Below are 113,572 nucleotides of genomic sequence, written 5' to 3'. Positions count from 1 at the left end.
GCTGGCCGTCGGTCGAGTACGAGGGGCTGCGTCGCCCGGTCGCACGGGCGTACGGGGTCTGATCCGCGGATGCTGGGCCGAATCGCACGTGCGGCCTCGTCGGCGGCACGGATGGCTGGCCGATTCCCGCCTGGCTGACGGTTGGGGCTCCATGCGGCAGTCATCCGCGGATCGACCAGTCATCTGGGTATGCCGCCAAGGGGCCTGCGGACCCCTCAGCCGCCGGTCGAGCGCCGCACGATCAGCTCGGGCGGGAACACGGTCTGCCGGGGGATGCTCTCGGGGTCGGCAGCCTCTTCGAGCACGATGCGCAGGGCGGTGCGTCCGATCATGCGGCTGGGCTGACGGATCGATGACAGCGGCACGGCGGCGGCCGCCGCGAACGGATTGTCGTCGAAGCCGATCAGCGCGATCTCGTCGGGCACGAGCACGCGTCCGCCGGAGACCAGGGATTGCAGGAGTCCCAGGGCCAGCAGATCGTTGGCGGCGAAGAGGGCATCCGGCCACTCGCGGCGAGGTCGGGTGAGCAGTCGTGCCCCTGCGGCGACGCCCTCCTCGACGGTCATCGCCGAGGTCGGTACGACTTCGAGCTCGACGTGCACCGCCGCGTTCTCGGCCGCGGCGCGGGCTCCGGCGAGGCGGTCGGTGACCTGACGCATGTCGAAGGGGCCGCCGACGAAGGCGATGCGCCGACGCCCGCCCTCGATCAGGTGCTCGACCGCCAGCCTGCCTCCGGCGACGCTGTCGACCGAGACCGACGAGAACCCGCTGTCGGCGCTGAACCGGTCGACCAGGACCGTCGCGATACCGCTCGCGCGGAACTTGCGCAGCTGCGTCATGACATCGCCGTACGGGGCGATGAGCAGACCTCGCACCTGCTGCTCGCGGAACAGGTCGAGGTAGACCTTCTCGCGGGACGGGTCGTCGTCGGTGTTGCCGTAGAGGATCGCGATGCCGTGGCTCGATGCCTCGTCCTCCGCGCCGCGCACGACGTCGTTGTAGAACGGGTTCTGTCCGTCGAGCACCACGAATCCGACGGTCGTACTCACCCCTGCGCGCAGTTTGCGCGCCGCGTCGTTGCGCACGTAGCCGAGCTCTTCGATCGCCTGGGTGACCCGTTCGACCGAGTCGCTGGAGACCTCGTCCGGACGGTTCAGGACATTCGAGACCGTGCCGACGGAGACGCCCGCACGGACGGCGACATCGCGGATGCTGACGGGCATTCGGCTGTCCTCTCGTCGTCGGGCGGATCACGCTTCGGCATCAGGGGTTGACCTGGGACCGGCATCACATACACTAGCCTGAAACGAGCTTGAATCGATTCAGGTAAAGTTCATTCCGATCATCATCCCCCTCAACGGAGAGGAAAGCCAGTGGTAGACGCAGCCTCCGCCCGCAGCGCTCCCCCCACCGCTCTCGAGCTTCATCGGGTCGTCAAGTCCTTCGGACCCGTCGTCGCCCTCCGCTCGGGCAGCCTCACACTCCGCTCGGGGTCGATCCACGCCCTCATCGGCGAGAACGGCGCAGGCAAGTCGACGCTCGTCAAGATCATGGCGGGTCTGTACCGCCGCGACTCGGGCGACTTCCGCCTGCACGGCGAAGACGTCGACTTCACCAGCACCGCCCAGTCGAAGGCCGCCGGCATCGCGGTCATCTACCAGGAGCCCACGCTGTTCCCCGACCTCTCGGTCACCGAGAACATCTTCATGGGCCGCCAGCCCACGGGCTTCCTCGGACGCATCGACCGCAAGGCCATGCGCACCGAGGTCGACCAGATCTTCCGCCGCCTCGGTGTCGCGCTCGACCCGGACCGCATCACCGAGGGTCTGTCGATCGCCGACCAGCAGATCATCGAGATCGCCAAGGCGATCTCGCTCGACGCCAGCGTCCTGATCATGGACGAGCCGACGGCGGCGCTCAGCGGTGTCGAGGTCGATCGCCTGTTCACGGTCGCCCGGAGCCTGCGCGACGAGGGCAGGGCGATCCTGTTCATCTCGCACCGCTTCGACGAGGTGTTCGATCTGTGCGACACCGTCACGGTCATGCGCGACGGCGCCTACATCGACACCACGTCGATCGCCGAGACGACGGTCGACGACCTCGTCCGCCAGATGGTGGGCCGCGACGTCACCGAGCTCTTCCCCAAGCAGGAGGCCGCGCTCGGCGAACCGCTGCTCGAAGTGGAAGGGCTAACCAGTCCCGGAGTGTTCCACGACATCTCCTTCACGGTGCGCGCGGGAGAGATCGTCGCGCTCGCCGGACTCGTCGGGGCCGGGCGCTCCGAGGTCGCCCGCGCCGTCTTCGGCGTCGACCCGTACGGCCAGGGAGAGGTGCGGATGCTCGGCGCAGCCGTCGCGCGCCGCAACCCCACCGCCGCGATGCGCAGCGGACTGGCTCTCGTTCCGGAGGACCGCCGCAAGCAGGGGCTCGTCATCGACGCCAGCGTCGGCGGCAACATCACGCTGGCGATCCGTCGTCGTCTGTCGAAGTGGGGCCTGATCACGAGCGGCATCGAGAACCGCGCGGCCCGCGAATGGGCGTCTCGCCTCGAGGTGAAGACCCACGCGCTCGACACCGTCTCATCCACTCTGTCCGGTGGAAACCAGCAGAAGGTCGTCCTCGCGAAGTGGCTCGCCACCGACCCGCGCATCCTGATCATCGACGAGCCGACCCGCGGCATCGACGTCGGCACGAAGTCCGAGGTGCACCGCCTTCTCTCGCAGCTCGCGGGAGAGGGCATGGGGATCCTGATGATCTCGTCGGAGCTCCCCGAGGTCCTCGGCATGGCCGACCGCGTGCTCGTGATGCGCGAAGGCCGCATCACCGCCGAGATCTCCCGAGACGACGCCACCAGCGAGAACGTCATGTTCGCCGCCACTCACTCATCGGAGCAGCACTCATGAGCCTCACCACAGCCCCCGCGGCCGCCGCTCCGGCGATCGCGAAGAAGCCGGGCGGCATCGGTCGCGCGCGCGAGTTCGGCATCCTCGCCGCCCTCGTGCTCGTCGTGATCGCCGCCACCGTGAAGAACCCGGCCTTCCTGTTCAGCGCCGACGGCTGGCGCGACCTGCTGCTGACCCCCTCGATCCTCATGCTCGTGGCGGTCGGCCAGGCGATCGTGATCATCACGCGCAACGTCGACCTCTCGGTGGGGTCGGTGATGGGACTGACGGCGTATCTGACCGGGCGGTTGTTCGTCGACGTCCCCGGCATCCCGATCGTCGTCGTCGTGATCGCGGCCGTGCTGCTCGGCGCCTTCCTCGGCCTCGTGAACGGCGCGCTGGTCGCGTTCGCGAAGGTTCCGGCGATGGTGATCACGCTCGGCACGCTGTATGCCTACCGCGGCATCAACGTGCTGTGGACGGGCAGCGACCGCATCAACGCCTCCGACATGCCCAAGGACTTCCTGGGGCTCGGCACGCAGCAGATCCTGTTCATCCCCGTGCTGTCGATCATCGCGGTCATCGTCCTCGCCTTGGCCGCCTGGTACCTGCGAAACACCCGCGGCGGCCGCGAGTACTACGCGATCGGATCCGACCCCTCGGCCGCCGAGCTCTACGGACTCAAGGTCACCCGCCGCGTGCTGTCGGCGTTCATCCTCTCGGGTGCGCTCGCCGGCCTCGCCGGTGTGTTCTACGCCGCGCGGTACGGATCGATCAGCTCGCAGGCCGGCTCCGGATGGGAGCTGGATGCGGTCGGCGCGGCCGTCATCGGCGGCATCGCGATCACCGGCGGCGTCGGCACGGTCTGGGGAGCGGCCATCGGCGCGATGCTCCTGATGACCATCAACCGCGCACTGCCGATCCTCGGCATCCCGGACTTCTGGCAGCGCGCCGTGGTCGGCGTGCTCATCATCGGGGCCATCGTGCTCGACCGCGTGCTCGCGGTGCGGCAGAGACGCCAGCTCATCGAGGCAAGGGACGAATCATGACAACGACGACGACCACCTCGTCCACCCGCGTCATCCGCGACTACGACCGCCCGCTCTGGCGGCGCGTGCTCGTCAACCGCGAGTTCGCGATCATCGCCCTGCTGGTGCTGGTGACGATCGTCGCCGCAGTGTCGATCCGGGGCTTCGCTCAGCCGATCACGGCCAACTACCTGCTGCTCGACGTCGCGCCGATTCTGCTCATCGCCCTGCCGATGACGCTCGTCATGATCACCGGTGAGATCGACCTGTCGGTCGGCTCGATGGTCGGTCTCGCGAGCGTCGTCACGGGTGTGCTCACCGAGTCCGGTGCGCCGTTCGAGGTCGCGGCCCTCGCGGCTCTCCTCGTCGGTGTGGTCGGCGGGGCGTTCAACGGGTTCCTCGTCACGATCGTCGGTCTGCCGTCGCTCGCCGTGACGATCGGCACGCTCGCGCTCTTCCGCGGTCTCGCGGTCGGACTGCTCGGCACCACGGCCGTCACCGACTTCCCCGAGACCTGGACGGCGCTCGCGAAGGCGAAGATCGCCGGCACGACGATCCCGTACATCGTGATCCCGTTCCTGATCCTGCTCGTTCTGTTCGTCGTGCTGCTGCACTTCACGCCGTTCGGGCGTGGGGTGTTCGCGATCGGACTCTCGAAGGACGCCGCACGCTTCTCGGGAGTCAACGTCGAGCGCACGAAGTTCATCCTGTTCGTGCTCTCGGGTGTGGTCGCGGCTTTCGCCGGCATCTTCTACACGCTGCGGTTCGGGAGCGCCCGAGGCGACAACGCCACCGGGCTCGAGCTGCAGGTGATCGCGGCCGTCGTGCTCGGCGGGGTCTCCGTCTTCGGCGGACGAGGGCACCTGCACGGCGTCGTCGCCGCAGTGCTCCTGATCGGGGTCCTGGGCAGCAGCCTGCGCCTCGCCGGCGTCACCTCCGACGTCATCAACATCATCACCGGCGGTCTGCTGATCTTCTCGGTCGTCGCAGCCAGCGTCCTCGCCTGGGCGCAGCGCGTCCGTGCGAAGGCCGGTCCGCCGCTCCGCGTCGCAGCCTCTCCCGCACCATGAGGCAGCCTCTCATCGCCGGCATCCGCCTGCGGTGATCATCACGAAAGGAAAGAACAATGACGTTTGCACGTAAGAAGATCGCTGCGTTCGCGGCGGTCGCCGTGGCCGCAGCGCTCGTGCTGACCGGCTGCGCCGACACCAGCGGCGGCTCCGGAGGCTCCGGTTCGGAGGGCGACGGCGGATCCGACAACTTCGCGATCACGTTCCTGCCGAAGAACCTCGGCAACCCGTACTTCGACACCTCGAGCGAGGGCGGCAAGAAGGCCGTCGACGAGTTCGGCGGCACGTTCGCCGAGGTCGGTCCGGCTGAGGCCACCCCCGACGCGCAGGTCAGCTACATCAACACCGCGACGCAGCAGGCCGTCGGCGCGCTGGTCGTCTCGGCCAACGACCCGAAGGCGATCTGCGACGCGCTGAACGAGGCGCGCGAAGCCGGCGTCAAGGTCGTCACCTTCGACTCCGACACGAACCCCGAGTGCCGCGACCTGTTCATCAACCAGGCCGACTCCGAGGGCATCGCCAAGGTACAGGTCGACCTGATCGCCGACCAGATCGGTGGCGCGGGTGAGGTCGCGATCCTGTCGGCATCCGCCAACGCGACCAACCAGAACGCCTGGATCGACCTGATGAAGAAGTACGTCGCCAGCGAGTACCCCGACATCACGATCGTCGAGACCGTCTACGGCGACGACGACGACCAGACGTCGTTCGACAAGACCGCAGCCCTGCTGCAGAGCCACCCGAACCTGAAGGGCATCATCTCGCCCACCACGGTCGGCATCGCCGCTGCGGCACGCTACGTGTCGACCTCGGACTACAAGGGCAAGGTCGCGATCACGGGTCTCGGTACGCCGAACCAGATGCGCGAGTACGTCGAGGACGGCACCGTCACCGCGTTCGCGCTGTGGAACCCGGCCGACCTCGGCTACCTGGCGGCGTTCGCTGCCAAGGCCCTGATCGCGGGAGACATCACCGGTGAAGAGGGCGACACCTTCGACGCCGGAGACCTGGGCGAGTACACCGTCGGCGCCGACGGCGTCGTCCTGCTCGGCGACCCGTTCGAGTTCAACGCGGACAACATCGGCGACTTCGACTTCTGAGTCACCTCGTGAGGGGCGTCGGGCTTCGGCCCGGCGCCCCTTTCGTGTGTCCGCTCGTGCTGCGGTTCTCAGTCCTGTCACAAACGGCTGCCGAAAGCACGGATGGATGCCGAGAAAGGGTGTTCTCGGCATCCATCCGTGATCCGGGCAGCCACCTGTGCACAATGGCGTCAGTCACCCGAGAGGCGTGAGCGGCTCAGCGTGGGTCGAAGCGCTCCGGCTCATGGGTCGCCGCGACGAGCGCGCGCAGCTCTTCGAGCGTCGAGGGCGTGGCGCCGAGGGCACGCGCCTGCACGAGCACGTTGCCGAGGGCCGTCGCTTCGACCGGGCCAGCGAGCACCGGAAGGCCGGCGCGATCGGCCGTCGCCTGGCACAGCAGGCGGTTCAGCGAACCGCCACCGACCAGATGGATGCTGTCGAGCTCGCGCCCCGACAGATCGGATGCCGTCTGCACGGCGTCGGCGAAGGCCGTGGCGATCGACTCGACGATCGACCGGGCGAACGCCGGCCGCGTCGACGGAGCATCCGCCCCGAGGAGCGCCGCGATGCGCGCGGGCATGTCTCCCGGTGCGCTGAGCGAGGAGTCGTTCGCGTCGAACAGCGGCACGTCGGCGTCGACAGCCGACGCCGCGGCGAGCAGCTCGGGCAGATCGATCGACGAGCCGTCCTCCGCCTCCCACGCGCGCACGGTCTCGCTCAGCAGCCAGAGCCCCGTCACGTTGTGCAGGAAGCGGTAGCGGCCGTCGACTCCCAGCTCGTGCGTGAAGTTCGCCTCGCGTGCGGCCTCCGTCAGCACCGGTTCGGTCAGCTCGACACCGACCAGGCCCCAGGTGCCGCACGAGATGTACGCGGAGTGCGCGGTCGACAGGGGAGCGGCGACGACGGCGGATGCCGTGTCGTGCGAGCCGACCGCGATCACGGGCAGGTCCTTGCCGATGCGTTCAGCCAGGTCGGCGCGGAGCATGCCGATCGTCTCGCCCGGGTCGACGAGCGGTGGCAGGATCCCCGACGGGATGCCGAGGCGATCTGCCAGGTCGGTGTCCCACTCGCCGGACTCGACGCCGAGCAGACCCGTGGTCGACGCGTTCGTGCGTTCGGCCACAGCCGTTCCGGTGAGCAGGAACGCGATGAGGTCGGGGATCAGCAGGGCGGTGTCGGCGTCGGAGAGACGGGTGTCGACACGGTACTGGTACAGCGTGTTGAACGGCAGGAACTGCAGTCCGTTGCGCTGGTACAGCTCGGCGAACGGAGCGATCGCGTGCACCTCGTCGACGCCGCGCACGGTGCGGTCGTCGCGATAGTGGAACGGCTCGGCGAGAAGCGCGCCGTCTTTCAGCAGGCCGTAGTCGACGGCCCAGGAATCGATGCCGATGCTCTCGATTCCCGGCTCGCGGCGCACGGCCTCGGCGAGGCCTCCGACGACGTGCTCGTAGAGAGCGCCGAAGTCCCAGTGCAGGCCGTCCTCGCGCTCGACGGGCCCGTTGGGGAACCGCGAGACGAGTTCGAGGTCGAGCCGGCCGTCGCCGATCCGCCCGATCATGACGCGACCGCTGGTCGCCCCGAGGTCGACGGCGGCGACGGACCGGACCGTCATCGCAGGAACGCCGCGGCGACGCCGGAGTCGACCGGGATGTGCAGACCGGTGGTGCGGCTGAGTTCGGGACCGGTGAGCACGTACACGGCATCCGCCACGTTCTCGGGAACGACCTCGCGCTTGAGGATCGTGCGGTTCGCGTAGAACTGGCCGAGGTCCTCTTCGGCGACGCCGTAGGTCGCGGCGCGGTTCGCACCCCAGCCCGAGGCGAAGATGCCCGAGCCGCGCACGACGCCGTCGGGATTGATGCCGTTGACGCGGATGCCGAACTCGCCGAGCTCGACGGCCAGCAGCCGCACCTGGTGCGCCTGATCGGCCTTCGTCGCCGAGTAGGCGATGTTGTTCGGGCCGGCGAAGACCGAGTTCTTCGACGAGATGTAGATGATGTCGCCGCCGAGCTTCTGGTCGATCAGCACGCGTGCCGCGGCCTTCGACACGAGGAACGAGCCCTTGGCCATGACGTCGTGCTGCAGGTCCCAGTCCTTCTCGGTGGTCTCGAGCAGCGGCTTCGACAGCGACAGCCCGGCGTTGTTGACGACGAGGTCGACGCCACCGAAGGCGAGCACGGCGTCGCTCAGCGCGGCCTGGATCGCATCCGCGTCGGCGACGTTCGCCGCGACGCCGATCGCGACGTCGGTGTTTCCGAGCTCGGCTGCCGCGGCCTGGGCCTTCTCGAGGTCGAGGTCGGCGATGACGACGCAGGCGCCCTCGGCCGCGAGGCGGGTGGCGATCGCCTTGCCGATGCCGCTGGCAGCACCAGTAACGAAGGCGATGCGACCCTGGTGTGACTTCGGCTTCGGCATCCGCTGCAGCTTCGCCTCTTCCAGCGCCCAGTATTCGATGTCGAACTTCTCGGCGTCGGAGATGGGGGAGTAGGTCGACAGCGCCTCGGCGCCGCGCATCACGTTGATCGCGTTGACGTAGAACTCTCCGGCGACTCGGGCGGTCTGCTTGTTCGCGCCGTACGAGAACATGCCGATGCCGGGCACCAGCACGATGAGAGGGTCGGCGCCGCGGATCGCGGGAGACTCGCTCGTCGCGTGCGCGTCGTAGTAGGCCTGGTAGTCGGCGCGGTACTCGGTGTGCAGCTCGTGCAGGCGGGCGATCTGCTCGTCGGCGGACGCCGTGACCGGAAGGTCGAGGATCAGCGGCTTGACCTTCGTGCGCAGGAAGTGGTCGGGGCAGCTGGTGCCGAGGGCTGCGAGCTCGGGGGCACGGTCAGAGGCGAGGAAGTTGAGCACGACGTCGGAGTCGGTGAAGTGGCCGACCATCGGCTTGTCGGTCGATGCGATGCCGCGGATGGTGCCGGCGAGGGCGGCGGCGCGCTCGCGACGCTCGGCCTCGGGGAGGGCCTCGAAGCCGGCTCGGACGCCGCCGAACGGGTCGGCCTTGCCGTTGGACTCGATGTAGGCGGCTGCGGTGTCGATGATCCACAGCGAGTTGGCCTCGGCCTCCTCCGACGTGTCGCCCCACGCGGTGATGCCGTGGCCGCCGAGGATCGTGCCGATCGCCTGCGGGTTCTTCGCCTTGATCGCGGCGATGTCGAGTCCGAGCTGGAAGCCGGGACGACGCCACGGCACCCAGACGACCTTGTCGCCGAAGATCTTCGTGGTCAGCGCCTCGCCGTCGGCGGCGGTCGCGATCGCGATGCCGGAGTCGGGGTGCAGGTGGTCGACGTGTGCGGCATCGACGAGGCCGTGCATCGCGGTGTCGATCGACGGGGCGGCCCCGCCCTTGCCGTGTAGGCAGTAGTCGAACGCGGCGACCATCTCGTCTTCGCGCTCGAGGCCGGGGTAGACGTCGACGAGCGCGCGCATGCGGTCGAGGCGCAGCACCGCGAGCCCCTGCTCCTTCAAGGTGCCCAGGTCGCCACCGGATCCCTTCACCCACATCAGCTCGACCGGCTGACCCGTGACCGGGTCGGTCTCGGTGCCCTTCGCCGACGTGTTGCCTCCGGCGTAGTTGGTGTTCTTGGGGTCGGCGCCCAGGCGGTTCGACCGCTCGATGAGGGCGGCGGCGGTGGGGTTGGTCATGGCTGTTCCTTGTTCTCGGGAGAAGTGGCGAGGATGCGGGCGGCGAAGCGGTCGATCGATGCTGTCGCCCCCGCGTGTTCCGGTCGGTTGAGGTGGCCGTGGCGGGTGCCGGGCTCGGTCGAGATGTCGACGTCGACACCGGCGGCTGTCAGCGAGGCGCCGAAGGCCTCACCCGAGACGCGCAGCTCGTCGACCTCGTCGTTGATCATGATCGTGGCGGGGAAGCGTGAGAGATCCTCGACCGATGCGGTGCCGGGCACCGCGTAGACGTCGGCGTCGTCGACAGAGCCGCCGAGGTAGTTCTCGTACATGACCCGAACGGGGTCTGGGCCGAACGTGTCGGCCTCCGGATCCGCGTCGAGCGCCGCGCGCAGCGCAGCATCCGGCGTTCCCTGCACAGCGTGCAGCGTCGGATACGCGAGCACCGCGAGAGCGGGGACGGGTCCGGAACCGTGGCTGAGGCGGAGTGCCGCACCGGTCGCGAGGTTGCCGCCCGCGCTCGCTCCGCCGATCGACCACGGACCGTCCGCGAGATCGGAGTCGACGGCCCAGCGGAAGGCGGCCTCGACTTCGTCGGAGGCGACGGGGTAGTGCACGCCGTCGCGATCGGGGGCTCCGGCTGCCTCAGCCCAGGCGCGGGGGAACGGCGCGAGGGAATAGTCCACCGACACCACCACGATGCCGCGGTCCGCGAAGCTCCGTGCGGCCCAGTCGGCCTCGGGCATCTCGATCTCGCCGGCGGCAAACCCGCCGCCGTGCACCCAGACGAGTCCAGGACCCGCGGGGTTCTCCGGCGTGTACACGCGCACGCGCAGCGGGCCGTGCGGTCCGTCGAGCACCTGGTCGCTCACAGCATCCGTCCTTCTGTCGGTGGGGCGTCNCCGCATCCCGACGGGTCTCGGTGTCGGAGCGTGGGTCAGGCGCCCCAGCCGGCCTGCACGCCGCCGACGCGCTCGGCGGCGATCTTCTGCTGATAGCCCGACTCGGCGTAGGCCGCCATCGGGTCGGCGGCCAGGCCGCGCGACTCGCGCCACTCGGCGAGGGCGGGGCGCACGTCGGTGTAGAACGCGTCCATGAAGACGGCGTTCGCAGCCAGCACGTCGCCGGACTTCTGCGCCGCGGCCAGGGCGTCGCGATCGACGATCAGCGCGCGGGCCGTCATCTCCTGCACGTTCAGCACCGAACGGATCTGGCCGGGGATCTTGTCTTCGACGTTGTGGCACTGATCGAGCATGAACGCCACGTCGGGGTTGTTGAGACCGCCGCCACGGACGACCTCGAACAGGATGCGGAACAGCTGGAACGGGTCGGCTGCGCCGACGATGAGGTCGTCATCGGCGTAGAAGCGCGAGTTGAAGTCGAACGAGCCGAGCTTGCCGAGGCGCAGCAGCTGCATGACGATGAACTCGATGTTGGTGCCGGGGGCGTGGTGGCCGGTGTCGAGGCACACCATCGCCTTGTCGCCGAGCGACGAGACCTGGGCGTACGACGTGCCCCAGTCGGGAACATCGGTGTGGTAGAACGCCGGCTCGAAGAACTTGTACTCCAGCACGAGGCGCTGGTCGTCGCCGAGGCGTGCGTAGATCTGCTGCAGCGACTCCTGCAGGCGGTCCTGGCGGCCGCGCAGGTCGGCCTGACCGGGGTAGTTCGAGCCCTCGGCGAGCCAGATCTTCAGGTCGCGGCTGCCCGTGGCATCCATCACGTCGATGCAGGCGAGGTGGTGGTCGATCGCCTTCTGGCGGATCGCCGCGTCCTCGTGCGTCAGGGCGCCGAACTTGTAGTCGTCGTCCTGGAACGTGTTGGAGTTGACGGTGCCCAGGCTCACTCCGAGGTCTTCGGCATGCTTGCGCAGATCCGAGAACGAGTCGACGAGGTCCCACGGGATGTGCAGCGCGACCGAGGGAGCGAGCGCGGTGTAGGTGTTGACCTGCGCGGCATCCGCGATCTTCTCCCACGGGTCGCGCGGGGTGCCCGGCGTGCCGAACACCTTGAAGCGGGTGCCGGAGTTGCCGAACGCCCAGCTGGGGAGCTCGATGCCCTGCTGCTCGAGAGCTGCGAGGTTGTCGGACGAGAGGATGCTCATGAGGCGCTGCCTTCGGTGTCGTTGCGGTTGTCTGTGTCGGATGCGGAGGATTCGCCGGCGTCGGCGAGCTGGTCTTCGAGGTGGAACACCTCGGTGAGTGCGGTGGCCGCCTGGTCGGGGCGACCATCGAGATCGACGAAGAAGCGGCCCATCTCGGCCTCCCACCGCGCGGCGACGGCGGAGGCGGCGAGGTAGGCCTGCGCCGCGGCATCGTCATCGGTCTCGTAGTAGCCGACGAGCGTGCCGCCCTCGGCGAGGAACAGCGAGTAGTTGCGGCGGCCGGCGGCCGCGATCTCGGCCAGCATCTCGGGCCACACGGGCGAGTGACGGGCGAGGTATTCGTCGAGCAGTTCAGGACGCACCTGCAACTGGAACGCGACGCGGGTCATGATCGTTCTCTCTTCATCGAGTAGGTTTTGAATCGTTTCATTCAATGTGTCAACACTAGACAGCGGCGATCGCCTCTGTCAAGTGAACGCCGGCGACTACAACGCCGCGACGATCGCGTTGTCGAGCTCGTCGGCGTCGACACCGGGGCGGACGGCGGCGTTGGTGAGCAGCACCCAGGCCACGCCGGCGCCGGGGTGAACCCAGAACTCGGTGCCGGCCCAGCCGCCGTGGCCGAAGGTGTCGCGGTCGACGAGCCCGGGGGCGCGGGAGCGCAGGTTGAACGTGAAGCCCCAGTCCTGACCGCGCTCGTCGGGGTACGGGTCGAGGCGGGGGATGTCGCCCGTGAGTGGGCGCCGCATCATGGCGAGACCGGCCGGAGAGAGGATGCCGTCGCGGCCGCCCTGGTCGATGCGCAGCAGCTCGGTGCCGAGGTGCAGCAGGTCCTCGGCTCTGCCGAGCAGGCCCGCACCCGGGGCGCGCGTCGCGTGGAACCGGTCGAGGTCGAGGCCTCCCGACGCGGCATCCGGCACTCCGACCGACTCCGCGGTGTCGAGGGTCAGGCCGATCGCGCCGATCTGCGCGGCCCACTCGAGAGTGCCGTCATCCCAGGTCGTGTCCGTCGCATGCTCGATCAGTGCCGCGATGCCCTCGAAGGCGAGTGTCGAATAGCGCGACGCGGTTCCCGCCGCGAAGTCCCGCCCGCGGGTGAGCAGTTCGTGGCGCAGCGGCAGCGCCGTGTCGAGTGCCGGCTCGGAGATCCCCGACGTGTGCGAGGCGAGATGCCACAGGCGCACGATGTCATCGCGAGACGATCCGAAGTCGGGGAGCGCGTCGGTCAACGGGGTGTTCGGTGTGAGCCGGCCGCGCTCGATCGCCCTCGCTGCGGTGATGCCCGTGAGGACCTTCGTGATCGAGAACAGGGGGTAGACGGCATCCGTGGCGGCGCCGAAGCCGTCGAGGCCGACGATGCCGTCGGCCGTCGCGATGCCGACGACGGCGGTGGGCAGCCTCTCCGCGTGCACGTGGCGGCGGGCCCAGTCGAACGCGGCATCGAAGGTCATGAGTGTGCTCCCGGCCGGATCAGGTCGTCGCGCTTCCCTGGCGACGATGGTGACTCTACGATAGGACCATGACACAGAAAGCGCTTTCCCATCCGGCCGCGCTCATCGACGGTCAGCACCCGACCCGTTCTGTGTTGCGTCTCGTCGCGCGCCGCCCCTGGCGCCTCACGTTCGCGATCACCGCGTTCGCGGTGAAGGAGATCCCGCTGTGGTTCCTGCCGGTGATCACCGCCGCGATCATCGACGTCGTGGCGAGCAAGGGCGAGGTCGCCGAGGTGCTCTGGTGGTTCGCGCTCGCCGCGGTCCTCCTGCTCCAGAACTATCCGAACCACATCATCTACACGCGCAACTTCATGACGGTGGTGCGCGACCTCGGCGCCGATCTGCGCAACGCCCTCACCGCCCGCCTGCAGAGCCTGTCGATCGGCTATCACACGCGCATGAGCTCGTCGATCGTGCAGACCAAGGTGGTGCGTGACGTCGAGAACGTCGAGCTGATGCTGCAGCAGGTCACGCACCCGCTGCTCTCGTCGACCATGGTCATGCTCGGGGCGCTCGCCATGACGGCGGTCACGGTGCCGCAGTTCCTGCCCGTCTACGCCCTCGCGGTGCCCATCGCCATCGGCATCCGCTACGGCATGCGCAACCGCTCGAAGCGTCGCAACGAGGTCTTCCGCCGAGAGATCGAGACGCTGTCGGCCCGCGTCGGCGAGATGGCCTCGCTGATCCCGGTCACCCGAGCCCATGGCCTCGAGGAGACGGCGATCACCCGGGTCGCGGGCGGCGCCGACGGCGTGCGTCGCGCGGGACTCGACCTCGATCTTCTGAACGGACGCGTCGCGTCGATCTCGTGGGTCGCGATGCAGCTGCTCGGCGTCGCGTGCCTCATGCTCGCCGCGGTGTGTGCGCTCACGGGTTTCCTGCCCATCACGCCCGGTGAGGTCGTGATGCTCTCGAGCTATTTCACGCTGCTGACCGGCGGACTCACGCAGCTGCTCATGCTCATCCCCGTCGGTGCCCGCGGTCTCGAGTCCGTCCGTTCGATCGCCGAGGTGCTGCAGGAGCCCGACGTCGAGCAGAACTCCGGCAAGCGCACGGTCGCGGCCGTCGCCGGCGAGATCGTGCTCGAGTCGGCGACCCATCGATACGCGGATGCCGAGGAGGATGCCCTGTTCGAGATCGACCTGCGCATCGCGCCGGGGGAGACGGTCGCCTTCGTCGGCTCGTCGGGGTCGGGCAAGTCGACGCTCCTCAACCTCGTGCTCGGCTTCGTCCGACCGACGAGCGGCCGGATCATGCTCGACAGGCAGGACATGCAGGAGCTCGACCTCCGGACGGTGCGTCGATCCATCTCGGTCGTCCCTCAGGAATCGGTGCTGTTCGAGGGGTCGGTCTTCGAGAACATCGCCTACGGCCTGCCCGACGTCACTCCGGATCGGGTCGAGCAGGCGCTGCGGGATGCCAACGCGTGGGAGTTCGTCAGCGAGCAGCCTCACGGGTGGGACACGGTCGTCGGCGAGCGAGGGGCACGGCTCTCGGGTGGGCAGCGTCAGCGACTGGCGATCGCCCGCGCACTGGTGCGAGACCCCAGGATCCTGCTGCTCGACGAAGCGACGAGCGCCCTCGACCCCGAGTCCGAGGGGCTCGTGAAGGAGGCTCTCGAACGGCTCATGCGCGGCCGCACGACCCTGGTCGTCGCCCACCGCCTGTCGACGATCCGCCAGGCCGACCGCATCATCGTCCTCGAACACGGACGCATCGTCGAGCAGGGCTCGCACGATCAGCTGCTCGCCGCCGACGGGCGCTACGCTCGGCTGCACCTGGTGCAGAACGGCCTGAGATGACACCGACTCACCGTCCTGAGGAGGACCGATGACTTCCGACAAGACCCTTCGCGCTGCCCTGGTGGGCACGGGAGCCGTGGCCAATTCGCACGCCCGCGCCGTCGCCGCGTATCCACGAGCCGAGCTCGTCGCCGTGGCCGACCTCAGTCTCGAGAAGGCCCAGGAGTTCGCCGGCCGATACGACATCGCCGCGGCCTACGGCGATCTCGAGGAGATGCTCGCCGCCGAGCACCCCGACGTGGTCCTCATCTGCACGCCTCCCGCGCCGCACCGGGCGCAGTCGCTGGCCGCCTTCGCCGCCGGAGCCCACGTGATCGTCGAGAAGCCGCCGGCACCCTCCCTCGATGAACTCGATGAGATGCGCACGGGAGCCGTGGCCTCGGGCAGGCAGCTCGCCGTCGTGTTCCAGCAGCGCACAGGCACGGCTGCCGCACACGTCCGGGGGCTGCTGCAGAGCGGCGCGCTCGGTCGTCCGCTCGTCGCGGTCTGCCAGACGCTGTGGTTCCGTGGCGCCGGCTACTTCGCCGTCCCGTGGCGGGGCAAGTGGGAGACCGAGGGGGGCGGCACGACGCTCGGCCACGGCATCCATCAGATCGACCTGCTCGCGCATCTGCTGGGCGACTGGTCGTCGGTGCAGGGCCGGCTCTGGCGGCTCGACCGCGAGACCGAGACCGAGGACGTCTCGACCGCCACGATCGTGTTCGAGCAGGGCGTGGTCGCTCAGGTCATCACGAGCGCGGTGTCGCCCCGAGAGACGAGCTCGATCCGCATCGACACGCAGAAGGCCACGATCACCGTCGACCATGTGTACGGACACGGGCATGAGAACTGGCGGATCACCCCGGCCCCGGGGTTCGAGGCGGAGGCCGAGGGGTGGACGTTCCCGGATGCCGAGGAGCGCAGCGACCACGAACCGCTGCTGCGCGACGTGTTCGACGCTCTGCTCGACGGAGGGCCCCTGCCGTCGACCGCGGATGCTCCCTCCCGATCGCTCGAGATCGTGGCGGGGATCTACGCGTCGGCCGCAGCGGACGGCGCGGTGATCACGCCCGAGCTGTTGGCCGCTCACCCGACGCATCGTGCCGGTTTCGCAAGCCCTGTGACCGACCTGCGCCGATGATCGAGCTCTACCGCGACCCCGTCTACGACGGCGCCACGGATCCGCGTGTCGTGATCGACTCGGGCGGCCTCTGGTGGATGTTCTACACACAGCGACGAGCGAGCCTCGAGGACGCGGGCCCCGGTGTCTCGTGGATCCATGGCAGCAGGATCGGTGTCGCCACCTCGGCCGACGGCGTGGAGTGGACGTACGACGGGACTCTCGAGCCCGCCGCATCCGGCCTCGTCCTGGAGACCGGGCCGCCGCCGGAGGACGTCGACCGCACGCACTGGGCGCCCGAGGTCGTCTGGGACGGCGAGCAGTGGCGGATGTACCTGACCGAGATCGACGGCATCCCCGACCGGTGGCCAGGATTCGTGCGCGAGATCGTCGAGTACGTCTCGGACGACCTTCGCCACTGGAGCCGTCGCGGCGCGCTGGCGCTGAGCAGCGACCGCGTGATCGATGCGGCCGTCGCCCGTACGCCTGACGGGCTCTGGCGGCTCTGGTACAAGGACGAGGCGGCGGACTCGGTCACGATGGTCGCGTCATCCGCCGACCTCGGTGAGTGGACTCTCGATGGCGTCGCGATCGGCGGACGCCCGCACGAGGGCCCGACCGTGTTCGAGCTCGGTGGGTTCTGGTGGATGATCGTCGACGAGTGGCGCGGCATGGGCGTGTATCGCTCGGATGATGGCATCGGCTGGGTGCGTCAGGGCGGAGAGGATGCTGTCATCCTCGCCGACCTCCCCGGCGGAGGGCACGGCAACCACGGCGCTCATGTGCGCGACGGTGATGAGCTGTGGTTCTACTTCTTCGGCACCGCCCATGACGCTGCCGTGCACGCGCCGACAGGGGAGCAGCGGCGCGCGGCGGTATATCGGTTGGGTCTCGAGGTCGAGGCGACGAACCTGGTCGTGAAAGACTGGAAACCCCGACGGTAATCGATGTAATCCGGTCTCGGATTTTGCCGGTTGCGAAACGTTTCAATCTGGATTAGCGTGCAGGTAAGCGTTTTCCCCGCACTTCGGAGATCGCATCCCGCACCACATGGACACAGGCGTTCCGCGGCACTGCCGAACGAGGACGTTCACCAGAGAGGACAACGATGTTCAGCAAGAAGCGTCTGGCGGCCGCAGCGGCCGTCGCCACCAGCGCAGCGCTGGTGCTCGCCGGCTGCGCCGGCGGAACCCCCGAGGCTGGGGCCACCTACGACCCGGATGAGAAGGTCACGCTCGACCTCGCGTTCTGGGGCAACGACGTCCGCGCCGACCTGTACAACAAGGCGATCGAGGCGTTCAACGAGGAGTACCCGAACATCACGGTCAACGCGACCTTCCTCGGGTTCCCGGAGTTCTGGGAGAAGCGCCAGACCGAGGCCGCCGGTGGCGGACTCCCCGACGTGATGCAGTTCGACTACTCGTACCTGCGTCAGTACTCCGAGAACGGCCTGCTGCTCGACCTCGAGCCCTACCTCGGATCCGTCATCGAAACCGACCCGCTGCCCGAGAAGATCCTCGGCATCGGCGTCGTCGACGACACGACCTACGGCATCGCGACCTCCACCAACGCGTGGGGCATGTTCACGAACCCGGCGCTCCTCGAGACCGCGGGCGTCGAGGAGTTCGCCGGCGGCGACTGGGAAGACTACGACGAGTGGATCGGCGAGGTCACCGACGCCGGCGGCGGCGCGTTCTGGGGCGGGTCGGACTGGACCGGTCGCATCCAGAACTTCGAGATCCAGCTGCGCAGCGAGGGCAAGAACCTGTTCGACGAGGACGGCACCCCCGGCTTCGACGAAGACCGTCTGAAGGAGTTCTGGGAGTCCGGCGACGACATCCGCGACGGTGCTGTGGTTCCGCAGCAGACGGTCGAGGAGCTCAACCCGCTCAGTGCCTTCGATGCGGCGAAGAACGCCAGCGAGCTGACGTGGGACAACTTCGGTGCCGGCTACCTCGCCAACCTCGGCGAGAGCTACACCGAGCTCGGCCTCGTGGCTCCTCCCGTCACCAAGGACGGCGCGAAGGACCTCTACCTGAAGCCGTCGATGCTCCACACGATCTCGGCCAAGACCAAGCACCCGGAGGCGGCGGCGACGCTCGTCAACTTCCTGGTCAACTCGCCCGAGTCCGGTGAGATCTTCGGCACGAACCGCGGTCTCCCGGCATCCGAGACCGCTCTCGAGGCGGCCGATCTCGACCCGATGAGCCAGCTCGTCAAGGACTACGAGGAGTCCATCGCCGACCGTCTCGGCGACGCCCCGCCCGTGCCGATCGTCGGCTACGGCACCCTCGAGGAGAAGTTCCGCGTGCTGGGCACCGAGCTGAACTTCGGCACGACGACGGTCGACGAGGCCGTGGAGCAGTTCTTCTCCGAGATGGACGTCGTCCTCAACCAGTGATTCCGTCGGTGGGCCGGGCNCCGCACCCCACCCACTTCGGAAGGAGCTGTCATGAGCACGACGGCGACCAGGACGATCGTCACGGGCAAGAAGTCCGGGCGAGGGCGGGCGCTGCGCAGCGGCCGCCGCCCCGAGAACGAACCCGCACGGCCCGGTCAGCGTGCGCGTCTGCGTCGCGAGACCGCGACCGGCTATGCGTTCCTCACCCCATGGCTGATCGGCTTCTTCGGGCTGACCGGCGTGCCGATGGTGTACTCCCTCTACCTGTCCTTCACGAAGTACAACATCTTCCAGCCGCCCAAGTGGATCGGCCTGGACAACTACATCCGTCTCTTCACGAGCGACCCGAACTTCATCCAGTCGGCGCAGATCACCCTGGTCTACGTGTTCATCGGCACCCCGATCACCCTCGCCGCGGCGCTCGCGGTCGCGATGCTCCTGAACTACCGCGACAAGGGTGCGGGCTTCTTCCGCTCGGCGTTCTACGCCCCGTCGCTCATCGGCGGTTCGGTCTCGGTCGCGATCGTGTGGCGAGCGATGTTCTCCTCCGACGGCCCGGTCGACAGCGGCCTGCAGATCTTCGGCGTCGACCTCGGAGGGTGGATCGGAAACCCGAGCCTCGTGCTCCCGATGATGATCCTCCTCGCGGTGTGGCAGTTCGGCGCCACGATGGTGATCTTCCTCGCCGGTCTCAAGCAGATCCCCAAGGAGCTGTACGAGGCGGCCGAGATGGACGGCGCGAACGCCTACCGCCGGTTCCGCGCGGTGACCATCCCCATGCTCTCGCCGGTGATGTTCTTCAACCTGCTGCTCGGTCTGATCGGCGCCTTCCAGGTGTTCGCCTCGGCGTACATCATCTCGAACGGCACCGGTGGCCCCGCCGGCATGACGAACTTCATCACCGTGTACCTGTACAAGCGCGGATTCTCCGACGGACAGATGGGCTACGCCGCGGCGATCGCCTGGGTACTGCTGGTCGTCGTCGCGATCATCGCCTTCATCCTCTTCCGCACCCAGAGGTCGTGGGTGCACTACTCGGGAGACGACAAATGAGCATCACCACCCCCACCACCGAGGCTGTCGTCACTGCATCCGCCTCCGCGCCTCGGCGCAGGATCAAGCGCAAGACCTGGCAGACCGTCATCTGGTTCATCGGCCTGATCGTGCTCACCGCTGTGGTCCTGTACCCGTTGCTGTGGCTGTTCCTGTCGACGTTCAAGCCGAACTCCGAGTTCGGTCAGAACCCGGGCCTGTTCCCGCAGGCGCCGACCGTCGAGAACTACGGCAAGGTCATGGAGGGCATCGCCGGAGTGCCGATGTGGCGCTTCTTCCTGAACTCGCTGATCCTCGCGGTCTCCGCGGTCGTCGGCACGGTGCTCTCGTCGGCGCTCGCGGCGTACGCGTTCGCCCGCGTGCAGTTCAAGGGTCTGGGTGTGCTGTTCGCGGCGATGATCGGCACGCTGCTGCTGCCGTTCCACGTCGTGATCATCCCGCAGTACATCATCTTCAATCAGCTCGGGTGGGTCGACACGTTCATCCCGCTGATCCTGCCGAAGTTCCTCGCCACCGAGGCGTTCTTCGTCTTCCTGCTCGTGCAGTTCATCCGTCAGATGCCGCGCGACATGGATGAGGCGGCACGCATCGACGGTGCGGGGCACCTGCGGATCTTCTGGTCGATCATCCTGCCGCTCATCAAGCCGGCGCTGATCACCTGCGCGATCTTCTCGTTCATCTGGGCGTGGAACGACTTCCTCGGACCCCTCCTCTACCTGACGAGCCCCGAGAACTACCCGCTGCCCATCGCGCTGCGTCTCTACAACGACCAGACCTCGTCGTCCGACTACGGCGCGACGGTCACGGCCTCGTTCGTCGCGCTGCTGCCGGTGCTGCTGTTCTTCGTGGTCTTCCAGCGCTTCCTCGTCGACGGCGTCGCCACGCAGGGACTGAAGGGTTAGCCATGTCGGTGATCAGCGCAGACCGTCGGGCCCATCGGGCGGCGAAGCGTGAGGCGCGCTCCGGCGCCGGCCCCACGGTCGCCGGTGTCGAACCGGGGGTCAACCCCGGGGCGACGGCGAAGTTCGGTCTGTTCGGCGAGGTGCTCACGGTCGGGCTGCTCATGACGATCATCGCCCTGGGCGTCGTCACCCTGCCGATCGCGCTGGCCGCCGGCATCCGGCATCTGCGGCGGTTCGTCGCGGCCGAGGACTCGCGCACCGCGCTGTTCTGGGAGGACGTGCGCGCCGGCATCCTGCCGTCGCTCGCCGTCGGTGTGCCGGCTGCGCTGATCGCGACGGTTCTCACGATCGACGTCGTGCTCGCGGGGTCGGGTGCGCTGCCCGGTGGTGAGGCCATCGCGGTCGTCGGCTGGGCGGGGCTGCTCGCTCTCGCCGTCGCCGTGCTGCTCGCCGCAGGTGCGTGGTCGCCGACGCTCGGATGGAAGGACGCCGTGCGTGCGGTGCCCGGAGCCACCAGGGCGGATGCCGCCGGCGCCGCGTACATCGCGGCCGCCGCGGTCTTCACCGGAGTCGTGACCTGGGCGCTCGCGCCCCTGTTCATCGCCGGGATCGGCTGCGCGGCGCTCGCCGTGGTCGCCGTGCCCGCGCGTCGCAGGCGTGGAGAGAACCGCGCGGGATGAGAAGGTAGTCGTTGGCGCACGCGCGGACGGACGGAGGCACGCCATGGCGGTAGGGGTGAAGGACGTCGCGGCTGCGGCCGGCGTCTCGGTCGGCACCGTCTCGAACGTGCTCAACCAGCCTGAGCGCGTCTCGGCCAGGACGGTCGAGCGCGTGCAGCGGGTCATCCAGGAGCTCGGCTTCGTGCGCAACGATGCGGCCAGGCAGCTGCGAGCAGGCCGCAGCCGCAGCATCGGACTCGTCGTGCCCGACATCGGAAACCCGTTCTTCGCCGAGGTGGTGCGCGGAGCGGAAGACAGGGCGGCGGATGCCGGCATGACCGTGCTGCTCGGCAACAGCGACGAGCGGGATGAGCGCCAGCTGGCGCACCTCGAGCTTTTCCAGGAGCAGCGGGTGAACGGCGTGCTGCTGACGCCCGCCTCCGACGACCTCTCGGCCGTGCACCGCTTCGCCGCGGGTGGCATGCCGGTGATCCTCGTCGACCGCGAGGTGGAGGAGGGGCTTCTTCCGTCGGTGTCCGTCGACGACGTCGAGGGCGGTCGCCTGGCAGCTGAGCACCTGCTCGCATCCGGGCGGCGCAGGCTCGCGTTCGTGGGAGGGCCGCAGTCGGTGCATCAGGTCGCGGATCGTCTTCGCGGCGTGCAGGCGGCGGTCGCCGACCACTCCGATGCGACGCTCGAGATCTTCGAGCAGTCCGCGCTCACCGTGCTGCAGGGAAGGGCCGCGGGCGAGGCCATCGCGGCACGGCCCGCTGACGCCCGACCGGACGCCGTCTTCGCCGCGAACGACCTCCTGGCCGTCGGTCTGCTGCAGGCCTTCAGCTTCGGATCCGCGATCCGCGTGCCCGACGACATCGCCATGGTCGGCTATGACGACATCGATTTCGCCTCGGCGACCGTCGTGCCGTTGAGCTCGGTGCGGCAGCCGGCGCGGCTGCTCGGCTGGACCGGGGTGGATCTGCTGCTCAAGGAGCTCGACGGCGTCGAACACGATCGTCGTGTGCGATTCCAGCCCGAGCTCGTCGTGCGGGAGTCCAGCGCCGGCGGAGCCTGAGGTCGGATTCGTGACTGCCGGTTCACGATTCGTTCCAGCCACGGGAACCCGTTATGCTTGCAAGGTGCATCCGCTCTTCGCGGGTCGGATGCCTGGAGACGTCGCATAGTCCGGCCGAGTGCACCACCCTGCTAAGGTGGAGTCCCCGCAAGGGGACCAGGGGTTCAAATCCCCTCGTCTCCGCAGTATGAATCCCTGCTCCGGCAGGGATTTTCTGCGTTCAGGAGGTGATCCGGGTCTCCTGCGCGGCGAGGGCATCCGCAAGGTACGACGCCGTCGTGCTGTCGCTCGCCGAGGCGACGGCGCGAGGAGTTCCCTCGGCCACGACAGCGCCGCCGAGATCTCCCGCTCCGGGCCCCACGTCGATCACCCAGTCGGCCTGCGCGACGACGCGCATGTCGTGCTCGACCATCACGACCGTGTTGCCGGCATCGACCAGATGCTGAAGATGCACGAGCAGCCGATCGGTGTCGGACGGATGCAGTCCCGAGGTGGGCTCGTCGAGCAGGTAGAGGGTGTCTCCGTGCTGCGCGCGTCGGAGCTCGGACGCCAGCTTCACGCGCTGCGCTTCGCCGCCCGAGAGCTCCGTGGCCGACTGGCCCAGCGGCAGGTACCCGAGTCCCACGTCGAGCAGGGCGTCGAGGTGTCGCGCGACGTCGGCGTCGTCGTCGAACAGGACACGCGCGTCGTTCACGCTCAGAGCGAGGACCTCGGCGATCGTGTGCCCGTGGAGTTCGATCTCGAGGGTCTCCGGGTTGTAGCGCGTACCTCCGCACGTGCTGCAGGGGGCATGGACCGTGGGGAGGAAGAGCAGCTCCACCTCGACCGTGCCCTCGCCCTTGCAGGTGGGGCATCGTCCGCTCGGGAGGTTGAACGAGAACCGGCTCGCGGCGTAGCGCCGCCGGCGCGCCTCCGGAGTCGCGGCGAACAGAGCCCGCACGCGGTCGAAGAGCCCCGTGTACGTCGCCACGTTCGATCGTGACGTGCGACCGATCGGCTTCTGACTGACCTGCACGACGCGACGCACCCGGCCGGCGGGGCCGGAGGCACGTCCCGTGGTCTCGCTCATCTGCGAGGTGAACAGTGGGTCCGCCGTCGCGCTCTGCTCGCTTTCTGACGCGTCGGCGGACGCGCTGTCCACCTCGCTGGACAGGCTCTGCAGCAGGTCGGGAAGGGCCTGGGTGACGAGAGACGACTTGCCCGAGCCCGAGACGCCGGTGACGGCGGTGAGGCAGCCGAGGGGGATCGACACCGACACGCTGCGGAGGTTGTTGCGCGAGACATCGGTGAGTACGAGCTCGCCGTCCGGCTCGCGAGGGGCAGGCCTCGGTGCCGTCGGCTGTTCGGTGCGCGGATCGTCGGCGAACAGGTACCGCCGTGTCTGGGAGCGCTCGGCCTCTTGGAGCCCGTCGATCGGCCCGGAATAGACGATCTCGCCCCCGGTCGCTCCCGCACCGGGGCCGATGTCGACGATCCAGTCCGCGTGCCGGATCACGTCGAGGGAGTGCTCGACGAAGAAGACCGTGTTGCCCGAGTCTCTGAGCGAGCGGAGGATGCGCACGAGCGCTTCGCCGTCGGCGGGATGCAGCCCGGCAGACGGCTCGTCGAGCACGAACATGACCCCGAACAGCTGCGAGAGCACCTGGGTCGCGAGGCGCATCCGCTGCAGTTCGCCTGAGGAAAGCGTGGGCGTCGAACGATCGAGCGAGAGGTAGCCGAGACCGAGCTCGACGATGGGCGAGACCCGATCGCGCAGCTCGTCGACCAGCCGGTGCGCCGCGAGTCGCTTCTCGGGTGCGAGCGCCTCGCCAGCAGACCCGCCGGCACTCGACTCGTCGCCGGACGGCTCGAGTGCCGTCTCGAGCAGAGCCGCGAGGTCGGCGAGCGGCAGCCCGGCCATCTCTGTGATGTCGAGACCCGCGAATGTCACGGCGAGAGCCTCGGGCTTGAGTCGTCGGCCGTCGCACATCGGACACCGGACGCTGACCATGAAGCTCGCCGCCTTCTCGCGCATCTTCGCGCTCTTCGAGTGGGCGAAGGTGTTGAGCACGTACCGTTTCACGCCCACGAACGTGCTCATGTATGACGGCTCGATCCCGGCCGCGACGGCCTTGCGCACCTGCGCCGGACCGCGGTCGGTGAATACCGGAACCTGAGGGGATTCCTCGGTGTACAGCACCCACTGCCGCTGTTCCTCCGGCAGATCGCGCCAGGGGATGTCGATGTCGTACCCGAGAGAGATCAGGCTGTCGATGAGCTGTTTGCCGTGCCACGCCCTCGGCCAGGCGTCGAGAGCACGGTCGCGGATCGTCAGCGACTCGTCGGGGACCATGAGGTGCAGAGGCACGTCGTAGACCTGCCCGATCCCGTGGCACCGAGGGCACGCGCCCTGGACGGTGTTCGCCGAGAAGTCCTCGGCGAACAGCGGTTCCGCTCCGGGCGGGTACGTCCCGACGCGCGAGAACAGCATGCGCACGACGTTGCCGATCGACGTGGCGCTGCCGACGGTCGACCGCGCACTGCCGGCGGTGCGCTGCTGGGGCAGGGCGACGGCCGGGGGCAGCCCCGCGATGGCATCGACGTCGGGGATGTCGACCTGGCTCATCAGGCGCCTCGCATAGGGCGCGACCGACTCGAAGTATCGACGCTGGGCCTCGGCGTACAGGGTGCCGAACGCGAGGGAGCTCTTGCCCGAGCCCGAGACGCCCGTGAACGCGACGAGGGCGTCGCGGGGAATCCCGACGCTCACGTCGCGAAGATTGTGCACACGTGCTCCGGTCACGACGATGGCGTTCGATGTGCCCGAGAGCTTCGACGGTGGGGTCCCGCCCATCATGGACCTCTTCTCGTTTCCCGCGGACCGCGGGGTGGATGCGACGATCGCCGACACTGCGCCACGCTACCCCGCACGTCGGACTTCGTCGGAGTCCTTGACAGCGGGCTGTCCGACCCGACGATCTCAGCCCGGCGCCGTGACGATCGCAGATCGCGGCGCGTGGCCGTCTGCGTTGTGGCAAGCGTTATCCTGAAGCCCTTCCCCCGTCTCGCACTTAGGAGCATCCTCCATGCCCATCGCCGCTGATGACCCCCGACTGACGCAGGCCTACGACGCCGCATCCACCCGCTACACCGACGTGCCGTTCCAACGTGCCGGGGCGAGCGGCGTACAGCTGCCCAAGGTCTCGCTGGGGCTGTGGCAGAACTTCGGTCGTGATCGCACGTTCGACACCCAGCGCGAGATCGTGCTGCATGCTTTCGACCGCGGCGTCGTGCACATCGACCTCGCCAACAATTACGGCCCGCCCTACGGTTCGGCCGAGTCGACGTTCGGAGCGGTGCTCGACAGCGGCCTGGCGCGCTACCGCGACGAGCTGTTCGTGGCGACCAAGGCCGGATACGACATGTGGCCGGGGCCGTTCGGTGACGGCGGATCCCGCAAGTACCTCACGCGCTCGCTCGAGCAGAGCCTCACGCGAATGAACACCGACTACGTCGACGTGTTCTACTCGCACCGCCCCGACCCCGAGACGCCTCTCGAAGAGACGGTCACGGCACTCGCCGACATCGTGCGCAGCGGCAAGGCGCTGTACGTGGGCATCTCGAACTACCCGGCCGAGCTCGCCCGTCGCGCATACGAGCTTCTCGCCGAGCAGGGAGTGAAGCTGCTGCTGCACCAGCCCCGTTACTCGCTGTTCGACCGCACGCCCGAGGCCGAGCTGTTCCCGACGCTGCGTGAGCTGCAGGTCGGCAGCGCGGTGTTCTCGCCGCTCGCTCAGGGCCTCCTCACGGCGAAGTACATCGACGGCGACGTGCCCGCCGACTCGCGCGCGGCCAACAGCCACTTCCTCGACGGATCGGCGCTCACCGACAGCTACCTCGAGCGCATCCGCGGTATCGACCGCGTCGCGAAGGAGGCGGGCCTCTCGATCCCGCAGCTCGCCGTCGCATGGGTGCTGCGCGACCCGGTGGTGACGACCGCGATCATCGGCGCATCGCGCACCGGTCAGATCGATGACGCCGTCGCCGCGAGCCAGGTCGTGCTCTCGGTCGACGTCATCTCCGCCCTCGAGGAGTTCGCGGCCACGCCCGGCGCGACCGTCGTCTGATCGGCATCCGCGCGTCGGATGCCGCGGCGAGTNGCAGGACTTTTCTGCGGGCTTCGCGTAATGAATCGGGGCGTTGCCGCGTCTGGTTATCGGGGCACCTGACATCAGGGAGCACCCGGAACCGACCTGGGGAGTACCGATGACAGTCGCAGACGCCGAGTTACGTGCGCGCCAGTGGATTCACCGCAGCCCGCTTCCGCTGCCCGAGCTGGCTTTCCACCACATCCTCGCGGCGATCCTCCGAGGCGAGTACTCGCCGGGCGACAGGCTCAACACGGCGCGCTTCGCCGAGGAGCTTCACATGTCGCTGAACCCGATCCGCGAAGCGATCATCCGGCTTCGCGACATCGGACTGGTGGAGGTCACTCCCGCCCGCTACACGAAGGTCGCGGACTTCACCGCGGACGAGTCGCGCGCGGCCATCGGTTACGCGGGCGTGCTGGCCGGCACGGCGCTGAAGGCGATCCTGCCGACGATCTCATCAGAAGGGCTGTCGGATCTCGTGGCCTGTGCCGAGGAGATCGGCGAGGCTGACGGGGTCGATGGCCGCAACGCCGCGGTGATCGCTTTTCTCACCGCCGTGGCCGACCTCATGGAGCATCCGCGGCGGGCCATCCACCTCGTCGAAACGACGATCCTGGCTCAGTGCGCGCTGCAGTTCGGCGAGGTCGCAGGCCGAGACGAGTCGACGCCGGCGCCGTTCCGCGCGGCCGAAGCCGTCGGGCACGCGCTGCGCGCAGCGGATCCGGACCTCACCGAGGCGGCCGTTCGCACGCTCTTCGAGCATCTCGCGGAGTCCTCGGCTGCTGTCTCGAGATCAGCTCCGTCCCGTCTTCGGGATGTGGAGCCCGCCGCCTGACGCCTCGATAGAGTCGCATGCATGACTGCGACGAAGGTGTTGTTCATCGGTGGGACCGGAATCATCTCCTCGGCGGCGAGTGCGCTCGCCGCATCTCGGGGGATGGAGGTCACGCTGTTGAATCGAGGGCAGTCGCGCCGTGAGCCCGCCCCGGGCGTCGAGGTGCTGACGGCGGATGTGTCGGATGCCGCGGCGGTCGACGCTGCTCTCGCCGGTCGTGAGTTCGATGTGGTCGCCGACATGATCGCCTTCACCCCCGAGCAGGTGCAGCGCGACATCGACCGGTTCGAGGGACGCACGGGTCAGTACGTCTTCATCAGCTCGGCATCCGCGTATCAGAAGCCGGTCGCGCGCCTGCCGATCACCGAGTCCACGCCGCTGCGCAACCCGCACTGGCAGTACTCGCGCGACAAGATCGCCTGCGAAGACCTGCTCTCCGCCGCGTATCGTGAGCGCGGGTTCCCGGTCACGGTGCTGCGTCCTTCGCACACATACGACAGGTGGACGATCCCGGCCTTCGGCGGGTGGACGGCGATCGACCGCATCCGCCGCGGTGAGGAGATCATCGTGCACGGCGACGGCACCTCGCTGTGGACGCTCACGCATTCGAGCGACTTCGCGGTGGGCTTCGCCGGACTCCTCGGCAACCCCCTGGCCTACGGCGACAGCTTCCAGATCACCAGCGACTTCGTCTACACCTGGAACGAGATCTACTCGATCCTCGGTCGAGCGGCGGGCGCCGAGCCGAGGATCCGATACGCGACGAGCGCGGCGATCGAGGCTGCCGCGCCCGAGCGCGCCGGTCAGCTCACCGGCGACATGGCACACTCGGTCATCTTCGACAACACGAAGATCCGTCGAGTCGTGCCCGACTTCAACCCGGTCGTCCCCCTGCACACCGCGGCGCGAGAGATCATCGACTGGCACGATGCGCACCCCGAGCTGCAGCGCGTCGACCCCGCCGTGAACGCGCTGTTCGACCGCCTGCTCGCCTGACGGCGCTGCTCAGGCGGCGGACATCACCGCGAGCACGTTGCCCGCAGGGTCGGTGAACCACGCGATGTCGGGCCCTCGATCCGGCGCGCCGCGGAGGATCCCCTTCTCGTCGGTGGCGAACTCCGAGTCGTCGTAGATCTTCGTCACGACGCCGCGTCCGTTGAGCTCGTCGACGGCTGCGTCGATGTCGTCGACGGGGAAGTTCAGGATCGTGAAGCTCGCCGGGGTGTGGTTCGGCTTGGCGTAGACGAGGATCGATCCGCCGTCGGGCAGATGGATGTCGAGGAAGCCCATGGCATTGGTCGTGACGTCGAACCCGAGGGTGTCGCCGTAGAAGGAGCGGGCCGCGTCGATGTCGTCGACGCTGAATCCGCTGAACGCGTGCGTGGTCTGAAAGGCGGTCATGCGTTCAGCATGCGCCGCTCGTCGCGCGGTGTCCAGACCCTACGGGTGCACCTGATTGACGAGGTCGTCTCCGGCGGCGAGCCGGATGACGTTCTGGTCGACCAGCTGTGCGGCGTCGACGGGGCGGTTGCCGGCGATGTGCGGCGTGATCAGCAGGTTCGGCGCATCCCACAGCGGATCGGATGCCGGAAGCGGCTCGGACTTGGCGACGTCGATCGCGGCCGCCCGCAGTCGCCCCGAGCCCAGTGCGTCGATCAGCGCGCCCTCGTCGACCGTCGCACCTCGGCCGACGTTCACGAACGCAGCGCCGGGCTTGAGCGCGCCGAAGACCTCCGCATCGAACAGGTCGGTGGTCTCGGCCGTCGCGGGGAGGATCGACACGAGCACATCGGTCTCCGCGAGGATCGCCGTCGCGTCGGCATCCGCGTGCACCGGGTAGCCCGAGCGGGTTCCCGCCGTGCGGGCGATGCCCTGGACATCGGCGCCCAGGGCCGTGAGGAACGGCGCGAGCGTCGAGGCGATCGAGCCGAAGCCCCAGATCGTCACCCGGGCGCCGGCGAGCGTGTATGAACGCTGAGTGTCGGGCGCGCTCTGTGCGTCGTTGACCTCGTCGTCCCAGCGGTGGTCGCGCTGCGCGTCGTGCAGACGGTCGAGACGCCGCACCGTGCTGAGGATCAGCGCCAGCGCGTGCTCCGCGACCGGTCCGTCGTGCAGCGAGCGACCCGAGCAGATCCGCACCTCGTCACCGAACCCGGCGTTCAGAACCGCATCGGCACCCGAGGCGAGCGCCTGCACGAGCCTGAGCTTCGGCAGCGCGCGGGCAGCCTCCTGCAGCCAGGCCGACGAGTTGTGCCAGACGACCAGCACCTCAGCGTCGCGGTGCTCGGCGGGGATCTCGGCATCGATGTCGTAGACGACGGTCTCGACGTCGGCGCTCACCGGCAGGTCGATGGTGTTCGGGATCAGGATCTTCATGGGGACTCCGCTTTCACATTGGAGGTTGAGGGGATTCGGTCGACTCACGCCACACGATCGTGAGCAGGCCGTCGGGTTTCTGTGGTGGCTCGCTGCCCCGCACGGCGGCGATGAGCCGCTGCATCGAGTACGCACCGAGGCGTTCGCGGTCCTGCACGACGCTCGTGAGCGACGGAACGAGGAACGCGCTCTGGTGGTGGTCGTCCCACCCTGTCACGGCGACCTCCTGCGGGAGCCTCCACCCGCGGCGCGTGGCGGCTCGGATGGCGCCCGTGGCGATGACATCGTTCGCGGCGATCACGGCGAGCGGGGGCGTGTCGTCGGGCAGCGCGTCGATGGCATCCTCTCCGGCCTTCCCGCTCCAGTCGCCGTCGGTCACGCCGAGGGACTCGAGTCCGAGTCGATCGATCGTCGCGAGGTAGGCGTCTCTGCGGGCTCGCGCCGAGGGGAAGTCCTCAGCGCCGGCGAGGTGGAGGAAGCGCCGGTGACCCTGGGCGGCGAGTCGCTCGATCATCTCGGCGATCGGACGGGAGTCGGTGAACTCGCCTGTCATGTGCATGGCGTCGTCGAACTCGCCCACCGAGAGCACGATCGGCCCGCCGCCCGTCGTGTCGGTGAAAGGCAGTGGGGTGAACCCGAGTACGCCCTCGTACTGCCCCGAGTCGACGACCTCGCCCAGGCGCTCGACGCGTTCTGCCGCGTCGTCGGGCAGGCTCACCACCTCGACGACGTACCCCTCGTCGCGGGCAGCGGCGATCGCGCCCGACAGCAGAGTGAGCGGATTCATCGTCGTGATGGGCACGACGACCGCCAGGCGACCGGTGCGCTGCGTGCGCATCGATCGTGCGGCGAGGTTGGGCCGGTAGTTGAGCTCGGATGCCGCGCGCAGGACTCTCTCACGCGTCGCCTCCGAGATCCCGGCGCGGCCGGTGAAGACGAACGACACGGTGGACTGCGAGACCCCGGCGAGATGGGCGACGTCATGGCTCGTCGGGCGCTTCTCCATGGCATCCATCCTCTCGGGGGTTGACGTGACCGGTGTCTCCCTCGATAGTATCTACTACGTCTTAGTAATACGTAGTAACACCTCATCGAGGAGGCAGTGGATGCTCAGGGTCGGAATCATCGGCACCGGCGGGATCGCCGATGCCCACATCAACGGATACCTCGCGTTCCCGGGTGACTGCGAGATCGTCGCGCTCGCCGACGTGATCGCCGGCAAGGCGGCGCAGAAGGCTGAGACCTTCGAGCTCGCAGCCGCGGCATTCGATGACCCGCTCGCCATGATCGCGTCGGGTCTGGTCGACCTCGTGAGCATCGCGACCCCGCCCTCGACGCACGCGGCCCTCGCGATCGCCGCCCTCGACGCGGGCATCGACGTGCTGGTCGAGAAGCCCATGGCCCCGTCGCTCGAAGAGTGCGACGCAATGCTCGCGGCGCAGGAGCGCTCGGGCAGAGTGCTGTCGGTCGTCGCGCAGAACCGCTTCCGCGACGACCTCGCAACCCTCAAGGACGTCGTCGACTCGGGGCTGCTCGGATCGATCTCGCACGTCCGCGTCGACTCGGCGTGGTGGAGGGGGCTGCCCTACTACGACCTGTGGTGGCGCGGCACGTGGGAGAAGGAGGGCGGTGGTTGCACTCTCAACCACGCCATCCACCACATCGACCTGCTGCTGTGGCTGCTCGGCAGTCCCACCGAGATCACCGCGATGCTGGCCAACGCGCAGCACGACAACGCCGAGGTCGAAGACCTCTCGGTCGCTGTGTTCCGCTACGACCGGGGCCTCGCGCAGCTGACCAGCTCGGTCGTGCACCACGGACAGGAGCAGGCGATCGTGATCCAGGGCGCGAATGCTCAGGTCTCGCAGCCGTTCTCGGTCGTCGCGGAGCGCGCTCGCGCCGACGGCTTTCCGGAGCAGGGTGGCGATCCTGAGGTGGTGGCGCGCATCGACACGCTGGTCGCCGCGCGCACGCCTCTCGCTCATCTCGGGCACGAGGGCCAGATCGGCGACCTGCTCGGCGCGATCCGCGACGGCAGGCCACCGATCGCCGGAGGCCAGGACGGGCGAAACGCGGTCGAGGTGGTCACTGCCATCTACAAAGCGGGTTTCGAGAGGCAGTTCGTCTCCCTCCCGATCGCGGCGTCCGACCCGTACTACCGGGCCGGCCAGCTCGTGGCGAACGCGCCGCACTTCTTCGAGAAGAAGGCCTCACTGACCGAGGCGGCATCGTGACCGCGTCCTCGTTCCCCGGCGGCACCTCGCTGTCTCATCTCGACGTCTACACGGATGCCGCACCCGACGGCATCTGCGGAGGCAGCCCCCACATGCACCTCGTCTCGACCGAGGCGTACGTGGTGATCTCGGGGGAGGGTGCGCTGCAGACCATCGATGGTGACGGCTTCCGAGAGACGCCGTTGTCGGCGGGAGCGGTCGTCTGGTTCACCCCCGGCACCGTCCACCGTGCGGTGAACCGGGGTGACCTGCGGGTCGTGGTGCTGATGAGCAACGCCGGGCTGCCCGAGGCGGGTGATGCCGTGATGACCTTCCCCGCAGAGATCGTGGCCGACCCGGATGCCTATGCGGCAGCGGCGTCGCTCGGAGCCGAAGACGGGCGCGCCGAGCGAGCATCCGCACGCCGCGATCTCGCCGTGACCGGATTCGAGACTCTGCGTGATGCGGTTGTCGCCGGCGATCGCGCCGCACTCGACGCCTTCCGCGCGGCGGCCGGTGCACTCGTGCGTGATCGTGCCGAAGCCTGGGGCGACCTCGTGCGAGAGCGTCCGCTCGCCCAGGCCGAGCAGTCGCTCGCGCTCGCCGAAGCGGTGGCATCCGGTTCGGTGACGCACCTCGCCGACGCCCGGGTCCACCAGGCCCTACCCTCGGTGGGGGAGCGCGGATTCGGCATGTGCGGACGCCTGCGAACCTATGACGTGACCGACGAGGAGACTGACCGATGACCCGCACCTACACCTTCGATCCGCTGCCCGAACCGGTCGTCGGCCCCGGCGAGTTCGTCTTCGCAGCCGTGGGGCTGGCGCACGGACACATCCACGGGATGGTCGAGCAGCTCATCGACGCCGGCGCGACCCTCTCGCTCGTCTTCGACGACGATCCCGCGAAGGTCGCGGACTTCGTCGCACGGTTCCCGCAGGCCCGCCCGGCCGCGAGCGAGCAGGAGGTGCTCGACGACCCCGAGGTGCAGCTCGTCGCGAGTGCATCGATCGCGAATCAGCGAGCGCCGCTCGGGGTGCGCGTTCTCGATGCGGGCAAGGATTTCTTCGCCGACAAGCCCGCGATCACGACGACCGACGACCTCACGGCTGCTCGTGACGCCGTCGAGCGCACCGGCCGTAAATTCGCCGTGTACTACGGCGAGCGCGTGCACTCCGAGGCGGCGATCCTCGCAGGACAGCTGATCGAGCAGGGGGCGATCGGCACCGTCCTGCAGGTCGCCTCTTTCGGGCCGCACCGCATCGGCACCGGGCGCCCCGACTGGTTCTACGACCCCGAGCAGTACGGCGGCATCATCTGCGACATCGGCAGCCACAACTTCGAGCAGATGCTCTACTACACGGGCGCGACCGACGGAGAGATCGTCAGCTCGACGGTCGCCAACTACGCGCATCCCGAGACCCCTGGGCTGCAGGACTTCGGAGATGCGCACGTCGTGCTCGACAACGGCACCACCGGATACGTGCGCGTGGACTGGTTCACCCCGGCGGGGCTCGACGTGTTCGGCGACGGGCGCACCGTGCTTCTCGGCACCGACGGCTACATCGAGCTGCGCAAGTACGTCGACATCACGACCGACACCGGGGGAGGGCAGGTGCTGCTCGTCAATCAGGACGGTCAGTTCCGGTTCGATGCCACCGGTCAGACGGGGTATCCCTTCTTCGGGCAGCTGATCCGAGACTGCCTCGATCGCACCGAGAACGCGATGACCCAGGCGCACGCCTTCACGGCGGCGGAGCTCAGCATCGTCGCGCAGCGCGATGCGCGGGTGCTCGCCGGCTGACGGCATCCGCCTTCACCTGCTCGGGAGGAGAGCGCAGTTCTCCTCCCGAACGGGCGAGCGGCGCGCGAGGAGCCGGTCAGCCGACGAGCTGGGTCGCCTGACGCGCGGCGCCGAGGGCCACGTACTCGCCGGGCTCCGGCACTTCGACCGTGAGACCGAGGATCTCCGGTGCGATCCGACGTACGGCTTCCGATTGCGCGCCGCCGCCGATCAGCAGGGCGCGCTCGAGCGGGATGCCGAGGTCGCGGAGCGCGTCGAGTCCGGCGCCGAGGCCCCGCAGCATCCCCTCGACGGCGGCGCGGGCGAGGTTCTCCCTGGTCGTCGACGCGAGTGTCATGCCCGTGAGGGATGCCGTGGCATCCGGCAGATTGGGCGTGCGCTCGCCCTCGAAGTAGGGGAGCAGCGTCAGTCCGTCAGCACCGGGAGTCGCCCGCAGCGCGAGAGCGCTGAACTCATCGTGCGTGACGCCGAGCAGCGCCGCAGTGACGTCGACCACTCGAGCCGCGTTGAGCGTCGCGACCAGAGGGAGGAAGTTCCCGGAGGCGTCGGCGAAGCCGGCCACGGTTCCGCTCGGGTCTGCGATCGCCGTCGTGCTGACGGCGCACACGGTTCCCGATGTGCCGATCGACACGACGACGTCGCCCGGCACGGCTCCGAGTCCCAGAGCTGCCGCCGCGTTGTCGCCCGCTCCCGCTCCGACGCGTCGCCCGGCTGCATCCGTCACCGCCTCGTCGTGCGCGAGAACGCGGGGGAGGACTGCGTCGTGGCCCAGCGCAGCGGCTAGCAGCTCGCGGTCGTACTCTCCGGTCGCGGGATTCCAGTATCCGGTTCCCGACGCATCCGACCGGTCCGTGACCAGCTCGTCGAGGGCGGGATTCTCGGGTCCGAAGCCGCGCAGCCGCCAGGTCAGCCAGTCGTGCGGCAGCGCCACCGCGGCGACTCGGGCGGCGTTCTCGGGCTCGTGGTCGCGAAGCCAGCGCAGCTTCGTGATCGTGAAGGATGCCACGGGCACGAGCCCCGTGCGGGCAGCCAGCTCCTCGGCACCGAACTCGTCGATCAGATCCTGCGCCGCTCCGGCCGACCGGGTGTCGTTCCACAGCAGAGCGTCGCGGATCACGGCGCCCGTCTCGTCGAGTGCGACGAGGCCGTGCTGCTGACCGCCGATCGACCACGCCTCGATGTCGTCGAGCGACCCTGCCTCAGCGATCGCCGCGCTCAGCGCGCGCCACCAGGACTCGGGGTCGACGGACGTCCCGTCGGGGTGCGACGCGCGGCCGGAGCGGACGACCGCCCCGGTCGAGGAGTCGACGACCACGACCTTGCAGGACTGGGTCGACGAGTCGACCCCGAGAACCAGCGGCATGACGATCAGCGAGCGCCGAGCAGGTGCTCGGTCGCGAGCTGCTGCAGTCGGACGAAGCCGAAGCCCTTGCCTCCGAAGTACGAGTTCGCGTCGAAGTCCTCGTACGCCGAGCGGTCGGCGAGGAAGTCGTCGTAGCTCTCTCCGGGGTTGAGGGTCGGCGTCGAGAGCTCGTCGACTCGGGCGGCGGCGAGCGCCTCCTGCACCTCGGGGTCGGCGCGGAACGCCGCCGCCCGCTCCTTCAGCAGCAGGTAGGTGCGCATGTTCGCGGCCGCCGAGTCCCAGACGCCCTTCTCGTCTTCCGTGCGGCTGGGCTTGTAGTCGAAGTGGCGGGGACCGTCGTAGGCGGGCACGCCGCCGGGTCCGCCGTTCTCGAGCAGGTCCACGAGCGAGAAGGCGTTGTGCAGGTCGCCGTGACCGAAGACGAGGTCCTGGTCGTACTTGATGCCGCGCTGTCCGTTGAGGTCGATGTGGAAGAGCTTGCCGTGGAAGAGAGCCTGCGCGATGCCGGCGGTGAAGTTGAGCCCCGCCATCTGCTCGTGACCGACCTCGGGGTTCACACCGACGAGCTCGGGGCGCTCGAGCGAGTCGATGAACGCGATCGCGTGGCCGAGCGTCGGCAGCAGGATGTCGCCTCGGGGCTCGTTCGGCTTGGGCTCGATCGCGAAGCGGATGTCGTAGCCCTTGTCGGTGACGTAGTCGCCGAGCAGGTTCACGGCCTCGCGGTAGCGTTCGAGGGCCTGACGGATGTCCTTCGCGGAGTCGTATTCGGCGCCCTCGCGGCCGCCCCACATGACGAACGTCTGCGCACCCAGCTCGGCGCCGAGGTCGAGCTGGCGGAAGACCTTGCGCAGCGCGTAGCGACGCACGTCGCGGTCGTTCGAGGTGAAGCCGCCGTCCTTGAAGATCGGTGCGCTGAACAGGTTGGTGGTCACCATCGGCACGACCAGACCGGTGTCGGCGAGCGCGCCCTTGAGACGGTCGATCTGCGTCTGGCGCTCGGCGTCGGTCGAACCGAACGCGAACAGGTCGTCGTCGTGGAAGGTCAGGCCGTAGGCGCCGAGCTCGGCGAGCTTCTCGACCGCGTGCACGACGTCGAGGGCGGGGCGGGTCGGGCCGCCGAACGGGTCGGCTCCGTTGTATCCGATCGTCCAGAGGCCGAAGGAGAACTTGTCGTCACGGGTAGGGGTTGGCATGGCTGCTCCTGTGCAGTTCGCGGATAAGTTGTGAGTGACAACATATATCATGACAGAAGATGCGTCCACCCCCTACAGTGAAGGGATGCCGACACCGCCGAGCCCCGCGCTGGGCACCCGCCCGCACAATCTCGCCCGCATCCTGCGGCTCGTGCACGAAGACGGCGCGCAGTCGCGGGCGGCGCTGACCGAAGCGACCGGGCTCAACCGGTCGACGATCGCCGATCTGGTCGCCGAGCTGGTCAGACGTGGTCTTGTCGACGAACGGGTGCCTGATCTCCCCGGCCGCGTGGGGCGCCCCTCGCCCGTGGTGACCGCATCGGCGCGAGTCGTCGCGATCGCGGTGAACCCGGAGGTGGATGCGGTCGAGATCGCCGCGGTCGGCCTCGACCGCAGCATCCTGGTGCGCGAGCGACTGCCGAACGCGAGCGTGCCCTCACCCGGCGAGGTGACGCAGACGATCGCATCGCGTATCGACGCGTGGCGGCAGGGTGTGCTCGCGGATGCGCGGATCGAGGCGGTGGGCATCGCCGTGCCCGGTCTCGTCCGGACCTCGGACGGCGTCGTCCGCAACGCCCCGCATCTGGAGTGGCGCGACGTGCCTCTCGCCGATCTCGTGCGGACGGCGACGGCCGCGCCGACCTTCGTCGACAACGACGCGACCCTCGGGGCGATCGCAGAGCACCGCTACGGCGCGGGCCGGGGAATCGACGACATCGTCTACCTCAACGGCGGCGCCTCGGGCATCGGTGGAGGCCTCATCATCCACGGACGCCCGGTCGCGGGGGCAGGAGGGTATGCCGGGGAGTTCGGACAGAACCGTCCGCGCATCTCGGCGGATGACGACCGTCGTACCGCCGACGGCGTGCTCGAGACCGAGGTGAGCCGTCGGCTGCTGCTCGAAGCGGTCGGCCTCGACGCGGCCGACGACGAGACGCTCGACGCCGAGCTGACCTCGTCGGAGTCGTCCGCGGTGGCCGACGAGGTCACCCGGCAGGCGCATGTGCTCGCGAGTGCACTGGCCAACGCGGTGAACGTGCTCAACCCGGCGCTCGTCGTGCTCGGAGGATTCCTCGCCACGATCGCCGACCTGCGCACCGAGCAGATCGCCGCCGACGTCGGCATCCTCGCGATGTCGGAGAGCGTCGAGGGGCTCGAGATCCGCGCGGCCGCGCTCGGTGCCGACCGACTCCTCATCGGCGCGGCCGAACTGGCGTTCGCCGAGCTGCTCGCCGATCCGGGGGTTCGCGGCTGATCCGTCGTCGCGACTGATCGCATCCGACGCGGATGATCGGGTGGTGCGGGACGCGCTCGACGGACGATGGTGGGGAAAGGAGGACCTCATGATCGGAATGCTGAACGCCCTGGTCGATCGCGTGGAGGCGGAGGGGTCGGAGATCGACATCGCCGAGTTCGCCCGCACGCACGGGACGACGGAGTATCACCTCCGGCGCATGTTCTCGGCGCTGGCCGGCATGCCGCTGTCGGAATACGTCCGACGCCGTCGGATGACGCTGGCGGGAGCCGAACTCGTCTCGGGTGCGCCGAACGTGCTCGACGTCGCCGTGCGCCATGGCTATGGCTCGACCGAGGCGTTCGGCCGCGCGTTCCGTGCTGTGCACGGGATCAGCGCCGCCGACGCACGCCGCGACGGGGGTCCTCTCCGCACACAACCCACGCTCCGGTTCCGCCTGAGCGTCGAAGGGAGTACCCCGATGGACGTCACCATCACCACCATGCCCGAGCTCGTGCTCGTGGGGCATGCCGCACGAGTCCCCCTGATCCATGTCGGAGTCAGTCCGCACATCCAGGCTCACATCGCCTCGATCGCGCCGGAGGAGCATGTCAGGCTCAAGCACCTGAGCGACCGAGAGCCCGCGGGGATCCTCGCGGTCACAGGCGACATCGAACCGGATGCGGCCGAAGGCACGGAGCTGACCTATCTGCACGGAGTCTCCGTGCATCCGACGGCTGCGGTTCCCGATGACCTCGACATCCTCCGGGTCGATGCCGGTCACTGGGCGGTCTTCGCCGCGTCCGGCCCGTTCCCCGAGACCCTGCAGGATCTCTGGGCGGCGACGGCGACCGAATGGTTCCCGTCGAACCCGTGGAGGCTCCGACCGGGCCCCTCGATCGTCCGGTACCTCGAGTTCACGGGCACGCACGCGGCGTGCGAGCTCTGGCTCGCCGTCGAGCAGCACTGACCGTGATCGGGTGGGTGATCACTCGCCCACCCGACGTCGGCGGCCCGTGCGACACTGTGCGGGCGGCCACGCGCCGCATCAGGGTGGAGAGAGGACACGTCGATGACTGCGGTCGATCCGAAGAAGACGCTCGATGCGTACAGGGCGAAGAAGGGCGAGTTCCGCATCCTCGAGGTCCCGGCCATGCAGTACCTGATGATCGACGGCGCGGGAGATCCGAATACGGCGACGGCCTATTCGGATGCCGTCACGGCGCTGTTCCCGCTCGCCTACACGCTCAAGTTCGAGAGCAGGAAGCAGCTCGGGATCGACACCGTCGTGATGCCGCTGGAAGGACTGTGGCACGCACCCGACATGGAGTCGTTCACCACGAGGCGAGACAAGTCCGAGTGGATGTGGACCCTGATGATCATGGTTCCCGACCACGTCACGCGCGAGATGTTCGATGACGCCGTCGATGCCGTGGCCGCGAAACTCGCGAAGAAGAAGCAGGATTCTCCGGCTCTGCGATCGGTGCGCCTCGAGACCCTCCACGAGGGACTCTGTGTGCAGACCCTGCACGTCGGCTCGTACGACGACGAGGCTCCTGTGCTCGACGATCTGCACCATCGCTTCATCCCCGACAGCGGCCTCGGCATGACGGGGCTGCATCACGAGATCTACCTCAGCGATGTCCGTCGGGTCGAACCGGCGAAGCTCCGCACCATCCTTCGGCAGCCCGTCGCGCGCATCGGCTGAGCCTGCCGCGCGCCGGCGCAACCCCCACGGGGCGGTTCGCGTCCGGCGATATCCTTCAAGGATGGGCACCCCGAAAGACGTCGCGCGCACGGCGCAGCGTTCTGACGGCTTCCGACGCACGGCTCGCGCGGGGTTCGTGGTCGTCGGGCTCGTCCACATCATCATCGGAGCCCTCGCCGTCTCCATCGCCACGGGCGGAGGAGGGGATGCCGATCAGGACGGCGCGATGCAGGTGATCCGGTCCACACCCGTCGGCGGACTGCTGCTGGGTGGAGTGGCTGCGGGATTGATCGCGTTGGCGGTGTGGGAGGTCGCGAGCGGTCTGCTCTCCGCCAACCGAGACGACGCCCGCCGCTGGGGGCTGCGACTGAAGATGCTGGGCATCGCCGCCGCCTATCTCGTGATCGCCGGGCTCGCACTCGTGTTCGCCTTCGGAGGGAACATCGAATCCGAGCAGACGATGCAGACCCTCAGCAGAGCGATACTCGCCGCGCCCGGCGGACTCGTCCTGCTCGTCATCCTCGGTCTCAGCGTCGCCGGAGCGGGAGCGGGGTTCTTCGTGATCGGATGCACGCGCGGCTTCGAGAAGACCATGGACATACCGGCGGGGCCGTCTCGCGTCGGCATCGTCGCGCTCGGCAGCGTCGGCTACATCGCGAAGGGGATCGCGATCATGGTGACCGGCTCGCTCTTCGTCGTCGCGGCCTGGACGCAGGACCCCGACAAGGCGGCGGGCCTCGACGGCGCGCTGCGCAGCATCACCGATCTGCCCCTCGGTGAACCTCTGCTGTGGCTGGTCGGCGTGGGCCTCGCCGTCTACGGCGTCTTCTCGATCGTTCGCGCGCGCTTCGCGCGGATGTGACGCGAGGCCTCAGGCACTCGCAGGCTTCTCGCTCCACACCAGCAGGAACACACCGAGTCCGATCATGAGACCGCCACCCGTGGCGCTCATCGCCTCGATGCGGCGCGGGGATCGACCGAACCACTCGCGCGCGGCGCTCGCCAGCAGCACCCAGAGCGCATCGCAGGCGACGCCGATCATGACGACGATCGCCCCGAGCACGAAGAGCTGCATCGGCACCGACCCTGCGTGCAGGTCGACGAACTGAGGAAGGATCGCGAGGAAGAACGCGATCGACTTGGGGTTGGTGACCCCGACGACGAACCCCTCGACCAGCAGACGAGGGCCTGACCTCCGCGGCACGGGCCCGGTCATCGCCTCGGCGGCGTCCCGCCGATGCCGGATGGCCTGGATGCCGAGGTAGATCAGGTAGCCGGCGCCGAGCACCTTCACGATCGTGAAGAGCACGACCGACTGCGCGACGACGGTGCCCACGCCCAGCGCGACGGCGACGACCAGCACGATCGACCCGATCGCCGTGCCCACGATGCTGAGGAACCCGCCGAGCCTGCCGAGAGACATCGCTCGCCCGATCGTGAACAGCACGGTCGGACCCGGGATCACGACCATGATGAACGCCGCGACGACGAAGGTCGTGAGGGTCTCGACGCTGAACATGCTGCGAGCCTAGGGCAGCTCCCACCGCGCCGATCAGAAAAAGTTTCGGCGGGACCGTCATGAAAGCTCCGCGCCGGGGTCTGGGTATGTGACGGGCAGCCTCTGTTGCCTGTATCGCACTGGGGACAACACAAGAACTTCGGGGACAAGGCTCACGCCGACGTCGCTTCGCCGTACGCGGTGGCGCGTCCGGCGTACCGGGATTGGGACACACATGAGCATTCGCTCACTTCACCGCACGACGCGCAGCTCGTCGCGCACAGCGGCCGTGCCGCGACGACGGGCGTTCACACGCCTTCTCGGCGTGCTCGCCGTCGCCGGTGTGCTCGTCGCAGGAGGCACGCTCGCTCCGAACACGGGCATCACGGCTGCGGCCACCGTTCCCGGGACTCCCGGCACCCCGCAGGCGGGAACGCCGGTGTACACCGAGAACTTCTCGAACCAGAACGCATCTCTCGCCGCCCTCCCGATCACGACGTATGTCGGCGGTGCCGCGGCCGCGAACTCGACCTACACGGCGGACGTGCAGTGGACGCCCGCCGGCCTGCAGTGCAACGGCTGGATCCTCAACTTCGCGACGCCCCTCCCCGCCGTGGACACCGGCTGCCTCAACAACCAGCCGGACGGCTGGCAGCAGCTGCGTGACATGGCCGTCGCGCTCGGGGTCGCTCAGGGACAGACCGCGGCGCAGGCCCAGTCCAATCAGGTGCTCTCCGAGTACACCAACCGCGCGAACGGAACCATCGCGGCGGGCACGCAGTTCCGGACCGTCAACACGATCCCGGCGGTCGCCGGCCACTACTACGCGGTCTCCGCGTACTTCGCGGCGACGAGCTGTCCCGCCGTCGGAGGCGCGAACCAGCCGAAGGAGACCTTCTCGCTCATCGTGAACGGAACCCCCATCGTGCTGAGCACGGGGCTGAATCCGTGCTCGGACAGCACCAACTGGGGTCCGCAGGTGAAGAAACTGCAGTCCGCGGCGTACCAGATCCCCGTCGGCACGACGGCGAACCTGGGCCTCTCGCTCTACAACGCGACCGCGAGCGGTTCGGGCAACGATGCCGCCTTCGACCTCCCGCAGATCGTAGACGTCACGCCCCAGCTCGACAAGTCGTTCAGCCCGACCGTGATCCTGAACGGCGCGACGTCGAAGATGACGTTGACCGTCACCAACACGAGCGACCTGATGGCCAAGACCGACTGGTTCATCACCGACGCGCTGCCGGCGAACCTCAAGATCGCCGCAGTGCCCAACGTGGGTGGCACCTGCGTGCAGCGCGCGGGCGCGGCTTACGCGGTGACAGCCCAGGCCGGTGGAACCTCGGTCTCGGTCACCGGCGGCGACCTCGCGCTCGGTGCGGCCTCCTGCACGATCACGGTCGATGTGACCTCGACGGTCAACGGCACGTACATCAACGGTCCGGCGAACATCACCACGAACCTCAACCCGCCGGCCAACGCGTCGCTCGAGGTGATCCAGCCGTCGATCGACATCGTCAAGCGCATCACCGCGGTCAACGGTGTCGCCGTCACCAGCGACACCGACCCGGACAAGGTGTACAGCAAGGTCGGGGACGTCATCACCTACTCCTTCGTGGCGACCAACACGACTCCCAAGGCCGCGACCAACACGACGCTCAACACGAACCTCACCAACGTGCGCATCACCGAGGACGCTTTCTCGGGTGTCGGCGACATGACGACGCTGTCGTGCACCCCGGCACAGGGATCCACGCTCGCCAGCGGGGCCACGATGACCTGCACGGCGACCTACGTGGTGCAGCAGGCGGACCTCGACAACGCACCGCTGACCAACGTCGCACGCGCCACCGGAACGCCGACGGTCGGGCCCGATGTCACCGACACGGATGACGAGATCATCCCGGCCGTATGGACTCCCACCCTCGTGCTCGACAAGACGGCGTCGGTCGTCGACGTCGACCACGACGGAGTGACCGGGCTCGGTGATCACATCATGTACGCCTTCGACGTGACCAACACCGGCAACGTGACGGTCGCGAACATCACCGTGATCGACGACAGGCTCACGCAGCGGAACATCACCGTCACCTGCACTCCGACCACGATCGCGCCGACCCAGATCGCGCACTGCGTCGCCAACGCGCCCTACGTCATCACCCAGGCCGACGTCGACGCGAAGAAGGTCGTCAACACGGCCTACTCGACGGGCAAGGACCCGCACGGCGGACCGGTGCGGTCGAACGACGACAGCACCCAGACCCCCATCGAGCCCTTCCGCATCCCGCTGAAGATCGAGAAGGTCGGCGAATCCTCCGCCAACACGTGGGTGCGTATGGACGGATCCTCGTTCGCGGTGCTCGCAGACGCGAACGGAGCCCCGGGCGCCGCCCTCCCGTTCGCGATCGACGATGTCGAGACCGGACTGTTCCAGATCGACAGCATCCCGGCGGGCACGTACTGGCTGAGCGAGTTGACCGCCCCAGACGGATTCAGCCTGCTCGCGGCTCCGGTGAAGTTCATCATCAACGCCGACCGCACCGTGAGCATCGTCTCGGGTGGTGACGCCGCCGTGACCGCTGCGGGCCAGATCATCACCGTGCATGACGTGCCGGCGATGAACCTGCCGACCACCGGAGGGACGGGGCCGCTGCCCTACATCCTCGCCGGTTCCCTGACCGTGCTCATCGCCGGCGGACTCGCGTTCCGGATCCGTCGTCGTCATGCCCGCGCCGATGCGCACGACCAGCAGAGCTGATCTGCGCCTCCTGACCCCCATCACCTGAAACCGCCAGGGCGACCTGGCCACCGAGAGAGAGACACAGTGAACAATCCGAACACCCGGCGCGGCTCCCGCGTCGCGGCAGGCCTGCTCGTCGCAGGCGTCGCCGCCCTGACCCTGGCCGCACCCGCGAGCGCTGCGACCCCGAACCTCGTCGACCCCGACGCCACCGGCTCGCTGACGATCCACAAGTTCGAGGCTCCCGAGACGCCGACCGGTCTTCCGAACGACGGCACCGAGCAGAACGTCGCCCTGGCGCCTCTGCCCGGAGTCGGCTTCACGGTCTACAAGGTCGACACGATCGACCTCACGAGCAACCAGGGATGGGTCGACGCGAACGACCTCGCAGACCTCGCTCCCGACAGCGTCGCCGACATCACGGCGGCCGGCTACACGGCCAGTGCCGTCGGCGGTCAGACCCTGACCGACGCGAACGGCGAGATCGCGCTCGCGAACCTCGACCTCGGTCTGTACTTCGTGGTCGAGACGGCACCGCTGAGCGGATCGACCGCGGTCGCCCCGTTCCTCGTCACGGTGCCGCTGACCGACCCGGCGTCTGACGACAACTGGCTCTACGACGTGCACGTGTACCCGAAGAACGCTCTGACCAGCGCGACCAAGACGGTCGAGGACTCGGAAGACGTCAAGCTCGGCGACGACATCGACTACACGATCACGACCGACATCCCGAACGTCGCGACGATCGACGGCTACAAGATCGTCGACACGCTCGACGCCAAGCTCGACTACGTCAGCGCAGCCGTCACGCTCGTCGACGGCACCCCGCTGGCAGCGACCGACTACACGGTCGTGCACGATGCCGCGACGAACGCCGTCACCGTCGAGTTCACCGCGTCGGGCCTCTCTGTGCTCGCCGCTCACCCGACCACCCAGGTGCAGGTCGTGCTCACGGCCGAGGTCAACGCGGTCGGCGAGATCGCCAACACCGCGGTGCTGTACCCGAACCTCGGCTCCTACACGGTCGCCCCGGGCCAGCCCGGCGGCCCCACGGTCACCCCTGAGGTCATCACCAAGTGGGGCGACATCACGGTCGAGAAGACCGACAAGGCCGGCGCTCCGCTGACCGGTGCGGTGTTCTCGGTGTACCCGACGCAGCAGGACGCGATCGACGGCACCAACGCCATCGCACTCGGCGGATCGACCGACTTCGCGGTCGCCGCTGACGGCACCGTGACCATCTCGGGTCTGCGCTACTCCGACTGGGCCGACAACGCCGCTGTCGCCGTGGGCGACGACGGATACCAGACGTACTGGCTCGCCGAGACCGTCGCACCCGACGGATTCGAGCTGCTCGCAGCGCCGATCGAGTTCACCGTCACCGCGGCCACCACGGCCGTCGGCGTCGACCTCGAGGTCGTCAACGTGCCCTCGAACGCGGGCTTCAAGCTTCCGCTGACCGGTGGCGCCGGAACGACCCTGTTCCTCGCCGGTGGCGTCCTGCTCCTGGCCGGAGCGGTGCTCCTCGCCATCCGCAGCCGTCGCAAGGCCAACGCCGAGGCGTAAGCCGAAGACCGGCCGTGCGGGGGAGGTGTTGAGGTCCCTTCCCCCGCACGGCCCATTCGTGTCCGCACCACATCCGCACACATCCGCCCCACCTCCACTTCTCATCGACTCGGAGAGCTCCGCATGACCCTCATCGACGCATCCGCTCCGGATGCCCGCACGACGCCTCCCGCACGTGTCCACGTGCGGCGCGCGCGCTGGGGGTGGAGCCAGACGATCGTCATGCTCATCGCCACGATCGGGATCGTCGTGCTGGTCTACCCGACCGCGGCGTCATGGTTCTCGGCGTGGAGTCATGACACCGACGTCGACGGGTACGTGCAGTCCGTCGAGCAGGTCCCCGACGAGGCGATCACGCGGATGCTCGCGGATGCGAAGACCTACAACGAGCACCTGCCGACCGGGCCGCTGCGCGATCCGTACGCGCTCGGAGCCGACGGCCAGCAGACCGCGATCGGCGAGGGAGCCGCCGCCTACTTCGACACCCTGAACCCCGACGGCACCGACGCGATGGCGCGTGTGCGGATCCCCAAGATCCACGTCGACCTGCCGATCTTCCACGGAACGAGCGAAGACACCCTTGCACGGGGGGTGGGCCACCTCTACGGATCGTCGCTCCCCGTCGGCGGACCGGGGACGCACACGGTGCTCACCGGACACAACGGGTTCGTGCAGGCGACCCTGTTCGATGACATCGACGAACTGGTCGAGGGCGACGTCATCGTCGTCACGACCCTGGGTGACGACCTCTACTACGAGGTCGACCAGACCATGACCGTGCTTCCGGACGACACCGAGGCGCTCCGCCAGGTACCGGGCAAGGACTACCTCACGCTCGTGACGTGCACCCCCACCGGGGTCAACACACACCGCCTGCTGGTGCGCGCCGAGCGCATCGACGCACCCTCCGACGCATCGGCCGTCACCACGATCGACGACGCGACCGGGCCGGCGGGGTTCCCGTGGTGGGCGCTGCTCGTCGTCGGGGTTCCTGCCCTCGCGGCCATCATCGTCATGCCGCGTCGTCCTCGCGATCGGCGCTCGCGGCGCCGCGCGACCCACGTCGAGGGAATGCCGGCATCGTGACGGCCCGCATCGTGAAGGACGGCATCGTGACGGCCCGCATGTCGGCGGAGCACGCCGAAGCGAGCCGAGTCGACGGAAGCGTCGGTCGGGCTCCGACCTCCGAGCCGGAGCCCGTGCCCCGGCGACGCCGACGACGGGTGGGACTGCTCGCATGCAGCATCCTGCTCGTCGGTGTCGGGATCGCCTTCCTCACCGCGTCGATCTTCGCGCCCGCCATGGTCGACAGGGTGACCGGAGACATCAAGGTCGGCGTGCAGAAGCAGCTGCAGCGGATCTTCGCCCCCGATGAGCTGCCGGTGATCCGGCTCGGCGCAGAAGGCGGCATGGTCGAGTTGGACCACTGCGACGGCACGTTCACCGAGATGATCAGCTACCGGATCGACGGCGTCCCACCTCTCTTCGCCGCGCACAACAACTGCGGGGGCGACGTCATCCTCGGGTGGGAGATCGGTCAGCGGGTCAGGGTCGACGGTTCCGACGTCGTCTACGAGGTCGTGGAGGAGCGGCACACGCCCAAATGGTCGAATGTCGAAGAGCTGGTCGGAATGTCCGGCGAGTTCATGGTGCAGACCTGCTTCTACGGCGAGAACAAGATGCGCTTCCTCGCCCTCGCGCCCGTGGGCACGCCGTCCGACGCCGGCTGATGAACCCCGGCGCAGCGAATTTCCGGGCGGTTCGTCACGATTCTCGGTCGTCAGGGTCTTGTAAGTATGGCCATCGGCCTTGCGTCGGATTCCCGGCCGACGCGCCGCTTCGCGAGACTCGTCCACTCCCCGGCCGACTCACGCACTGCGGAATCGACCCTTACGAGAGTCGGAGGGACGAGGCACCCCCAAAGCCTCGTCCCTCACCCGCCACGAAGGCGCCGGCCTCTCGGTGGATGCCCCTTCTCTCCGGAGCAGCATGAACCATACGACCCCCCTCGACGGTGACGACGAACTGCCGACCGAACCGTCTGACGATGAGATCATCAGCGCCGTGCGCGGTGGCGACATCGGGGACTTCGCGCTCCTGTGGCGGCGACATGTGGCCGCCGCCCGTCGTGCCGCCCGCGCCATCTCTCCCTCCGTCGATCCCGACGACCTCGTGAGCGAGGCGTTCGCGTCGATCCTGCGGGTGACAAAGGCGGGTGGCGGCCCGAGCGACGCCTTCCGCCCCTACCTCCTCGCGACGCTGCGCAACACCGCCGCTCGATGGTCGAGAGAGTCGGGGATGCTGTCGATCGAGGTCGTGTCAGAACTCGAGCTGGCTCGCGAAGGCAGCGACCCGATCGAGCGGATCTCCGAGCGGTCGAGCGTCGCGGCCGTCTTCGGCACGCTGTCGGCTCGGCACCGGACGCTGCTCTGGTATCTCGAGGTCGAGGGCATGAAGCCGCGCGAACTCGCGCCGCTCATGGGAATCACGCCGAATGCCGTGTCGGCGCTCGCGCTCCGTGCCCGCGACAGCTTCCGCCGGGCGTGGTTGGAGGCACACATCCACGACCCGTCGCGTTCCGACGACTGCCGGTGGTTCTGCGAGCGGGTCGTGACGCAGCGAGAGCGTCGTCTGCGTGGTGACGACGCCGTCCGATTCCGGGCGCACATGAGCACCTGCCGCGGCTGTCAGCTCGTCGCGGCAGAGATCGACACGGTGTCTCAGCGGCTCCGCACGGTTCTTCCCGCGGCTCTCCTGGGCGGCGTCGCGCTGGGGCTGTACCCCGACCACGACGCGGCGTCGGCGGACGACTTCCCGGATGCGGAGCCGTGGTCGGAGCTCGTGACGTCAGGCTCGTCCGCGTCGGCCACGCCCGCCCTGTCGATACCCAGCGTCGCGGCGCTGACCGAGGGTGTCGGCCTCGCCTCGCATGCTGCCGCATCCGTGGCCGTGTCGGCGGGCGGGTGGGCGGCTCTCGTCGCCGCCACGGTGGTCGCGGCCGGGGCGGTCGTCGTCGCCGGCGCGCTGCTCGTCGTGCCCGCCCCTGAGACGACCGGTGACGCCTCGTCGGTGGTCGAGACGCAGGTGCCGGCCGAGGAGCATCCCTCGGGCGCCCGCGCGCCGGATCAGGCCGAGATCACGCAGCTTCCCTCTCCGTCTCCCGTGATGCCGCACCCATCCGACACCCGCCGCGAGGTGCTCGTCACAGGTCCGCACGGCGACCCCGACCTCGGCGGAGGACCCTCATCGTCGGCGACGGTGACGATGCCCGTCCCGGCGTCGTCCGAGCCCGCCTCGCCGACTGCGCCGAGCGGATCATCGTCCACCGACACCGACACCGACACCGACACCGACACCGACACCGACACCGACACCGACACCGACACCGACACGGACACCGACACGGACACCGACGCCGACGCGGACACCGACGCGGACGCCGACGCGGACACGGACACCGACACCGACACCGACACGGACACGGACACCGACACCGATGGCGTCCCCGGTCGCTCCGGAGTGACGGTTCCGTTGCCGGAGGCCGTCGGATGATGCGTCAGGCGGGTGCGCGCGACGCGACAGACAGTCGCAGCCACAGCCACAGGCGCGTATCCGGCGAATCGAGATCGATCCCCAGGTCGTTGCGCACGACGTCGAGGCGATACCGCACGGTGTTCTGGTGAACGTGCAGAGCGGTGGCCGTCTCCCGAACGTTGCCGAGATGATCGAGGTAGATGCGCATGGTCCGGGAGAGGTCGGTCCCCTGCGCGGCATCGTGCTCGGCGAGGATGCTCGCGGAGTCGCCGACGGCCGCGTCGAGTCCTTCGATCAGGTCGGTGACCTGCAGGATCGCCAGGCGGTCGCGCATCTCGTGGAACGTGGCGATGCGGACCTGCCTGTGTCGATCACCCGAGATCGGCGAGGCCATCAGTACTCCTGCGGTGGCGCCCGCCTCGCGGTGCGACCTGGCGATGCCGTTGATGTCGTACGCACGGGTGCCGATCCCGGCGAGCAGCGCGGCGTCGGTGCGGATGACCGAGTGGGCGAACGTGTGGGCTCGCGCCGCGATGGATCCGGGGATCAGAGTCACCACCTGCGTTCCGATGACGGCGCTGTGCGAGCCGGGGAAGGCGGCGCTCGACACGCTGGTCGCCAGATGCAGCAGACGGTGCAGGCCGCGCATCGCATCGACCTCGTCGAACGTGTCCACCCGGAAGCACACGATCGTGCAGCCGGCCTCGGGGCGGATGAGCAGCTGCGACGCCGCGCTGCGGGCGTGGCGTTCGTCTTCGAGAAGAGTGCGCAGGAGGCTCGAATTGCGTTGATCTCGATCGGCGGCGTCCTCCCGGGCCCGAAGCAGGTGCTGCGCGGCGATCGGCTCCATCTCCTCGAGCAGTCGCTGGGTGCGCGCCGAGAGCGACGGATCGACCTGGATCACCCACAGAGAGCCGAGGAGCTCGCCGGATGCCCGCACGGCGATGCCGACCCGGCCGAACTGATCGGTGTCGGACGGGAAGTGCCGGGCATCGTGAGCGCGAAGCAGCGACTGGTACTCGACGTCGGACGAGATGGGGATCTCCTCCTGCAGCAGCAGTGTCGTGCGTCGCCTGACGTCGTCGATGGGCTGTTCGCTGTGTGTGGAGTAGCCGACGACCTGACCGGTGGCGTCGACGATGCTGACCGCGCCGTCCCCCAGAGTCGCGAGTGCATTGGCGAGGCCGAAGAGGTCGCCCATTCGCACTCCGGTGACGTGCCCGATCGAGTGGGCGCTGAGCAGCGATCTGAGGATGTCCGCGAGCTGTGCCCAGTCGCCGTCGAGGTGGCGGAGCACGGGGAGGGAACGCTCCCAGTCGGGGTGCTCGCCGGACGGGGTCGCGTCCTCCGTGCGGCGGGCGACCAGCGCGGCAGCCCCTGCGGCAGCGAGAGCGGTGGCCAGCGCAGGCAGATCGGTCGGGGCCACCCCGGCCGCGAGCACGATGCGATCGCGATAGTCGGCCACGTCGACCGCCGGATCGTAGAAGTCCACCCCGGTGAACGTGGTCGCGGTGGCCTCGGCGTCGCCGGACGACGACGAGAGAGCACCGTCGCCGATGAGCAGCGCATCGCGAAGAGTCGGTGCGCGGTCGTCGAGAGGATCCGAAGGTACATCCATGGAAACTTCTCCATTCGAGGAAGGCAACTCTCATAGCAATCTACATATCGATCAGATCGGTTGCCCGTAAGACTGAGAGTACGAGGTCGAAGGGGCACCTCGTGAGAAATCCGACCATCGCTCGTATTTCCCGTGCCGATGGATTCCGGGCACCGTCGCCCCGACAGGACACTCCTATGAACAGCACTCACGCTTTCCGGCGCCGGTCGATGACGACCGTCGCCATGCTCGGCGCGGCGATCCTGCTCGGCGGCTGCGCGGCGCAGGGCACGACCGAACCGCCCGCGGACGAGATCACGATGAAGCCGGTCGCCGATGCCGTCGCGCTCCTTCCGGACGCCCTGCAGGACGGGGGGACGCTGCGTGTCGCCATCCCGACGAACGAGCCGCCCACGCAGTTCTATCGCGAGGGCACGCAGGAGATGACGGGGATCAACCCGGACATCGCGCGACTGATCGCCGGGGCGCTCGGCCTCGATCTCGAGATCGATGTGACCACGTTCGACACGATCATCCCCGGCATGAGCGCGGGCCGCTACGACCTCACCGTGTCATCCATGACGCCGACGGAGGAGCGCATGAAGCAGCTCGACTTCGTCGACTACGTGCAGATGGGAAGCGCGCTCGCCGTGCCCACGGGCAATCCTCAGGACCTCTCCTTCGACGGGCTGTGCGGCAAGCGCGTGGCGGTGCTCAAGGGGTCGTATCAGCTCACCGTGAACGTCCCCGGCCTCGACCAGGCCTGCCAGGATGCGGGGGAGAAGCCGCTCGACATCCTGCAGTTCCAGGACACGAGGCAGGCCGTCTCGGCGCTGTTGAGCGACCGTGCCGATGTCGTCTACGCGGATTCGCCGATCCTCGGGTACGCCGTGTCGCAGGACTCGAAGCTCGAGGTCGGAGACGAGAACGACTTCGCGCCCGTCGCCGTCGGCATCCCCCACGACGCGGGCACTCTCGATGCGATCGCCGCCGCTCTCGACGCGGTCATCGCCTCGCCCGAGTACGAGAAGCTCCTCGCCGACTACGGCCTCGAGTCGATGGCCATCACCGACGCCCGCGTCAACGTGGCGCAGGGCTGAACGCGATGACCACGATCGATGAGGGTGCCTCCCCGGTGGGAGAGCCCGCAGGCGATGTCACCGGGCTTCAGCGCACGCTCACCTCGCTGGAGGTCCACAAGAGGCGCCGGTTCGGCATCCTCATCGGTGGCGCGCTGCTCTGCCTCTTCGTCGTCTTCTTCCTGATCGACGTCGCCACGAATCCGCGGTTCGGCTGGCCGGTCGTGGGCGCGTACCTCTTCGATCCGCAGGTGCTGCAGGGCATGCTGCTGACCCTCATCCTGACGGTCGTCTCGATGACGGCAGGCATCATCCTCGGTGTGGTCCTCGCCATCATGCGGGTCTCGGGCAACCCCGTGTTCGCGGGGGTGAGCGGTGTCTACGTCTGGTTCTTCCGAGGCACCCCGCTGCTGGTTCAGCTCATCTTCTGGTACAACATCGCAGCCCTCTACCCGGTCATCGCCTTTGGCCTGCCGTTCGGCGGCCCGAGCATCGTCCTGGGGTCGGCCAACGTCCTGATCACCCCGCTCGGCGCGGCCCTGCTGGGGCTGTCCTTGAACGAGGCGGCGTATATGGCCGAGATCATCCGCAGTGGCATCTCGTCGGTCGACGAGGGCCAGCTCGATGCGGGACGAGCGCTCGGCATGACCCGATCGAAGCTGCTGCGCCGTGTGGTGCTGCCGCAGGCGATGCGGGTGGTCATCCCACCCACGGGCAACCAGGTGATCTCGATGCTGAAGGGCACGTCGCTCGTCAGCGTGCTCGCGATCTCCGATCTGCTCTACGCGGTGCAGTCCATCTACTCCCTCAACTACGAGGTGATCCCGCTGCTTCTCGTCTCATGCATCTGGTATCTGATGCTGACCACCGTGCTCAGCATCGTGCAGTCCCGGCTCGAGGAGCGGTACGGGCGAGGCTTCACCCCGCGGCGGGTCGTGCGGGTCAAGAAGACGAAGGAGCCGGTCGCATGACGCGCAACATGGTCGAGATCCGCGGGGTGCGCAAGGCCTTCGGCCACAACACCGTGCTCAAGGACGTCTCGCTGCAGATCCCCACGGGGTCGGTGACGTGCCTGATCGGCCCCAGCGGGTCGGGCAAGACCACCCTGCTGCGTTGCGTGAACCGGCTCGAGACCGTGGACGCGGGCATCATCCTCGTCGACGGCGAGCTCGTCGGGGCCACGCGCCACCGGGGGCGGCTGCTCGAGGCCAAGGAGTCCGCGATCGCGAAGACGAGGCGTCACACCGGAATGGTGTTCCAGCGGTTCAACCTCTTCCCGCACCGCACCGCGCTCGAGAACGTGATCGAGGGGCCGACCCAGGTGCTGGGGCGTCCGCGCGCTGATGTCGTGAACGAGGCGATGGTGCTCCTCGAGCGGGTCGGTCTGGCCGACAAGGCGGCGTCGTACCCGCAGGAGCTCTCGGGCGGACAGCAGCAGCGCATCGCGATCGCCAGGGCGCTCGCGATGAAGCCGAAGCTGATGCTCTTCGACGAACCGACCTCGGCACTCGACCCCGAACTGGTCGGAGAGGTCCTCGCCGTCATGCGCGACCTCGCCGATGAGGGCATGACGATGATGGTCGTCACTCACGAGCTCGGCTTCGCCCGAGAAGTCAGCGATCAGGTCGTCTTCATGGCCGACGGGGTCGTCGTAGAGAGCGGAGCCCCCGACGAGGTCCTCGCTCGACCGCAGCACGAGCGCACCCAGGCGTTCCTCTCCCGAATCCTGCACTGACCCACACCTCACAGGAGCACGACGTGCACAACATCCACAGCATCGAAGACCTCAGGAACCGCGCCCGCCGACGGCTGCCGGCCATGGTGTTCGACTTCATCGAAGGCGGGGCTCTGGACGAGCTCACCCTTCGACGCAATCGTGAGGCACTCGACGCCCACCTGCTCACCCAGCGGGTGCTCGTCGACACCTCGCAGCGCCACGCGACGACCAGCATCCTCGGAACCCGGCTCGACCTTCCCCTGGTCGTGTCCCCCATGGGGCTCCTGACGGTGTGCCACCCCGACGCCGACGTGGCCATCGCGCGGGCAGCCGCGACCGCAGGAAGTGTCTTCGTGCACAGTCCGTGGTCCGGCTGCTCGCTCGAAGAGGTGACCGATGCCGCGCCGGGGCGCGTGTGGGCTCAGATCGCCTTCTGGAACGATGCCGCAGAGACGAGACGTCACATCGATCGTGCCCAGGCGCTGGGAATCGACACGCTCGTGGTCGCCGGAGACGTGGCCGTGTCGAGCAAGCGCGACCGCGACCTCAGGCATGGGACGGGGATGCCGCCACGGCCGCCCCTGCGCGACGTCGTCGACACGGCGCTCCACCCCGGCTGGGTCGTGCGCTGGCTGCTCGGGCGTTCCATGACGTGGGGCAACTACCGCATCGACGGGAGGACCATCCGCATGCGCGAGATGGAGGCGTGGATGGAGCGCAACGAGAACCAGACGGCGACGTGGGACGACATCGCCCGACTGCGCAGCAGCTGGACGGGGAACATCGTCGTCAAGGGCGTCATGACACCCGAGGACTCGCGCCTCGCGATCGAGCACGGAGCAGACGGGGTCTTCGTCTCGAACCACGGCGGTCGACAGTTCGACAGCCAGCAGGCCACGATCGAGGCACTCCCGGGGGTCGTCGACGCGGTCGACGGACGGGCGGCGGTGATCGTCGACGGCGGCGTGCGACGAGGATCCGACATCGCGAAGGCGCTGTCCCTCGGGGCCGACGCCGCCGCGGCCGGTCGCCCGTTCGCGCTCGGATTGGCGGCGGCGGGCCAGGCCGGGGTCGATCGCGCGTTCGAGGTGCTCCATGACGAGCTCCTGACGGTCATGGGCTTCCTCGGTGTGACGCGCGTCGACGAGATGCCCTGCACCCTCGTGGATTCGACGGGGCTGCGTCTCGAGGCCGCGGTCGCAGCGATCGAGGCCGCCCAGTGAGCACCGCCGCAGCGGCCGCGGCGTTCGGCGCGGGGGAACCGGCGCCGGAAGGGGTGCGATCATGAGCGCGGCGACGCCTGTCGACGCGCGCACACGCATCGACCCGGACACGAGCGACGACGACCTCGTCAGGGCGACCAGAGCGGGCGACAGCCGCGCCTACGGGGTGCTGTGGGATCGTCATTCGCCCGCAGCGTTGCGAGCAGCCCGCTCGATCACGAGCTCGATCGACCCCGACGATCTGGTCAGCGAGGCGTTCGCGAAGACCTTCAGCGCCATCCGCAACGGCGGGGGGCCGACCGAGGCGTTCCGCCCGTATCTCTTCGCCGCCGTACGCAGCGCGGCCGCCACGTGGGGAGGGAAGCAGAAGGATCTGGCCCTCGACTACATCGATGAGCTCCCGGTCGACGACGCGGAAGACTCCCTCGATCTCCTCTCCGACCGGGCGCTGCTGACCGCGGCGTTCAAGGACCTCCCCGAGCGGTGGCGCACGCTGCTGTGGTACCTCGAGGTCGAGGGCATGAAGCCCCGCGAGATCGCGCCGCTCATGGGGATGACCCCGAACGCCGTCTCCGTGCTCGCGACACGAGCCCGCGAGGGATTCAAGGTCGCCTGGCTGCATGCGCACATCAAGGAGCCCGGGCGCGATGCCGAATGCCGCTGGACTTGCGAGCGCATCGTCGCGCAGGGCCGCAAGCGACACGTCGCGCGTGCGGATCGCGCACGGTTCGAGTCGCATCTCGAGAGCTGCCGTCGGTGCACGATGGCGAGCGCGGAGGTCGCCCAGGCGTCATCGAAGCTGCGCGCCGTGCTGTTGCCGGCGATCATCGGCGGCCCCGCCGCCGCGGCATACTCGGCGGCATCCCCGGCGCCCGCCTCGGCCGCGGTCGTCGCCGGAGCCCTGCCCAGGGGCGCCATGCCATGGCTCGTCGTGGGGGGCACGGTCGTCGTCGTGACGGTCGCGGCCGCGATCGTCGCGGTCGCCGCTCAACTCGCGCCGACCGAGACCCCGGCAGCCGACGGAGCCCCCGCGCTCGTCATCGAGTCGCCCGCACCGATCTCGACACCCGTCTCGCAGGAGGCGCCGGTCGTGCCCACGGTCCCGGTCATTCCTCCCGCTCCGCCTGCGACCGAGCCGGACGCGCAGACGCTCCCGGACTCGCCGGCGGAGCCCGCGCCGGACTCGGTCGTCGAGCCTGCACCGTCTCCGCAGATCGATGAGGAGACGACTCCGCTCGAACCACGTTCGCGTCCGCAGGTGCGTCCCCCGGCGGCCCCGCCCGTCGTCGAGCCGATCCACGAGGTGCCGGTGACGATCTCCTGGATCATCCCGCCCGGATCGACAGATATCCCTCCCATCACCGGATCCGGTACCCCCGGTGCGCAGATCGCGATCATCGACGAGGGGGGTCTCGTCGTCGCGACCGCGATCGTGGACGAGGCGGGCACGTTCTCGGTCGTGCCCGACGCCGACGCGCTGCACCAGGACATGTCCGTCTCCGTGCGTCACACGGCGCCGGACACCGGGGAGGTCACCGTCAGCGACCCGATCGGGCCGATCGGCTTCGACACCCCGGTGCTCGCCGATCATTCGAATGGGTTCCTTGCCCGCACGGATGTCGACGGTGACGGCGAGCATGACGATCTCGCGCTCGTCGTGCAGGGCATCGTCGGCGCGACCGTCTCCCTCTCCTTCGACGGTGGGCCGGCCTCAACGGTGCTGCTGTCCGACGCGTCCACGGTCGCCACACTCCTCGATGTTCCACCAGGATTCCGGAAGGTCACGGTGCGATACGTCGACCCCGTGACCGGAGCCCTCGGGGTGGCCGAGGTCGACCGCATCCTCGTCTCTCCATGAGCTGCGGGGTCGCTCCGCCGTGACCCCGCAGCCCGCGCCAGATGAGAAGCTTGAACGATGAGCACTCCCCGCGATTCCGATCCGGTCGCCCCGCCGAGCGACGCTCCTCTGACGGATCTCGAGGTGCGGCGGCTGCGCGAGGACTTCCCGATCCTGCAGGTCGAGGTCAACGGGCATCCACTCTCGTACCTCGATTCCGGCGCCACATCGCAGCGTCCGTTCGCGGTGCTCGATGCCGAACGCCAGTTCGCGACGACGCTCAACGCGGCGGTGCACCGCGGGGCGCACACGCTCGCCGCAGAGGCCACAGAGGTCTTCGAGGACGCCCGTGCCACCGTCGCCCGGTTCATCGGCGCCGACGAGGGCGAGATCGTCTGGACCTCGAATGCCACAGAGGCGTTGAACCTCGTCGCCTACTCGATCTCCAACGCATCGCTCGGACGAGGCGGAGCGGATGCCGAGCGCCTGCGTCTGCGCGAGGGCGACGAGATCGTCACCACCGAGATGGAGCACCACGCCAACCTCATCCCGTGGCAGGAGCTCGCGGCGCGCACCGGGGCGACCTTGCGGGTGATCCCGCTCGACGACGACGGTGCGCTGCGTCTCGACGCCGCTGCCGAGCTCATCACCGCGCGCACCAAGCTCGTCGCGTTCACCCACGTGTCCAACGTGCTCGGCGTGATCAACCCCGTCGAGCAGCTCGTCGCCCTGGCACGCGCCGTCGGCGCCTTCGTCGTGCTCGACGCCTGCCAGTCGGCTCCCCATCTGCCGCTCGACGTCCGGGCTCTCGATGTCGACTTCGCGGTGCTCTCCGGGCACAAGATGCTCGGGCCCACCGGCATCGGTGCACTCTACGGCCGCCGCGAGCTGCTCGAGGCCATGCCGCCGTTCCTCACCGGCGGCTCGATGATCACCACCGTCACCACGACGGGGGCGTCGTACCTGCCACCGCCGCAGCGATTCGAAGCCGGCACCCAACGGGTGTCGCAGGCGATCGCGCTCGCCGCCGCCGTCGACTACCTGACGGCGGTGGGGATGCCGCGCATCGCCGCGCACGAGGCGGCCTTCGGGGCGCGTCTCGTCGCAGGGCTGAGCGCCATCGACGGCGTCCGCGTGCTCGGCGCCGGCATCGACCTGCCGCGCGTGGGGCTCGCGAGCTTCGACGTCGACGGCATCCACTCGCACGACCTCGGCCAGTTCCTCGACGACCGCGGCATCGCCGTGCGCGTCGGGCACCACTGCGCACAGCCGCTGCACCGACGCCTCGGCGTCACCTCGTCGACCAGGGCGAGCACATATCTGTACACGACCGATGACGAGATCGACGCCGTGCTCGACGGTGTTCAGGGTGCCATCGACTTCTTCCGGAGGGGCGCATGAGCGACCTGCAGAACCTGTACCAGGAACTCATCCTCGACCACTCCCGCACCCCGCACGGGTTCGGGCTCCGCGGAGAGATCGCGGCGCAATCGCATCAGGTGAATCCGACCTGCGGCGACGAGGTCACCCTGCAGGTGCATCGCGCCGGCGACGGCAGCATCGAGGCGATCGCGTGGGAGGGCCACGGCTGCGCCATCTCACAGGCATCCGCGTCGCTTCTCGCCGAGCTCGCCGAGGGGCTGACGGTCGAGGATCTCGAGGTGCGGATCGCGGCGTTCCGCGAGGCCATGCGCTCGCGAGGCAAGATCGAGCCGGACGAAGAGCTGCTCGGCGACGTCGCAGCCCTGGGTGGAGTCTCGAAGTACGTGGCCCGCGTGAAGTGCGCGATGCTCGCCTGGGTCGCCGTGGAGGACGCGCTGCATAAGGCATGAGCGCGAGGCATGGGTCCTGCGCGGTGAGGTGCAGGATGGAACCATGCCGCTTCTTCTGACTCCTCTGCCTGCGGACCGTTTCGACGACTGGCTCGCGACCACTCGCGTGCGACTGATCGCGCTCAGGCGGGATTCGGGGATGTTCGTCGGCGAAGACGCTGCGGACCGCGTCGATGAGTTCGTCGACGAGCTGCTCGCGGAGGGCCACGAGACGCCGACGTCGCTGATCCTGGAGATCGAGGACGACGGAGTCGCTCTGGGCACGGCCTGGCTGGCCGCGAACAACGGCGTGCTGTTCCTCGTGGATCTCGCTTTCGCCGTCAGCCCGAGCGACGCGCAGCGCGGCCGACTGCTCGAGGAACTGCGGACTCTCGCCCGCACACAGCAGGTCACGCGGATCAGCATGGGCGTCTACGCGTCCGACGGTGAGAGCCGCGCGTTCGTCGAGAGCGGCGGATTCGAGGTCGCCTCGATCCAGATGCTCCTCGAACCGCTCGCGTCGCGCGAGGGGCGCTCGCGTGTGGTCGTGAGCCCGATGACAGCGGAGCGCTTCACGAGCTTCGCCGTGGCATCCGAAGCCGCCTTCGCCGCGGATCTCGCCGCATCAGGCCGATACTCGGAGGAGGATGCGGCGGTCGAGTCGCACCGACAGATGCAGCTCGAGCTCCCGGACGGCGTCGCGTCGGAGGGGCAGGAGCTGTTCGTCGCCGAGGTCGACGGCGATGAGGTCGGGGTGCTCTGGATCGGTGTCCGATCTCGTGCCGGACGCCCGCACGCCTTCATCCTCGACATCGAGATCGCCGAGCGGCATCGCCGCAGGGGTTTCGGGCGCGACGTCATGCATGCGGCCGAGCGGGAGGCCCGTCGGCTCGGCGCGGATTCGATCGGCCTGCATGTCTTCGGCTTCAACACCGGCGCCATCCGGCTCTACGAGAGTCTGGGGTATCGCCGGGTCGAGGAGCGCTTCCTCCTCACCGTCTGATCGTGCGACTCGCAGCGTCACGGAGGGAATAGCCTCGTCGCTCAGGCGTTGCCCCGAGCATGACAACTCTCGGAATCATCGGTGCAGGACACATCGGCAGCCAGGTCGCGCGCGTCGCGGTCGCGAACGGCTACGACGTGGTGATCGCCAACTCGCGCGGCCCGGAGACACTGGCAGGTCTCGTCGACGAACTCGGCCCGCGGGCGAAGGCGGCGACGGCCGCGGAGGCCGCTGCGGCGGGTGATGTCGCCGTCGTCACGGTGCCGCTCGGCAAGATCGACGCTCTCCCCGTGGAGGAGCTCGCCGGCAAGATCGTGCTCGACACGAACAACTACTACTTCGAGCGCGACGGTCACATCGACGCCCTCGACAAGGGGGAGACGACGACCTCGGAGCTTCTGCAGCAGCAGCTGCCGACGTCGCGGATCGCCAAGGCCTTCAACCACATCTACGCGGCCGACATCACGACTGACGGCACCCCGGCCGGAACCGAGGGGCGCCGCGCGCTGGCGACCGCGGGCGACGACGCCGAGGCCGTCGATTTCGTCACGCGCTTCTATGACGAGGCCGGCTTCGACACGGTCAACGTCGGCCCGCTCAGCGAGTCCTGGCGCGTCGAGCGTGATCGTCCCGCCTACGTCGTGAAGCAGACCGCGGAGGAGCTCACGGCGAACCTCGCCATCGCGAACCGCCTGCCCTAACCGCCTGCCCTGAGCGCAGACGGACAGGGCGCGGATGCTGCGGCATCCGCGCCCTGTTCTGTTTCGTCCGCGCGTGAGTGGTGCGCAGACGACATAAATCTCCCGTTGGGATACCAAAACTTGTCGATCCGCTCTCCGGGTGGGACAATCGCGGTATGGCGGGGGTGGGGACTGCCGGCGAACTCGAGTCGGTGAGGGTGACGCGCATTCTGCGTGATGACATCATCCTCGGGCGTCGTGTGCCCGGATCCCGGCTGGTCGAACGCGATATCGCGGCGGAGCTCAACGTGTCGCGGCTGCCCGTGCGCGAGGCGATCCGCACGTTGGTCGGCGAGGGAGTGGTCGTCGCGAGGCCGCGCACCTGGGCCGTCGTGCGCGAGTTCACGCACCGTGACATCCAGGACTTCGGCGAGGTGCGCGAGGCGATCGAGACCCTGATCTTCGTCTTCGCCGCCGAACGTCACGACGATGCGGGGATCGCACGGCTGCAGGCGGCGTACGAGCGTGAACTCGCGGCGTCGAAGGCGGGAGATGTCGAGGCGGCGCGGATCGCAGCGGGGGAGTTCCACGAGATCTCGGCCGAGCTCGCGGGCAACGAGATGCTCGGCGAGCTGATCGGCGTGTTCGTCACGCGCCTTCGGTGGCTCTTCGGGCAGCACGATGACCTTCTCGCCATGGCGGATGAGCATCGGGTGATCCTCGAGGCGGTCGTCGCGCGCGATGTCGAGACTCTTCGGTGGCTGATACCCCGCCACCTCGCGAGCGGTCAGGCGGCGGCCGAGCGGCGTCTCGCCGCGCCCACGTACTCGATCTGAGCATCCCTGCATTGAGGAATACCTCGACGCGGGGTACTGTTATGACGAGAGAGATACCCCAGGGGGGTATCAAACCCCGTCAGGAACAGTCGAGAGGGAACGCACAGATGAGCACCACCACCTACTCCGTCACCGGTATGACCTGCGGGCACTGCGAGGGCTCGGTCCGCAGCGAGGTCGCGAAGCTCGACGGTGTGACCGGCATCGAGGTCAGCGCCGCGTCGGGCAGCCTGGTCGTGACATCGGCCACAGAGATCGATGACGCCGCCGTACTCGCCGCCGTCGACGAGGCCGGCTACAGCGCCGTCCGCGCCTGAGGGGCGACCATGTCAGCCGAAGCGGTGTCGTACGACCTCGAGATCGAGGGCATGACCTGCGCGTCGTGCGCCTCGCGCATCGAGCAGCGACTCAACCGCATGGAGGGTGTGGCTGCGACCGTCAACTACGCGACGGAGAAGGCCCACGTCGAGGTCGCGCCCGGCATCGCCGTCGACGACCTCATCTCGGAGGTCGTCCGTACCGGATACGCAGCGGCACTCCCGCGCGAGGACGAAGCGCCCGACGTCGATCCCGCCTACCGCCGCCTGCGGCTGCGGCTGATCGTCGCGGCCGTGCTCGCGGTTCCGGTGATCGTGCTCGCGATGGCGGAGCCGCTGCAGCTCGCGGGGTGGCAGTGGGTGTCGCTCGCCCTCGCCACGCCGGTCGTCACTTGGGCGGCCTGGCCGTTCCACCGGGCGGCGGTGCTCAACGCGCGCCACAGGGCCGTCACGATGGACACGCTCATCTCGGTCGGTGTCGGAGCGGCCTATCTGTGGTCGCTGTATGCACTGTTCTTCGGCACCGCGGGCATGTGGGGGATGACCCATCCGTTCCGATTCACGATCGAACGCGGCGACGGCCTCGGCAGCATCTACCTCGAGGTGGCCGCGGGCGTGACGATGTTCCTCCTGCTCGGCCGGTTCCTCGAGCAGCGCTCGAAGCGTCGTGCCGGAGCGGCTCTCCGCGCTCTGGGCGAGCTCGGCGCCAAGGACGTCTCGGTGCTGCGCGACGGGCGCGAAGAGCGGATGCCACTCGAGCGGCTCGCAGTGGGGGAGCTGTTCGTCGTCCGACCCGGCGAGAAGATCGCGACCGACGGCATCGTGCGAGAGGGGTCGTCAGCGGTCGACGCCTCGATGCTCACCGGTGAATCGGTCCCGGTCGAGGTGCGAGCGGGGGATTCGGTCACCGGCGCCACCGTGAACGTGGGCGGACGCCTGGTCGTCGCGGCGACACGGGTCGGTGTCGACACCCAGCTCGCTCGCATGGCACGCCTCGTCGAAGAGGCCCAGTCGGGCAAGGCCGAGGCCCAGCGTCTGGCCGACCGGCTCTCGGCGGTGTTCGTGCCGATCGTGTTCGCCATCTCGGCCCTCACCCTGGTGGTGTGGCTGCTGGTCGGCGGCGGTGCGGCCGCCGCGTTCACCGCAGCCGTGGCGGTCCTGATCATCGCGTGCCCCTGCGCCCTCGGTCTGGCGACGCCGATGGCACTGCTCGTCGGCACCGGTCGAGGTGCCCAGCTCGGTGTGCTCATCAAGGGACCGGAGGTGCTCGAGTCGACCAGACGCGTCGACACGATCGTGCTCGACAAGACCGGCACGGTCACCACGGGGCGGATGACACTCGTGGACATCATCGTCGCGGACGGGGAGGACTTCTCCGACGTTCTCCGCTACGCGGCCGCGGTCGAAGAGGCATCCGAGCATCCCATCGCGCAGGCGATCGTGCGGGGCGCCACCGAGCGCATCGGCGACCTGCCCGCCGTCGCGGACTTCCGCAACCTTCCGGGCCGTGGTGTGACCGGCATCGTGGATTCGCGGGCGGTGATCGCCGGTCGCCCCTCGCTCCTGGAGGACTGGGCGCTGCGCCTCGACGGGGAGCTCGCATCAGCCTTCGACAGCGCGGAGGCGAACGCGCGCACTGCCGTGGTGGTGGCGTGGGACGGCCGCGTGCGCGGTGTCCTCGTGGTCGCGGATCAGGTGAAGCCGACCAGTGCCGACGCGATCGCCGCGCTGCGGGAACTCGGGCTTCGCCCGGTGCTGCTCACCGGCGACAACGAGCGCGCGGCGCGGAGCATCGCCGGCGTGGTGGGCATCGACGAGGTGCGCGCAGGAGTCCTTCCCGAGGGCAAGGTCGAGGTGATCACCGCTCTGCAGGAACGCGGTGCCGTGGTCGCCATGGTCGGCGACGGCGTCAACGACGCGGCGGCCCTCGCACAGTCCGATCTCGGGATCGCGATGGGCACCGGAACCGACGCCGCGATCGAGGCATCCGACCTCACGCTCGTGCGGGACGACCTCTGGGGGGCGGTCGACGCGATCCGCCTGGCGCGGCGCACGCTCGGCACGATCCGCGGCAACCTCTTCTGGGCGCTCGCCTACAACGTCGCGGCGATCCCGCTCGCGGCGCTGGGTCTGCTGAACCCCATGCTCGCCGGCGCGGCGATGGCGTTCTCGAGCGTGTTCGTCGTTCTCAACAGTCTCCGGCTTCGTCGTTTCCGGAGCGCGGCGGGCGAGATGGTGCGCTAGAAAGGCCCCTTTCGCGGGGATATATTGAGCCTACGGAATCGTTCCGGATAATCGTCTTGTTCTGGGGAGCGATATGAGGGCTGTCGCTGTCGTCACCGGGGGGCTGCTGCTGATCGGCGGAACGGTGCTCGTCGTGGTCGCCGACCAGCAACGCGTCGACTCCCTCGACGAGGCACGAGCAGCCGTCACTCGGGCCGAGGAGAACCTCGACGCGACCCGCGACGCCAACTACCTGCTCGCCGAGAAGCTGACCGCTCTGCGCGCGACCATCGCCGAGCAGGAGACCGAGCTCTCCGACACGACAGGCTTCCTGCGATGAGGCGACAGTCGTGATCCGGAGGGTGTTCTCGGTCAGTGTGGTCGCGGCCGTGCTCCTCGCCTCGGGTGTGGTGGGGCGTGCCGCGGCTCTCGACGAAGACAGAGCGGCCGCGATCGCCGAGCTGCAGAGCCTGTCGCAGTCGACCCGTTCGGCCCAGATGCGCACCGATCACCTCGAGGGAGCGATCGACATCGCGGAGAAGGAGACGGACGATCGTGCGGCGGTGCTCGCGGTGCGTCCTGCCTTCGTCGACGAGATCGACGCGCTGAAGGCCGCGATCGCGGCCGCCGAGGGCAAGGTCGACACCGCCGCGCATCGGGCTGCGGCTCTGTCGGCCCAGCAGACCGTGCTCGACGAGCGGAAGAACCCGGCCACCGTGATCGCGGCGACCGCCACCGTCCATGCGCTCATCGACAAGGTCGGCGACGACGTGACCACCTGGGAGGCGGCGCAGTACGCCGCGCCCGCGGGGCCGGCCTGGTCATCGAGCGGACCCGACGGATACGCGAGAGTGCGTGCCGCTCTCGACGCGGTCGGCGGCACCGGCGTGGGGCTCTACGAATCAGCCTCGTGCGCAGGGGGATCCGCTCCCGCCTGCGCGAACAGCAACGGGTACATCAAATACCGGGCCGACATCGTGGACTGGAGTCCCGAGCGGCTGAGATGGGCGATGGCGCACGAGCTCGCCCACATCTACCAGTTCCGCGTCTGGGGAGCCCTCACGTCGTCGGGCACGTACGGCTCGCTCTTCGGCGGCGACCCCGAGTTCCTCGCCAACTGCATGGCCGTGGTCAGAGGGTTCCCCGGTGCGGTCGGATGCGACGGCGATCAGCAGGCGTGGGCGTCGGCGATCTGGGTCGGGTCGGTGAAGTGAGTCAGCGGGCCGGGGTCGTGGTGTCGATCGCCTCACGCAGGGGACGACGCATCACGCGCCAGTAGCCCGCGGGCGCGAGCCGCACCAGCACGTCGACCAGTCGTGCCTCCCTGCCGACCATCGTGCGAGCCCGTCGTCGTTCGGTCGCACGAACGATGAGGGCGGCGGCATCCACCGGCTCGGTGTGGTACATCGCCGCCTGCGCGGCTGCCGCCCTCGCCGCCACGGCGGGATCGATCGCCGCGGCATACCGTCCGTGCAGGATGATGCCCGTACGCACACCGGCCGGGTAGACGGCGCCGACCGTGACCGACGTGCCCTCGAGCTCGTGCCTGAGCGCCTCCGAGAAACCTCTCACCGCGTACTTGGTCAGCGCGTAGGGGATTCGCCCCGCAGGAGCCGCCAGGGCGTACACGCTCGCGAGGTGGGTGACGTGAGCGGCGGGCGCGGCGCGCAGCGCGGGCAGGAGTGCCTTCGTGATCGAGACGGTGCCCCACAGGTTCACGTCGGTCAACCAGCGCATCTCCTCCATCGTCAGCTGCTCGAGAGTGCCGAGCATCGACGAGCCGGCACAGGTGATCAGCGCGTTGATGCGCGGATGCGACGCGATGATCTCTCGAGCGGTCGCGAACACGGCCTCATCGTCGCGGAGGTCGACGACGTGCATGGTGACCGTGGCACCGGCGAGCTCTGTCACCAGCATCCCGAGCGCCTCGGCGTTGTGATCGATCAGCGCGAGGTGCACACCGTCCGCGGCGAGGATCCGGGCGATCTCGGCGCCCATTCCGCTCGCGGCTCCCGTGATGACCGTGGTGCTTCCGGTGAGGGTGAGACTCGTCATTGCACTCCTCCTGGCGGCGACCGGGAGTGCCGCAGGTGATCGAGCAGGTCTGTGCGACCCGATTCCGATCCATTCTGGCCCACTGCATCGGGGAGCGATACCGGTACGCTCGAAGAGAGGAGGTAGCGGTGGGACGAACTGCGGATGCCATCGCCGAAGGCGTTGCGATCGCGACCGCTGCCGCGCGCCTCGCCGTGAAGAATCACATCCTCATCGGCACGATCGCCGAGAACGGCGTGTTCGACACCGACAAGTACGTCGCCGATGCGCGCGAAGCGCTGCGGGCCATGGCCGAGGAGTCCGAAGAGGTCGAGCGCAATCTGACGGAGCTGCGCAAGCGCGCTCGCGGTCGCCATTCCGATCCCTCGGGCACACACGACTACCGTGACCGCGACGTGCGCAACCTCCGACGCCGGGCCAAGCAGTCGCGCGGCGTCGCGACGAAGCTGCGCGAGACGATGGAGAACGAGGCCGCGTTGCGTGCCATCGTCGAGGAGGCCCGAGAGGGCGCCTGGGCCGACGTGCGCCACAACCTCGATCGTCGGCTCCGCGTCGAGGGTATGCGTCCCGACCAGGACCCCGATTACGATCGCATGCGCGAGGCCCGGATGCAGGCTCTGCGGCTCGTCGACCTGCAGGCTCTGTCGTCCCTGCAGCGTGCGAAGGCGAAGCGGAAGAAGAAGCAGAAGGCCGCCGAACACGACGAGTGACCTGCTCGATTCGCATTCGAGTGGTGACTGTTATAGGCTGTTCCACGGCCCGCTGAGCGGTCCAGGAGCGCCCGTAGCTCAATGGATAGAGCATCTGACTACGGATCAGAAGGTTAGGGGTTCGAGTCCCTTCGGGCGCACATCAGCTGAAACCCCCGTCGCGAAAGCGGCGGGGGTTTTGCGTTGCCCTCCGGGCTTCTGCGTCGTCACGGGTCGATAGGCTCCTGCTCATGACGCTTCCCGAGAAGACCCAGGGCAACGGCGCGTGGCATGTGATCGCACTCGTCTGCGGCCTGCTCCCGTTCGTGGTGCTCTTCGCGTTCGCGAACGGCATTCCGGGGTACCTGGTGGTGATCGCGATCGCCGTCGCCGCCGTGCTCATCGGACACGCCTCTGCATCTCGCCGCGGCGAGTTCCGCGCCGCCGCCATCGTCGGGCTGGTGCTCGCCTATCTCGGTCTGCTCCTCGCGGTCGGACTCCTGCTCGTGCGTCTGATGCGTCTGATCGTCGCAGGCTGAACCGGATCATCCCGCTGTCGCTGGGCGCTGGGCGCCGGGCGGGAGGGGGTCAGTCCCTGCGCCACATCTCGCCGAGGGTGGACGTACGGGGAAGCAGGCGAGGCTCGAGCGTCACGCTGCGTGACGGGGCGCCCGGGTTGGCGATGCGCTCGAGCAGCAGGTCTGCGGCGACGGCGCCCATCTCCTCGCCGGGCTGGCTCACCGTGCTGATCGGGATGGCGCTCTCGGATGCGAAGTGGTTGTTGTCGTAGCCGGTGATGGCGATGTCGCCGGGTACCGAGAAGCCCGGCACCTCGTTGAGGATCTGGATGAGGCCGATCGCGACGAGGTCGGATGCCGCGACGATCGCATCATATGTTCCCGCACCGCGCGCCAGGATCTGCCGCCCGGCATCCCGGCCGTGACGGATGTTCACTCCTCGGGTCTCGAGGATGTCGATCGACGCGTCGGGATGCGCGGCCGTCGCCTGCTCCGCGCCCTCCCAGCGCTGGTTCACCGCCGTGAGGAATCGGGGCCCGCCGACGAACAGCAGTCGCCGTCGACCGAGGGTGATCAGATGAGAGGCTGCCAGCGCGCCGCCGTGTCGTTCGTCCACGATGACCCCGGGATACGCGAGCGAGGGGGACTCGAAGTTCGCCAGCACTGTCGGTGTCGTGCGGTTCGCCGGATGCGGGGACTTCGCGAGGGCGGTGTCGAGAGGGGCGAGGATGATGCCGGCGACGCGTGAGCGATCGAGCAGCTCGAGATTGTGGACCTCGCGGTCGGGATCGACGTCGGAGTTGACGATCAGGACGTCCATCTTGTGGCGGCGCAGCGCACGCTCGGCGCCGCGGGCGATGTCGACGAAGAACGAGTTGCCGAGGTCTGCGAGCACCAGGCCGACCGAGGTGCTGTTGCCCGCAGCCAGAGACCGCGCGGCATCGTTGCGCACGAAGCCGAGTTCAGCGATGGAGGAGAGCACCTTGCGCCGCGTGGCTTCGCGCACCTTCTCGGGGTTGTTGAGAGTGTTCGAGACCGTGCCGAGCGCGACACCTGCGTGGGCCGCGACGTCCGCCATGCTGGGCTTCGATCGCCCGGAGGGGGGAGTGTCGGTCACGTCTTCCTCCTCGGCATCCTCGCCATGACCTGGCTCTTCAACTCTAGAGCATGTCGAGTCATGAAGCGCTTCATTTCTGATTCGTAACGGTCTTGACATGCCCTTTTTTCGTATGGCATGGTGTGAATGAAGCGCTTCAAAAGAGGCGTCGCTCTTCAAGGAGGAACAGTGACCACAGCAACGAGGCGCGCCCGTCGCCTTGCCCCCGCAATCGCGCTCATCGGTGTCGGTGCATTCGCGCTCTCGGCCTGCTCAGGAGGTTCGGGATCCACGGAGTCCGGTGCCGGAGACGGCGAATTCACCTACCTCGGTCAGACCGAGAACACGACGATCATCAACACGCTCGAAAGTCTCGCAGGCGACCAGTGCAAGGCGGCGGACAAGGCCGCGCCGCTGACGTCCGACGACATCTCGGGCACCCAGTGGGACCAGCAGCTGCAGCTGCTCGCCAGCCAGGACGGCCTCTCCGACATGCAGATGGCCGCCGGCACCCCGGCGCTCATGTCGGAGTTCATCGACGGCGGCAAGGTGCTCGACCTCTCGAAGGCGCTCGACGACCTCGGCGTCTCCGACCGACTCGTGCCCGCAGCCGAATCCACGGTGAAGGCCCTCTACGGCGACGGTGCGCTCTACGCGCTGCCGACCGAGTTCAACATCGAGGGGTTCTGGTACAACAAGGCGCTCCTCGACGACAACGGCGTCGACGTGCCCGAGACGTGGGACGACCTCGTCGACGCCGCCTCCACACTGAAGGATGCCGGTGTGCAGCCGTTCGCGACGGCCGGCAAGGACGGCTGGCCCGTCACGCGCCTGGTCGGCGACTACATCTTCCGCACGCTCGGCGCCGACGCCCTGCAGAAGGTCGCCGACGGCGACGCCAAGCTCACCGACCCCGAGTACGTCGCGGCCGCCGACGCCGTCGCCGAACTCGGCAAGGACGGATACTTCGGCGACGCGGTCGGCTCGATCGACTACAACGCCTCGATGAACCTCTTCCTCACGGGCAAGGCCGCTTTCTTCTACATGGGAAGCTGGGCGCTCGCGAACTTCAACGACGAGGCGCAGAACCAGATCGGAGCCGACAACATCGGCTTCGCCCGGTTCCCCGACGTCGAGGGAGGCAAGGGCAGCATCGACGAGATCCCGGCGAACGTCGGCATCCCGGTGATGTTCGCCGAGAAGAACTACGACGATGACTCGGCCGCGTGGCTGAAGTGCATCGCTGAAGGATACGGTGACACCGCGCTGAACGAGAGCGGCGTGGTCTCGGGCTTCGTCGTCGACAACCCGCCGGCAGATCTTCCCGAGACGACCCGGATCGTGCAGGAGGAGATCGCGAACGCACCCTCGAGCGTCCTGTGGTTCGAAGCGCTCTTCACGCCCAAGGCCACCGGCATCAGCCAGAACAACGGTGCGGGCCTCGCCAACGGCAGCCTGTCCGGCGAAGAGTTCATGAAGCTCGTCCAGGCAGCCAACGACGAAGGCTGACCACTCCCGGGGCGGGCGATCGCTCGCCCCGGGATCGCTCTGGTCGCATCAGGAGATCCACCATGCACAAAGTCCTCGGTGACAAGCGCGCCATCTTCGTCCTCCTCGGACCCGCGCTGCTCGTCTACTCGCTCGTCATGCTCGTCCCGATCGTGTGGTCGCTGTTCTACACGGTGCAGGACGGCAACCCCATCACCGGCTTCACATTCAACGGCTTCGACAACTTCATCAAGTTCTTCCAGGACCCCGCCGCGTGGGACGCGATCCTCTTCACGTTGAGGTACGCGCTCATCCTCACCGCGCTGCAGGTGATCGTGGGGTACCTGCTCTCCCTGATGTACGTCTTCTGGCTCCGCAAGGGGTCGGGCCTCATCCGCACGATCGTGTTCTTCCCCGTCGTGCTGCCCACGGTGGCGGTGGCGCTGCTGTTCCAGCGCCTGTTCGAGGCGGCACCGACCGTCGGACCGGTGAACTCGTTCCTCGGCATCCTCGGCGTGCAGAACCTCGACTGGTTCGGCACACCCGATGCCTCCTTCTGGGTCATCATCGCGATGGACCTCTGGCGGTCCATGGGCTTCTACGCCGTGCTGCTGTACGCGGGCCTCGTCGACATCCCCGACGAGCTCATCGAGTCGGCACGCATCGACGGAGCATCCGGATGGAAGCTCATCCGCACCATCGTCCTGCCGCTGTCGCTCCCGGTGCTGCTGTCGTCGATCATCTTCAGCATCAACGGCACTCTCAAGGTGTTCGACACCGTCGTGGCGTTGACCAACGGCGGGCCCGGCAATGCCACCACGCCGCTGACCCTGTACATGTTCCGGACCTCGTTCGCCTACGGCGACTACGGATACGGCAGCACGATCGCGCTGATGCTCACGATCCTGTGCCTGCTGTTCACGGTCTTCATCTTCCGCTCCACCCGCCGCGACCTGACGAAGGATTGAACCAGTGAGCGCTACGACCGCCATCGTCACCGGCACCCCGCTGCCCACCCGACGCGACGTCGACCCGAACAGACGGGGCGTCCGCGACTTCTTCCGCCGGCTCCCGATCCGCCTGCTCATCGCCGTCCTGCTGATCGTCGAGGTCTACCCGATCCTCTGGATGCTCCTCGGATCGTTCAAGACCCAGAGCGAGTTCCTCAACGAGCCGTTCTGGGCGCTGCCGCAGTCGTGGGACATCGTCAACTACATCGAGGTGTTCACCACCGGCGAGTTCGGCAAGTACATCGTCAACAGCGTGATCGCGGTGTTCCCGTCGCTCGCGATCATCCTGGTGTTCGGCACCGCGGCCGGCTTCGCACTCGAGGTCATGGTCTGGAAGGGTCGCGGCACCGTGCTGCTGCTGTTCCTCGCGGGCATCATGGTGCCGGCGCAGATGATCCTGCTGCCGCTGTTCACGATCTACTTCCGCACGAACATGACCGGCACCCTGTGGCCGCTCATCATCACGTACGTGGCGCTCGGCATGCCGTTGACCGTCTTCATGATGGCCACGTTCTTCCGCTCTGTGCCTCGCGAGATCTTCGAGGCGTCGACCCTCGACGGAGCGTCGATCTTCCGGTCGTTCTTCTCGATCGGGCTCCCTCTGGTCAAGAACGCGCTGTTCACCATCGGGCTCGTGCAGTTCTTCTTCCTCTGGAACGACCTGCTGATCGCGCTGACGTTCACCAACAGCAGCGATCTGCGCACGATCCAGGTCGGACTGCTCAACTTCACGGGGGAGTACGGGGCGGTGCAGTACGGACCGACCTTCGCCGCGATCTCGGTCAACGTGCTCGGAACACTGCTCATCTACGTGTTCCTCAACCAGCAGGTCATGAAGGGCCTGACCGCAGGATCGGTGAAGGGCTGACATGACGAACATCATCGAGATCTGGCTCGAGAACAGGCGAGGCGGGGCGACCGTCGGGATCGGAGAGGCCGAACCGCGGATCTCCTTCGTGGCGGATGCCGTGGCGTCGGCGTTCGAGGTGGAGTTCACCCTCGAGGGCGGTGCGGCACAGACCGCGCAGGTCACGACGACCCAGCTCATCGCATGGCCTTTCGCACCCCTGGCTCCGCGAGACGGCGGCGAACTGCGTATCCGGGCCTCGGACGCCGAGTCCTGGAGCGAGCCGATGAGGATCGAGGCCGGTCTCGGCGATGACTGGCAGGTGGACTTCGTGTCGCCGTCGGTCGCAGCCGACCGTGACGCGCCCCGGCCGGCGTACCTGCTGCGGGCCGTCATCGCCGAGGGCGCGCTGCCCGAGGACATCGCACGGGCGCGGGTCTACTCGACCGCGCACGGCGTCTATGAGCTCGAGGTCAACGGCGCGCGCATCGGCGACGACGTGCTGGCGCCCGGGTGGACGAGCTACAGCCACCGCCTCCGCTATCAGACGCACGATGTCACGGCGGCCCTGCGCGGTGGCGAGAACGTGCTCGGTGCCTGGCTCGCCGACGGCTGGTACCGAGGTCACATCGGCTTCGACGGCGGGGTCTGGGACATCTACGGATCCGACGTCGCCCTGCTCGCGCAGCTCGAGGTCACCACGGCCGACGGCACGACACATCACGTGCCGCTCACCTGGAGTGCGGCACCGTCGCCGATCACCTCGGTCGGTCTGTACGAGGGCGAGGCCTTCGACGCCCGGCTCTCGCAGCACGGATGGTCCGCACCGGGGTTCGACGCCACGGGCTGGACTCCGGCGATCACGCTGCCCCGAACCGACTTCCCTGCGGCGATCGAACCGCCCACCGCGCTGCCCGTGCAGGAGACGGAGACCCTTCGGCCGGCTACGATCACACGCCAGCCGAGCGGACGCATCCGCCTCGACTTCGGTCAGAACATCTCGGGCGTCCTGCGCATCCGGGTCAGAGCGGATGCCGGGCACACGGTGACGCTGCACCACGCCGAGGTGATCGAGGACGGAGAGCTCGGCACCCGGCCGCTGCGCGCGGCGACCTCGGTCGACACGTACACGGCCGCGGGGATCGGCGAGGAGATCTACACTCCTCGGTTCACGATCCATGGATTCCAGTACGCCGAGCTCGAGAACTGGCCCGGCGAACTGGGCGACGGAGACGTCGAAGCGGTCGTGATCCACACCGGGATGCGCCGCACGGGGTGGTTCGAGTCGTCGAATGAGGGACTTGACCGGCTGCACTCCAACGTCGTCTGGAGCATGCGCGACAACTTCGTCGATCTGCCGACCGACTGCCCGCAGCGTGACGAGCGGGTGGGATGGACGGGCGACATCCAGGTGTTCGCCCCGACGGCTCTTCGGCTGTTCGCCGCGCATGGCACCCTCACCGGATGGCTGCGCGACCTCGCATTCGAGCAGGCCGACCAGGGTCACGTGCCCAACTTCGTGCCCTGGGTGGAGTGCGGCTTCCCGAACTTCCCCACCGCTGCCTGGGGCGACGCGGCCGTGATCGTGCCGTGGGAGATGTATCGCAACGACGGCGATCTGCGCATCCTCGCCGACCAGTACGCGAGCATGCGTGGATGGGTCGACCTCGTCGACGACCTCACCGGCCACACCGGACTGTGGAACACCGGCTTCCAGCTGGGAGACTGGCTCGACCCGACCGCGCCGCCCGAGGACCCGGGCAAGTCGCACACCGACAAGTACCTGGTCGCGACCGCTTATCACGTGCGTACGGCGCGCATCGTGGCGGACACGGCAGCGCTGCTCGGCGCGACGGCGGATGCCGCGCACTATCGCGCGATCGCCGATCGCGCGGCAAGGGCGTTCCAGAACGAGTTCCTCAGCGACACCGGACGCGTCGTCAGCGACACCCCCACCTCCATCGCCGTCGCGCTGGTCTTCGACCTGCTCGAGAACGACGAGCAGGTGGTCCGTGCCGGCGCCCGACTGCAGGAGCTGGTCGGTGCAGGCGGGTTCCACATCTCGACGGGGTTCGTCGGGACGCCGATCATCTGCGATGCGCTCGTGCGCGCCGGGAGCATGGACTACGCGTACCACCTGCTGCTGCAGGACGAGCTGCCCTCGTGGCTGTACCCCGTCAGCATGGGTGCGACGACGATCTGGGAGCGATGGGACAGCATGCTCCCCGACGGGTCGATCAACCCCGGCGACATGACGTCCTTCAACCACTACGCGCTGGGTGCCGTCGCGGACTTCCTCCACCGTGCGGTGGCGGGGCTCACGGCCGATGCGCCGGGCTGGGAGCGCATCCGCTTCGAGCCGCGGCCCGGTGGAGGTCTCGATCACGCGAGTGCCCGGTACGACAGCGTGCGAGGTGCTGCGTCGATCTCGTGGAAGCGCGAGGGCGAGAAGCTGTCGATCGAGCTCGAGGTGCCTGCGGCCTCCACGGGCGTGCTGGTGCTGCCGGGGTCGGAGGAGCCGGTTCCCGTCGGTCCCGGCCGACACTCGTTCACCACCACATTCCGGTCCGTCGACGACGACCCCGAGCGCCCGTTCTTCGGCTGGCGCCGACCCGAACCCGTCCTCGAGACTGAAGGAGCAGCATGACGCAGCAGCACATCCGACCGGGGCAGGTGTGGCTCGACACGAAGGGCGAGCGCATCCATGCGCATGGCGGATCCGTCCTCACGGTCGACGGCGTGCACTACTGGTACGGCGAGAACAAGGAGTTCTCGACGCCGGGGAGTGGGATCTGGCATTGGGGAGTGCGGTGCTACTCGTCGACCGACCTCGTCAACTGGGAAGACCGCGGTGTCATCATCCCGCCTGACGAGGACGACGAGTCCTCGCCGCTGCATCCGGCGCAGGGCCTCGATCGCCCGCACATCATCTTCAACGCCGAGACCGGCACCTTCGTGTGCTGGGTGAAGGTCATGACGAAGGGATCGGTGCAGCGCTCGACCGTGCTCACCGCCGACAGCATCCTCGGGCCGTACGAGATCCAGCGGACCTGGCTGCGCCCGCTCGACATGAGTGCCGGCGACTTCGATCTGGTGGTCGACCCTCATGACGGCAAGGGGTACTACTACTTCGAACGCGTGCACTCCGAGATGATCTGCGCCGATCTCAGCAGCGACTACACCGACGTCACCGGCTACTACTCGACGCACTTCCCGCAGCCGCAGCCGCCGTTCGTGCGGGAGGCGGCCGCCCATTTCCAGAGGGGCGGCCTGCACTATCTGCTGACCTCCGGCACGACCGGGTACTACCCGAACCCCTCGGAATCGGCGGTCTCGCGCAGCTATCACGGCCCGTTCGAGGTGCTCGGCGACCTGCACCCCGACGATGATTCGCGCACGTCGTTCCATTCGCAGATCTCGTCGGTGTTCCGCCACCCGGGCAAGAAGGACCTCTACATCGCGATCGCCGATCGTTGGCTCCCGCGATACCTCGAGCACGGCGATCGCGCTCGTCAGGCATTCATCGAGCACTTCGCACCGGGGAGGGACGGCGATGAGCCGATGGAGGAGTTCGCCTACGTCGACACCTCGATCGCCGACTATGTCTGGCTGCCGATCCGGTTCGACGGCGATCGCCCGATCATCGAGTGGCGAGAGGAGTGGTCGCCCGACGAATACGAGGACGCCTGAGCCGGATCAGTCGAGCAGGCTGGTGATCGCGGGGTCTCGTCGCGCGTAGTCGGCGGCGGTGGTGAGGATCACATCGCGCATCGCGGCGACGGCGACCGCAGGAGTGACATCCGCGCGATGCGCGAGACTCACGGTGCGCCTCATCATCGGATGCGTGAGTCGCACCGACCTCAGCGCCGGCTGGTCGAAGAGCACCATCGCCGGGACGACGGCGACGCCCACCCCGCGTTCGACGAAGCGGAGCACGGCATCCATCTCCGCTCCCTCCAGGACGTGATTCGGGGTGATGCCCGCGGAGCGGAAGGCGGCGTCGGTGGTCGCGCGCAGCTCGTAGGTCTCGTCGAGGGCGATCAGTGGAAGCGTGGCGAGATGCTCGAGGCCGATCGCCGGCGTGATCGCGACGGGAGGCTGGGATGCCGCGGAGACCACGACCAGTTCCTCGGTGAGCAGAGGCATGCGCGTGAGACTGAACCCCGACGGGGGCGGGCCCGTCGACTCGGTGATCAGTGCGATGTCGACGGCGCCGACCGCGAGCTGATCGACCAGCAGCCGTGACCCGCTCTCGTCGAGGTGCAGGTCGACACCGGGGTGGGCCGCGTGGAACGCGCTGATCGCCTCGGCGACGAGGCTGATGCAGAGGGTCGGCGGAGCGCCGAGCCGCACACGCCCGCGGCGGAGACCCGCGAGCTCGCCCATCTCGTCACGGATGGCCTCTGCTTCGGCGAGCATCCGCTGGGCGCGGGGGAGCAGTGCCTCGCCGGCGGCCGTGAGCGCGATATGGCCGCGCGCGCGGTGGAACAGCTCCGCGCCGAGTTCGCGTTCGAGCGTCGAGATCTGACGGCTCAGTGACGGCTGCGCGAGGTGAAGCGACTCGGAGGCGCGGGTGAAGTGGCCGAGGCGGGCGACCTCGACGAACCCGCGGAGCTGCTCGAGGTTCATGTCTGCAGTCTATCGATTCCAGTAGAACTATGCATTGGAGTTATTAGGTCGCCCTAACTAGCGTGAAATGCATGAGTACTCGCGAACGTCAGATCTCCACCACGGTCCTCGTCATCGGGACCGGCGGATCCGGGCTGCGCGCGGCGATCGAGGTCGCCGAGCACGGCATCGACGTCCTCGCCGTCGGCAAACGCCCCCGACAGGATGCCCACACCTCTCTCGCCGCCGGCGGCATCAATGCCGCTCTCGGCACCATGGATGAAGGCGACAGCTGGCAGCAGCACGCGGCCGACACCATCAAGGAGAGTTACCTGCTCGCCAACCCCCACACGGTCGAGATCGTGACGCAGGGGGCGGAGCGCGGCATCCGCGACCTCGAACGCTGGGGCATGGACTTCGCGCGCGAAGACGACGGACGCATCTCGCAGCGGTTCTTCGGAGCGCACACGTTCCGTCGCACCGCGTTCGCCGGTGACTACACCGGCCTCGAGATCCAGCGCACGCTCGTGGCCAAGGCCGAACAGCTCGAGGTGCCGATCCTCGACCACGTGTACATCACGCGCCTGCTCGTGCGCGACAACGTCGTGTTCGGCGCCTACGGGTTCGACCAGTCAGACGGCACGCGCTACCTGATCCACGCGGATGCCGTGATCCTCGCGGCCGGCGGACACAACCGCATCTGGCGCCGGACATCGTCTCGCCGCGACGAGAACACCGGCGACTCGTTCCGCCTCGCGGTCGAGGCCGGTGCGCGACTGCGCGACCCCGAGCTCGTGCAGTTCCACCCGTCAGGCATCATCGAGCCCGAGAACGCCGCAGGCACCCTCATCTCCGAGGCCGCGCGCGGCGAGGGCGGCATCCTGCGCAATGCGCTCGGCGAGCGGTTCATGTCGAAGTACGACCCCGAGCGCATGGAGCTGTCGACCCGCGACCGCGTCGCGCTCGCCGCGTACACCGAGATCGCCGAGGGGCGAGGCACCGAGAACGGCGGCGTCTGGCTCGACGTCTCGCACCTGCCGCGCGAGACGATCATGACCCGGCTGCCCCGCGTCTACCAGACGATGATGGAGCTGCAGATGCTCGACATCACCACCGATCCGATCGAGATCGCGCCCACCGCGCACTACTCGATGGGTGGTGTGTGGGTGCGTCCGGAGGACCACCAGACCGATGTCGACGGGCTCTATGCGATCGGGGAGGCCTCCAGCGGACTGCACGGGGCGAACCGGCTCGGCGGCAACTCGCTGATCGAGCTGCTCGTCTACGGCCGCATCGTCGGTCAGGCCGCGATGGAACATGCGGCGGGTCTCGACGCCCAGCGCCGGTCGGCGGATGCCGTGGCTCAGGCCCGCGCCGAGATCGACGACCTGCTCGCCGCCGACGGCCGCGAGAACGTGAGGGCTCTGCAACGCGCGATCCGCAACACCATGACCCAGCACGCGGGCGTGGTGCGGTCCGAGGAGGGACTGCGAGCGGGCCTCGCCGACCTCGACATGATCGAGGGGCGGATGGAGGACATCGGCATCCACCCCGACATCGCCGGGTTCCAGGACCTCGCCCACGCTTTCGATCTCAAAGCGTCGGTGCTCGCCGCCCGCGCCACGATCGAGGCGGCGCTGGAACGTCGGGAGACACGCGGATGCCACAACCGCAGCGACTACCCCGACACCGACCCCACACTGCAGGTCAACCTGGTGTGGTCGCCCACCGGCGGAGTGACGCACGAGCCGATCCCCGAGATCCCCGCGGAGATCGCGGAGCTCATGCGCGAGGTCGACACCGAGGGCAAGCTCGTCGAGTAGTCGGCATCCGCCCCCGCTCCCGGCGCAGGCCCTGTCGACGTGATCGCCCTCCGGCGGCAGGGCTCGCGGCGGGAGCGGGGTAGGAGTCGCTCAGTCGCCCTCGTCGGTCTCCGGACCGTCGATGACCCCGATCCCGACCGCTTCATGGTCGGGCTCGGGGTCGTTGCGCGTCGGGGCCTTCGGCTCCTCCGCCGGGTCCTTCTCGGTGCTGGGCTCTTCGAGCTCCTCGTCGGCGGGGATCTCCGACGGATCGGCATCTTCGGGCGACTCGGCCTCTGCGGGTGCGTCCGTGCTCTGCCCCGGGGTCTTGAACTCCCCGGCGTCGCCGGACGACGGGGTCGGGGTCGGCGTCTGGGCCTCGGGGTCGAGGTCTGCCGTCGGGTCCTGGGCGGGTGTGCTGTTCGTCATGATCGTCCCTTTCGCATCGAGTGGGTCACCAGCTTGAGGCGTCGATGCGCGGGGATGAAGGGGCTTGACGGCGGCGTCGGGATCGTCTGCACGACGGTTCACGACGTACGCTGGGGAGGTGACAGCGTACGTCTCGGCCTTCGATCTCTTCTCCATCGGAGTGGGCCCCTCGAGTTCCCACACGGTCGGGCCGATGCGGGCCGCTCTCGAGTTCGCCCAACGCCTGCGGTCGACCGGAGAGATCTCACGCGTCGCACGCGTGAGCTGCACCCTCTACGGCTCCCTCGGCGCCACCGGCATCGGACACGGAACACCGGATGCCGTCGTCGCGGGGCTCCGCGGACTCGCTCCCGAGACCTGCGATCCGTCGGAGGTGCGCTCCGCCTGGACCGATCTGCGCGAGGGCGCGACTGTACGGATCGCCGGCGTGCACGAGATCCCGTTCTCCAAGACCGACATCATGTTCGAGCCGCGCACCCGCCTGCCGGGGCATCCCAACGCCATGACGCTCGTCGCAGGGGACGCCGACGGGCAGATCGTGGCGGAGGAGACCTACTACTCCGTCGGCGGCGGGTTCATCCGTCGCGATGGTGAGGAGGCAGCGATCTCGACGGCTCCGCTGCCGTACTCGTATGCGGATGCCGCATCGCTGCTCGCGCTGTGCGACGAACACGGGCTGTCGATCGCCGAGGTCGCGCGCCTCAATGAGACCGCGCAGCGCTCGGAAGAGGACGTCGCCGCGGGACTCGACGCGATCTGGGATGCGATGGCCTCCTGCGTCGACAACGGACTGCACTCCGACGGCGTGCTCCCCGGGATGCTCAAGGTCAAGCGCCGCGCGAGCGCGATCCGCGGTCAGCTCGAAGAGGCCGAGGCCGGTGGGCATCGCGAACTTCCCGGCGAATGGCTGGGGGCCTTCGCGCTCGCCGTCAACGAGGAGAACGCGGCCGGTGGCCGGGTCGTCACGGCGCCGACGAACGGCGCCGCCGGCATCCTTCCCGCCGTCGCGATGTACTGGTGGCGGTTCCTCGCGGATTCCGGCCTCGGCGCCGGCAACGCGGTCACTCCCTACGGAGAGCTCGTCGGCAGTGCGTTGCTCGGCTTCGGCGCGGAGGCTTCGCTCGTCGCGGTCGGAGCGATCGACGACCCCGACGCGGTCGCCGAGGCGAACCGGCGCCGCGGCATCCGTCGCTTCCTCCTGACCGCCACCGCGCTGGGTTCCCTGTTCAAGGCGAACGCGTCGATCTCGGGGGCGGAGGGCGGATGCCAGGCCGAGGTCGGCTCGGCGTGCGCGATGGCCGCCGGCGGCCTGACCGCCGTGATGGGCGGCACGAATCGGCAGATCGAGAACGCCGCCGAGATCGCGATGGAGCACCACCTCGGACTCACGTGCGACCCCATCGGCGGTCTCGTGCAGATCCCGTGCATCGAGCGCAACGCGATCGCCGCCTCGACCGCGGTCACGGCGACACGCCTCGCCCTTCGCGGCGACGGCAGTCATTACGTCTCGCTGGACGCCGTCGTCGAGACGATGCGTCAGACCGGCATCGACATGTCGACGAAATACAAGGAGACCAGCGAGGGCGGCCTCGCGGTCAACGTCATCGAGTGCTGAGCCGGCGGCTCCGTGGCCGTGTCGGCGACCGCGGCTAGCCTTCTGCAGAGGGAGGCGAGCATGGAATCGATCTGGACACCGGGCAGTCGTCGGCGGCGCGAGCAGCCGGTCGTGGCGGTGAGCGCGAACGACGACGCGCCCGAACCCGGTCGGCTCTGGCCCGCGAGCATCCCCGCCGTCGCTCAGGTGCTGCGCGAGGGGATGGAGCTGTCTCCCGGCGTGACGTTCCTGGTCGGCGAGAACGGCAGCGGCAAGTCGACGATCGTCGAGGGCATCGCGATCGCCTACGGCCTCTCGCCCGAGGGCGGCTCGCGCTTCGCCAGGCACAGCACACGAGCCACCGAATCACCCCTGTCGGAGTGGTTGCGATTGCAGCGAGGCGTCGGTGCCGACCGGTGGGGCTTCTTCCTGCGGGCCGAGACGATGCACTCGTTCTACACGTACCTCGAAGAGAATCCGTCGCCCAGCGGTGACGTGCCGTTCCACGAGATGAGCCACGGGGAGTCCTTCCTCGCGTTGCTCGACAGCCGTTTCGACTCGCCCGGTTTCTACTGTCTCGACGAGCCCGAGGCCGCGCTGTCGTTCCAGTCGACGCTCGCGCTGATTGCCGTGATGCAGCGGATCGTCGACGACGGAGGGCAGGTGCTGTGCGCCACGCACTCGCCGGTGCTCGCCGCACTTCCCGGTGCGCAGATCCTCGAGGTCGGCGAGTGGGGCATCCGCCCGGCAGAGTGGAACGATCTCGAGCTGGTGAACCACTGGCGCTCGTTCCTGCAGGACCCACCTCGGTACCTGCGGCATCTGCTCGACTAGGGGTCGCCCACGCGGCCGCTCGGGCGGATAATCAATCATGACGAACGGTCCGGCGGTGGAGATCACGGGACTCCGTGTGCGCCGGGGGAAGACCGCTGTCTTCGACGGCATCGACCTGACGATCCCGCGCGGGGAGATCACGGGCCTGCTGGGGCCGTCCGGATGCGGCAAGACGACCCTCATGCGCTCGATCGTCGGGGTGCAGCGGATCGCCGCCGGCACGGTGACGGTGCTGGGGGAGCCCGGCGGGTCTCGGCAGCTGCGGCACCGGGTGGCGTACGGCACACAGGGCGCGGCCGTGTACGGCGACCTCACCGTGCGTCAGAACCTCTCATATCTCTCCGCCGTGCTGAAGGCGCCGAAGGGCGATGTCGACCGGGTCATCGAGGAGGTCGGGCTCGGCGCGCAGGCCGGTCAGCTCGTCGAATCGCTCAGTGGCGGCCAGACCACGCGGATCTCGCTCGCGATGGCCCTCATCGGCACGCCGGAGCTCATCGTGCTCGACGAGCCGACCGTCGGCCTCGACCCCGTGCTGCGCGTCGAGCTCTGGGACCTGTTCCGAGGGCTCGCCCAGCGCGGAGTGACGATGATCGTGTCGAGCCATGTGATGGACGAGGCGCTGCGGTGCGATCGACTCGTGCTGATGAGGAGCGGGCGCATCATCGCCGACACGAATCCTTCCGCGCTGCTCGCTGACACCGGCACCGCAGACCCCGATGCGGCGTTCCTCGCCCTGATCGAACGAGACAGCCGTGAGCAGGAGGGCCACACCCCGCCCGCCACGCGGCGCGAGCGACGGGGAACGGCGGAATGAACGGCCGACGGATGCTCGCGACCGCCGGTCGCGTACTGGGCCAGCTGCGTCATGACCCGCGATCGATCGCCCTGATGCTGATCGCTCCGAGTCTGCTCGTCGGTCTCTTCGCCTGGTTGTTCAGCGATCAGGACGGAGTTTTCGACCAGTTCGGCGGTGCGATCCTCGCGCTGTTCCCGTTCATCGTGATGTTCCTGATCACGTCGATCACGACTCTGCGAGAGCGGCGGTCCGGCACGCTCGAGCGGCTCATGACGACGCCCCTCGGCAAGGCCGACTTCATCCTCGGGTACGCCCTGGCCTTCGGCCTCATGGCGCTGCTGCAGGCCGTCGTCACCGTGTCGTTCGCCGTCGGAGTGTGCGGTCTCGACGTCGAGGGCGAGCTGTGGCAGCTCGGACTCGTGGCCGTCGTCGACGCGCTTCTCGGCACGGCGCTCGGGCTGCTCGCCAGCGCGTTCGCCCAGACCGAGTTCCAGGCCGTGCAGTTCATGCCCCTGCTCGTCTTCCCGCAGATCATCCTCGGCGGGCTCTTCATGCCCCGCGACCAGATGCCCGAGGTGCTGCACGCGATCTCCGATTGGCTGCCGCTCAGCTACGCGATCGACACGATCAACGCCGTGACGGCCGGCGACGACGGGTGGGATGTCTATGGGCCGTGGCTGGTGGTCGTGGCGTTCGGGGTCGGGGCGCTCGTGCTCGCATCGCTGACCCTGAGGCGCCGCACGCCCTGAGACTCGACCGAACCATCTCTCAGCGAGCGGCGCGGTTCTTGGTGTGCCGGGTCGGCGCGGCCGCCCAGGGGTCCTCGGGCCACGGATGCTTCGGGTAACGCCCGCGCATCTCGGCGCGCACCTGGGCATACGGACCCGACCAGAACGAGGCGAGGTCGTCGGTGACCGCGAGCGGACGCGCTGCGGGAGACAGCAGGTGGAACAGCACCGGCACGCGACCGTCGACCAGCCGCGGGGTCTCCGCCCAGCCGAAGCACTCCTGCAGCTTCACTGCGACGACAGGACGCGCGGTCGCATCGTCGTGTGGCGGGTAGTCGATGCGGATGCGGGAGCCGGTGGGCACCTCCAGCCGGTCGGGAACGAGCTCGTCGAGGCGCGTCGCGTCAGGCCAGGGGAGCAGTCGGCGAAGAGCCGACGTCAGATCCAGCCGGCTCGCGGGCGCGCCACCCGCGAGGGCATCGAGCTCCGGCGCCAGCCAGACATCGACCGCCTCGGTGAGCCCGGTATCCGAGACATCGGGCCAGGGATCGCCGAATTCTCGTCTCACCAGAGCCAGACGGCGACGGAGGCCGTCGGCGCCTTCGGACCACGACAGCATGCCGAGGCCATCTCGTCGGATCGCCCGGCGCACGGCATCCCGCCCCTCCTGGGCCGATGCGCGCACCGGTGACGAGGAGCGCAGGATCGCACCGAGGCGTCGTTCGCGTCGCGCCTGGACGCGGCCCGCGGCGAACTGTGCCTCGACGCGGTCGGTCATGAGGTGACTCGCGGCGCTCTCGATCTGCGTCTCGGTGAGCACAGCCGCGGATCGGATGATCGCGCCGGATCCCGCTGCCGCACGGGCCGAGGCGCGCGCGACGTCGGCGACAGCGAGCCACTCGACCGCCGCGAGCGGTCCACGCACTCCTGCGCGGGTGCCGGATGCCAGCAGGAACGTCGCACCCTCGGCGGTGCGTTCGACGCGGTGGGCTATCCGCTCGGGGAAGGCCAGCGCGATCACGAGGCCGACGCCATCGAGGCCCGAGCGCGCGCCCGGCGTCGCCGCGACCATGCGCTCGAGACGATCGGCATCGGTGCGCCAGCGGCGGGCATCAGGGGCGCGACCGCCTCGCAGCGCGATGATCGCCTGGGCGATGTCGGCTTCGGCGATGCGCAGGTCGCCACCCAGGAGAGCGACGACCTCGGCGGCGAGTCGAGTCCCGACCACGGGGCTGCCGTCGCGCAGAGCGCGGGCGAGCCGCGGATCGGTAGGGATACGAGCCAGGATGCGGCCCTCCGCGGTGGCGCGCCCCTGGTCGTCGATCGCTCCGAGACTGCGCAGCACCTCGGTCGCATCGGCCAGATTCTGAGCGGGCAGCGGGTCGATCATCCGCAGACCGGCGCCGCCAGGGGCACCCCAGCAGGCGAGCAGCAGGGCGGCATCCGCGAGGTCGGTCACCGCGATCTCGGGAGCGGGACGCGCAGGAGCCGCCGCATAGGTGCGCTCGTCGGCGCAGCGGATCACCGTGCCGGGGCCCTGGCGGGTGGCGCGCCCCGCACGCTGCACACACGACGAGCGGGAGGCGGCGGCGGTCACCAGGCCCGTCATCCCGCGGGCGGCGTCGCGCTGCGGCTGCCGCGACAGGCAGCTGTCGACGACCAGACGTACGCCCGGCACCGTGAGCGAGGACTCGGCGAGTGACGTCGTGACGATGATGCGCGCAGGAGCGTCCGGTGCGCGGCCGCGGATCACGGCATCCTGATCAGCGGCCGGGATCTGACCGTGCAGCTCGCGCACGTCGAACGCGCCGTTCGTGTCGCGGATGCGGCGCGCGATCTCCGACACCTCGCGAGCGCCCGGTGCGAACACCAGCACGTCGGCCTCGGGGTCGTCTCGGATGAGCTCCCGGGCGGCGGATGCCGTGGTCGCGGCGACGTGATCGAGGAACCCCCAGGTGACCCCGCGCTCGTCCAGTCGGGGCACGGGACTCGGAGCCCAGCGTTCGGTGAGCGGGAAGGCGGGGACGTCGTGGTCGATGATCGGTGCGGGGTGCTCGTCCGTGCCCAGGACGGCCGAGATGCGAGGCGCATCGAGGGTCGCCGACATGGCGATGACCGTGAGGTCGTCGCGCAGCTCGCGCACCTCCGAGAGCAGGCCGATCAGCAGGTCGGTCTCGAGTGCCCGCTCGTGCACCTCGTCGATGATCACGGCGCCCACCCCGTCGAGACCCGGGTCGTCGAGCATGCGCCGCAGCAGCACTCCGGCCGTGACGAACTCGACCCGTGTCTCGCGTCCTGCGGAGCGCTCGCCGCGGACGGTGAAGCCCACCCGGGTGCCGAGCGGTGTGCCGTCGAGGTGAGCGAGTCGTCGGGCGGCCGCGCGGGCGGCGACGCGGCGGGGCTGGGTGACGATCACCCGACCCGTCATCCTCGAAGCGACGAGCGGCGGCACGAGCGTGGTCTTGCCCGTGCCCGGCGGTGCGCTCACCACGACTGACGCACTGGCGTCGAGCGCGGCGGACAGGTCGTCGACGGCGGCCGCGAACGAGAGCCCTGCGCCGATCGTGGCGAGGTCGAAGGCGGCGCGGATCATGCGTCCAGTCTGCCCTTTCTGCGCAGCGCCGGAGACGACGGATGCCGCGACCGATCCGGCCGCGGCATCCGCTGTGTCCTGTTCCGACTACTCCGCTGCGGGAGCCGGCGGGGCCGGCGGCGGCGGGGTGGTCGGGGCCGAGCGGCGCGTCGTCGGAGCAGCGGGCGCGGATGCCGAAGCGACGCCTTCCCCGATGCCGCGACCGACGGCCTGGCCCTGGATGATCGACGCGAGGTCGAGCCCGGTGGCCGAGCTGACGCTGTCGAACACCGACTTCAGCGCCTTCGCGCTGTCGGCGCCGACGACGTTCGATGCGCCGTCCTCGCTCGAGCCGCCGATGATCGACACGTTGCCGATCGCGGCGTAGCCCTTCGAGAACTCGGCCATGATCGACGGCAGCACATCGAGAACGCGCTGCGACAGGAATGCATCCTGGTTGGAGGCGATGGCCTTCGCCTCGGCCTCGACGGCTGCGGCTCGCGCCTCACCCTCGGCGCGGATGGCGTCGGCTTCGGCGTTCGCACGCAGACGGCGAGCCTCGGACTCCGCCTCGGCCTGGGCGCGCAGCGCGTCGGCCTCACCGGTCGCACGGGCGATCGCGGCTGCGGCCTCACCGTCGGCCTTGGCCTTGTCGGCCTGTGCCTGCTGCTCGGCGATGCGAGTGCGTGCCTCGGCCTGCTTGACCTGCTCGATCGCGCCGGCCTCGGCTGCACGCTCACGGGTGTAGAGCTCGGCCTGTGCGCGGGTCTCGGCCTCGTACCGCTGGGCATCGGCGACGCGTTTGACGTCGGCGTCGAGCTGAGCCTGACGGTTCTCGGCCTGCTGCTGCAGAACGGCCTGCTGAGCCTGCTCGCGGGCGAGGTTCTCGGCCTGCTCGGCCTCGGCGCGCGCACGGCCGATGCCGGCGTTGGCGTTGGCGGTGTTGGTGTCGAGAGCGGTCTGCTCGACCAGGTTGGCTTCCTGGTTGGCGATGTTCTTCTGGTTGATCGCACGGTCGGCGTTGGTCTGCGAGATCTCCGCCGACTGACGCTTCGCCTGGATCTCGGGAGCACCGAGCGACTGGATGTAGCCGACCTTGTCGGTGATGCCCTTGATCTGGAACGAGTCGAGGATCAGACCCTGCTCGGCGAGCTCCTGCGAGACGTCGGCGGCGATCTGGTCGGAGAACTTCTTGCGCTCTCGCATGAGCTCGACGACCGAGAGGGTCGCGACGATGCCACGGAGCGCACCTTCGAGCTGCTCGGTGGTGAACTGCTCGATGGCCTTGTCCTGCGAGGCGAAACGCTCGGCGGCGCGGCGCACGAGGATGGGGTCGGAGCCGATCTTCACGATCGCGACGCCGTCGACGTTGAGCGTGACGCTGTCGAGCGACTGGGCCTCGGCGTTGAGCGAGACCTGACGCGAGCGCAGCGAGATGATCTCGTGGCGCTGCGTGATGGGGTTCACCAGCGACTTGCCGTTCACGATGACCGTGACGGGCGACTCCGACATCTCGTCTCTGGTCGAGCCGTCGGCGCCGATGACGGCGCGCGCGACCTTCTGCTTGCGTCCCGAGATGACGAGTGCCTCATCGGCGCGCGCGACCTTGATCCAGCTGCGTGCGAACAGCAGCAGGATCAGCAGGACGACGACAGCGGCGACGACTGCGATTCCGACGATGACGAGGATACCGACGATTCCGGCGATCTCCATGGATGACCTCCCTGGTTCCCCCCGAGGGGGCGGTCTTGGATGCCGGCGCGGCCGCGCGGGCGTTCACGCTCCACCCTGCCAGAAATCGAGAGAGGCCGTCGTGGCCGTGGTGCGGAGGGAGAGGTCAGCGAGCCCGGAGCTTCTCGGCCAGATCGCGCAGGGTCTTCAACTCGGCGTCGTCGAGACGCGACATCCGCTCAGCGATGGATCTCCCGTGCACGGTCGCGATGCTGCGGAACGCCTTGGCGCCGGCATCCGTCGCCCTGATCAGCGCACCGCGCCCGTCGTCCGGGTCGGGGCACTTCGCGACCAGGCCGCGGGAGACCATGCGGTCGATCAGGCGCGAGACGCTCGGCTGGCTGATGAGCATGTTCGCCGTGACGTCACGCAGACGGGCCGACATACCGGGGGAGCGGGTGACCGTGAGCAGCACGTCGTACTCGGCCTGGCCGAGATCCGTGTTCTCGAAGTCGGCGTTCATCTCGGTGAACAGCTCGTGCTGCGCGCGGAACAGGCTCTCCCATGCCTCGAGGGCGAGCTTGCGATCGGTCATGGGAACAGATTACGGCAACAGTAAAGGGCCGGTCGGAGAGGCTCCCGACCGGCCCTTGTCCCTTGCACCAAGAGTGTCCTGCAATCACATGCGGTGTATGCCACAGCAAACATTCACCGTGCGATCACTCTATAACGGCGAGATAACGAATGCAACGGTTTGGTCACGAAAATGTTCGGGGTCCGTGATCGGACATTTTCGGATCACCCGTCGAGGCAGTCGCGGATGTCGTTCCAGGCGGACGTCACGCACTCCTCGAACAAGAGCTCGGGTGGCCCTTCGAGCCACCGCTCCATGGCCAGGTCGAAGCACGTCACTGCTACAGCTGCCAGCGTGTGGGATTGCCGAGGGTCGGTGCCGCGCTGAATCAGGGATTCCTCGATCGCGCGGGCGAGGTGATGACGTTGCAGAAGCTCACGCTCGTGCAACGCAGGCTCGCTGTGGACGACCTTGTGTCGACGTGCGATCGGTTGCCGCCAGTCCTGGATGCCACGAGCCGCCGCGGCGAGCCCGGCGCGAACCGTTGCCGGCGCCGAACTCTTGGACGGGGTCGACGCCATGAAGTCGCTGACCGCGTGAGGGAACTCGCGATCGCGCAGGAACAGTACATCGCGCTTGTCCGCGAAATGTCGGAAGAACGTCCGAGTGGTCAAGCCGGCCGCTTCGGCGATCTGCGGAACCGTCGTCGCCGAGAACCCCTGTCCTTCGAAGAGGAGTATCGCCGCAGCTTCGAGCCGCAGTGCAGCATCCGGTGACCATCGTGGCATCGGACCATGATGTCACGACATGTCGTCAGGTGTACAGTGATGACACGAGATGTCATCGAATGCGAAGAACGGACGAGTATGAACGACAACACCGCGGCATGGATCCATTCCCCCTATGCCGACCTGGTGGTCCGTGACGCGCCGATGCCCAGGATCGGTCCCGGTCAGCTGCTCATCGAGGTGCGCGCGGTCGCGGTGAACCCTCTCGATGCGATCATCCAGTCCAACGGCGCCGTCATGTACGGGTGGCTGCGCTACCCGGTGATCCTCGGAGAGGATGTCGCGGGCACCGTCGTCGGGGTCGGGGCCGAGGTGACGGACTTCTCCGTCGGCGATCGCATCGTCGCGTACGCGATCGGTCTGGAGAAGGGCCGGGACGCGATCTCCGAGAGCGGGTTCCAGGCCTACGTCGCCGTCGATGCGGCCCTCGCCGCCGCTCTGCCCGACACCTTGCCCTTCGAGGAAGCCGCCGTGTTGCCCCTGGCCGTGTCGACAGCGGCCGCCGGTCTCTTCGAGAGCGAGCAGCTCGGCCTGGACTACTCAGGCCTCGCGAACCCTGCACGACGCGATGAGATCGTCGTGGTGTGGGGCGGTGCGACCGCTGTCGGCGGCAACGCGATCCAACTGGCTCGAGCTGCCGGCTACCGCGTCATCACGACGGCGTCCGCCCATAATCACGACCGGATGAGCCAACTCGGCGCAGAGGCCGCATTCGACTACCACGACCCGGAGACGGTCGACCGGATCGTCGAGGCGGTGAACGGGTCCGTCGTCGCAGGCGTCCTCGCCGTCGCAGTCGGGTCGGCAGAACCCTGTCTGCGTATCGCGCGCGCGACCGGCGCCACGCGGATCGCGATGGCGAGCCCTCCGGTGTCCTTCTACGAACAGCCCCGCAGGCGCGGCTTCTCCCTGAGCCGGATGCGCCTGTTCCTGCGCCTGGGAACGCGAACGGCGCTGCTGCAACTGCGCAGCCGAGCCCGAGGGATCCGAGCCTCGTTCATCTGGGGGAGCGCGATCGCGACGTCTCCCGTCGGCCCCGCCGTCTGGGGAGACTACCTCGGCGCAGCGCTCGCCTCAGGCCGTCATCGTGCGTATCCGCGACCCCACATCGCGGGGGAGGGGCTCCCCGCGGTTCAGGGAGCGATCGACACGCTTCGCGTCGGCGTCTCCGCGCAGAAGCTCGTCGTCACCCTTGAGTCGACGCCGACGACCTGACCCGGTGTCGCCTCACGTCCAGGTCGGGCGGTGAAGAGGCCCGCGAATGCGCGGTGGTCGACGGGCAGAACGAATGAGACCGACGCCGACGCCGACGCCGACGGGGCCGGCGGCTACTTCGTCGCCCAGGTGGCCGGAGCCCACTGCGTGTCGTAGGGGAGCGGCAGGCGGTGCATCTCCTCGAAGGCCAGCTCGGCTGCGATCGGGTCCTGGGCGGTGATCGCGGCGTCGAACCGCTGCCAGCAGTCGCCGAGGAGGTCCCAGTTCGGCTCACGCGAGTCGATCGTGAGCTGCACCTGGAACGTCAGTCGTGCGACGGTCTCGATGGCCACCCCTTTGAGCACGGTGTTCGGGCACAGTCCGATGATCGCGCGGTACACCTCGAGCGCCGCGTTCATGTGCCCGCGTCGATCGTGTGCGGTGACCGCGTCGCGGGCCGCCTCGATCACTGCGCGCAGCGCGGGGTTCGCCGCCGGATCGAGGGTCGGCACAGTGACGCGCACGACACCGCCGAGCACGACGCCGAGGGTCTGGATGTTGGCTTCGACGACCTCGGGGTGCGCGTCGACGACCTTCGTGTGCGCCTGGGGAACGATCTCGACGAGGCCGTCTCGCTGCAGGTTCATCAGGGCATCGCGGATGGGAGTGCGCGAGATGCCCAGCCACTCCTGCAGGGCGACGTCTTCGAGGTGCTCGCCCGGCTGGAAGGAGCCGTCCATGATCGCGTCACGGATGGCGTCGTACGCCTCGTCCTTCAACAGTCGGCGCTTGAGCTCGGGCTTCGACGATGTGGGTACGGGCATGAAGACCTCCGCGTCAGATGTCGTCGAGTGCGCACCGAGCGGCATCGCACGCGGCGCCCGTCGACAGGACGAACGTCCGCGCATCTATTCTAAAGTATTAATTCCGCATATATCACCGTGTAGTCCTCAGGCCAGCTGAGCGCTCGCCGCAGGAGCCTTCGATTCGCCGACAGCCCAGACGAAGTCCGGGGTCCGACCGTTCACGACCTGGTCTCCGAGCTGACGGGCCTTGAAGATCCACGGGTTGTGAGAGGCGACCGTGCGGGCGTTGCGCCAGTGCCGATCGAGTGCGGTTCCCGACCTCACGGCGGACGCACCGAGCGTGTCGAACAGGCGCGAGGCGGCACGGGGGACCAGATCAGTGAGCACGATCTGCGCCTGCGACGACCCGAGTTCGGCGGCGACGACCGCATCCTCCGTCTCCGGCGTGCCGAGCACGTCGGCAGCATGCTGCACCGCGCGGGCGACGTCGAGCACGAGCGCCCTGGCCGTCGCCCTCGTCGCCGTCAGCTCGCCGACGATCTGGAGCACCTGCGGGTCGTCGGCCACGCGGTTCGCGCTCCCGTGACTGTAGGTGCGGGTGCGCGCGCGCACCTGCGCGACGGTGTCGCGTTCGATCGCCGCCGCTATGCCGGCGAGCACCGACAGCAGCGTGAGCTGATAGACGGCCGTCTGATACGGAAAGCGCGAGGTGAACGGCTCGACGTCGTCCTCGTCGACGCTCGCATCGGTGAAGACGGCCGTGCCCGTTCCCGTCAACGGCTGCCCGAAGCCGTCCCAGTCGTCCGAGACCGCGACGCCGTCCTGGGGCCGCCGGATCAGGGCCGTGACGGTCTCGCCCTCGAGGTCGACCGTCGCGTCGATCCACTCTGCGAAGATGCTGCCGGTCGTGTAGAACTTGCGTCCGTCGACTCGCCATGTGCCGTCGGGTCGCCGGGTCACCCGCGTCGCGTTCGCGCCGACCGCTGCCGCACCGTTCTCCGACCACGCATTGCCGACGAGCTCACCCGCGGCGAGGCGGTCGAGCCATCGTGAGCGACGCTCGCTCGGGGACGCTGCCAGGATGTGCTCCACGTAGGCGATGTGCCCCCGGAAGATCTGAGGGAGGTTCGAGTCGGCCGCGGCGAGCTCGATGAGCACCTCGGCGAACGACGGCCAGTCGAGCCCGAAGCCGCCGTCCTCGATCGGCAGCCGAAGCCTGCCGAAACCGGCATCCCGCAGCTTCTCGACCTCGGCGAACGGCAGCTCGCGGTTCTGCTCTCGGGTGACCGTGCCCGCCGCGATCTCGTCGAACAGCGGACGGAACTGATCCAGAGCGGCCCGCAGCCGCTGCGTCTGCGCGCCCATCAGGTGTACAGGGAGATCGGCTGCAGCTCGCCGTTCAGCGTCCAGGCGCCGACCTCGAGCTTCTTGTAGTCGATCGGGTCGTGCAGCGAGTGGGTGCGCACATTCCTCCAGAAGAGGTCGAGACCCACATCGGCGCGGGCGGAGCTGGAGCCCGTGATCTCGAAGATCCGGTTCGCGACCTCGATGCCGACCTCGGTCGAGACGACCTTGACCTTGGCGATCTCGATCGCCAACTCGCCGCGGCGCTCGGCGGTAACGGCCTCTCCCTCGTCGACGACCTCGTCGAAGAGGCGGCCGGCGCGGTCCGTCAGCGCCTCGACGGCCGCGATGCGCGATGCGAACTCCCCGACGACGCGCTGCACGAACGGGTCGTCGCGGTACGAGTCCGCCTGGCTGAGGAACCAGGCGCGGGGCCGTGCCCGCACGAGGTCGAGTCCGCGTGCGAGCGCCCCCTCGGCGATGCCGAGGTACAGGTTGCCGAAGGCGAGCTGGATGCCGGGGGTGATCAGCGTCGAGAACGGCTCGTCGCCGAGTTCGCCGAGCACATCGTCGGCGGACACACGCACGTCCTCGAAGTGCACCGAGCCGCTGGCGGACAGGCGCTGCCCGAGCGCATCCCAGTCGCCGAGATAGCGGATGCCGTCGCGGTCGTGGTCGAGTACGACGAACAGCACCTTGCCGTCGCGCTCGCCGCCGCGGACGAGCGCCGCCGCGAGCACCACGTCTCCGGCCGATGCGCCTGTCGAGAAGCGCTTGAGGCCGTTCAACCGGTATCCGTCGCCGTCTGCGGTGAGCTCGAGATCGGGATCCGTCGGGTTCACGGAGTCGCCCCACACCCAGCGTCCCTCGGTGGTCTTGCGGTGCCAGGCCTCCTGCACCGAGGGGTCGGCCGCGAAACCGATGTTGCCGGAGTTGATGTAGTGGTACGCGAGCACCTGCGCGACCGAGGCGTCGGCACGCGACAGGATGCGGATGACGAGGAAAGCCGTCTCCCAGTGCGCTCCGCCGCCGCCGAACTCCGCGGGCTGGAGCAGGGTCACCAGGCCCGCATCGCGGAGCAGGTCGAGCTCGACCGTCGGGTCCTCGTTCGCCCGGTCGCGCTGCAGCGCGTCGGTGGCGAGCTCGGCGGCGACGCGCTCAGCGACTCCGCGCCAGTGCGCGCGCTCCTCGGCATCGGCGGTGCCCGTCCAGCGGCTGCGGTTCATGGTCTCTGCGATGACGCTCATCGTGCGTCCTCCTTCTCGGTGACTGCGGTCAGGTGGTCGAGATCGGCGGCGTCGCCGGGGGTCGCGGCCGCGGCATCCACCAGCGGGCCGCCGACCGTGCCGTCGAGAGCGGACGCTCCGCCGACGTACGCGCCGCGATACGCGTGTGCGGGGTGCCACTCCGGAACCACGGGAGAGCCGTCGCCCGAGAGTCGCCCGCGCAGCGTGCCTTCGGGGTAGTCGTCCCAGGTGCGTCCGCGGCGGCGGAGCTCGGGAACGAGGTGCTCGACGATGTCCTCGAACGATCCGGGGGTCACGACGTAGGCGAGGTTGAACCCGTCGACGCCGCCGACCTCGACCCAGCGCTCCAGCTCGTCGGCGACCGTCTGCGGGCCGCCGACGATGACGGGGCCGATACCGCCGATGCCGACGTAGTGCGCGATGTCCCGCGGGGTCCACTTGCGGTCCGGATCGGCCTTGGTGAACACCGACAGGGCGGATCGCCCTGCGTCGGTATCGACGTATTCCAGCGGCACGTCGGGGTCGTACTGCGAGAGGTCGAGCCCCGTCCATCCGGCATAGAGCGCCAGCGCGCCCTCGACCGAGACGTAGCCGCGGTAGTCCGCGAGCTTCGCCTGCGCCTCGTCATCGGTCGCCGCGACGACGACCGTGACCAGGGTGAGGATCTTGACGGAGTCGCGGGGGCGCCCGAGAGCCTCGGCGCGGTCGCGGATGTCATCCGTCACAGGCCGCGTCGCCTCGGGACGCAGCCCGTTGATGAAGATGGCCTCACCGTGCTTCGCGGCGAACTGCCGACCGCGGGGCGACGCGCCCGCCTGGAACATGACGGGAGTGCGCTGAGGGCTGGGCTCCGCGAGATGGATGCCGGGGACACGGTAGTGCCGGCCCGCATGGCCGATCGGATGCACCCGAGCCGCATCCGCGAAGACGCCGGCCTCGCGGTCGCGCAGCACCGCCCCGTCTTCCCACGACCCCTCCCACAGCTTGTACGTCACATCGAGGAACTCCTCGGCGATCTCATAGCGGTCGTCGTGGGCGATGAGTGCGTCGAGCCCGAGGTTGCGGGCCGCGGAGTCGAGGTAGCTGGTGACGACGTTCCATCCCACGCGGCCCCGGGTGAAGTGATCGAGCGTCGAGAAGCGGCGGGCGAGCGAATACGGCTGCTCGTAGGTCGTGGCGACCGTCACACCGAATCCGAGGTGCTCGGTCGCGTGCGCCATCGCCGAGATCTGCACGACGGGGTCGCCGAGGGGGACCTGCGTCGCATCGCCGAGCGCCGTGGCCGCCGAGTCGCGGTAGACGTCGTAGGTTCCGAGGACGTCGGCGATGAAGATCGCGTCGAACTTCCCCCGCTCCAGCGTCTGGGCCAGGTCCACCCAGTAGTCGAGGTCGTGGTATCGATCGGCCTGGTTGTCAGGGTGCCGCCACAGCCCCGGGGCCTGGTGCGTCACGCACGTCATGTCGAAGGCGTTCAGGATGATGCGGCGAGACACAGTGCTCCTCAAGGTGGTCGGGGACCTCGCGACCATAGCGACTCGGGCCATGCCTCGACCCGGCAGATGACACTTCGGGTCGCTCCACGTCGAAGTGTTACGCCCGCGATGCATCGGTCGCCGCCCGACACCTAGCGTGAGCGCCGATCGCCTCTCCGACCCGACGCCTGAGGAGCCCCCATGTCCTTCATCCCGAGCCGCGGCGGACGCCGCCTCCTTCTCGGTGCCGCCGCCCTGACGGCCGCGACGTTCGTCATCGCCGGCTGCGCCGCGCAGGCTCCCGAGTCCGGTGGTGGGGGCGCAGACGGCGACTTCTCCGGTCAGACCCTGAACGCGCTGCTCATCACCTCGCACGAGGGCGCAGGCAACTGGCTCAAGGAGCACTTCGAGAAGGAGACCGGGGCCGAGGTGAACCTGACAATCGTGCCCTACGACGAGATCGGCTCGACCCTCGCGCTCGACCAGCAGTCGGGAGCGAACACGTTCGACGTGGCGGCCCCCTGGTACGTCTCGATCGGCGATCTCGCCGAGGGCGGCTCCATCCAGGACCTCACCGACTGGATCGCCGACACCCCCTCGCTCGAGGAGGACGACTTCATCCCCTCGATCAACGATCCCTACACGCTGGTCGGCGACCGCCGCTACGGCCTGCCCTTCGACGGCGACACCCACGTGCTCTTCTACAACAAGGAGATCCTCGAGCGGAACGGCATCACTGAACCGCCCGCGACCTGGGACGAGTACCTGGCCGATGTGAAGACCATCACCGAGAACGAGGGCGACGAGGGCGTCTACGGTTCGGCCATCTTCGGCCAGAAGTCTCCGCTGATCCTCGGGGCCGCCTACGCGAACCGCCTGGCGGGCTTCGGCGGCGAGTTCGTCGACGAGGACGGCAAGCCCACGATCAACTCCCCGGAGGCCGTGGCCGCCGCTCAGGCCCTGGTGGATGTCGTGCCGTACGCCTTCCCGACAGCCGCCGAGACCGACTTCGGCGTCGGCAACGGCGCCTGGTACGACGGCAAGGTCGGCTTCATCGAGAACTGGACCGACCTCGGCGTGGGGTCGGAGACGAACCCCGACTCGAAGGTCGCGGGCAAGTGGGGCGTGACGACGCTGCCGGTCGGCGGCGACAACACCGAGGCGCGTGCGTCGCTGGTGGCGGGGTTCACCTGGGTCATCGCCGCGAACACCCAGAAGACCGATCTCGCCAAGGCCTTCATCGAGTACGCCGCATCGAGCGAGGTCAACTCCGAGCTGATCGTCGCCGACCCGCAGACCGGCATCGACCCGAACCGCGAGTCGTCGCTCGAGAGCGAGGCCTACGGTGAGACCTACCCCGACCTGCAGCGGGTCAACCGCACGACGCTGAGCGGATCGCTCGCCTGGCCGACGGGGGAGAACGCCTCGCAGGCCGCGCAGATCCTCACCGACGAGCTGGCGAAGCTCATCGCGGGCGACGGCGGCACCGCGCAGGAGACCCTCGACCGCGTCCAGGCCGAGTGGGAAGAGATCCTTGGCTGACGCCTCCGCGATCCGCGTGCGCACCGCCCGCGCGTCCGGCCGAGTGCCGCGACGGGCGGGCGGTCCGGCGCGGTCCCGCACCGCACGACTGCTGACCGCGCCGACGATCCTGTCGATCGTCGTGCTCGGTGCGTATCCGCTCGTCTTCATCCTCGCCGCGGCCTTCACCGATTCGACACTCGGGCGACCGTTCCAGGAGTGGGTGGGAACCGCGAATGTCGAGACGATCCTCGCGGATGCCGACGTCGTCGCGTCGTTCGCGCGGACGGTCGCGTATGCCGTCGTGGTGGCCGTCGTCAGCGTGGTGCTGGGCGTCGCGATCGCCGTCGCGCTGGAGCGCGCGACCCGTGCAGGCGCCGTCGTGCGCACGCTGCTCCTGCTTCCTCTCATCACGCCACCGGTGGTGGTCGGAACCCTGTGGAAGCTCGTGTTCAACCCCGGCGGCGGACTCCTCGCCACCCTGCTTCCCGGTGTCTCGCTCGCGCCGCTGTCGACCACGGCGTGGGCGCTCCCGGCGATCGGCCTCGCCGATGTCTGGCAGTGGACGCCTCTGATCGTGATCCTCGTCTACGCCGCGCTGCTCACGCAGGATCCCTCTGTCCGGGAGGCGGCGTCCCTCGACGGCGCACATGGAGCCGGTCTGTTCCGGCACATCACCTGGCCGGCCATCGCGGGCACGGTGATCGCCGCACTCTTCATCCGGCTCGTCATCGCGCTGAAGGTCTTCGACCTCGTGTTCGTGATGACGTCGGGCGGACCCGGTCAGGCCTCGACCGTGACGACCTATCTCATCCAGCAGGTCGCCCTCAAGGAGTTCGACATCGGTCGGGCGTCCGCGATCACCCTCGTGTTCGCGGTCATCGTGACCGTGGTGACGATCGTGGTGGCGGCCTTCGCACGAAAGGCCCGACATGACTGAGCGGCGCACCCGGCTGCGGCCGGTCGCGAGCAGCGTGCTCTTCGTGGCGCTCGCCGTCACCCTCGTCCCCCTCGCGTATCTGTTCTCGGTGTCGCTGATGGGGCGCGACGAGACGGTCTCGGGAGTCCTGTGGAGCGCCGCGCCGCACTGGGACAACTGGGGCGACGTGCTGTCGACCGACATCCCGCGTTCGATCCTGAACTCCCTGGCCGCCGCGATCGGCGGCGCCGTCGTCTCGCTGGTCATCGCCATCCCCGGTGCCTGGGCCATCGTCCGCCACAACGCCGGAGGGCGCACGCTGGGAGCGACCCTGATGAGCCCGTGGCTGCTCCCGCCGATCGTCGCCGTGGTCCCGCTGCTCACTCTTCTTCGATCGGTGGGGCTCAACAACACGCTTCTCGGCCTCACGCTCGTGTACGCGCTCGTCAACGTGCCGGTGGCGGTCTGGCTGCTCGAGGGGTTCATCCGTCGTCTGCCGGTGGAGATCGAGGAGGCGGCGCGCATCGACGGCGCGGGGACGCTGCGGATGCTGTGGTCGGTCGTCGTCCCGCTGCTGCTGCCCAGCCTCGTCGCGATCGGGATCATCGTCGCCATCCTGAACTACAACGAGTTCCTGCTCGCGACCTTCCTCACGCAGAGTGTGGATGCGCAGACCTTCCCCGTCGCCCTGTCGCTGTTCTACGGCGATCGCACGCCGCACTTCGGCAAGATCGCGGCCGCGTCGTTCATCGGAGTCATCCCGGTCTTCGCCGCCGCGGTGTTCTTCCAGCGCTGGCTCGTCGGCGGTCTGACGACGGGCGCAGTGCGCTGAGACACCCCGGTTCCGCCCCTTTGCAGTCACCTGCTGTGCCGGTATATCGGTGCTGTATTCCGGTAACGGCGTAATCAGATCGCCTTTCTCTGATCTCTTAGATGAGTCGCGACTGGGAGCGACTCGAAATCGGACTGGGGATGACGATGACCGGGGAGAACACTGCCGTGCGCGCGCACGGAACGACGATCGGCCGAGGAACGGCGATCGACGGAGAGAAGAAGACGCTGCGGGGGCGAGTCGTCTCGATCATCGTGGGGATGGTCGTGGCGGTCGTGGGGTTGCTCGGGGCCGCGTCGCCGGCCGCGGCAGCACCCACGGTGACCTACCCCGGAGCCATCAGCGCCGTGGCGCTCGAGAATCAGCACGGCGACGGGCCGCTGGGGCAGTGGCAGACCGTGCGCATCACCGGTGAGTGGGCGGTTCCCGCGGGAGCGCAGGCGGGTGAGACCTTCGGTATGACACTGCCGGACGAGTTCAGCAGACAGGCGGCGGGGGTCTTCACGATCACCGATCCGGTGACCGGCGAGATCATGGCGGACTGCGCGGTCGCTGCCGGACAGGGTCCTGATCTGGTGTGCACTCTGACCGATGCCGTCAACGGCAAGGAGGACGTCCGCGGATCGTTCTGGATGCAGGCGACCGCCTCGCAGAGCACCACGGCCGAGACGGTCTCGTTCGACCTCGGCGACACCATCGAGATCGTCGACCTTCCGGGCGACGGCGGCGTCGTCCCGGTGAATCCCGCGGAAGAGGAGCATCCCTACAAGTACGGCGATGCGACAGCGACCGATGGGCTGCTCAAGTGGGTCGTGGGAATCCCGAGCAGCTTCGTGCATGACGGAGCCTTCACGATCGCAGACACTCTCGACGCAGGGCTCGCGGGACACCATTACACCGGCGAGGTGCGCCTCAGCCAGCGGCCGGTCGAGAACGGGGTGCAGGTCGGCGACTGGACGGTCGTCGACCCCGCGAAGTACCAGATGACCGTCGCAGACGACGGCGGCTCATTCGACTTCGCGGCATCAGGTCTGCCGGCCGGTGGCTTCGCTTACGAGCTCCTGTACTACACGCAGGCCGACGGTCCGGTGGTGAAGGGCGAGGTGTTCGGCAATCGCGCGATCGTCGACACGGTGGAGACGTCTGCGACCCACACGGTCACAGAATCCGGCGGAGGAGACGGCAGCGGAGTCGTCTACACGACCTTCGGGATCTCGAAGACGCTCACGGGGGCGCAGGCCGACGCGGCGCGCACCGCGACCTACACCGTGAAGTACTCCATCAAGGGAGCGGATGCTCCGGCGAAGACCATGGTCGTCCCCGTCGGGCAGGCGGTGGTGAGTGATCGTGCGCCCCTCGGATCGACCTTCGTGATCGAGGAGATCGACCTTCCCGTCATTTCGGGCGTGACCTGGGGTGCCTGGAGCATCTCCGGCGACGGGGTGGTCGATGCGGGGAACGGCACCTACGAGGTGACACCCGGATCCGCTGCGGGGGTGACTCTCACGCTCACGAACGTCGCCAACCCGACTCCTGTCGTGAAGCCCACTCCGGCGCCGACACCCGCGAACGTTCCGACGCCGACGCCGACGCCCGTCACGGTTCCCGGGTCGCTGGCGCTGACCGGCGGTGACAACGGCTCCGGATTCCTGGCTCTCGCGGTCGCACTGATCGTCGGCGGAGGGCTCGCGACCGCGATCGCCGCGAAGCGGAGGTCGAGCGCCGCACGCCGCTGACCGCAGCACGAATCCGACAGCGGGTGGTCACCCGCTGTCGGTGCGGTGACGAGATCAGCGGATCGCGTAGACCGCGCTGCCCACGATCACGGCGACGATCGTGGTCCAGCCGATGATCGCGACGGCCTGCCAGATGAGGATGCGCACCTTGCCGACGCCGGCGGCGGCGAGCATCGTGGCGGTGAACTGGGTCGGCAGCAGCAGCGGGCCGAGCAGGCTCACCCCGGGAACGCCGTAGCGCTCGAACGCCCTCTGGAACTTCTCCCTGCGTGCGCCGCCGCGCTCGGACTCCGCGGGGATCGACTCGACGCCGCCGCTCGTGCCGGCGAGCACCGCCTCGCGGCTGCGACTGCGGTTCACGATCGCGGTGCGGGCCCCCGAGCTGGCGATCACCAGCACGGCCACGCAGAGGAAGTTGCCCACGATCGCCGCGATGGCGGCGACGACGGGGTGGATGCCGCCGATGATGCCGATCGATACGGCACCCTCTCCCTCGATGAAGGGGATGGCCCCGGCCAGGGCGACGATGAGCGGCTGGACGAGTTCGGGCACCTGGGCGACGAAGCCCTGGAAGGTCTCGATGAGGTTCATGGAGTGCTCCTGACGGTGTGAGCGTCGGAGTCCCCGACGCGATGGATCCAGTTCATCGCGTCCCCTCGCAGAGCGGCAGTGTCGAGCCGTCACTCGTTTCCGGGTGCTTCACCCGCCGCATCCGTGACATCTGTCACGCCCGTATGGTGGGGGCATGCACAGCCCTTCCTCGGTCGTCGAGCCGCTCGGCGATCCGTCGCTCGGAGCCCGTCAGCTCGCCCGCGGGATCACCGCCACCTGGTGGTACACGTTCTCCGCCGTGGTGTTCCTCGAGCTCTTCCTCGTGCTGGTGTGGACACTCGAGGCATTCGCTGCACCCGGAGACGCGATCGCACCGGTGGTCGTCGGCCTCGGTGGCATCGTCTGGTGGCTGTCGACCATGATGCTGCTCTGGGCCTACCGGCACCGCGTCGACGCCGAGCCGGGCATCCCGTGGGCGCGCATCGTCCCTCCGCTGCTCATCGCCACGGGGTACGGCGCACTGGCCGGGATCGTGGCAGACAGCTGGCTGCTCGCGCTCATGCCGATCGCGCAGTCGGTCGTGCTTCTCAACTGGCCGCGCGGAGTGCGGCTGCGGATCGTGGTCCTGACCACCGCACTGCTCTTCGCGCTCGCGTTCATCGACGGGGCCCGCGGTGCGATGGAGCCCGGTGCGCCCGGGTGGCTGCCCGCGCTGTATGCCATTCTCATCCCCGCGATGTCGGTGAGTTCGCTCTGGTGGTGGGACGTGCTCGTCACGCTCGATCGAGCGAGGGCATCCGAGGCGCGGCTCGCGGCGACCCAGGAACGTCTGCGGGTCGCCACCGATGTGCACGACCTCCAGGGGCATCATCTCCAGGTGATCGCGCTGCAGCTCGAACTCGCCGAGCGACTCATGGGGCGCGATGCCGAGGCTGCCCTCGAGCAGCTGCAGGCCGCCCGGGTGAGCGTCGACGAGGCGCGGCAGGGCACGCGCGATCTCGCGACACGGTTCCGCTCGGTGCCGCTGGGCGACGAGGTGGCGAACGCTCGAGACCTGCTCAGCGCTGCCGGACTCGAGGTGGAGGCCGAGATCGCGACGGATGCCGACGACGCACCGGCATCCGCTCTGGGTCCCGTGATTCGAGAGACGACCACCAACGTGCTGCGCCACGGTGGCGGGCGCCACGCGCGGCTCACCCTCACCAGGGTGCCAGAGGGGTGGCGCTACGAGGTCGTGAACGACATGAGCGTCGAGGTCGTCGCCGAGTCTGTGGGTTCGGGACTCGACGGAGTGCGGCGCCGCATCGCGGAGGTGGGTGGCACCTCGGATGTGCATGCGGAGGGAGGCGATTTCGTCGTCGTGGTGACGGTGCCGCCGGGCGACGAAGCGTCCTTCGCTCGAGGAGGTTCGAGATGATCCGCGTGCTTCTGGCCGATGACGAGGGGATGATCCGTTCCGCGCTCGCCGCGCTGCTGCGACTCGAGGGCGACATCGAGGTCGTCGCGGAGTGCGCCGACGGCGAGCAGGCGGTGGCCGAGGCGCTGCGGTTGATGCCCGACGTGTGCCTGCTCGACCTCGAGATGCCGGGGCTCGACGGCGTCGAGGTCGCCGAGAGGCTGAACAGATCCATCGCCACCCGCTGCGTCGTCGTGACCCGTCATGCCCGGCCCGGCGTGCTGAGGCGGGCGCTCGCTTCGGGGGTCTCGGGTTTCCTGCCCAAGTCCCGTGGAGCCGATCAGGTCGCCGACGTGATCCGCAGGGTTGCGGCGGGCGCGCGCTATGTGGACCCCGAGATCGCGGCGGATGCGCTCAGCGACGAGCGGTCCCCGTTGACCGATCGCGAACTCGACGTGCTGCGGGCGGGCCGCCGAGGCCAGACGACAGGGCAGATCGCGAAGACGCTGTCGCTGGCTCCCGGCACGGTGCGCAACCACATCTCCGCGGTGCTCGCGAAGCTCTCTGTCGGCACCAGGCAGCAGGCGGTGCTCCTCGCCGAAGAGCGCGGCTGGATCTGAACGAGAGAGCGCTGCGCCCGGGCCAGGAGACGGAGGGCGGGTGAGGCCGTGGGAGATGGCCCCACCCGCGAGCCACGCGGAAAAGGGGAGAGCGCGGCCCGGACGTGGAGCGAGCGCTTACCCCCAGCCTCACTCCACGTCTCACATGCAAGACCCGCAGATCGCAGGATCGTGACGCGGGTGGCGGAAATCTCCGCGGGCCGCGTCGTCAGCGGCCTTCGTGGTGCTCCTCGTGTTCTTGGTGGTGGTCGTGGTCGTGGTCGTGGTCGTGGTGATCGTGCTCGTCTTCGAGGATCATGCCGACGGATGTCGCACAGGCGTCGCCCTTCCACGCCTCCACGCCTTCGCGCACGGCGAAGATCGCGATGACGAGGCCGGCGACGGCATCCGCCCACCACCAGCCGAACAGGCTGTTGAGGGCGAGGCCGATCAGCACCGCAGCTGACAGGTACGTGCAGATCAGCGTCTGCTTCGAATCGGCGATGGCCGTGGCCGAGCCGACCTCCTGCCCCGCGCGCCGCTCCGCGAGGGACACGAGGGGCATGATGACGACGCTGAGCGCGGTCAGGACGAGCCCGACGGTGCTGTGCGCGGGGCGATCGCCGTTGATCAGCGAGAGCGCCGACGATGCCGCGACGTAGATCGCGAGGGCGAAGAAGGCGACGGCGATCACCCGCAGGGTGGGCTTCTCCCATCGTTCGGGGTCGCGTCGTGTGAACTGCCAGGCGACCGCCGCGGCCGACAGCACCTCGATGCTCGAGTCGAGCCCGAATCCGATCAGCGCCGCGGAGGATGCGACCGACCCGGCCGTGATCGCGACCACCGCCTCGATCAGGTTGTACGCGATGGTGAATGCCACGATGAGCCGGATACGGCGATGGAGCGTCGTGCGGCGTGCGGGCGTGAGGGTGGGCGCCGTCATCAGCAGGTGCATCCTTCTCCGTCGCAGCAGTCGGGTTCGACGATCAGCACGACCTGCAGCAGTGCGTCGAGGGCCGGAGAGAGGTGGGGATCCGCGAGCTGATACCTGCTGCGTCGGCCGTCCGGAACGCTCTCGACCAGGCCGCAGCCGCGAAGGCACGAGAGATGATTCGACAGGAGCTGTCGACTGACGCCGAGCTGCTCCGCGAGATCGGAGGGATATGCGGGATCGTCGCGGAGCGCCAGCAGGATGGCCGCGCGCGTCGAATCCGACAGGGCGTGCCCCAGGCGGGCGAGTGCTGCGGTGTGGGTAGGGGAGGCCGTGAGAGTCACGGTCATCACAGTACAGCCGATCATGAACTCAGGGAAATCTGTATCGACTGGCGGCAACATCGGCGAAACGTCCGCTCGGTACCGTGGCACAGGCGACGGACGCCGAGAACGAGGAGACGAGCAGCATGAGCGTGACGATCGAGCGCGTGGCCTGGACGCATCCGGATGCCGAGCGGCTTCGCGCGGCTCAGAGGGTCGAGCTCGACGCTCGCTACGGCAGCGATGATCACGAGCCGGGGGTCGTTCCCTCGGCAGACGACGTGCCGGTCTTCCTGCTCGCGCGCGACGCGCACGGAGAGGCAATCGTGTGCGGTGGACTGCGGCTGCTCGACGACGAGGCGCTCGGCGACGGTGTCGCCGAGATCAAACGGATGTACGCCGCCCCGCAGGCGCGTGGCACGGGAGCAGCCACCGCGCTGCTGAGGGCTCTCGAAGGGGCCGCCGGCGAGCTCGGCCTGCGTCTCCTGGTGCTCGAGACCGGTACGGCTCAGCCTGATGCGGTGCGCTTCTACGAACGGGAGGGCTACGCCCCCATCCCGCTCTACGGGCACTACATCGGCAGCGATCTCTCGCTCTGCTTCGCGAAGGCGCTCGCCGCGGCGTGAGCTCCGCAGAGACGAGCCGCCCCGATCAGTCGGAGGGGCCCACGATCACGGCCGACTCGGGCGAGAGCGCGATCGTCCGCGCGCCGATCCGGCCGGGGGTCGTCTCGAGCAGCACCCGGGCGTCGGGCTCCAGCTCGAACTCGACCTCCTCGCCGGTGAGGTTCACGAGCACGGAGAGGTGCCCGCGATCGATGCGGTACGCCCGCGCATCCGGAGCTGCATCCCGGTGCGAGACGGTGACGGTCGTGTGCGCCATCTCGGGGTCAGTGAGCTCGGCGCGCTCCCGCCGCAACGCGATCAGGCGGCGGTAGAGATCGAGCAGCTCGGCGTGCGCCGGAGTCGAGACCTCGCTCCAGTCGAGGTGCGAGCGCTCGAACGTCGCCGGATCCTGTGGATCGGGCACCAGGGCCGGGTCCCAGCCCATACGGGCGAACTCGGCGATGCGCCCCTCGGCGGTGGCCCGGGCGAGCTCCGGTTCCTTGTGCGAGGTGAAGAACTGCCAGGGCGTCGACGCTCCCCACTCCTCGCCCATGAAGAGCATTGGTGTGCCCGGGGCGGTCAGTGTGAGCACTGCAGCGACCGCGAGACGGCCGGGCGACAGTGAGGCCGAGAGCCGGTCACCGGCGGCACGGTTGCCGATCTGGTCGTGATCCTGCGCGAAGGTGACGAGGCGCCAGGCGGGGACGCTCGCAGGCAGGGGAGCACCGTGAGCGCGACCGCGGAACGACGAGTACGTGCCGTCGTGGAAGAAGCCGCCCTCGGAGACCTTGACCATGGCGTCCGGTGCGGCGAAGTCCTCGTAATAGCCGTCGGTCTCACCGGTGAGGGCCACATGGACCGCGTGATGCCAGTCGTCCGACCACTGCGCCGTGAGTCCGTACCCGCCGGCGTCGCGCGGAAGGATGAGGGTCGGGTCGTTCAGGTCGGACTCCGCGATCAGGCTGAGGGGTCGTTCGAGCCGAGCGGAGAGAGCGTCGACGCGTTCGGCGAGCTCCTGCAGGATGTGCGGCGTGCGCTCGTCCTGGAGGGCATGCACGGCATCGAGACGCAGCCCGTCGACGTGGAAGTCGCGCAGCCACATCAGTGCGTTCTCGATGATGTACTCGCGCACCGCCGACTCGTCGAGGTTCACCGAGTCGCCCCACGAGGTGTGCTCGCCGTCACGCAGGTACGGCCCGAACTCGGGCAGGTAGTTGCCGCTCGGGCCCAGGTGGTTGTAGACCACGTCCTGGATCACTGCGAGGCCGCGGGCGTGCGCGGCATCCACGAGGCGCTGGTATCCGGCAGGGCCGCCGTAGCCCTCGTGCACCGCGTACCAGAGCACGCCGTCGTAGCCCCAGTTCCACTCGCCGCTGAACGCGTTCACCGGAAGCAGCTCGACGTGCGTGATCCCGAGCCCGACCAGGTGATCGAGGCGCGCGATCAGTGCGTCGAGGGTGCCTTCGGCAGTGAACGTGCCCACATGCAGCTCGTAGATGACCGCACCGTCCAGCGGCCGCCCCGTCCAGCTCGTGTCGGTCCACTCGAAGCGCGAGGCGTCGAACAGGGCGGACGGCCCGTGCACACCGCGAGGCTGTCGCCGCGATCGGGGATCCGGTCGCAGATCGTGGCTGCCGTCGAGGAGGAAGCCGTACCGCTCGCCCTCTGACATGGCCACATCGGTGCGCCACCAGCCGGGATCCGATTCGGCAGGCGTCATGTCGTGCTCCGAGATGAGCACGCACGCGGGGGTCAGCCGACGCAGGCGCACGCTCTGCGCGCGCGGCGCCCAGACAGAGATCACCGATCCTCCACGAGGAGCGCCACCGGGTAGGTGTCGAGCAGGTCGGTGAGTCGGACGGGACCGCCGTCGATCTTCCGACCCGTCAGGACATCCACCGAAGGCAGATCACGATGCATCAGGACGGTGTCGCCCCAACCGCCTCGCCGGGCCAGAGCAACCGGCAGCCGAGTGGCGACGGCGATCACCCCGCCTCGATCCATCGCGATCGCATGGTCGGATGCCTCGCCGGCGACGCCCGCGGCACGGTACCGGTCGAAGAGGTCTGCGTGATCGCGCCGCAGACGCAGGGTCCTCGAGGTGATGAGCATCTTCGCGAGGCCCGAGTCGTCGATCGGAGGGAGGATGCCCTGGGCGGCGTCCTCGTCCAGGAGGCGCAGCAGCGCGGATCGCTCGGCGAAGTCGACCGGTCGACGGTTGTCGGGGTCGACCAGCGAGTGGTCCCACAGCTCGGTGCCCTGATACACGTCGGGAACACCGGGCGCCGCGAGCTGGAGGAGCTTCGCGGACAGCGAGTTGATGCGGCCGGGGGCGACGATCTCGGCCACGAATCGCTCGACGATCTCGCGTGCGGGTCCGTTGGCAGCCTCGGCGATCGCCGTGACGCCCTTCTCGAACGCGGCGTCGGGATGCTGCCATCCGGTGCCCTCGGCCGCCTCCCGTGCGGCCTTCAGGCCATACGCGGTCAGTCGCTCGGTCGAGATCGGCCACGCACCCACGGCAGCCTGCCAGAGCAGCGCGTCGAGAGGGCCGTGTCCGGTCGAGGCGACGGCACGGAGCTCCGTCAGAGTCTCGGACCAGCGCTCCGGGACCTCCGCGAGCACCGACAGCCGGGCACGGACGTCCTCGGAGCGCTTCGTGTCGTGCGTCGACAGCGTGGTCATCGAGTGGGGCCACGAGGCGAGCCGCGAGCGTTGGGCGTCATGGAACGCATCGACCGAGATCGAGCCGATCGAGGGGTCGCCGCCGACCTCGGTCAGCGTTCCCAGTCGGGTGAAACGGTAGAACGCGGTGTCTTCGACGCCCTTCGCCATCACCGCTCCGGTGACCTGCGGGAACCGCTCGGCCACCTCGCGCGTCGTGTCGAAGAGCAGCGGCGCGAGCTCGGCGATCGACTCGGCGAGATCGGGCCGTCGGTGGGCGGCGTCGTCGATCGCGTGCTGCAGGTGCTCGCGCCCCGCCGGCAGGTACGCGCGGTACACGGGGAAGCTCGCGACGATCTCGGTCAGAGCATCCTCCGCTCCGACGATGCCGAACGGCAGTGCGCGCACCAGTCGGCGGATCTCGGACCGCAGCAGCTCGTCGGCGATCTTCCGCTTCGTGGTGAGGATCAGGTCGTGCCATGACTGCGCGACGGGCAGACCGGTCTCCGCACGCAGGCGGGCATCGAGGGCATCGAGTTCGTCGACGCCGTTCTGGTCGATCAGGACCCTGTCGATCTCGACCAGAGCGTCGTAGCCGGTCGTGCCGTCGGTTCGCCACCAGGAGGGCAGCTCCTCCCCGGGCTCCAGGATCTTCTCGACCAGGGTGTAGGCGGCGCCGGTCACGTCGGCGAGATGCTCCAGATAGTCCCCGGGGTGCGCCAACCCGTCCGGGTGATCCACCCGGAGTCCGTCGGCGAGCCCGTCGGTGATCCACCGGGCGATCTCCCGGTGCGACTCGTCGAAGACATCGGGGAGCTCGACGCGGATGCCCGCGAGCTCCGACACCGCGAAGAAGCGGCGATAGTCGAGGTCGGTGTTCTGGTCTTCCCAGAAGCGCAGTTCGTAGTGCTGGGCGTCGAGGAGAGCCGGAAGATCGTCGGCCAGAGCTCCCGTCCCGGGAGCCAGAGGCAGCACATGATCGAAGTAGCTCAGGGTCCCGTCCGGCGCATCGTCAGCGGGGGTCGTGTCGACGACGATCTCTCCCGCGGCGAGGGCCTCGGTGGGCGTCGACCCCAGGATCGGCAGCCGCACACGTCCCTCGGCGACACGCTTGTCGACGTCGAAGGCCACCGCGTGCCGTGATGCGGAACCGAGCCGCAGCATGTCCCACCACCAGAGGTTGGCGCGCGGGATCGCCACTCCGACGTGGTTCGGCACGATGTCGACAAGGATGCCGAGTCCGGCCGCGCGCGCGGCGGCGGCGAAGCGCTCCAGGCCCTCGGGGCCGCCGCGTGCGTCGTCGACCCGCGAGTGGTCGACGACGTCGTATCCGTGATCGGACCCCGGCACCGCTGCGAGCAGCGGCGAGAGGTATGCCCAGGACACGCCGAGATCGGTGAGGTACTCGGTCACCGCCGCGGCGTCGTCGAGAGTGAACCCGGCGCGGATCTGCAGGCGATACGTCGACAGCGGGCGCTGGGTCATCGAGGCAGCTCCGGGCTCGGTGCGGGTGAGGGAGTCTCGGTGCGCTCGGTCTGGATGCGCAGGGAGGCCTCGACGGAGTCGTCCGTCGGCACCTCGGTCTGGTCGACCTCGCGCAGCACCAGCAGGGAGTGCGCCTCGAGGGTCACGGGTGCTCCCGCGTCGAGCGGCTCACCACCCGCCCGGTCGGAGGCGGTGTCGATCGCCACCTCCCAGGCGCGTCCGTGCCGGTCATCCGGAAGAACGGCGTCGATCGCCTCCGCGCCGCTGTGGAAGTAGACGAGGAAGTTCTGATCCGCGACGGGCCGCCCGCGGCGGTCCTTCTCGCGGATGCCCTGCCCGTTGAGGAACATCCCGATCGCGAGACCGAAGCCGGAGTCCCAATCCTCCGGTTCCATGCGGCGCCCGTCGGGTCGCAGCCAGACGACGTCGGGCACGCGCTCGCCGTCCTCGGAGCGCACAGGGCGCCCGTCGAAGAAGCGACTGCGCCGGAAGGTCGGATGCGAGCGGCGGAGTCTGGCGACGGCCGCAGTGAACTCGATCAGCGGGCGATCCGCAGCATCCCAGTCGACCCAGGTCAGCTCGTTGTCCTGGGCGTAGCCGTTGTTGTTGCCGTCCTGGGTGCGGCCGAGCTCGTCGCCGTGGGCGATCATCGGCACGCCCTGCGACAGCAGCAGCGTCGCCAGGAAGTTGCGCTGCTGCCGGGCGCGGATGCGGTTCACGGCCTCGTCGTCGGTCGGCCCCTCCACTCCGTTGTTGTCGGAGCGGTTGTGCGATTCTCCGTCGTTGTTGTCCTCGCCGTTCGCGTCGTTCTGCTTCTCGTTGTACGAGACGAGGTCGCGCAGCGTGAAGCCGTCGTGGGCCGTGACGAAGTTGATGGATGCCACCGGACGCCGACCGGAGTGCTCGTACAGGTCGGCCGAGCCCGTGAGGCGCGAGGCGAACTCGCCGAGAGCCTGCGGTTCTCCGCGCCAGAAGTCGCGCACGGTGTCACGGTACTTGCCGTTCCATTCCGTCCACTGCGGAGGGAAGTTGCCCACCTGGTATCCGCCGGGGCCGACGTCCCACGGCTCGGCGATGAGCTTCACCTGGGAGACGATCGGGTCCTGCTGCACGAGCTCGAAGAAGGCCGCGAGCCGGTCGACGTCGTAGAACTCACGCGCAAGGGTCGAGGCGAGGTCGAAGCGGAAGCCGTCGACGTGCATCTCGGTGACCCAGTACCGCAGTGAGTCCATGATCAGCTGCAGCGCATGGGGGTTGCCCGCGTTGAGGCTGTTCCCCGTCCCGGTGTAGTCGGTGTAGTAGCGGCGGTCTTCTTCGAGGCGGTAGTACGCCTCGTTGTCGATGCCCCTCATCGAGAGCATCGGGCCCATGTGGTTGCCCTCGGCGGTGTGGTTGTAGACCACGTCGAGGATGACCTCGATGCCCGCGGCGTGCAGAGCGCGCACCATCGCCTTGAACTCCTGCACCTGCTGACCGTGCTGCCCGCTCGAGGCGTAGTCGTTGTGCGGCGCGAAGAACGCGAGGGTGTTGTAGCCCCAGTAGTTCGTCAGCCCCTTCTCGAGGAGTGTCGAGTCGTAGACGAACTGGTGCACCGGCATCAGCTCGATCGCCGTCACGCCGAGGTGCACGAGATGGTCGATGACCGAGGGGTGCGCGATCGCCGCGTAGGTGCCGCGCAGCTCCTCCGGGACGTCGGGATGCCGCTCGGTGAGGCCCTTGACGTGCGCCTCGTAGATCACCGTCTGCGCGTAGGGGGTCTTGGGGAGGCGGTCGCCGGCCCACTCGAAGAAGGGGTTGATGACGACGCCCTTGACCATCGTCGCGGCGGAATCCTCGTCGTTGCGCGAATCGGGGTCGCCGAAGTCGTAGCCGAAGAGCGGCTGTCCCCAGTCGATGCGCCCGGCAACGGATTTGGCGTACGGGTCGAGCAGGAGCTTGTTCGGGTTGAACCGCTGGCCCTGGGTGGGCTCGTACGGACCGTGCACGCGGTATCCGTAGAGCTGCCCCGGCTGCACCGAGGGCAGGTAGCCGTGCCAGACGTACGCGTCGACCTCTTCGAGAAGCACGCGCTCCTCGGTGCCGTCGTCGTCGAAGAGGCACAGCTCGACCTTCTCGGCGCCTTCGCTGAACAGCGCGAAGTTCGTGCCCTGTCCGTCGAAGGTGGCCCCGAGGGGGTACGGCGAACCGGGCCAGACGTCGTGGCTCACAGAGCGCGCCGAGTCGCGACGGCGCGGTGCAGCACGGTCTTCACCGCGTCATGGAAGTCATGCACCTGGGCGACCTCATCGGCGTGGTGATAGGGGTGTCCGACGTAGCAGACGAACACCGGATGCACGTGTTCCACGTAGCCCACCGGGCCATCGTGGAGAACGGCATAGCGGTCGAGGTCGACGCGTTCGTACAGGGGCTCGACCGGCGTCGGTGCTTTCGCGGGAGCCTGGCCTTCTACGGGCTGGTGGTCATGCGCGGTATGGGTCTTCGCAGTCATGAGGGCTCCTGATTCTGTTGATGGGCTCCACGCTAAAAGGTGAGAACCGGAAGCGGAATACCATTGCCTCCACGCCTCAAAGGCGCTAGGTCCACGGATGACTTCCCCTGGGCGCGGTAGCCTCTCGCCATGTCCTCGTTCGGAACCGTGCTGTCTCCCGTCGGTGAGATCGGCGTCGTCAGCGACGGGACCGCGATCCGACGGGTCACCTGGCGGTCGGATCCGCCGCCGGAGACGGATGCCGAGCCGGATCCTCTCCTCACGGAGGCGCTCGATCAGCTGGCCGCGTACTTCGGCGGAGCGCTGCGGGAGTTCGATCTCCCGGTCGATCTCGGTCGGCAGACCGACACCACCCGTGCGGTGCTGACGGCGCTCCACGAGACCGTCGGGCATGGAGAGACGCTGACCTACGGCGGTCTTGCCCGACGCAGCGGCACCGAGGTTCCCGCGCGGGGGATCGGGGCGATCATGGGCGCGAATCCCGTGCCGATCATCGTGCCATGTCATCGTGTCGTCGCGGGCGACGGGCTGGGCGGCTACTCCGGCGGGGCCCCGGGCCAGGGGCTCACGACCAAGCGCTGGTTGCTCGAGCACGAGGGCGCGCTGCCCGCATCCCTGTTCTGATCGCGCGGGCCGCCGCTCGGCGTGAAATCAGCTCCCGGCCACCTGCGACAATGGAAGTCCCGTGCCGATTCCGAACCGAGGAGCACCCGTGCAGTACATCTCCACCCGTGGCGGCATGACGCCGATGCCGTACTGCGAGACCCTGCTCGAAGGGCTCGCGCCCGACGGTGGTCTGGCTGTTCCCGAGACGATGCCCACGGTCGACGGCGAGACCCTCGAGCGCTGGCGTGCGCTGACGTACCCGCAGCTGGCGACGGAGGTGCTGGCTCTCTTCGCCACCGACATCCCGAGGGTCGACCTCGCACGCATGACCGCCGCGGCCTACGAGCCGTTCCCCGAAGCGGTCGTTCCGCTGCGGTCCATCGATGACGACCTCACGCTCGTGGGGCTGTCTGAAGGACCGACTCTGGCGTTCAAGGACATGGCCATGCAGTTCCTCGGCCAGGTCGTCGAATACGCCCTGGAGCGCAAGGGCTCGGTGCTCAACATCCTCGGTGCGACCTCGGGCGACACCGGCTCTGCTGCCGAGCACGCTCTGCGCGGCAAGGACCGCATCTCGGTCTTCATGCTGTCGCCCAAGGGCCGCATGAGCGCCTTCCAGCGGGCCCAGATGTTCTCGCTCGATGACGAGAACATCCACAACATCGTCGTCGACGGCGTCTTCGACGACTGCCAGAACCTCGTCAAGCATCTCGCGGGCGATCTGGACTTCAAGCGTGCCCAGCACCTCGGTGCCGTCAACTCGATCAACCTCGCGCGCATCACCGCTCAGGTCGTCTACTACTTCTGGGCATGGCTGCGCGCGACGGATGCCGGCGGCTGGACAGAGGTCTCCTTCACGGTGCCGTCGGGCAACTTCGGCAACATCCTCTCGGGCTTCTTCGCGAAGCAGATGGGTCTTCCGATCCGTCGTCTCGTGCTCGCCGCGAACGAGAACAACGTCCTCGACGAGTTCTTCCGCACCGGTGTCTACCGACCCCGGAGCGCCGCTCAGACTCTGGCCACATCGAGCCCGTCGATGGACATCTCGAAGGCGTCGAACCTCGAGCGCTTCATCTTCGAGCTCGTCGGCCGCGATGCCGCTCGCGTCGTGAGCGCCTGGCAGGAGCTCGACACGCAGGGCTACTTCGACTTCACCGCGGATCTCGAGCGCTTCGTCGAGGAGTTCGGCATCGTCAGCGGAACCTCCACCCACGCCGATCGGCTCGCGACCATCAAGGCGGTCTACGACGCCTCGGGCGACATCGTCGATCCGCACACCGCGGACGGGGTCAAGGTCGCCCGCGAGTACGTCGAGCCCGGAGTGCCGATGCTCGTGCTCGAGACCGCGAAGCCGCAGAAGTTCGCCGAGACGATCCGCGAGGCGATCGGCGTCGAGTTGGAGTACTCGTCCGAGCTTCGCGCGATGCTCGACGCCCCGCAGCGCACGACCGAGATGGCCGATGACGAGCACGAACTCCGTGCTTTCATCGAGGCCAAGGCGCTGCGCTAGCCGACACCGCGACAGCGACCATCGAGACCCCTCCCGCCGATCACGGCAGGAGGGGTCTCGTGTTCACTGCGTCAGGCCGGGTCGGCAGCAGATCAGGCCGGGTCGCCGTGCAGCATCCACGGCACGCCGAACCGGTCGACGAGCATTCCGAAGGTGCCGCCCCACGGCGGGGTGTCGAGCGGCATCGTGATCGCCGCGCCGTCGGCCAGGGCATCCCAGACCTCCTGGGTGCGCTCATGCGTGTTGCCGCTGAGCGACACCGAGAATCCCTGGGGCGGTTCGAACGGGATGCCGTCGGGGGTGTCCGACGCCATGAGCACAAGCCCGTCGGGCGTGGTGAGCTGTGCGTGCATCACGAGATCCTTCTGATCGGGGTTCTGGACCATGTCGGGGAACTCGCCGAACACGTTGATGACGAGCTCACCGCCGAGCACGCCCTGATAGAACTCCATCGCCTGCCGCGCCTCGGTGCGGAACGAGAGATACGGGTTGAGGTTCGCCATGACTGCCCCCAGTGATGTGATGCGGAGTCGCAGTCGACCCCGCTGCACGCTCATTCTTCGCCGGGGGTCGGACATCCGCAAGAGCGTGCGCGGCGGCTCAGACGGGGAGCGCTTTCACTGCCGCCGTGAGCACCTGGGGCACGGTCGGAACACCCTCGGCGCGGAAGACCTCGGTGCCCGAGACGTCGCGGATGATGACGGTCGGCGTGAAGCGGATGTCGAGCGCCTCGGCGGCGTCGGGCTCGCGCGCGACGTCGATCTCGGTGATGGTGGCATCCGGGAGGAATCGTGCGGCGTCGGCGAGCACCGCGCGGGTGCGTGAGCAGGCTCCGCAGAATGCGGAGGTGACGAGCGTCAGTTCCATCGGGCCCCTCTCGGTCCTCCGGATGCAACCGGCGGAGTGACCCGGATGTTCCCCGAGATGCTCAGAACTCGGTGCGCTTGACGAGCCCGCGGTTCGTGCGGATGTGCTCGTAGTCCCACTGGATCAGGCGCGATTCGGCGAGCCAGCCCGCGAGCGCAGCGGTGTCGACCTCGGTGGCGTCGAGGTACCTCGCCTCCGCAGCCTGGAACGTCCCTGACGCGGTCAGGCCGTCGCCGGCGAACGACTGGCCGCTCCAGAACATCAGGCGGACGGCATCTTTCAGTCGGTGGTAGCCGACGATAGGGTTGCCGTCGAGGAACCACACCGGATGCGCGTGCCACACCTTGCCCGAGGCCTCGGGGAGTCCCTGCTCGATCTCGGCGGCGAGTACATCGCAGATCTCCCGGTCCTCGGGTGTGAGTCTGCGGTGGTAGTCGTCGATCTCGGGTGCGCGGCTCATGGTGTGAGTATGGCCCGCGCCTCGGCCGGCGTCGAGAGTCAGTCGGTCTTCGTGTCGGCGCGCGGGTGGAGCAGGCCCGATGCGGCACCGAGAGCCGCCCCGACGATGGTGTCCACGATGCGCTCGAACGCGACGTCCATCGATCCGATGTCCCCGGTCGCGGCGCCCGTGAGCAGCAGCACCAGCGGGGTGATGAAGACGAGCGCCAAGGCGTAGTGACGAACGACGACGAGCTCGATCGTGAACTGCAGTGCGCCCAGCAGCAGCGCCAGCCACAGCCCGGACGGATGCAGCAGCGCCAGGAGGGCATACACACCGGCGCCGACGACGGTGCCGAGCATCCGGTGCAGTCCGCGCTGCACGGCGGCGCGACGCGCGGCGGCGACGCCGATCACGGCGACGGCGGAGCCGACGATCCAGTATGTCCGCGTCGGGTCGATCACCAGGCCCAGCAGCACTCCGATGACCGCGACGATGGCGACCCGCAGGAGCAGCATGCGCGAATCGGCGGTGAAGGCGGGGCCGGGCAGCAGCTCACGGAGCGGTCGGGCGGTGATCGCGCGTGTACGGGGACGCAGCAGCGGCGCCATCGCGACCAGATACGAGAACAGACAGCCTGCCGCGAGCGCTGCGATGTAGACGAGCGGTGCGATCGGCGAACTGGCGATGACGTGGGCGGAGAGGCCGAAGACCAGCACGAAGAACAGAGGACCGGGCGGGCCGAGGCGGAACCCGAATGCGAGCGCCGCACTGGCGATCGCGACCACGACGACCCCGATGCTCACGAGCCAGGCGTTCGCAGAGGCTGCGACGCCGAGGGCGGCGCTGACGATCAGGCCCGCCGCGACGAACGGCAGGATCCTCGCCCGGTCGAGGACGGGCGCTGTGCCGGCGAACAGGACGGTGAAGGCGCCGGATGCCGCGATGTAGCCGAGCGACGGTTCGCCCAGAAGGGTCATGACCGCGATCGGGACGGCGATTCCGAGCGCGGCCTGCGTCGCCAGGTGCCAGCGCGGACCGCGCTTGGGGGCGAGGGCGAACAGACTCATCCCTCCATTGTCTCGCGGCTCACGGGCCCCCATGACTCGGCCCATCGTTCGGGTCGCAGTTCGTGCCGCGCGACCCGGC

General features: G+C 68.7%; 102 protein-coding genes and 2 tRNA genes (1 of these 104 cut by a window edge). 66 read left to right on the top strand and 38 right to left on the bottom strand.

Going from position 1 to position 113,572, the window contains the following annotated elements; genetic code table 11:
* Positions 1-62, top strand: the 3' portion of a protein-coding gene (locus ACTJKH_RS16180) for a M24 family metallopeptidase (protein ID WP_440737764.1). It extends 982 nt beyond the left edge of the window; the window shows 62 of its 1,044 coding nt (coding positions 983-1,044); its start codon lies off the left edge, out of view; the stop codon is at positions 60-62.
* A 153-nt stretch (positions 63-215) separates the two neighbouring features.
* Here ACTJKH_RS16180 and ACTJKH_RS16175 read toward each other — a convergent pair whose 3' ends face one another.
* Entirely contained in the window at positions 216-1,223 is a 1,008-nt protein-coding gene (locus tag ACTJKH_RS16175) for a LacI family DNA-binding transcriptional regulator (protein WP_210096995.1), read from the bottom strand.
* Positions 1,224-1,373: 150 nt separating this feature from the next.
* Between ACTJKH_RS16175 and ACTJKH_RS16170 the strand changes: the two genes are divergently transcribed.
* Genes ACTJKH_RS16170 through rhaS form a run of 4 tightly spaced genes read left to right on the top strand, consistent with a single transcriptional unit; the run spans position 1,374 to position 6,080 of the window.
* Positions 1,374-2,903 carry a sugar ABC transporter ATP-binding protein gene (locus ACTJKH_RS16170; RefSeq protein ID WP_440737763.1) on the top strand — a complete coding sequence of 510 codons (1,530 nt, stop codon included), beginning with the start codon at positions 1,374-1,376 and terminating at the stop codon, positions 2,901-2,903.
* Positions 2,900-3,931 carry an ABC transporter permease gene (locus ACTJKH_RS16165; protein WP_210096997.1) on the top strand — a complete coding sequence of 344 codons (1,032 nt, stop codon included), beginning with the start codon at positions 2,900-2,902 and terminating at the stop codon, positions 3,929-3,931. Before ACTJKH_RS16170 ends, ACTJKH_RS16165 begins: the two co-directional genes overlap by 4 nt.
* Positions 3,928-4,980, top strand: coding sequence for an ABC transporter permease (locus ACTJKH_RS16160; protein ID WP_440737762.1), 1,053 nt, complete (start codon positions 3,928-3,930; stop codon positions 4,978-4,980). Before ACTJKH_RS16165 ends, ACTJKH_RS16160 begins: the two co-directional genes overlap by 4 nt.
* A gap of 56 nt (positions 4,981-5,036) precedes the next feature.
* Positions 5,037-6,080, top strand: a complete 1,044-nt coding sequence (rhaS, locus tag ACTJKH_RS16155; RefSeq protein ID WP_440737761.1) for a rhamnose ABC transporter substrate-binding protein — start codon at positions 5,037-5,039, stop codon at positions 6,078-6,080.
* A gap of 196 nt (positions 6,081-6,276) precedes the next feature.
* Here rhaS and ACTJKH_RS16150 read toward each other — a convergent pair whose 3' ends face one another.
* The 6 genes from ACTJKH_RS16150 to ACTJKH_RS16125 form a co-directional block, all read right to left on the bottom strand.
* Positions 6,277-7,674: a rhamnulokinase gene (locus ACTJKH_RS16150; RefSeq protein WP_440737760.1), complete on the bottom strand. Its 1,398-nt coding sequence runs from the start codon at positions 7,672-7,674 to the stop codon at positions 6,277-6,279.
* On the bottom strand, positions 7,671-9,707 hold the full coding sequence (locus ACTJKH_RS16145; RefSeq protein WP_440737759.1) for a bifunctional aldolase/short-chain dehydrogenase: 2,037 nt from the start codon (positions 9,705-9,707) through the stop codon (positions 7,671-7,673). Before ACTJKH_RS16145 ends, ACTJKH_RS16150 begins: the two co-directional genes overlap by 4 nt.
* Positions 9,704-10,558 (bottom strand): alpha/beta hydrolase, encoded by an 855-nt coding sequence (locus tag ACTJKH_RS16140; RefSeq protein ID WP_440737758.1) that lies wholly within the window; start codon positions 10,556-10,558, stop codon positions 9,704-9,706. Before ACTJKH_RS16140 ends, ACTJKH_RS16145 begins: the two co-directional genes overlap by 4 nt.
* A gap of 65 nt (positions 10,559-10,623) precedes the next feature.
* A complete protein-coding gene (gene rhaI, locus ACTJKH_RS16135) occupies positions 10,624-11,790 on the bottom strand; it encodes an L-rhamnose isomerase (protein ID WP_440737757.1) in 1,167 nt (388 codons plus the stop codon).
* Positions 11,787-12,179: an L-rhamnose mutarotase gene (locus tag ACTJKH_RS16130; RefSeq protein ID WP_440737756.1), complete on the bottom strand. Its 393-nt coding sequence runs from the start codon at positions 12,177-12,179 to the stop codon at positions 11,787-11,789. The genes rhaI and ACTJKH_RS16130 overlap by 4 nt, the downstream gene beginning before the upstream one ends.
* A gap of 96 nt (positions 12,180-12,275) precedes the next feature.
* Positions 12,276-13,241 carry a serine hydrolase domain-containing protein gene (locus tag ACTJKH_RS16125; RefSeq protein ID WP_440737755.1) on the bottom strand — a complete coding sequence of 322 codons (966 nt, stop codon included), beginning with the start codon at positions 13,239-13,241 and terminating at the stop codon, positions 12,276-12,278.
* A gap of 68 nt (positions 13,242-13,309) precedes the next feature.
* On the opposite strand from ACTJKH_RS16125, the gene ACTJKH_RS16120 reads away from it, so the two are divergent.
* The 9 genes from ACTJKH_RS16120 (at position 13,310) to ACTJKH_RS16080 (ending at position 22,454) form a co-directional block, all read left to right on the top strand.
* A complete protein-coding gene (locus ACTJKH_RS16120) occupies positions 13,310-15,085 on the top strand; it encodes an ABC transporter ATP-binding protein (protein WP_440737754.1) in 1,776 nt (591 codons plus the stop codon).
* Positions 15,086-15,113: 28 nt separating this feature from the next.
* A complete protein-coding gene (locus tag ACTJKH_RS16115) occupies positions 15,114-16,205 on the top strand; it encodes a Gfo/Idh/MocA family protein (protein WP_440737753.1) in 1,092 nt (363 codons plus the stop codon).
* On the top strand, positions 16,202-17,128 hold the full coding sequence (locus ACTJKH_RS16110) for a family 43 glycosylhydrolase (protein ID WP_440737752.1): 927 nt from the start codon (positions 16,202-16,204) through the stop codon (positions 17,126-17,128). Before ACTJKH_RS16115 ends, ACTJKH_RS16110 begins: the two co-directional genes overlap by 4 nt.
* Positions 17,129-17,292: 164 nt before the next feature.
* On the top strand, positions 17,293-18,585 hold the full coding sequence (locus ACTJKH_RS16105; protein WP_440737751.1) for an ABC transporter substrate-binding protein: 1,293 nt from the start codon (positions 17,293-17,295) through the stop codon (positions 18,583-18,585).
* A 51-nt stretch (positions 18,586-18,636) separates the two neighbouring features.
* The gene (locus ACTJKH_RS16100) at positions 18,637-19,638 is read left to right on the top strand and encodes a carbohydrate ABC transporter permease (RefSeq protein ID WP_440737750.1); all 1,002 of its coding nucleotides are present in this window, start codon (positions 18,637-18,639) and stop codon (positions 19,636-19,638) included.
* Positions 19,635-20,540: a carbohydrate ABC transporter permease gene (locus tag ACTJKH_RS16095; protein ID WP_341956486.1), complete on the top strand. Its 906-nt coding sequence runs from the start codon at positions 19,635-19,637 to the stop codon at positions 20,538-20,540. Before ACTJKH_RS16100 ends, ACTJKH_RS16095 begins: the two co-directional genes overlap by 4 nt.
* 2 nt (positions 20,541-20,542) lie before the next feature.
* Positions 20,543-21,220, top strand: coding sequence for a hypothetical protein (locus tag ACTJKH_RS16090; RefSeq protein ID WP_440737749.1), 678 nt, complete (start codon positions 20,543-20,545; stop codon positions 21,218-21,220).
* Between the two features lie 43 nt (positions 21,221-21,263).
* Positions 21,264-22,271 carry a LacI family DNA-binding transcriptional regulator gene (locus ACTJKH_RS16085; protein ID WP_440737748.1) on the top strand — a complete coding sequence of 336 codons (1,008 nt, stop codon included), beginning with the start codon at positions 21,264-21,266 and terminating at the stop codon, positions 22,269-22,271.
* Between the two features lie 94 nt (positions 22,272-22,365).
* Positions 22,366-22,454 (top strand) — tRNA-Ser (locus ACTJKH_RS16080).
* 37 nt (positions 22,455-22,491) lie between these two features.
* Here the strand turns inward: ACTJKH_RS16080 and ACTJKH_RS16075 are convergent.
* On the bottom strand, positions 22,492-25,107 hold the full coding sequence (locus ACTJKH_RS16075; protein WP_440737747.1) for an excinuclease ABC subunit A: 2,616 nt from the start codon (positions 25,105-25,107) through the stop codon (positions 22,492-22,494).
* 229 nt (positions 25,108-25,336) lie between these two features.
* Between ACTJKH_RS16075 and ACTJKH_RS16070 the strand changes: the two genes are divergently transcribed.
* The 3 genes from ACTJKH_RS16070 to ACTJKH_RS16060 all read left to right on the top strand — a co-directional run bounded on the left by ACTJKH_RS16070 (position 25,337) and on the right by ACTJKH_RS16060 (position 28,232).
* Positions 25,337-26,377 carry an aldo/keto reductase gene (locus ACTJKH_RS16070; protein ID WP_440737746.1) on the top strand — a complete coding sequence of 347 codons (1,041 nt, stop codon included), beginning with the start codon at positions 25,337-25,339 and terminating at the stop codon, positions 26,375-26,377.
* Between the two features lie 139 nt (positions 26,378-26,516).
* Entirely contained in the window at positions 26,517-27,236 is a 720-nt protein-coding gene (locus ACTJKH_RS16065) for a GntR family transcriptional regulator (RefSeq protein ID WP_440737745.1), read from the top strand.
* A 21-nt stretch (positions 27,237-27,257) separates the two neighbouring features.
* Positions 27,258-28,232 (top strand): NAD-dependent epimerase/dehydratase family protein, encoded by a 975-nt coding sequence (locus tag ACTJKH_RS16060; protein ID WP_440737744.1) that lies wholly within the window; start codon positions 27,258-27,260, stop codon positions 28,230-28,232.
* A gap of 9 nt (positions 28,233-28,241) precedes the next feature.
* Here the strand turns inward: ACTJKH_RS16060 and ACTJKH_RS16055 are convergent, their stop codons facing one another.
* The 3 genes from ACTJKH_RS16055 to ACTJKH_RS16045 are packed head-to-tail and all read right to left on the bottom strand — an operon-like array spanning position 28,242 to position 30,618.
* Positions 28,242-28,637, bottom strand: a complete 396-nt coding sequence (locus ACTJKH_RS16055) for a VOC family protein (protein ID WP_440737743.1) — start codon at positions 28,635-28,637, stop codon at positions 28,242-28,244.
* Between the two features lie 39 nt (positions 28,638-28,676).
* Positions 28,677-29,612, bottom strand: coding sequence for an NAD(P)-dependent oxidoreductase (locus ACTJKH_RS16050; protein ID WP_440737742.1), 936 nt, complete (start codon positions 29,610-29,612; stop codon positions 28,677-28,679).
* A 13-nt stretch (positions 29,613-29,625) separates the two neighbouring features.
* A complete protein-coding gene (locus ACTJKH_RS16045; RefSeq protein ID WP_440737741.1) occupies positions 29,626-30,618 on the bottom strand; it encodes a LacI family DNA-binding transcriptional regulator in 993 nt (330 codons plus the stop codon).
* 100 nt (positions 30,619-30,718) lie between these two features.
* On the opposite strand from ACTJKH_RS16045, the gene ACTJKH_RS16040 reads away from it, so the two are divergent.
* Genes ACTJKH_RS16040 through ACTJKH_RS16030 form a run of 3 tightly spaced genes read left to right on the top strand, consistent with a single transcriptional unit; the run spans position 30,719 to position 33,629 of the window.
* Entirely contained in the window at positions 30,719-31,846 is a 1,128-nt protein-coding gene (locus tag ACTJKH_RS16040) for a Gfo/Idh/MocA family protein (protein WP_440737740.1), read from the top strand.
* Complete coding sequence (locus ACTJKH_RS16035; protein WP_440737739.1) at positions 31,843-32,571, top strand: cupin domain-containing protein; 729 nt, start codon at positions 31,843-31,845, stop codon at positions 32,569-32,571. Before ACTJKH_RS16040 ends, ACTJKH_RS16035 begins: the two co-directional genes overlap by 4 nt.
* Positions 32,568-33,629 (top strand): Gfo/Idh/MocA family protein, encoded by a 1,062-nt coding sequence (locus ACTJKH_RS16030; protein ID WP_440737738.1) that lies wholly within the window; start codon positions 32,568-32,570, stop codon positions 33,627-33,629. The genes ACTJKH_RS16035 and ACTJKH_RS16030 overlap by 4 nt, the downstream gene beginning before the upstream one ends.
* Positions 33,630-33,705: 76 nt before the next feature.
* Here the strand turns inward: ACTJKH_RS16030 and xylB are convergent, their stop codons facing one another.
* Both xylB and xylA read right to left on the bottom strand, forming a co-directional pair.
* Complete coding sequence (gene xylB, locus ACTJKH_RS16025) at positions 33,706-34,992, bottom strand: xylulokinase (protein ID WP_440737737.1); 1,287 nt, start codon at positions 34,990-34,992, stop codon at positions 33,706-33,708.
* 5 nt (positions 34,993-34,997) lie between these two features.
* A complete protein-coding gene (gene xylA, locus ACTJKH_RS16020; protein ID WP_440737736.1) occupies positions 34,998-36,185 on the bottom strand; it encodes a xylose isomerase in 1,188 nt (395 codons plus the stop codon).
* A gap of 85 nt (positions 36,186-36,270) precedes the next feature.
* Between xylA and ACTJKH_RS16015 the strand changes: the two genes are divergently transcribed.
* The 4 genes from ACTJKH_RS16015 (at position 36,271) to ACTJKH_RS16000 (ending at position 39,989) form a co-directional block, all read left to right on the top strand.
* Positions 36,271-37,440, top strand: coding sequence for an ROK family transcriptional regulator (locus ACTJKH_RS16015; RefSeq protein ID WP_440737735.1), 1,170 nt, complete (start codon positions 36,271-36,273; stop codon positions 37,438-37,440).
* An 88-nt stretch (positions 37,441-37,528) separates the two neighbouring features.
* Complete coding sequence (locus ACTJKH_RS16010; protein ID WP_440737734.1) at positions 37,529-38,389, top strand: AraC family transcriptional regulator; 861 nt, start codon at positions 37,529-37,531, stop codon at positions 38,387-38,389.
* A gap of 102 nt (positions 38,390-38,491) precedes the next feature.
* Positions 38,492-39,127 (top strand): GyrI-like domain-containing protein, encoded by a 636-nt coding sequence (locus ACTJKH_RS16005; protein ID WP_440737733.1) that lies wholly within the window; start codon positions 38,492-38,494, stop codon positions 39,125-39,127.
* A 61-nt stretch (positions 39,128-39,188) separates the two neighbouring features.
* Positions 39,189-39,989, top strand: coding sequence for a DUF1206 domain-containing protein (locus tag ACTJKH_RS16000; RefSeq protein ID WP_440737732.1), 801 nt, complete (start codon positions 39,189-39,191; stop codon positions 39,987-39,989).
* Between the two features lie 9 nt (positions 39,990-39,998).
* Here the strand turns inward: ACTJKH_RS16000 and ACTJKH_RS15995 are convergent, their stop codons facing one another.
* On the bottom strand, positions 39,999-40,646 hold the full coding sequence (locus tag ACTJKH_RS15995) for a LysE family translocator (RefSeq protein ID WP_210097029.1): 648 nt from the start codon (positions 40,644-40,646) through the stop codon (positions 39,999-40,001).
* Positions 40,647-40,860: 214 nt separating this feature from the next.
* Here ACTJKH_RS15995 and ACTJKH_RS15990 point away from each other — a divergent pair, with 214 nt between their 5' ends.
* From ACTJKH_RS15990 to ACTJKH_RS15970, 5 genes are all read left to right on the top strand, one after another.
* Positions 40,861-43,383 carry a prealbumin-like fold domain-containing protein gene (locus ACTJKH_RS15990; RefSeq protein ID WP_440737731.1) on the top strand — a complete coding sequence of 841 codons (2,523 nt, stop codon included), beginning with the start codon at positions 40,861-40,863 and terminating at the stop codon, positions 43,381-43,383.
* A 66-nt stretch (positions 43,384-43,449) separates the two neighbouring features.
* Positions 43,450-44,931 carry a SpaH/EbpB family LPXTG-anchored major pilin gene (locus ACTJKH_RS15985; RefSeq protein WP_440737730.1) on the top strand — a complete coding sequence of 494 codons (1,482 nt, stop codon included), beginning with the start codon at positions 43,450-43,452 and terminating at the stop codon, positions 44,929-44,931.
* 123 nt (positions 44,932-45,054) lie between these two features.
* Entirely contained in the window at positions 45,055-46,017 is a 963-nt protein-coding gene (locus ACTJKH_RS15980) for a class C sortase (protein ID WP_440737729.1), read from the top strand.
* Positions 46,014-46,661 carry a hypothetical protein gene (locus ACTJKH_RS15975; RefSeq protein WP_440737728.1) on the top strand — a complete coding sequence of 216 codons (648 nt, stop codon included), beginning with the start codon at positions 46,014-46,016 and terminating at the stop codon, positions 46,659-46,661. The genes ACTJKH_RS15980 and ACTJKH_RS15975 overlap by 4 nt, the downstream gene beginning before the upstream one ends.
* A gap of 259 nt (positions 46,662-46,920) precedes the next feature.
* Complete coding sequence (locus ACTJKH_RS15970; RefSeq protein ID WP_440737727.1) at positions 46,921-48,483, top strand: sigma-70 family RNA polymerase sigma factor; 1,563 nt, start codon at positions 46,921-46,923, stop codon at positions 48,481-48,483.
* A gap of 4 nt (positions 48,484-48,487) precedes the next feature.
* Here ACTJKH_RS15970 and ACTJKH_RS15965 read toward each other — a convergent pair whose 3' ends face one another.
* The gene (locus tag ACTJKH_RS15965) at positions 48,488-50,083 is read right to left on the bottom strand and encodes a PucR family transcriptional regulator (protein ID WP_440737726.1); all 1,596 of its coding nucleotides are present in this window, start codon (positions 50,081-50,083) and stop codon (positions 48,488-48,490) included.
* Positions 50,084-50,259: 176 nt separating this feature from the next.
* Here ACTJKH_RS15965 and ACTJKH_RS15960 point away from each other — a divergent pair, with 176 nt between their 5' ends.
* From ACTJKH_RS15960 to ACTJKH_RS15895, 14 genes are all read left to right on the top strand, one after another.
* Positions 50,260-51,162 carry a transporter substrate-binding domain-containing protein gene (locus ACTJKH_RS15960; protein WP_259160387.1) on the top strand — a complete coding sequence of 301 codons (903 nt, stop codon included), beginning with the start codon at positions 50,260-50,262 and terminating at the stop codon, positions 51,160-51,162.
* A 5-nt stretch (positions 51,163-51,167) separates the two neighbouring features.
* Positions 51,168-52,112 carry an amino acid ABC transporter permease gene (locus ACTJKH_RS15955; RefSeq protein WP_440737725.1) on the top strand — a complete coding sequence of 315 codons (945 nt, stop codon included), beginning with the start codon at positions 51,168-51,170 and terminating at the stop codon, positions 52,110-52,112.
* Positions 52,109-52,876, top strand: a complete 768-nt coding sequence (locus tag ACTJKH_RS15950; protein ID WP_440737724.1) for an amino acid ABC transporter ATP-binding protein — start codon at positions 52,109-52,111, stop codon at positions 52,874-52,876. The genes ACTJKH_RS15955 and ACTJKH_RS15950 overlap by 4 nt, the downstream gene beginning before the upstream one ends.
* Positions 52,877-52,899: 23 nt before the next feature.
* Positions 52,900-54,081, top strand: a complete 1,182-nt coding sequence (locus ACTJKH_RS15945; RefSeq protein WP_440737723.1) for an alpha-hydroxy acid oxidase — start codon at positions 52,900-52,902, stop codon at positions 54,079-54,081.
* Positions 54,082-54,142: 61 nt separating this feature from the next.
* A complete protein-coding gene (locus tag ACTJKH_RS15940) occupies positions 54,143-55,939 on the top strand; it encodes a sigma-70 family RNA polymerase sigma factor (RefSeq protein WP_440737722.1) in 1,797 nt (598 codons plus the stop codon).
* Between the two features lie 57 nt (positions 55,940-55,996).
* Positions 55,997-57,319: a cysteine desulfurase gene (locus ACTJKH_RS15935; protein WP_440737721.1), complete on the top strand. Its 1,323-nt coding sequence runs from the start codon at positions 55,997-55,999 to the stop codon at positions 57,317-57,319.
* Positions 57,316-57,750 (top strand): Fe-S cluster assembly sulfur transfer protein SufU, encoded by a 435-nt coding sequence (gene sufU / locus ACTJKH_RS15930; RefSeq protein ID WP_440737720.1) that lies wholly within the window; start codon positions 57,316-57,318, stop codon positions 57,748-57,750. The genes ACTJKH_RS15935 and sufU overlap by 4 nt, the downstream gene beginning before the upstream one ends.
* A gap of 43 nt (positions 57,751-57,793) precedes the next feature.
* Positions 57,794-58,732, top strand: coding sequence for a GNAT family N-acetyltransferase (locus tag ACTJKH_RS15925; protein ID WP_440737719.1), 939 nt, complete (start codon positions 57,794-57,796; stop codon positions 58,730-58,732).
* A gap of 59 nt (positions 58,733-58,791) precedes the next feature.
* Positions 58,792-59,433 carry an NADPH-dependent F420 reductase gene (locus ACTJKH_RS15920; protein WP_440737718.1) on the top strand — a complete coding sequence of 214 codons (642 nt, stop codon included), beginning with the start codon at positions 58,792-58,794 and terminating at the stop codon, positions 59,431-59,433.
* A 197-nt stretch (positions 59,434-59,630) separates the two neighbouring features.
* Positions 59,631-60,248 carry a GntR family transcriptional regulator gene (locus ACTJKH_RS15915; RefSeq protein ID WP_440737717.1) on the top strand — a complete coding sequence of 206 codons (618 nt, stop codon included), beginning with the start codon at positions 59,631-59,633 and terminating at the stop codon, positions 60,246-60,248.
* Between the two features lie 107 nt (positions 60,249-60,355).
* Entirely contained in the window at positions 60,356-60,565 is a 210-nt protein-coding gene (locus ACTJKH_RS15910) for a heavy-metal-associated domain-containing protein (protein ID WP_259160379.1), read from the top strand.
* Between the two features lie 9 nt (positions 60,566-60,574).
* Positions 60,575-62,809 (top strand): heavy metal translocating P-type ATPase, encoded by a 2,235-nt coding sequence (locus ACTJKH_RS15905; RefSeq protein WP_440737716.1) that lies wholly within the window; start codon positions 60,575-60,577, stop codon positions 62,807-62,809.
* Positions 62,810-62,882: 73 nt separating this feature from the next.
* Positions 62,883-63,128: a hypothetical protein gene (locus tag ACTJKH_RS15900; RefSeq protein ID WP_440737715.1), complete on the top strand. Its 246-nt coding sequence runs from the start codon at positions 62,883-62,885 to the stop codon at positions 63,126-63,128.
* Positions 63,129-63,138: 10 nt separating this feature from the next.
* Positions 63,139-64,002: a hypothetical protein gene (locus ACTJKH_RS15895; protein ID WP_440737714.1), complete on the top strand. Its 864-nt coding sequence runs from the start codon at positions 63,139-63,141 to the stop codon at positions 64,000-64,002.
* A gap of 1 nt (position 64,003) precedes the next feature.
* Here the strand turns inward: ACTJKH_RS15895 and ACTJKH_RS15890 are convergent, their stop codons facing one another.
* Positions 64,004-64,843: an SDR family NAD(P)-dependent oxidoreductase gene (locus ACTJKH_RS15890; protein ID WP_440737713.1), complete on the bottom strand. Its 840-nt coding sequence runs from the start codon at positions 64,841-64,843 to the stop codon at positions 64,004-64,006.
* 128 nt (positions 64,844-64,971) lie between these two features.
* On the opposite strand from ACTJKH_RS15890, the gene ACTJKH_RS15885 reads away from it, so the two are divergent.
* The 3 genes from ACTJKH_RS15885 to ACTJKH_RS15875 all read left to right on the top strand — a co-directional run bounded on the left by ACTJKH_RS15885 (position 64,972) and on the right by ACTJKH_RS15875 (position 66,071).
* A complete protein-coding gene (locus ACTJKH_RS15885; RefSeq protein ID WP_210097050.1) occupies positions 64,972-65,553 on the top strand; it encodes an asparagine synthase in 582 nt (193 codons plus the stop codon).
* A gap of 67 nt (positions 65,554-65,620) precedes the next feature.
* Positions 65,621-65,693: transfer RNA gene (locus ACTJKH_RS15880), tRNA-Arg, on the top strand.
* Positions 65,694-65,783: 90 nt separating this feature from the next.
* Positions 65,784-66,071 (top strand): hypothetical protein, encoded by a 288-nt coding sequence (locus ACTJKH_RS15875; protein WP_440737712.1) that lies wholly within the window; start codon positions 65,784-65,786, stop codon positions 66,069-66,071.
* A 49-nt stretch (positions 66,072-66,120) separates the two neighbouring features.
* On the opposite strand, the gene ACTJKH_RS15870 is transcribed toward ACTJKH_RS15875, so the two are convergent.
* On the bottom strand, positions 66,121-67,167 hold the full coding sequence (locus tag ACTJKH_RS15870; RefSeq protein ID WP_440737711.1) for a LacI family DNA-binding transcriptional regulator: 1,047 nt from the start codon (positions 67,165-67,167) through the stop codon (positions 66,121-66,123).
* Positions 67,168-67,335: 168 nt separating this feature from the next.
* On the opposite strand from ACTJKH_RS15870, the gene ACTJKH_RS15865 reads away from it, so the two are divergent.
* The 5 genes from ACTJKH_RS15865 to ACTJKH_RS15845 all read left to right on the top strand — a co-directional run bounded on the left by ACTJKH_RS15865 (position 67,336) and on the right by ACTJKH_RS15845 (position 74,181).
* Entirely contained in the window at positions 67,336-68,655 is a 1,320-nt protein-coding gene (locus ACTJKH_RS15865) for an ABC transporter substrate-binding protein (protein WP_440737710.1), read from the top strand.
* A gap of 62 nt (positions 68,656-68,717) precedes the next feature.
* Positions 68,718-69,602 (top strand): carbohydrate ABC transporter permease, encoded by an 885-nt coding sequence (locus ACTJKH_RS15860; protein WP_210097052.1) that lies wholly within the window; start codon positions 68,718-68,720, stop codon positions 69,600-69,602.
* Positions 69,603-69,606: 4 nt separating this feature from the next.
* Positions 69,607-70,512 (top strand): carbohydrate ABC transporter permease, encoded by a 906-nt coding sequence (locus ACTJKH_RS15855; RefSeq protein ID WP_440737709.1) that lies wholly within the window; start codon positions 69,607-69,609, stop codon positions 70,510-70,512.
* A gap of 1 nt (position 70,513) precedes the next feature.
* A complete protein-coding gene (locus tag ACTJKH_RS15850; protein ID WP_440737708.1) occupies positions 70,514-73,138 on the top strand; it encodes a family 78 glycoside hydrolase catalytic domain in 2,625 nt (874 codons plus the stop codon).
* Complete coding sequence (locus ACTJKH_RS15845; protein ID WP_440737707.1) at positions 73,135-74,181, top strand: family 43 glycosylhydrolase; 1,047 nt, start codon at positions 73,135-73,137, stop codon at positions 74,179-74,181. Before ACTJKH_RS15850 ends, ACTJKH_RS15845 begins: the two co-directional genes overlap by 4 nt.
* A 6-nt stretch (positions 74,182-74,187) precedes the next feature.
* Here the strand turns inward: ACTJKH_RS15845 and ACTJKH_RS15840 are convergent, their stop codons facing one another.
* Positions 74,188-75,120: a LysR family transcriptional regulator gene (locus tag ACTJKH_RS15840; protein WP_194762796.1), complete on the bottom strand. Its 933-nt coding sequence runs from the start codon at positions 75,118-75,120 to the stop codon at positions 74,188-74,190.
* A 71-nt stretch (positions 75,121-75,191) separates the two neighbouring features.
* Between ACTJKH_RS15840 and ACTJKH_RS15835 the strand changes: the two genes are divergently transcribed.
* Positions 75,192-76,922 carry an L-aspartate oxidase gene (locus tag ACTJKH_RS15835; RefSeq protein WP_440737706.1) on the top strand — a complete coding sequence of 577 codons (1,731 nt, stop codon included), beginning with the start codon at positions 75,192-75,194 and terminating at the stop codon, positions 76,920-76,922.
* 90 nt (positions 76,923-77,012) lie between these two features.
* Here ACTJKH_RS15835 and ACTJKH_RS15830 read toward each other — a convergent pair whose 3' ends face one another.
* On the bottom strand, positions 77,013-77,330 hold the full coding sequence (locus ACTJKH_RS15830) for a hypothetical protein (RefSeq protein WP_440737705.1): 318 nt from the start codon (positions 77,328-77,330) through the stop codon (positions 77,013-77,015).
* Between the two features lie 118 nt (positions 77,331-77,448).
* Between ACTJKH_RS15830 and ACTJKH_RS15825 the strand changes: the two genes are divergently transcribed.
* Genes ACTJKH_RS15825 through ACTJKH_RS15810 form a run of 4 tightly spaced genes read left to right on the top strand, consistent with a single transcriptional unit; the run spans position 77,449 to position 81,303 of the window.
* Entirely contained in the window at positions 77,449-78,945 is a 1,497-nt protein-coding gene (locus ACTJKH_RS15825) for an L-serine ammonia-lyase, iron-sulfur-dependent, subunit alpha (protein WP_440737704.1), read from the top strand.
* A gap of 60 nt (positions 78,946-79,005) precedes the next feature.
* Positions 79,006-79,758: an AAA family ATPase gene (locus ACTJKH_RS15820; RefSeq protein WP_440737703.1), complete on the top strand. Its 753-nt coding sequence runs from the start codon at positions 79,006-79,008 to the stop codon at positions 79,756-79,758.
* Between the two features lie 37 nt (positions 79,759-79,795).
* Complete coding sequence (locus ACTJKH_RS15815) at positions 79,796-80,572, top strand: ABC transporter ATP-binding protein (RefSeq protein ID WP_440737702.1); 777 nt, start codon at positions 79,796-79,798, stop codon at positions 80,570-80,572.
* Positions 80,569-81,303 carry an ABC transporter permease gene (locus ACTJKH_RS15810; RefSeq protein WP_440737701.1) on the top strand — a complete coding sequence of 245 codons (735 nt, stop codon included), beginning with the start codon at positions 80,569-80,571 and terminating at the stop codon, positions 81,301-81,303. The genes ACTJKH_RS15815 and ACTJKH_RS15810 overlap by 4 nt, the downstream gene beginning before the upstream one ends.
* Before the next feature lie 19 nt (positions 81,304-81,322).
* On the opposite strand, the gene hrpB is transcribed toward ACTJKH_RS15810, so the two are convergent.
* From hrpB to ACTJKH_RS15790, 4 genes are all read right to left on the bottom strand, one after another.
* Positions 81,323-83,875, bottom strand: coding sequence for an ATP-dependent helicase HrpB (gene hrpB, locus ACTJKH_RS15805; RefSeq protein WP_440737700.1), 2,553 nt, complete (start codon positions 83,873-83,875; stop codon positions 81,323-81,325).
* 87 nt (positions 83,876-83,962) lie between these two features.
* On the bottom strand, positions 83,963-85,567 hold the full coding sequence (locus ACTJKH_RS15800) for an SPFH domain-containing protein (RefSeq protein ID WP_440737699.1): 1,605 nt from the start codon (positions 85,565-85,567) through the stop codon (positions 83,963-83,965).
* A gap of 124 nt (positions 85,568-85,691) precedes the next feature.
* Entirely contained in the window at positions 85,692-86,120 is a 429-nt protein-coding gene (locus ACTJKH_RS15795; protein ID WP_440737698.1) for a MarR family winged helix-turn-helix transcriptional regulator, read from the bottom strand.
* Positions 86,121-86,323: 203 nt separating this feature from the next.
* Entirely contained in the window at positions 86,324-86,887 is a 564-nt protein-coding gene (locus ACTJKH_RS15790; protein ID WP_440737697.1) for a TetR/AcrR family transcriptional regulator, read from the bottom strand.
* A 78-nt stretch (positions 86,888-86,965) separates the two neighbouring features.
* Between ACTJKH_RS15790 and ACTJKH_RS15785 the strand changes: the two genes are divergently transcribed.
* Positions 86,966-88,102 carry a zinc-binding alcohol dehydrogenase family protein gene (locus tag ACTJKH_RS15785; protein WP_440737696.1) on the top strand — a complete coding sequence of 379 codons (1,137 nt, stop codon included), beginning with the start codon at positions 86,966-86,968 and terminating at the stop codon, positions 88,100-88,102.
* 113 nt (positions 88,103-88,215) lie between these two features.
* On the opposite strand, the gene ACTJKH_RS15780 is transcribed toward ACTJKH_RS15785, so the two are convergent.
* The 4 genes from ACTJKH_RS15780 to ACTJKH_RS15765 all read right to left on the bottom strand — a co-directional run bounded on the left by ACTJKH_RS15780 (position 88,216) and on the right by ACTJKH_RS15765 (position 92,971).
* The gene (locus ACTJKH_RS15780) at positions 88,216-88,905 is read right to left on the bottom strand and encodes a GntR family transcriptional regulator (protein ID WP_440737695.1); all 690 of its coding nucleotides are present in this window, start codon (positions 88,903-88,905) and stop codon (positions 88,216-88,218) included.
* 126 nt (positions 88,906-89,031) lie between these two features.
* Positions 89,032-90,252: an acyl-CoA dehydrogenase family protein gene (locus ACTJKH_RS15775; protein ID WP_440737694.1), complete on the bottom strand. Its 1,221-nt coding sequence runs from the start codon at positions 90,250-90,252 to the stop codon at positions 89,032-89,034.
* On the bottom strand, positions 90,252-91,478 hold the full coding sequence (locus ACTJKH_RS15770; RefSeq protein WP_440737693.1) for an acyl-CoA dehydrogenase family protein: 1,227 nt from the start codon (positions 91,476-91,478) through the stop codon (positions 90,252-90,254). The genes ACTJKH_RS15775 and ACTJKH_RS15770 overlap by 1 nt, the downstream gene beginning before the upstream one ends.
* Positions 91,475-92,971 (bottom strand): LLM class flavin-dependent oxidoreductase, encoded by a 1,497-nt coding sequence (locus ACTJKH_RS15765; RefSeq protein ID WP_440737692.1) that lies wholly within the window; start codon positions 92,969-92,971, stop codon positions 91,475-91,477. The genes ACTJKH_RS15770 and ACTJKH_RS15765 overlap by 4 nt, the downstream gene beginning before the upstream one ends.
* Positions 92,972-93,151: 180 nt before the next feature.
* Here ACTJKH_RS15765 and ACTJKH_RS15760 point away from each other — a divergent pair, with 180 nt between their 5' ends.
* From ACTJKH_RS15760 to ACTJKH_RS15745, 4 genes are all read left to right on the top strand, one after another.
* Positions 93,152-94,492, top strand: a complete 1,341-nt coding sequence (locus ACTJKH_RS15760; protein WP_440737691.1) for an ABC transporter substrate-binding protein — start codon at positions 93,152-93,154, stop codon at positions 94,490-94,492.
* Complete coding sequence (locus ACTJKH_RS15755; protein WP_440737690.1) at positions 94,485-95,411, top strand: carbohydrate ABC transporter permease; 927 nt, start codon at positions 94,485-94,487, stop codon at positions 95,409-95,411. The genes ACTJKH_RS15760 and ACTJKH_RS15755 overlap by 8 nt, the downstream gene beginning before the upstream one ends.
* Positions 95,404-96,222 carry a carbohydrate ABC transporter permease gene (locus tag ACTJKH_RS15750; RefSeq protein WP_440737689.1) on the top strand — a complete coding sequence of 273 codons (819 nt, stop codon included), beginning with the start codon at positions 95,404-95,406 and terminating at the stop codon, positions 96,220-96,222. The genes ACTJKH_RS15755 and ACTJKH_RS15750 overlap by 8 nt, the downstream gene beginning before the upstream one ends.
* A 146-nt stretch (positions 96,223-96,368) precedes the next feature.
* Positions 96,369-97,958, top strand: a complete 1,590-nt coding sequence (locus ACTJKH_RS15745) for an Ig-like domain-containing protein (protein WP_440737688.1) — start codon at positions 96,369-96,371, stop codon at positions 97,956-97,958.
* 54 nt (positions 97,959-98,012) lie between these two features.
* Here ACTJKH_RS15745 and ACTJKH_RS15740 read toward each other — a convergent pair whose 3' ends face one another.
* Positions 98,013-98,549, bottom strand: a complete 537-nt coding sequence (locus tag ACTJKH_RS15740) for a small multidrug efflux protein (protein WP_440737687.1) — start codon at positions 98,547-98,549, stop codon at positions 98,013-98,015.
* 154 nt (positions 98,550-98,703) lie between these two features.
* Between ACTJKH_RS15740 and ACTJKH_RS15735 the strand changes: the two genes are divergently transcribed.
* A complete protein-coding gene (locus tag ACTJKH_RS15735; protein WP_440737686.1) occupies positions 98,704-99,927 on the top strand; it encodes a sensor histidine kinase in 1,224 nt (407 codons plus the stop codon).
* Positions 99,924-100,526, top strand: a complete 603-nt coding sequence (locus ACTJKH_RS15730; protein ID WP_259160355.1) for a response regulator transcription factor — start codon at positions 99,924-99,926, stop codon at positions 100,524-100,526. Before ACTJKH_RS15735 ends, ACTJKH_RS15730 begins: the two co-directional genes overlap by 4 nt.
* Positions 100,527-100,734: 208 nt before the next feature.
* On the opposite strand, the gene ACTJKH_RS15725 is transcribed toward ACTJKH_RS15730, so the two are convergent.
* Together ACTJKH_RS15725 and ACTJKH_RS15720 are read right to left on the bottom strand one after the other, a co-directional pair.
* Entirely contained in the window at positions 100,735-101,448 is a 714-nt protein-coding gene (locus ACTJKH_RS15725) for a cation diffusion facilitator family transporter (protein WP_440737685.1), read from the bottom strand.
* A complete protein-coding gene (locus ACTJKH_RS15720) occupies positions 101,448-101,786 on the bottom strand; it encodes an ArsR/SmtB family transcription factor (protein ID WP_210097074.1) in 339 nt (112 codons plus the stop codon). Before ACTJKH_RS15720 ends, ACTJKH_RS15725 begins: the two co-directional genes overlap by 1 nt.
* A 77-nt stretch (positions 101,787-101,863) precedes the next feature.
* Between ACTJKH_RS15720 and ACTJKH_RS15715 the strand changes: the two genes are divergently transcribed.
* Positions 101,864-102,385 carry a GNAT family N-acetyltransferase gene (locus ACTJKH_RS15715; RefSeq protein ID WP_440737684.1) on the top strand — a complete coding sequence of 174 codons (522 nt, stop codon included), beginning with the start codon at positions 101,864-101,866 and terminating at the stop codon, positions 102,383-102,385.
* A 25-nt stretch (positions 102,386-102,410) separates the two neighbouring features.
* Here the strand turns inward: ACTJKH_RS15715 and treZ are convergent, their stop codons facing one another.
* From treZ to ACTJKH_RS15695, 4 genes are read right to left on the bottom strand one after another with little or no spacing between them, the layout of a single operon-like run.
* A complete protein-coding gene (treZ, locus tag ACTJKH_RS15710; protein ID WP_440737683.1) occupies positions 102,411-104,168 on the bottom strand; it encodes a malto-oligosyltrehalose trehalohydrolase in 1,758 nt (585 codons plus the stop codon).
* Entirely contained in the window at positions 104,165-106,513 is a 2,349-nt protein-coding gene (gene treY / locus ACTJKH_RS15705) for a malto-oligosyltrehalose synthase (RefSeq protein WP_440737682.1), read from the bottom strand. The genes treZ and treY overlap by 4 nt, the downstream gene beginning before the upstream one ends.
* A complete protein-coding gene (gene glgX / locus ACTJKH_RS15700) occupies positions 106,510-108,720 on the bottom strand; it encodes a glycogen debranching protein GlgX (protein WP_440737681.1) in 2,211 nt (736 codons plus the stop codon). Before glgX ends, treY begins: the two co-directional genes overlap by 4 nt.
* Entirely contained in the window at positions 108,717-109,001 is a 285-nt protein-coding gene (locus ACTJKH_RS15695; RefSeq protein ID WP_440737680.1) for a hypothetical protein, read from the bottom strand. The genes glgX and ACTJKH_RS15695 overlap by 4 nt, the downstream gene beginning before the upstream one ends.
* Positions 109,002-109,130: 129 nt before the next feature.
* Here ACTJKH_RS15695 and ACTJKH_RS15690 point away from each other — a divergent pair, with 129 nt between their 5' ends.
* Together ACTJKH_RS15690 and thrC are read left to right on the top strand one after the other, a co-directional pair.
* A complete protein-coding gene (locus ACTJKH_RS15690) occupies positions 109,131-109,625 on the top strand; it encodes a methylated-DNA--[protein]-cysteine S-methyltransferase (RefSeq protein WP_440737679.1) in 495 nt (164 codons plus the stop codon).
* 88 nt (positions 109,626-109,713) lie between these two features.
* On the top strand, positions 109,714-111,117 hold the full coding sequence (thrC, locus tag ACTJKH_RS15685) for a threonine synthase (RefSeq protein WP_440737678.1): 1,404 nt from the start codon (positions 109,714-109,716) through the stop codon (positions 111,115-111,117).
* A 92-nt stretch (positions 111,118-111,209) separates the two neighbouring features.
* Here the strand turns inward: thrC and ACTJKH_RS15680 are convergent, their stop codons facing one another.
* From ACTJKH_RS15680 to ACTJKH_RS15665, 4 genes are all read right to left on the bottom strand, one after another.
* Positions 111,210-111,620 carry a VOC family protein gene (locus tag ACTJKH_RS15680; protein ID WP_440737677.1) on the bottom strand — a complete coding sequence of 137 codons (411 nt, stop codon included), beginning with the start codon at positions 111,618-111,620 and terminating at the stop codon, positions 111,210-111,212.
* Positions 111,621-111,717: 97 nt separating this feature from the next.
* Positions 111,718-111,984, bottom strand: coding sequence for a thioredoxin domain-containing protein (locus ACTJKH_RS15675; protein WP_440737676.1), 267 nt, complete (start codon positions 111,982-111,984; stop codon positions 111,718-111,720).
* A gap of 61 nt (positions 111,985-112,045) precedes the next feature.
* Positions 112,046-112,444, bottom strand: coding sequence for a hypothetical protein (locus tag ACTJKH_RS15670; RefSeq protein WP_440737675.1), 399 nt, complete (start codon positions 112,442-112,444; stop codon positions 112,046-112,048).
* 38 nt (positions 112,445-112,482) lie between these two features.
* A complete protein-coding gene (locus tag ACTJKH_RS15665) occupies positions 112,483-113,493 on the bottom strand; it encodes an FUSC family protein (RefSeq protein ID WP_440737674.1) in 1,011 nt (336 codons plus the stop codon).
* Positions 113,494-113,572 lie beyond the last annotated feature (79 nt).

It is taken from the genome of Microbacterium sp. 22215, from assembly GCF_052045655.1.
In the GTDB taxonomy this organism is placed as follows: domain Bacteria; phylum Actinomycetota; class Actinomycetes; order Actinomycetales; family Microbacteriaceae; genus Microbacterium; species Microbacterium phyllosphaerae.
This window is presented reverse-complemented; position numbering and strand designations above follow the sequence as displayed.

What these genes read in the sequence shown, in the direction of transcription:
- ACTJKH_RS16110 (WP_440737752.1), top strand. Translation starts at nt 16,202, where the DNA reads ATGATCGAGCTCTACCGCGACCCCGTCTACGACGGCGCCACGGATCCG.
- ACTJKH_RS16005 (WP_440737733.1), top strand. Translation starts at nt 38,492, where the DNA reads ATGACTGCGGTCGATCCGAAGAAGACGCTCGATGCGTACAGGGCGAAG.
- ACTJKH_RS15840 (WP_194762796.1), bottom strand. Translation starts at nt 75,120, where the DNA reads ATGAACCTCGAGCAGCTCCGCGGGTTCGTCGAGGTCGCCCGCCTCGGC.
- ACTJKH_RS16105 (WP_440737751.1), top strand. Translation starts at nt 17,293, where the DNA reads ATGTTCAGCAAGAAGCGTCTGGCGGCCGCAGCGGCCGTCGCCACCAGC.
- ACTJKH_RS16015 (WP_440737735.1), top strand. Translation starts at nt 36,271, where the DNA reads ATGCCGACACCGCCGAGCCCCGCGCTGGGCACCCGCCCGCACAATCTC.
- ACTJKH_RS16030 (WP_440737738.1), top strand. Translation starts at nt 32,568, where the DNA reads ATGACCCGCACCTACACCTTCGATCCGCTGCCCGAACCGGTCGTCGGC.
- ACTJKH_RS15900 (WP_440737715.1), top strand. Translation starts at nt 62,883, where the DNA reads ATGAGGGCTGTCGCTGTCGTCACCGGGGGGCTGCTGCTGATCGGCGGA.
- sufU (WP_440737720.1), top strand. Translation starts at nt 57,316, where the DNA reads ATGAGCGACCTGCAGAACCTGTACCAGGAACTCATCCTCGACCACTCC.
- ACTJKH_RS15745 (WP_440737688.1), top strand. Translation starts at nt 96,369, where the DNA reads ATGACCGGGGAGAACACTGCCGTGCGCGCGCACGGAACGACGATCGGC.
- ACTJKH_RS15735 (WP_440737686.1), top strand. Translation starts at nt 98,704, where the DNA reads ATGCACAGCCCTTCCTCGGTCGTCGAGCCGCTCGGCGATCCGTCGCTC.
- ACTJKH_RS15860 (WP_210097052.1), top strand. Translation starts at nt 68,718, where the DNA reads ATGCACAAAGTCCTCGGTGACAAGCGCGCCATCTTCGTCCTCCTCGGA.
- xylA (WP_440737736.1), bottom strand. Translation starts at nt 36,185, where the DNA reads ATGCCAACCCCTACCCGTGACGACAAGTTCTCCTTCGGCCTCTGGACG.
- ACTJKH_RS16125 (WP_440737755.1), bottom strand. Translation starts at nt 13,241, where the DNA reads ATGACCTTCGATGCCGCGTTCGACTGGGCCCGCCGCCACGTGCACGCG.
- ACTJKH_RS15695 (WP_440737680.1), bottom strand. Translation starts at nt 109,001, where the DNA reads ATGACTGCGAAGACCCATACCGCGCATGACCACCAGCCCGTAGAAGGC.
- ACTJKH_RS15815 (WP_440737702.1), top strand. Translation starts at nt 79,796, where the DNA reads ATGACGAACGGTCCGGCGGTGGAGATCACGGGACTCCGTGTGCGCCGG.
- ACTJKH_RS15740 (WP_440737687.1), bottom strand. Translation starts at nt 98,549, where the DNA reads ATGAACCTCATCGAGACCTTCCAGGGCTTCGTCGCCCAGGTGCCCGAA.
- rhaS (WP_440737761.1), top strand. Translation starts at nt 5,037, where the DNA reads ATGACGTTTGCACGTAAGAAGATCGCTGCGTTCGCGGCGGTCGCCGTG.
- ACTJKH_RS15790 (WP_440737697.1), bottom strand. Translation starts at nt 86,887, where the DNA reads ATGCCACGATGGTCACCGGATGCTGCACTGCGGCTCGAAGCTGCGGCG.
- ACTJKH_RS15925 (WP_440737719.1), top strand. Translation starts at nt 57,794, where the DNA reads ATGCCGCTTCTTCTGACTCCTCTGCCTGCGGACCGTTTCGACGACTGG.
- ACTJKH_RS15665 (WP_440737674.1), bottom strand. Translation starts at nt 113,493, where the DNA reads ATGAGTCTGTTCGCCCTCGCCCCCAAGCGCGGTCCGCGCTGGCACCTG.
- ACTJKH_RS16055 (WP_440737743.1), bottom strand. Translation starts at nt 28,637, where the DNA reads ATGACCGCCTTTCAGACCACGCACGCGTTCAGCGGATTCAGCGTCGAC.
- ACTJKH_RS15995 (WP_210097029.1), bottom strand. Translation starts at nt 40,646, where the DNA reads ATGTTCAGCGTCGAGACCCTCACGACCTTCGTCGTCGCGGCGTTCATC.
- ACTJKH_RS15730 (WP_259160355.1), top strand. Translation starts at nt 99,924, where the DNA reads ATGATCCGCGTGCTTCTGGCCGATGACGAGGGGATGATCCGTTCCGCG.
- treY (WP_440737682.1), bottom strand. Translation starts at nt 106,513, where the DNA reads ATGACCCAGCGCCCGCTGTCGACGTATCGCCTGCAGATCCGCGCCGGG.
- ACTJKH_RS15850 (WP_440737708.1), top strand. Translation starts at nt 70,514, where the DNA reads ATGACGAACATCATCGAGATCTGGCTCGAGAACAGGCGAGGCGGGGCG.
- rhaI (WP_440737757.1), bottom strand. Translation starts at nt 11,790, where the DNA reads ATGAGCATCCTCTCGTCCGACAACCTCGCAGCTCTCGAGCAGCAGGGC.
- ACTJKH_RS15910 (WP_259160379.1), top strand. Translation starts at nt 60,356, where the DNA reads ATGAGCACCACCACCTACTCCGTCACCGGTATGACCTGCGGGCACTGC.
- ACTJKH_RS15670 (WP_440737675.1), bottom strand. Translation starts at nt 112,444, where the DNA reads ATGAGCCGCGCACCCGAGATCGACGACTACCACCGCAGACTCACACCC.
- ACTJKH_RS15820 (WP_440737703.1), top strand. Translation starts at nt 79,006, where the DNA reads ATGGAATCGATCTGGACACCGGGCAGTCGTCGGCGGCGCGAGCAGCCG.
- ACTJKH_RS16010 (WP_440737734.1), top strand. Translation starts at nt 37,529, where the DNA reads ATGATCGGAATGCTGAACGCCCTGGTCGATCGCGTGGAGGCGGAGGGG.
- ACTJKH_RS16150 (WP_440737760.1), bottom strand. Translation starts at nt 7,674, where the DNA reads ATGACGGTCCGGTCCGTCGCCGCCGTCGACCTCGGGGCGACCAGCGGT.
- ACTJKH_RS16000 (WP_440737732.1), top strand. Translation starts at nt 39,189, where the DNA reads ATGGGCACCCCGAAAGACGTCGCGCGCACGGCGCAGCGTTCTGACGGC.
- ACTJKH_RS15950 (WP_440737724.1), top strand. Translation starts at nt 52,109, where the DNA reads ATGACGCGCAACATGGTCGAGATCCGCGGGGTGCGCAAGGCCTTCGGC.
- ACTJKH_RS16120 (WP_440737754.1), top strand. Translation starts at nt 13,310, where the DNA reads ATGACACAGAAAGCGCTTTCCCATCCGGCCGCGCTCATCGACGGTCAG.
- ACTJKH_RS16085 (WP_440737748.1), top strand. Translation starts at nt 21,264, where the DNA reads ATGGCGGTAGGGGTGAAGGACGTCGCGGCTGCGGCCGGCGTCTCGGTC.
- ACTJKH_RS15725 (WP_440737685.1), bottom strand. Translation starts at nt 101,448, where the DNA reads ATGACGGCGCCCACCCTCACGCCCGCACGCCGCACGACGCTCCATCGC.
- ACTJKH_RS16145 (WP_440737759.1), bottom strand. Translation starts at nt 9,707, where the DNA reads ATGACCAACCCCACCGCCGCCGCCCTCATCGAGCGGTCGAACCGCCTG.
- ACTJKH_RS15780 (WP_440737695.1), bottom strand. Translation starts at nt 88,905, where the DNA reads ATGCCCGTACCCACATCGTCGAAGCCCGAGCTCAAGCGCCGACTGTTG.
- ACTJKH_RS15905 (WP_440737716.1), top strand. Translation starts at nt 60,575, where the DNA reads ATGTCAGCCGAAGCGGTGTCGTACGACCTCGAGATCGAGGGCATGACC.
- ACTJKH_RS16075 (WP_440737747.1), bottom strand. Translation starts at nt 25,107, where the DNA reads ATGATGGGCGGGACCCCACCGTCGAAGCTCTCGGGCACATCGAACGCC.
- ACTJKH_RS15810 (WP_440737701.1), top strand. Translation starts at nt 80,569, where the DNA reads ATGAACGGCCGACGGATGCTCGCGACCGCCGGTCGCGTACTGGGCCAG.
- ACTJKH_RS15980 (WP_440737729.1), top strand. Translation starts at nt 45,055, where the DNA reads ATGACCCTCATCGACGCATCCGCTCCGGATGCCCGCACGACGCCTCCC.
- ACTJKH_RS15965 (WP_440737726.1), bottom strand. Translation starts at nt 50,083, where the DNA reads ATGGATGTACCTTCGGATCCTCTCGACGACCGCGCACCGACTCTTCGC.
- ACTJKH_RS15835 (WP_440737706.1), top strand. Translation starts at nt 75,192, where the DNA reads ATGAGTACTCGCGAACGTCAGATCTCCACCACGGTCCTCGTCATCGGG.
- ACTJKH_RS16165 (WP_210096997.1), top strand. Translation starts at nt 2,900, where the DNA reads ATGAGCCTCACCACAGCCCCCGCGGCCGCCGCTCCGGCGATCGCGAAG.
- ACTJKH_RS15970 (WP_440737727.1), top strand. Translation starts at nt 46,921, where the DNA reads ATGAACCATACGACCCCCCTCGACGGTGACGACGAACTGCCGACCGAA.
- ACTJKH_RS15750 (WP_440737689.1), top strand. Translation starts at nt 95,404, where the DNA reads ATGACTGAGCGGCGCACCCGGCTGCGGCCGGTCGCGAGCAGCGTGCTC.
- ACTJKH_RS16050 (WP_440737742.1), bottom strand. Translation starts at nt 29,612, where the DNA reads ATGAAGATCCTGATCCCGAACACCATCGACCTGCCGGTGAGCGCCGAC.
- ACTJKH_RS16060 (WP_440737744.1), top strand. Translation starts at nt 27,258, where the DNA reads ATGACTGCGACGAAGGTGTTGTTCATCGGTGGGACCGGAATCATCTCC.
- ACTJKH_RS15675 (WP_440737676.1), bottom strand. Translation starts at nt 111,984, where the DNA reads ATGGAACTGACGCTCGTCACCTCCGCATTCTGCGGAGCCTGCTCACGC.
- ACTJKH_RS15875 (WP_440737712.1), top strand. Translation starts at nt 65,784, where the DNA reads ATGACGCTTCCCGAGAAGACCCAGGGCAACGGCGCGTGGCATGTGATC.
- ACTJKH_RS15785 (WP_440737696.1), top strand. Translation starts at nt 86,966, where the DNA reads ATGAACGACAACACCGCGGCATGGATCCATTCCCCCTATGCCGACCTG.
- ACTJKH_RS15830 (WP_440737705.1), bottom strand. Translation starts at nt 77,330, where the DNA reads ATGACGAACAGCACACCCGCCCAGGACCCGACGGCAGACCTCGACCCC.
- ACTJKH_RS16175 (WP_210096995.1), bottom strand. Translation starts at nt 1,223, where the DNA reads ATGCCCGTCAGCATCCGCGATGTCGCCGTCCGTGCGGGCGTCTCCGTC.
- ACTJKH_RS15760 (WP_440737691.1), top strand. Translation starts at nt 93,152, where the DNA reads ATGTCCTTCATCCCGAGCCGCGGCGGACGCCGCCTCCTTCTCGGTGCC.
- ACTJKH_RS15845 (WP_440737707.1), top strand. Translation starts at nt 73,135, where the DNA reads ATGACGCAGCAGCACATCCGACCGGGGCAGGTGTGGCTCGACACGAAG.
- ACTJKH_RS15770 (WP_440737693.1), bottom strand. Translation starts at nt 91,478, where the DNA reads ATGAGCGTCATCGCAGAGACCATGAACCGCAGCCGCTGGACGGGCACC.
- ACTJKH_RS15720 (WP_210097074.1), bottom strand. Translation starts at nt 101,786, where the DNA reads ATGACCGTGACTCTCACGGCCTCCCCTACCCACACCGCAGCACTCGCC.
- ACTJKH_RS16115 (WP_440737753.1), top strand. Translation starts at nt 15,114, where the DNA reads ATGACTTCCGACAAGACCCTTCGCGCTGCCCTGGTGGGCACGGGAGCC.
- ACTJKH_RS15680 (WP_440737677.1), bottom strand. Translation starts at nt 111,620, where the DNA reads ATGGCGAACCTCAACCCGTATCTCTCGTTCCGCACCGAGGCGCGGCAG.
- ACTJKH_RS16065 (WP_440737745.1), top strand. Translation starts at nt 26,517, where the DNA reads ATGACAGTCGCAGACGCCGAGTTACGTGCGCGCCAGTGGATTCACCGC.
- ACTJKH_RS15990 (WP_440737731.1), top strand. Translation starts at nt 40,861, where the DNA reads ATGAGCATTCGCTCACTTCACCGCACGACGCGCAGCTCGTCGCGCACA.
- ACTJKH_RS16100 (WP_440737750.1), top strand. Translation starts at nt 18,637, where the DNA reads ATGAGCACGACGGCGACCAGGACGATCGTCACGGGCAAGAAGTCCGGG.
- ACTJKH_RS15690 (WP_440737679.1), top strand. Translation starts at nt 109,131, where the DNA reads ATGTCCTCGTTCGGAACCGTGCTGTCTCCCGTCGGTGAGATCGGCGTC.
- ACTJKH_RS16070 (WP_440737746.1), top strand. Translation starts at nt 25,337, where the DNA reads ATGCCCATCGCCGCTGATGACCCCCGACTGACGCAGGCCTACGACGCC.
- ACTJKH_RS15940 (WP_440737722.1), top strand. Translation starts at nt 54,143, where the DNA reads ATGAGCGCGGCGACGCCTGTCGACGCGCGCACACGCATCGACCCGGAC.
- ACTJKH_RS15955 (WP_440737725.1), top strand. Translation starts at nt 51,168, where the DNA reads ATGACCACGATCGATGAGGGTGCCTCCCCGGTGGGAGAGCCCGCAGGC.
- xylB (WP_440737737.1), bottom strand. Translation starts at nt 34,992, where the DNA reads ATGCCGCTGGTTCTCGGGGTCGACTCGTCGACCCAGTCCTGCAAGGTC.
- ACTJKH_RS16130 (WP_440737756.1), bottom strand. Translation starts at nt 12,179, where the DNA reads ATGACCCGCGTCGCGTTCCAGTTGCAGGTGCGTCCTGAACTGCTCGAC.
- hrpB (WP_440737700.1), bottom strand. Translation starts at nt 83,875, where the DNA reads ATGATCCGCGCCGCCTTCGACCTCGCCACGATCGGCGCAGGGCTCTCG.
- ACTJKH_RS15800 (WP_440737699.1), bottom strand. Translation starts at nt 85,567, where the DNA reads ATGGAGATCGCCGGAATCGTCGGTATCCTCGTCATCGTCGGAATCGCA.
- ACTJKH_RS16160 (WP_440737762.1), top strand. Translation starts at nt 3,928, where the DNA reads ATGACAACGACGACGACCACCTCGTCCACCCGCGTCATCCGCGACTAC.
- ACTJKH_RS15795 (WP_440737698.1), bottom strand. Translation starts at nt 86,120, where the DNA reads ATGACCGATCGCAAGCTCGCCCTCGAGGCATGGGAGAGCCTGTTCCGC.
- ACTJKH_RS16095 (WP_341956486.1), top strand. Translation starts at nt 19,635, where the DNA reads ATGAGCATCACCACCCCCACCACCGAGGCTGTCGTCACTGCATCCGCC.
- ACTJKH_RS15960 (WP_259160387.1), top strand. Translation starts at nt 50,260, where the DNA reads ATGAACAGCACTCACGCTTTCCGGCGCCGGTCGATGACGACCGTCGCC.
- ACTJKH_RS15935 (WP_440737721.1), top strand. Translation starts at nt 55,997, where the DNA reads ATGAGCACTCCCCGCGATTCCGATCCGGTCGCCCCGCCGAGCGACGCT.
- ACTJKH_RS16040 (WP_440737740.1), top strand. Translation starts at nt 30,719, where the DNA reads ATGCTCAGGGTCGGAATCATCGGCACCGGCGGGATCGCCGATGCCCAC.
- ACTJKH_RS15890 (WP_440737713.1), bottom strand. Translation starts at nt 64,843, where the DNA reads ATGACGAGTCTCACCCTCACCGGAAGCACCACGGTCATCACGGGAGCC.
- ACTJKH_RS15920 (WP_440737718.1), top strand. Translation starts at nt 58,792, where the DNA reads ATGACAACTCTCGGAATCATCGGTGCAGGACACATCGGCAGCCAGGTC.
- ACTJKH_RS16090 (WP_440737749.1), top strand. Translation starts at nt 20,543, where the DNA reads ATGTCGGTGATCAGCGCAGACCGTCGGGCCCATCGGGCGGCGAAGCGT.
- ACTJKH_RS15775 (WP_440737694.1), bottom strand. Translation starts at nt 90,252, where the DNA reads ATGGGCGCGCAGACGCAGCGGCTGCGGGCCGCTCTGGATCAGTTCCGT.
- ACTJKH_RS16045 (WP_440737741.1), bottom strand. Translation starts at nt 30,618, where the DNA reads ATGGAGAAGCGCCCGACGAGCCATGACGTCGCCCATCTCGCCGGGGTC.